Here is a 114,537-nt window from a genome sequence, read left to right on the forward strand (position 1 = left end):
GCCCGGGCCGAGATGGCCTACAACATCCTGAAGGACCGGGGCTACAACGTGGCCTACCTCAATGCCGAGATCACCATCATCGACACGGGCGAGTTCACCATCGACTGATCCGGAGCACACCAAGGCAGAAGGGCCGGTCCTCGACCGGCCCTTCTCATTCCTGCGGCGTCCCCGCCGGACTCGCGGGCGCCCCGGCGGCCTTCCGGGGCGTGCGCGCGCGGCTGCGCCGGGCGGGATCAGCCAGGCCGGCCGCATGGCACCCAAGACAGGACTCGAGGTGCGCGTCGGGGCTCCGCCAGTAGACCCGGGCCTCGCCGCCGGTCTCGGCCTGCCGGTCGGCGGGCACCCGCGCCCAGTAGAAGGTGAGGCGCGGCCGGCCGTCCTTCATCTCCAGGGCGTAGAGCGGACCCGGATCAGGCCCGGGACGGCCCCAGCGGTCCTCCACGGTGCTCATGACCACCAGGGCGCCGGGAGGGAGCGGACCGCCGGCCCGGTAGGCCTCCACCGCGCCTTCGCTCACCCACACCCGGATCCAGCGTCCACCATGGACCGGCGACTTCAGGGGCTCGGCCTGGATGGGCACGAGGGCCGCGTAGTCCAGCGCCCGCACGGGGACCTTGGCTTCCGGATCCACCGGCGGTGGCACGACGGCCTGGGGCACAGGCGCCGACGCGGGGCGGGGGGCGGACGGACGGACCAGGCCGTGCCCCATGCGACCGGTGTAGAGGGCGATGACGGCCCAGATGAGCCCGAAGAGGAGGGGCAGGAAGCCGAAGCCCTGGTGTTCCTTCCGGGGGCGGTGCATGGCCCACAGGGCGAGGAAGGCCACCGGCAGACCCGCCGCCGCCCACAGCACGTGCCGGGCGAGTTCGGGAGGCAGGCCCGAACCGGGAAGCGGCAGCAGGCGTCCCGGGGGCAGGAGGCCCTGGACGCGGGCCTCGGCCCAGCCGCTCGCGAGGGAGGCCAGGAGGCCGAGGAGCCCCGCCCAGCCGAGGTAGCGGCAGGCGATCCACCAGGGCCGGTTGCCCCGCCCCGGGCGCAGCGCCGCGATGAGGGCCAGGGGCAGGAGCAGGCCGGCGGCCACGGGCAGGTGGGCCATCAGGGCGTGTTTCGTGGCGATCCATTCCATGGGGACAGGACCTCGTTCGGGGGCAGTGGCTTCCGCAGTCTGCCATCCCCCCGCGGGCTTGTGGATCGAAATTCCTGTCACAATCCCACCCATGAAACAGAGCCTCCTCCAGCAGGTCCAGGCCGCCATCGACCTGAAGCGGGCCTTCTTCGACGCGGAACTGGACCACATCCTCCGCCAGGCCGACGACATGGCCGAGCGGCTCCGCCGGGGCTGCCGGATCCTCGTCTGCGGCAACGGCGGCAGTGCGGCCGATGCCCAGCACCTGGCGGCCGAGCTCAGCGGGCGCTACCTCAAGGAGCGCCGGGCCCTGGCCGGCATCGCCCTCACCACGGACACCTCCGCCCTCACGGCCATCGGCAATGACTATGGCTTCGAGCAGATCTTCTCCCGTCAGGTGGAGGCCATCGGCCGCCCCGGCGACCTCCTGATCGGCATCTCCACCTCCGGCAACAGCCCCAACGTCATCCTCGCCGTGGAAGCGGCCAAGGCCCTCGGGATGCGGACCCTGGGCCTGCTGGGCCGGGACGGCGGCAAGCTGAAGGCCCTGGTGGACGACGCCCTGGTGGTCCCCTCCCCCGTCACGGCCCGGATCCAGGAAGTCCACCAGATGACCTACCACTTCTGGTGCGAGGCCCTGGATGCCCACTTCTGAGGACCGTCCTTGATCCTGGCCTCCGGGCTGTTCGCCTTGGCGCTTCTGCTGCCGCAGAAGCCGCCGCCGCAACGGCCCATGTACCAGTGGCGCGATGCCGAGGGGCAGGTCCATGTCACGAACACCCCGCCGCCGCCCGGCGCGAAGCTGGTGGAGGCGCCGCCGCCCCAGCCCGCCGTGGAGCTCGGTCCACCCGAGCCGCCCTTCCGCCCGAAGGCCACCCGCACGGACCGGCGCCGGGGCGAGCTGACCTCCTCCCAGCAGGCCGCCTGGCGGGCCCTGGAGGAGCACCTCGCCAAGGCCAGGGCCCGCAACGACCGGGGCACCCTCGAGGCCGTGACCGATTCCCTCATCGATGACTGCCTCTGGGGCAGCGGCCTCTGGGCCGTGATCCTCCTCCCCGTCCTGTCCGTGGCCCTCATAGGCCTCCTGGGGTGGTGGCTGGCCCTGGGCCTCCAGGCCGGCACCCGCATCCCCATCGTCGCCGGCTTCCTCGTGCTCGGCCTGGCCTTCGGCCAGCTCCTGCTGACGTCCTTCCTCTACCACCCCCAGGCCCTGCGCCTGCGCCAGAACATGGAACTGCTGGAGGTGCATGCCGGCGGGAAGGAACTCCGACCGGCGAACCACGCCCACCTGGTGGAGCGCTACCGGGCCCTGGAGGATGCGGCGGACCCGCTCCAGCCGCCCTGGCGCTTTCCCGTCCAGGTGGCGGCCCTCCGCCAGGACATGAAGCAGGTGATGGTTGATCCCTGACCTCGCCGGACCGCTGGGGAGACACCTGCCCGCCCTCCAGGCCGCCGCCCGTCGGGAACCGCTGGGGCTCTACCTCCACATCCCGTTCTGCCTCGACCGCTGCACCTACTGCTCCTTCGCCACCACCCGGGACCGGGAATGGCAGCCGGCCGTCGTGGCGCGCCTGCGACAGGAGATCCGCGCCTGGGGTGCGGCCCTGGAGCGACCCGCCGTGGACACCCTCTACCTCGGCGGCGGCACGCCCTCCCTGCTCTCCCCCGGGGAACTGTCGGACCTCACCGGGGAGCTCCGGGCGGCCTTCGACCTCGGCCCGCTCGAAGAGGCCACCCTGGAGGCCAATCCCGGCACCGTGGACCTGGCCTGGCTGGAGGGGGCCCGCGCCCTGGGCTGGGACCGCATCAGCCTCGGCGTACAGGCCCTCGACGACGGCCTCCTGGCACGGCTGGGCCGCATCCATGGCGCCGCCCAGGCGCTGGAGGCCCTGGCCCTGGCGGAACGGGCGGGCTTCCGGCGACGCAGCGCCGACCTCATGGTGGGCATACCCGGACAGTCGCTGTCCAAGGTCCTCGAGGATGGCCGAGCCCTCGCCGCCACGGGCCTCGAGCACCTGAGCATCTACCTCCTGGACCTGGACAAGGCCTGTCCCCTGAAGGCAGAGGTGGAGGCCGGACGCCTCGCCCTGCCCACCGAGGACGAGGTGGCGGATGCCTTCGAGGCCCTGCAGGCCGGGCTCCCGCCGCTGGGACTCGAGCCCTACGAGATCAGCAACTACGCCCGGCCCGGCGCCGAGAGCCGCCACAACCGCCGCTACTGGGAGCGCCGCCCCTACCTGGGCCTGGGCCCCAGCGCCGCCTCCCAGATGGCGGACCTGCGCTGGACCGAATCGGCCGTCATCCCCGCCTGGGTGGAGGATCGCGGCATCCCGGAGCTCCAGGAGCTGGACCCCGCGGAGGCCCTGGCCGAGATCCCGCTGCTGGGCCTGCGGCTCCATCGGGGGGTGGACTGGGGCGACCTCCGGAGGCGAGCCGAAGCCCTGAACCTGCGCCCCCTCGCGGAGGCCTGGGAGGCCCGGCTCCGCAGCCTCCAGAAGGAGGGGCTCACGGTGTGGGAGGGGGACCGGGTGCGCCTCAGTGCCCGCGGCATGCTGGTGAGCAACGGCATCCTGGAGATGTTCGTGTAGCCTCGTAAGAAGATGGCTACCCCGGAGCCCCGCATGCCCTACGCCGGCGAAAGCGCCGCCCTCCTCACCTCCGCCTGCTGGGCCCTGAACTCCGTCTGCTTCACCCTGGCGGGGCGGAGGGTCGGCTCCGCCTCCGTGAACCTGGTGCGCCTGCTCCTGGCCTGGGTGCTGCTGGCGGGGCTGCACCTCGTCCTCTTCGGCAGCGCCTTCCCCCTTCACGCCGGGGGGGCCCGTCTCGGCTGGCTCGCCCTCTCCGGCCTCATCGGCTTCGCCCTGGGCGATGCCGTGCTCTTCGAGGCCTTCCTGCTCATCGGCGCCCGCCTCGCCATGCTGCTGATGACCCTCTCGCCCGTCTTCAGCGCCCTGCTGGCCTGGATCTGGCTGAAGCAGGACCTGGGCCTCCTCAAGCTCGCGGCCATGGCCGTGACCCTGGCGGGCATCGCCTGGGTGGTGTGGGGCGACGGGGACCGCGAGGCCCATCCCCACCTGCTGCGGGGCGTCCTCCTGGGCATCGGCGGGGCGCTCGGCCAGTCCGTGGGCCTGCTCTTCAGCCTCTACGGCCTATCCGGCGGCTACTCCCCCGTTTCCGCGAACCTCATCCGGGTGAGCGCGGGCCTGCTGGCCCTGGCGGCCTATTTCGCCTTCACGCGCCGGCTCGGCCCTTCCCTGGACGGGCTCCGGGATCGCCCCGCCGCGGGTCTCATCGCCCTGGGCGCCGCCACGGGGCCGGTGCTGGGCGTGATCTTCTCGCTCGTGGCCATCGCCCGGGCGCCCATGGGCGTGGCCGCCACCCTGATGTCGCTCGCACCCGTCTTCCTGCTGCCCGTGGCCCACTGGGGGTTCAAGGAGAAGGTGGGCGTCCATGCCATCCTGGGCACGGCCCTGGCCCTGGCCGGGGCCGCCGCCCTGTTCTTCGTGTGATGGAGGCTTCCGCATGGCCCTTCGAAAGGATCCCGTCAGCTGGCTCTACCCGCCCATCGAGCCCACCGCGACCCACCGCCTGAAGGTGTCGGACCTGCACGAGATCTACGTGGAGGAGAGCGGCAACCCGGCCGGCAAGCCCGTGGTCTTCCTCCACGGCGGTCCCGGCGGCGGCACCAGCCCCAAGCACCGGCGCTTCTTCGACCCGGAGCGCTACCGCATCATCCTCTTCGACCAGCGGGGCTGCGGCCAGAGCACGCCCTACGCCGAAGTGCGGGAGAACACCACCTGGGACCTGGTGGCGGACATCGAGCGCATCCGGGAGCACCTGGGGATCGCCCGCTGGATGGTCTTCGGCGGCTCCTGGGGCGCCACGCTGGGCCTGGCCTACGCCCAGCGCCACCGCGAGCGCGTCACCGAGCTGATCCTGCGCGGCGTGTTCCTCCTGCGGCAGCGCGAGGTCGACTGGCTCTACCAGGAGGGGGCCAGCCGCATCTTCCCCGACGCCTGGGAGCCCTACCGGGACGCCATTCCCGAGGCCGAGCGCGGCGACTTCCTGCGGGCCTACGCGGCGCGCCTGCTCAGCGACGACCCGGCCGTGAACCTGCCGGCCGCCAAGGCCTGGAGCCTCTGGGAGGGCGCCACCAGCAAGCTCCTGCCCGATCCCGACTTCGTCGCCACCTACGGCCAGGACGACACCACCCTGGCCTTCGCCCGCATCGAGTGCCACTACTTCCTGAACCGGGGGTGGCTCGACGAGGCCCAGCTCCTGCGCGACGCCTCCAGGTTGAAGGGCCTGCCCGGCGCCATCGTGCAGGGCCGCTACGACATGGTCTGCCCCATCGAGAGCGCCTGGGCCCTCGCCGGGGCCTGGCCCGAGGCCGACCTCGTCATCGTCCCCGACGCCGGCCACAGCGCCACCGAGCCCGGCATCTCGAGGGCCCTGGTGGCGGCGACCGACCGCTTCGCGGGGTGACTCAGCCCCGGGTCCGGTGCTTGAGGTGGTCGTACACGAACCACGCCACGCCGGCCAGGATGAGGGCGCCGATGACGGCATCCAGCTTGTGGAAGTAGGCGCCGAGGGTATTCCACCGCTCACCCAGCTTGTAGCCGATCCAGGCGAGGCCGAGGCACCAGGGCAGGCTGCCGGCGAAGGTGTAGAGGTGGAAGCGGGTGCGGTCCATCTTCGCGATGCCGGCGGGGAGGGCGATGAAGGTGCGCACCACGGGAAGCAGGCGGCCGAGGATGATGGCCTCCGAACCGAAGCGCTCGAAGAAGCGGTGGGCCTGATCCAGGTGGCCCGTGTGCAGCCAGACGTACTTCCCGACCTTCTCCACGGCACGGCGGCCGCCCCAGGCGCCGATCTCGTAGGCGGGGATGCTGCCCAGGTTGCAGCCCAGGGCGCCGAAGATGCCGGCGATCCAGATCTGCGCCACGGGATTGCCCGCGCCCAGGCCCAGGAAGGTGAGCTTCCCCTGGAAGGCGAGGTAGCCCGCGAAGGGCATGATGACCTCGCTGGGAAGGGGGATGCAGGCGCTCTCGATGGCCATGAGCAGCATCACGCCGAGGGGGCCCGCGGCGGCCATGACGGCCACCATCCAGGCGACGACGGGGGCGAGGAGCTTCTGCAGCATGGGCAATCCGAAAACCCCAGTCTACCGGCGGATACACTGGTTCCATGAGCGAGGATCTCGTCCGCAACCGCAAGGCCCTGCACGACTACCACATCCTGGAGACCTGGGAGGCGGGCATCGCCCTGCTGGGCACGGAGGTGAAGGCCCTGCGGGCGGGCCGGGGCCAGCTCCAGGATGCCTACGTGGATGTCGTGGACGGGGAGCTCTGGCTGAAGCAGGCCCACATCTCGCCCTACGAGTTCGGCACCTACGCCAACCACGAGCCCCTGCGCCCCCGCAAGCTCCTGCTGCACAAGGCCGAGATCGCCAAGATGACCTCGAAGGTGGTGCGCAAGGGCCTCACCCTGATCCCCCTCGCCATCTACCTCAACGCCAAGGGCACCCTCAAGGTGAAGCTGGCCCTCGCCGAGGGCAAGGCCCACGGCGACAAGCGCGAGGCGCTCAAGCAGCGCGAACAGAAGCGCGAGATGGACCGCATCCGCAAGGGGGCCCGGGAATAGCCGCGGGGCCCCCCGGGCGAACCGGGGGGCCCCGCCTCCGACCGTCCCGCGCTAGAGCGCGAGGACCACCTTCACGCTGGAATCCACGGCGGCCTTGTCCACGTAGCCGATGAACTTGGGGTTCTCGGCCACCTGCTTCACCACCGCGTGGCTGTCGGACAGGGCCTGGGGGGGCTGGGCGTTCCCGGAGAAGGTCAGCTTGGACCAGTAGGCCTTCAGCTGGGCCGGGGACTTGCCCGTGACCTTCTCGTAGAACTCCCGGCGGGCCGGCCCCTCGGACTGGTCGAGGGGCACGGCCTGGCCGCCGGAGTAGAAGGTCTTCGCCTGGCCCAGGAAGATCTGGGAGACCTGGTCGGGCGTGAGCTTCGAGATGGGGTTCTTGCTGGAGATGATGACCACCACCTGCGCGCGGGCGGTGACCGCCGCGGTGCCGAGGGCCACGGCCAGGAGGGATCCGATCAGGGCGTTCGTCTTCATGGTCGCCTCCTAGAACACGAAATCGAGGGCGAGGGTGGCGAGGTTGTAGGTCCCGCCGGTCTGGAAGGCGGGCTGGGGATTCACCAGGGCCCCGAAGGATCCCGAGGCGTTCTTCACGCGGTCGACCTGGGCCTTCAGCGCCAGGTTCGTGCGGAAGTCCCAGCGCACGCCCCCGCCGACGCTGGACTGGGCGTGGTCGGCGGTGGAGACGATGGCGTTCACGACGGCGTTGGGGTTGGAGGTCGGGGAATCCGTCCCCTTCCAGGCCACGGTGAGGTAGGGGGTCCAGTTGCCGAAGCGGTAGCCTCCCGTGACGTAGGCGGCCGTGAAGTGGAGCAGGGCGTTCTCGTCCCCCCGCTTGCGCGTCCACTCGCCCATCACGAACCAGTCGCCGGGATCGTAGTTGAAGCCCACGCTCGCGTAGGTGATGCGGTCCTTCTTGATGTCGAGCTGGTCGGCCATGGCCGGGGCGTAGTAGGGGTTGGGCATGGGCCCGTAGGGCGTGAGCAGGATGGGGGAGCGGAGGATGACGAAGGGGCTCGTGGACCCATCCAGGTAGGGGTTGTCCAAAGTGCCCTTCATCTGCCCGTAGAAGGCGCGGTAGGTGCCGTGCCCGTAGGAGGCCGCCAGGCTGGCACCCACGAAGTCGTTCACCTTGAACCGGGCCTCGACCCCGCTCTGGGGAACCTTCACGGAGGCGGAACCCGCCACGACCTGTCCCGAGAAGGCCACCTGGCCGGCGCTGGCCTGCCAGGTGAGGTCCCCGCCGTCGATGGAGGTGATGGGGTTGAACTGGTAGACCTCCACGGGCGGGCGCACCCAGGGGGTGGCGTAGCCCACCTTCTGGTAGTCGCTGATGAGGTAGGCCGAGTAGGGGATGCGGCCGGCCCGGAAGGCGAGGCCCGGCAGGGCCTGGAACTTCAGGTGGGCCATGTTCAGGGAGGGCGTGTAGGTGTCGTCGTAGCGGCGTTCCGAGATGCCCTGCACCACGGCCGAGAACCGCTCGCTGAACTTCACGTCGAACTGCAGGCCCACGCGGGAGTCCACGCCGAAGTCGGTGCTCCGGGTGAAGCCGGGCCCCTTGGGCTCGCTGTAGTTGGTGATGAAATCGGCGTTCTTCTCGCTGGAATGGGTGGCGGCCAGGGTGCCGAATCCGCTGACCTTGAACCAGCTGGGGCTTCCGTCCTGGGCCATGGCCGGGCCGGTGGCGAGCAGCGCGGAGAGCGCGGCGATGATGCGACTTCTGCTGGGCATGAGCCTCCTCCTCGGGCCGGCCCCCGGGAGCGGGTAGCCCGGTCGGCCCATGCCCTCTCCTCGGCCGGGAGCCCCAGGATCTTTACCCTTAACTCGGGTAGAATCAATTATTTCAAGATGTTGATGTCGTCAATGTCTGATTCTTCCGGGGGCGATTCAGTGCCACCCCCGCTGGGCAAAGGCCGCCAGCTTCTCCTCGCGGCCCCGGAGGACCAGGGCCCTCGCCACGAAGCGGCCGATGGGATCCGCCTCCAGGTTCACCGGATCGCCGGGTCGCATGGAATCCAGGGCCGTGCGCCTCACCGTCTCGGGGATGAGGGCCACCGTGAACCAGTCGGGCCCGCAGTCCACCACGGTCAGGGAGATCCCGTCCACGGCCACGGACCCCTTGGGGGCCGTCATGGGCGCCAGTTCCGGGGGCATGCCGAAGCGCCAGATGCCCTCCTCCGCGCCCCCCTCGGCCTGGGGCCGCGCCAGCAGCTGGCCCACGGCATCCACGTGCCCCGCCACCAGGTGGCCATCCAGGGGGTCGCCCACCCGCAGGGCGGGCTCCAGGTGCACCGTGCTGCCCAGCGCCAGGCGTCCGAGCGTCGTCTTCGCCAGGGTCTCCTCGCTGAGGTCCGCCTCCCAGGCCCGGCCGTCCACCGCCACGCTGGTCAGGCAGGCGCCGTTCACGGCGATGCTGGCCCCCCGTTCGGCCCGCGCCAGCAGGTCCGCCGGCGCCGCGAGGCGCAGGCGCGCCCCGCCGGGCCGGGCAGACCGGGATTCGAGGGTGCCGAGGTGGCGGATCAGTCCCGTGAACATGCGACCTCCCTTCCCATCATAGGGCCGGTGCGGCCTCCTGCAGGCGGCTCTTCCGGGCGCCGTAGAGGAAGTAGATCACCAGCCCGATGGCCAGCCAGATGAAGAAACGGTACCAGGTGAGGGCGGGCAGGCCCCGGGCGATCCACACGCAGCCCAGGATGCCCAGGGGGGCGACCACCCACGGGAGGGGCATGACGAACTTGCGCGGGGCCTCGGGACGGCGCTTGCGGAGGATCATCACGGCGGCGCAGACGATGACGAAGGCGAAGAGGGTGCCGATGTTGGCCAGCTCCACCACCTCGTCGATGTTGAGGAGCGCGGCGGGGATGGCCACCAGGAAGCCCGTCAGCACCGTGGCGTGGGAGGGCGTCTTGAAGCGCTTGTGGACGTGGCCGAACCAGGGGCCCAGGAGGCCATCCCGGCTCATGCTCATGAAGATGCGGGGCTGGCCCACCTGGTACACCAGCAGGGCGGCGGTGGTGGCGATGACCGCCCCGAAGCTGATGACGGCGGCGATGCCCGCCATCTTGTGCTCCGTGAAGATGTAGGCCAGGGGATCCGCGATGCCGCCCAGCTTCGTGTAGTGCAGCATGCCCGTCACCACCAGGGCCACGGCCGCGTAGATGACGGTGCAGATGCCCAGGGACCAGAGGATCCCGCGGGGCAGGTCCTTCCCGGGGTCGCGACATTCCTCCGCCGTGGTGCTCACGGCGTCGAACCCGATGAACGCGAAGAAGATGATGGCCGCCCCGGCCTGGATGCCGCCCCAGCCGTGGGGCACGAAGGGGTGCCAGTTGCCGGGGTTGATGAAGCGGGCGCCGAGGCCCACCACCGCCAGCAGGATCATCACCTTCAGGACCACCATCACACTGTTGACCCGGGCGCTCTCCTTGATGCCGATGTAGCAGAGCCAGGTGATGAGCGCGGTGATGACCACCGCCAGCAGGTTGATGGTGATGGGCAGGCCCGCCACGGTGGGGGCGGCCTTCACCACGTCCCAGTGGGCGAAGAGGGCCGCACCGTCCAGGCCCCCGGCCTTGGCCTGGGCCAGGGCGTGCAGCTTGGCGGAGAGCCCCATGGCCGGGACGCCGTCGGCCAGCTTCAGCGCCGACCGCGGGTCCATGCCCAGCCAGCCGGGGATGTCCACGTGGAAGACCGACGAGAGGAAGCTGCGGGCGTAGTCGCCCCAGGAGATGGCCACGGCCACGTTGGAGATGGCGTACTCCAGCAGCAGGTCCCAGCCGATGATCCAGGCCATGAGCTCGCCCAGCGTGGCGTAGGCGTAGGCGCTGCCGGAGACGGGGATCATGGAAGCCAGCTCGGCGTAGGCCAGGGCGGTGAACCCGCAGATGAGGGCCACGATGAGGATGCTGAGGACGAGGCCCGGCCCGGCGGGCAGGCGGCCGTCGACCATGTTCCCGGCCGCGGCGGTGCCGATGCTGGAGAAGATGCCGGCCCCGATGATGGCCCCGATGCCGAACATGGTCAGGTCGAAGGCCCCCAGGTTCCTCTTCAGCTGGTGCTCGGGCTCGTCGGCGCTGGCGCGGAGCTGTTCCAGGGACTTGGTTCGGAAGAGACGGAAGGGCATTGGGGACCTTTTGGGGGAAGGAACCATGCTAGCAGTGGGTGGTGGGAAGCTGGCTGCGGGCCCCGACCGGGTGGCGTAGGCTGGAGCCATGCGGCTCTGGAACGACCGTCGCCTGCGCCTGGCGCTCACCGGACTGGGGGCCCAGTTCCTGCTGGCCCTGCTGGCGGTGGGCGCCTTCGCGGTGAACACGGGCAACAACCTCCTCTACCTGGTGTTCGCGCTCATGCTCGGGATGCTGCTGGTCTCCGGCATCCTCAGCCGCCGGGCCCTCCAGGGCCTGCGCCTCGCCGCCCTGGACGAGGGCAACCTCTTCGCCCGGGTGCGGGGAGGCCTCCGGCTCCGCCTGGAGGACGCCCCGCGTGGACGGGTCCGGGGCCTGGAACTGCACCTCGCCCTGGACGGGGGCCGGGTGGAGCCGGGCTTCCTGGGGACCGGCTCCGCCCAGGGCGAGAGCACCGTGGTGCTCCACGCCCGGGCCGAGCGGCGGGGCTGGGCGCGGCTGCGGCGCCTCGAACTGCGCACCCAGTTCCCCTTCGGCTTCCTGGAGAAGTCCCGGATCCTCGAGCTGGACCAGCCCATCCTCGTCCTGCCCCACCCCCGCACGCCCCCGGCCGCGCCTGCCGGCTGGCGGGGGGAGGGCCACCGCACCCAGTCCCGGCCCGGGAGCAGCAGCCCCGAGGGGGCCCGTCCCCTCCGACCGGGCGACGCCCCCGGCCGGATGCACTGGAAGCGCACAGCCCAGCGGCGCGAACCCTGGGTGCGCACCTTCGAGGAGGAACGGCCCCTGGGGGTCCACCTCCGCCTGGACGTGGATGCCTGGACCCCCGGGCGCGCCTTCGAACGGGAGCTGGAGCGGCTTTCCGGTGCCATCCTCCAGGCCCGCCTCCAGAAGCGGGAGGTGAGCCTGGAGCTCCACGGCCCCGGCGGCGCCCGGGAGATCCGCGGCCACACGCCCTGCTGGCGGGCCCTGGCGCTGGCGGAGGCCACGGGGCGCGGCCTGCCGGCTGACGCCTCTCCGGCGGGGGACTAAGCTAGGAGCAGCCCCGGCGCGGGGCGCCGGAGGTCCCAACGGTGTTCGACGACCCGCAATCCCCCGCCTGGACCCCACTCCTGGAGGCCGCCTGGGCAGCCCGGGACCGGGCCCACGCGCCCTACTCCCACTTCCAGGTGGGGGCGGCCCTGCTCACGGCCTCCGGACAGGTGGTGGCCGGCTGCAACGTGGAGAATGCCGCCTACCCCGTGGGTCTCTGCGCCGAACGCGGGGCCGTGAGCACCGCCGTGGCCCAGGGGCTGGCCCCCGGCGGCCTGGTGGCCGCCGTGGTCGTCACCGAGGCGGACCGCCTGACCCCCCCCTGCGGCGCCTGCCGCCAGGTCCTCGTGGAGTTCGCGGAGGATCTTCCCATCCTCCTGGCCAACCGCCGGACCCGCCAGCTCCACCGCCTGGCGGACCTGCTGCCCCACAGCTTCAGCGGCCGGCACTTCCGGGCCGGGACCTGAAGCTATCCAAGCCGGATCGACGGGCCTACACTTTCCGAACTCCAGGAAACGCATTGCCGAGGCAGCGAATGGCCATTGACCGCATCAAAGTCAAGAAGGAAGCCGACAAGTTCCTGGCTGCCGGCAAGGTGGAGCGGGCCATCGACGAGCTCCGGAAGCTCCTCGACGACAACCCGAAGGACATGAACACCCTGAACACCATCGGGGACCTGTACCTCCAGATCCGGCGCATCCCCGAGGCCGTGGAGGTGTTCCGCCGCCTGGCCATCGCCTACGAGCGGGACGGCTTCGCACCCAAGGCCACCGCCATCCTCCAGAAGACCATGCGGGCCGCCCCGGACGACATCGACATCGCCCAGCGGCTGGCCGACCTCTACCGGCAGACCAACAAGATCAAGGAGGCCGTGCAGGTCCACCTGCAGGTGGCCGAGTACTTCCAGAAGAAGGGGCTCATCAAGCGGGCCCTGGAGGAGTTCGCCAAGCTGGTGGACCTCGATCCCAAGAACCTGAAGAACAAGGTCCGGCTGGCCGACCTCTACAACAAGGAGGGCATGAAGGACCGCGCCGCCGCCATCTACCTGGAGGTGGCCGAGTCCCTGGCCATGGAGCAGATGCACGCCGAGGCGAACCAGATCCTCGAGCGGGCCAAGGCCATGGTGTCCACCCCCCAGGTGTACCTCACCCAGAGCCGGCTGGGGGTCATCCAGGGGGATTACGCCACGGCCGCCCAGCACCTGCGGGAGGGCCTGGCGACCAATGCCCGGAACCCCGAGCTCCTCGAGGCCCTGGCGGAGATCGAGCTACGGAGCGGCAATCCCGACCGGGCCCTGGAGGCCCTGACCGAGATCCCCCAGCTCCCCGAGAAGGCCATGCCCCTCTGCGAGAAGGCGCTGCGAAACCTGGTGAGCGCCGACCGGGCCGACGAGGGCCTGCGCCTCTTCTCCCCCATCGCCCGCGAGATGGCCCGGCGCGGCTCCGGCGACCTGGTGAGCCGCAGCCTGCGCGGAGCCCTGCAGGGGAACCTCAGCACCGAGGCCTGGGTCCTGCTCGCGGAGATCGCCCACCAGAGCGGCAACAAGGCCGAACGGGAGCAGGCGCTCCAGAGTGCCTACGCCCTGGCCAAGACCCACGGCGACCAGAACCTCATGGACCACCTCTCCACCCAGCTCGTCGCCCTGGGCGCCATCCCCGGCGAGACCCCGCAGGCGCCCTTCGGGGGCTTCGGGGCGCCGGGCGTGCCGGGGGGGATGCAGCTCCCGCCGGTCTCCATCGAGATCACCCGCCACGGGGGCGAGACGGAGATGGATCCCGTCCGCCGGCTGCGCATCGAGCAGATCTCCCGAGAGGCGGAGGCCCTGCTCCGCAGCGGCAGCTCGGACCGGGCCGTGGAGACCTACAAGAAGGCCCTGGAGCTGGATCCCGCCGACCTCACCATCATCGAGGCCATCGTGGCGGTGCATCGCACCACCGGCCACCTGACCAAGGTGCAGATGCAGTACGTCCAGAGCGCCCAGGCCCTGGCCCGCATCGGCAAGACGCGCGAGGCCACCCACCTCCTGGACATGGCCGAGCAGCTCTTCCCCGGCTCCACGCGGATCCACCGCCGGACCCTGGGCCTGCCGGAACCCGGCGCCGTGCCCCCGCCGGCCCCGGCGGTCCGGGCCCCGGAGCCCCAGGCTCCCATCGCCCTCCCGGCCCCCCCGCCCCCGCCGCCCTCCGGAGTGGAATCCCTCATCGGACTGGATGTCCCGGGCTTCGAGCCGCCGCCCCCGGCCCGTCCGGCGGCGCCCGCACCGGCCTTCGAACCTATCCCCATGGCGGACGCCCTGCCCGTCTTCCCGGACCTCGAGCCCCTGCCCGCGCCCACGGCCGAGCCCACCTCCCTGGACGCCTCCGACCTGGGCTGGATGGAGGCCACCCTCACGGACCTGGCGGCCCCGGCCGAACCCGCACCCTCCGTGCCCACGATGCCGCTGCCCCCCCTTGCGGAATCCGCCGCGCTGCCGCCGGAACCGCCGCCCCTCACGGTGCCCGCGCCAGCCCCGGTGCCCGAGGAGCTGATGAGCCTCCTGGGCGACATCGACTTCCAGCTGGACTACGGCAGCCCGGACGAGGCCAAGCTCGAGATCGAGGCGGCCCTCCGCCAGTTCCCCGGGCACCCCGAGCTGGTCGACCGCATGGACCGGGCCGAGCTGGCCCTCCAGAAGCTGGGGCACATGGCGAAGGCCAGTGCCCTCGACGAGAGCGACTTCACCTCCTCCTTCTTCGACCTCACGGACGTGCTGGGCACCGCCCTCCTGGATTCCGGCGAGGGCGAGGAGATGCACGACGCCACCCACGTCGTGGAGAAGATCCAGAGCGTGGACGAACTCTTCAGCGCCTTCCGCGAGGGTGTGGAGAAGCAGGTCAAGGGCGACGACTACGACACCCACTACAACCTGGGCATCGCCTACAAGGAGATGATGCTCATCGATCCGGCCATCGAGGAGTTCAAGATCGCCATGGGCGATCCCGAGCGCACCCTGGAGTGCTGCTCCATGCTGGCCATCTGCGAGCAGGCCCGGGGCGACCTGGATCGGGCCGTGACGTGGCTCCACCAGGGCATCGACGCCCCCGGCTTCCCACCGGAGGACGCCATCGGCCTCCGCTACGACCTGGCCGAGATCCTCCTGCAGCAGGGCCACACCGCCCAGGCCGCGGAGGAGTTCAAGCGGGTCTACGACATGGATCCCGACTACCGCGACGTGGCCGCCCGGCTGGCCTGAACCGCTGGAACGACGAGGTGCTGAGCCGGTCCATCCTGTCCGGGTGGGTTGTTCAGCCCAGGACCCGGCTCCCACTGGCGCCCCAGGGCTGCAGGGCCTGGTGGGCGGCCTGGACGGGCTTCCCGGGGCGCTGGAGGTGCGTCAGTTCCAGGGCGCCTTCCGACGTGGTCAGCCAGGCGCCCTCCTCCCGGCCCCACAGGATCTGGCCGGCCTCCCGGTAGCAGTTCCGGATGGCCCCCACGCCGCAGACCTTGAGGGCCTGGCCGTCCACCTCGAGGTCCGTGCCGGGCCACGGCCACAGGGCGCGGACCTGCCGATGCAGCTCCGCCGCCGGCCGCCGCCAGTCCATCCGGCCCATCTCCTTGCGCAGCTTGGTGGCGTAGGTGGCTCCCGAGGGATCCTGGGGCAGGGGCTGGCCGCTGCCCGAAAGCAGGAGCGGCAGCTGGTCGAGGAGCAGGTCCGCCGCGTCCGCAGCCAGCGCCTCCAGCAGCCCCTCGGCCGTGTCCCCCTGGCCGATCGCCCGGCGGGTCTGGGCCAGCACCGGGCCCTCGTCGAGGCCCGGGGTGAGGCGCATGAGGCTCACGCCCGTGGCCTCGTCCCCGGCCAGGATGGCGTGGTTCACCGGCGCCGCCCCCCGCCAGCGGGGCAGCAGGGAGAAGTGGAGGTTCCACACTCCGAGGGGGCAGGCATCGAGCATCCAGGTCGGAAGGAGGTGGCCGTAGGCCACGACCACCGCCAGGTCGATGCCCAGGGATTCCCAGAGGGCGCGGGTCTCCGGGGCCTTCCAGGTCTCGGGCTGGTGCAGGGGCAGGCCCAGATCCAGGGCCGCCGACTTCACGGGCGGCGCCTCCAGGTGGCGCCCCCGGCCCGCGGGCCGGTCGGGGTTGCAGAACACCGCCGCCACCCCCTCTTCCGCCAGCGCGCGCAGGGCCGGCACGGCCGCGCGGGGGGTGCCCAGGAAGGCGATGCGGGTCATGGCTGCCTCCGTGTGGCCGGGGGGCTCCTAGGAGCTCTTGGCCTGTTTCTGGAACCGGCGCTGGAGAACCTGGCGCTTCACGGGGCCGAAGTACTCCACGAAGAGCCGGCCCCGGAGGTGGTCGATCTCGTGGCAGAAGGCGCGGGCCAGGAGGTCCTCGCCCACCACCTCGTGCCAGCTGCCGTCCCTGGCCCGGTTCCTGAGCGTGACCTTCTGGGGACGCTCCAGCACCTCGCGGATACCGGGGATGGACAGGCAGCCCTCGGGCCCCACCTGCAGGCCCTCCTCCCGGGTGATCTCGGGATTGATGAGCACCAGCTTCTGGGCCGGATCCTCCCCGCTGGAGCAGTCGATGACGGCCAGGTTCAGGTTCACGCCGATCTGGGGCGCGGCGAGGCCGACCCCCTCCTCGGCCAGGGCCGTCTCGAACATGTCCTCGACCAGGCGCTCCAGCTCAGGGGTCCATTCCCCGACATCCTCGCTGTTCTTCTTCAGGCGGGGATCCCCCCAGGTGAGCACGGGCCGAACCGACATCCTTCATCTCCAGCACTCCAGTGTAATGCAACGCCCTTCCTTTGGTAATCTGGGGGGTCTGTCCATTGGGGCTCCCATGCTGCGTTCGTTCCGCCAGGTCTTCAAATCCAATCGCATGCCCGTGGCGGCGATCTTCCTCCTGGTGCTGGTCAGCATGGTCATCTACCTGGTGCCCTCGGGCCGGATGGACACGCCGGACACCGTGGTGGCAAGGGTCTACGGCCGCGAGATCACCCTCCGGGATCTCATGGAACACATGTCGGAGCTCTCCCAGCGCTTCGGCAAGCAGGCCAACGAGGAGGCCCTCCGCCCCTACCTGCAGTCCCAGGCCCTCCGGGACCTGATGAACCAGAAGCTGATGGAGGAGCTGGCCGACCGGCACGGCATCGTCGTGACCGACGAGGAGGTGGCCATCCGCATGCGCGCCTTCCTCCGCCAGTACCCCATCCTCACCGACGACAAGGGCAACCTGAAGCCCATGGCCGAGCTGAAGAAGATCTTCCAGGAGACGGGCTTCAACCCCGCCACCCAGGAGCGCGCCCTCCGCGCCGACCTGCTCCGCACCAAACTCATCCAGCAGGCTGCCGTCCAGGTGCCCGTGAACGCCGCCTGGGTGGAGCAGGAGAACCAGGTGCGCAACGGGAAGGTCGGCTTCGACCAGGCCGTCCTCGCCGTGGATCCGACCCCGGTGGCCGACCCCGGGGATGCCACCCTGGAGGCCTTCTACAAGGCCGGCGGGGACCGCTTCCTGCAGGCCCCTCGCCGGGTCATCCAGGTCGTCGCCGTGGACCGCGCCGCCCTTGGCCAGGCCGTCCAGGTGACCGACGCCGCCGTGAAGGCCGCCTTCGATGCCCGCAAGAACGACTACCTGGAGCTGAAGGCCCGCCACATCCTCTTCAAGGCCGAATCGGATGCCCAGGTGAAGGAGGCCACGGACAAGGCCCTGGCCCTGCGGGCGAAGCTGGTCAAGGGCGAGGATTTCGCCAAGGCGGCCGAGACCCTGAGCGATGATCCCAGCGCCAAGGGCAATGGCGGCGAGCTGGGCTGGTTCCACTTCGCGCAGATGCAGAAGCCCTTCTCCGAGGCCGCCGCGAGCCTGAAGGTGGGCGAGATCAGCCAGCCCGTCCGCACCGTCTACGGCATCCACCTCATCCAGCTCGAGGGCCGCAAGGAGAAGACCCTGGACGAGGTGAAGGACGAGCTGCGCAAGACCCTCGAGGACGACCAGTTCGCAGCCCGCGCCCAGGAGCGGCTGGAGCAGATCCGCAAGCGCGCCAACGGGGGCGACCTCGCCTCCGCCGCCCGGAGCTTCGGCAGCCAGGCCCAGCTGAGCCAGCCCTTCTCCAACGAGCCCGACGCCCAGAGCCCGGGCCTGCCCGAGCTGTCCCAGCTGGCGGGCGAGGCCTTCCGCCTGAAGGTGGGCGAGGTCTCCAAGCCCCAGCGGGCCGGGGACCGGTATTTCCTCTTCCGCGTGCAGGAGGAGCTGCCCGAGGGCGTGCCCCCCTTCAAGGAGGTCCGCGCCAAGGTGCTGGCCGCCTGGAAGCTGGAGGAGGCTCGCACCCAGGCCCTGGCCAAGGCCCAGGCGGCCCTCAAGGGCGGCGACCTGAAGGCCCTGGGCGGGGTCCTCACCACCCAGGCCCCCGGGCCCATCAGCGCCCTCAAGGATCTGGCGGGCATCCCCGCCATCCGAACGGCCCTCCTGACCACCCCCGTCGGCCAGATCACGCCCCTGGCCTGGACCGCCGACGGCAAGCTGTGGGCGGCGAAGATCGCCTCCCGCGACGCGGCCCCGGCCCTCACCTTCGAGACCCGCCGCACCCTCGTCCAGGACATCCAGACCGGCGAGGCCCAGAAGCTGCTCTCCGCCGAGCTGCAGTTCCTCGACCAGCAGGGCCGCCAGCGGGCGGGCCTCCGCAGCCTCTGGGGCCAGTTCGGCGGCGTCTACCTCAACACGGAGGCCCTCAAGGGCCAGATGGACCGCTAGCGGGAAGGCCGGGGACGGCCTCCAGGAGGGCCCGCACGTGCGGATGGGGCGGATCGGACAGCAGCTGTCCGGTCCCGCCCTGGCACAGGACCGCCCCTTTCCGGAGCACGAGGGTCCGGTCGCAGAGGGCCCCCATCAGGCGCAGGTCGTGGCTGGACAGGAGCAGGGCCGTGCCCGCCGCCTTCACCTCCAGCAGCAGGGCCAGCAGGTGACCGGCCAGGGCGGGATCCAGGGCCGAGAAGGGTTCGTCCAGCACCAGCAGGGCGGGCTCGAGCATGAGGGCCCGGGCCAGGCAGAGGCGCTGGGCCAGGCCACCCGACCAGACCCCGGGCTGCTGGTCCAGGGCCGTCTCCGGGAACCTCACCCGTGCCGCCAACCGCGCAGCGGCCGCCCGCCGGGTAGCGGGGGTTCCCCGCCGCTGGATCTCCAGGGGCTCCGCGAGGATCTCCCAGCCCGTGCGGTGAGGCGGCAGGCTGGCGTGGGACTCCTGGAAGACGGCCTGCATCCGGGGCCGGCGTGGCCGGCGGAGGCGCTCCGGCACCCCCGACCAGGGCGCCCCCTCCAGCCGCACGACGCCCTCCGTGGGCCCCATCAGGCCCAGCACCAGGTGCAGGAGCGTGGTCTTCCCCGCGCCGCTCTCGCCCACCACCCCCCAGGCCTCGCCCGGGGCCACGTCGAAGCTGACGTCCCGCAGCGCCCAGGCGCCGCCCCGCCGCAGGCCGAGGCCCTCGACGGCGAGGAGGGGCTCGGTCAGCGGATCACCTCGAGGCCCCCGAGGTAGGGCCGCAGGGCCTCGGGCACCCGAATGCTGCCGTCGGGCTGCTGGCAGTTCTCCAGGATGGCCACCCAGGTGCGGCCCACGGCCAGGCCGCTGCCGTTGAGGGTGTGGAGGAAGGCCGGCTTGCCGTCTTTCGGCCGGAAGCGGATGTTGGCGCGGCGGGCCTGGAAGTCGCCGAACCAGCTGCAGGAGCTGATCTCGCGGTAGGTGGCCTGGGAAGGCAGCCACACCTCCAGGTCGTAGGTCTTCTGGCTGCTGAAGCCCATGTCGCCCGTGCAGAGCAGCACCCGGCGGTAGGGCAGGCCCAGGGCCTCCAGGATGGCCTCGGCGTTCGAAGTCAACCGCTCCAGCTCCGCCTCCGCCTGGTCCGGCGCCGCGAAGGCCACCAGCTCCACCTTGTGGAACTGGTGCTGGCGGATGATGCCCTTGGTGTCCTTGCCGTAGCTCCCCGCCTCGCTGCGGAAGCAGGGCGTGAAGGCGCAGTGCCGCAGGGGCAGCATTTCCGCCGCCAGGATCTCGTCGCGGTAGAGGTTGGTGACGGGCACCTCGGCGGTGGGGATGAGGTAGAGGGGCGCGCCGTCGCCGCGGGAGGTCTTGAAGAGGTCCTGCTCGAACTTCGGCAGCTGCCCCGTGCCGTACATGCTGTCCGCATTCACGAGGTAGGGCGGGATCACCTCCTCGTAGCCTGCGGCGGCCTGGCGGTCCAGCATGAAGGCGATGAGGGCCCGCTCCAGCTTCGCGCCCAGGCCCTTGAGCACCGCGAAACGCGCGCCGCTCAGTTTCGCCGCGCGGTCCAGGTCGAGGATGCCGAGCTTCGTGCCCAGCTCCACGTGGTCCAGCGGCTTCTCGATGGCCGGAACCTGGCCCCAGCGCTTGACCTCCACGTTGGCGTGCTCGTCCTTCCCCGCGGGCACGCTGGCATGCGGCAGGTTGGGGAGGCCCGCCAGGAAGTCGCGGAAGGCGGCCTCGGCCTCGCGCTCCGCCCCTTCCAGCGCCTTCAGCTTGTCCCCCACCTCCCGCTGCTGGGCGATGAGGGCGTCGGCGTTCTCCTTGGCCCGCTTGAGGCGGCCCACCTCCTCGCTCACGCGGTTGCGCTCGGCCTTCAGGGCCTCGGCCTCCTGGAGCACCGCCCGCCGCCGCTCGTCCAGGGACCGGTAGGCCGCCACGTCCAGCACATAGCCACGGTCCGCCAGGCGGGCCGCCACGGCGTCGAGGTCATTGCGCAGGAGGTTGGCGTCGAGCATCTCGGGTCCCGGGAATCCTCCAGTCTAGCTTGCCCCGGGGCGCCCATGCCCCCGCCCCAGGGCCGGGGGGAGAAGGGGAGTATCGTGAAGTCATCCCCCCCGCGGCGACAGCCACCCGCCACGGACGGTGGGCCGCCTCCGAACCGAAGGATGCCTCATGCGCCTGCCCTTCGTCCCTTCCGCCCAGCCCTCCCCGGCCCGGGCCGCCCGCTTCAGGAAGGCGGTCCTCGTCGCGGGATTCGCCAGCCTGCTCCTGGGCCTGGGCGTCCAGCTGGGCTGCGCCGGCGCCAGCGCGGGGGCCTCCCCCTCCCCGACGGATGTGTACGTGGCCGGGGACGAGTCGAACGGACAGGTGCTGGTGGCCAAGTACTGGAAGAACGGCACGGCCGTGGCCCTCACCAATGGCGCCCACAACGCCCGGGCCTTCGCCATCGCCGTCTCGGGCCAGGATGTCTATGTCGCCGGGGGCGAGTCCAACGAGCGGGTGGATGTGGCCATGGTCTGGAAGAACGGGACGCCGGTGGCCCTGACGGACGGGACGAACCAGGCGTTCGCCGTCGGCCTCGCGGTCTCCGGGGCGGATGTCTACGTGACGGGCTACGAATGCGATCCCTCCCGTTACGGCGTGGCCGTGGCCAAGGTCTGGAAGAACGGGGTGCCCACGGCCCTGACCGACGGGAGCGGGATGGCCCAGGCCAATGCCGTCGCCATCGACGGCGCCGATGTCCATGTCGCAGGCTGGGAGTACCAGGTCAACCAGATCGACCCCAGCACCTGGCTGTTCTCCGCCCAGGCGGTCTACTGGAAGAACGGCCTGAAGACCACCCTGACGAATGTCTCCCGGGGCGGCGGGGCCCTGGGGATCACCCTTTCCGGCGGCGATGTCTACGTCTCCGGCAACGAATTCGTCCACGGCCTGGGGATCGCCCATGTGTGGAAGAACGGCCAGGCCACGGCCCTGACCGACGGCAGCCGGGGGGCCGACGCCGCCGGCGTCGCCGTGGCCGATGGCATCGTCTACGCCCCCGGCAGCGAGAACGCCGCCTCCGGCCTCCCCGTGGCCATGCTCTGGAAGGACGCCGCCCCCACGGTCCTCGCAAGCGCCCGGTATCCCTCCTTCGCCAACGGCGTGGCCCTGTCCCCGACCGGGTCGAGCGTCTTTGTGGTGGGCACGGTGTACGGCCCCGCGGCCGCCACCGCCACGTACTGGCAGGACGGCCAGCGGCACGACCTGACCGACGGGACCGCCGACGCCGAGGCCAATGCCATCACCGTGGTCCGGAGGCCCCTCTTCTGAGGCCTCCGTCCCGGGTCAGGACTGGGACCACGCCCCGCCCGGCATGGGCTCTCCCGCCCACGGCACCTCGAAGGCCTCCCGCACCTGGGCCACGCCACCGCCGGCACCCAGCACCAGGCCCAGCTTGGCGAGGGCCGCCCAGCGGGTATGCAGGCCGCCGGAGAGGGCGCCGGCCTTCAGGAGCGCCTGGCCCATCTCGTAGGCCGACAGGTCCACGCCGCCCGCCGGGCACTGGGAGGTGACCACGACGGGGAGGTTCCGGGCCCGGCAGTCGGCCAGCATGGCGCGCAGGTCCACGCGGCCCATGGGCAGGTTGCCGGCCCCGAAGGCTTGGATGAGCACGGCCCGGGCGCCTTCGGGCACCGGGCTCCAGGCCATGCCCGGATGGGGCGTGAGGGTGTGCACCGCCAGGTCCAGGGCCCCGCCCAGGCCCGGGGGCACCTGGCGCAGGAACTGTCCCACCTCGGGGTGGAGCAGGATCTCCGCGCCGATCTCGGCCAGGGGCGGCAGGTTGGGGCTCTGGAAGGCCTCGAACTGGTGGACGCTCAGCTTGTCGGCGGCCACGCCGCGGATCCAGTGGGTTCCGAAGCAGATGCCGATCTCGGGGATGCCCCGGCAGGCCAGGTCCACGGCGTTGATCAGGTTGCCCCGCGCATCGCTGCGCACGAAGGCCAGGGGCCGCTGGCTGCCGGTGAGCACCACGGGCTTGCCCAGGTCCGCCAGCAGGAACCCCAGGCAGGAGGCGGTGAAGGCCATGGTGTCGGTGCCGTGGATGATGACGAAGCCGTCGAAGTCGCGCTCCGCCTTCCGCACGCGGTCCGCCAGCGCCAGGATGTGCGCTGGCTCCAGGCAGGCGGAGTCCTGGTTGAAGGGCACCTCCACCGCGAGCCGTGCCAGCTGGCCCAGCTCCGGCACCTGCTCCTGCAGGTGGTCGAGGAAGCGGCCCGGGGCCAGGGATGCGGGCTCCCCGCTGGGCGCCATGCCCAGGGTGCCGCCGGTGTGGAGGAGGAGGATGCTGCGTGCCATGGGGCCCCCGCTCCACCCTAGCGAAAAAGAGGGAGGGGCCGAAGCCCCTCCCTCGCGGAGGCGGTCCGGCTACTTCCCGAACCGGTAGGTGACGCCCAGGGCCCACCAGGAGGGGTTCAGCACCTTGTTGAACTCCGCCTGGTTGAAGGACAGGGTCCCCCGGACCTGGGGCGTGAAGGCGTATTCCGAGCCGATGCGGTAGCCCAGCTTCACGCCGTTGGTGGCGTTGGCCCCGGTGAAGTTCGCGTCCGTGGCCGTGTTGGTGTTCTGCTTCCACTGGGTGAGGGTGAGGCCCCCGAAGAAGGTCCACCGGTTCACGTCCTGCATGATGTCCAGGCCGCCGTTGACGTGGGGGCGGTTCGCATTCTCCAACCCCGTCTTGTCCTTCCCCCGCAGGGACATGAGGGCGAGATGCAGCCGGGTGTTGAGCCCCGGCTTGAGCTCCGTGCGGAAGGCGAAGCCGACGGAGAAGCCGGCCAGGTTGTTGCTCCGCACCATCTTGTTGAGGTCGGAGTTGCCGATGGTGGCCGTGGCCGTGACCTCGAAGGGGTTCCCCTCGTCCACGGACTGGGCGCAGAGGGGGAGGACCATCAAGGGAAGGGCGATGAGTCGCTTGAGATTCATGGGATCACTCCGTAGGGATTCAGGATCGCTGCGCCGTTACCACTTGATGCCGGTGGAGAAGGCCATGGAACGGCCGCCCACGTAGTCGCTGTAGCCGTAGGTGCCCCAGCCCGTGGCGTTCCCGCCGGCGACGCCGGCCTGGGTGAGGTTCTGCACCTGGTAGCCCGCCAGGGGGTTGGTGGTGGCGAGGCTGGAACCGCTGACGTTCGTGGTGGAGAAGGTGGAGAGCTGCCAGTGGTTGAAGACGTTGAACACCGTCAGTTCCACGAAGTAGCGCACCTTCCGCCAGACGGGGATCTCGGTTCCCAGCTTCAGGTCGAAGTTGTAGATGTCGTTGAACCGCCCGATGCCGCGGGGCCCGTAGTAGCGGTTGTAGGTGCCGTAGGAGGCGTACTGGGAGGCGATGGTGGAGCCGGCCGCCAGGGCGTCGTCGTAGGCCTCGAAGTAGAGATCGCGGGTGAGGCTGTACGGGCTGCCGCCGGTGTAGTTGAACATCAGGGAGGCGTTGAACAGGGCGCCCTGGCTGCTCTTGTTCACGTAGTTCAGGTAGATGCGGGCCCGGTGCTTCACGTCCCCGGAGAGGTAGCCGTAGGGGGCGTAGAAGGTGAAGTCCCGGCCCCGGCTGGCGTGGACGGACTCGAAGTCCCCGATGACGTCGCCGGACACCGGCGGGTTGTTGCCTTCGGATCCCTCGCTGTTGCCCTGGAGGCTGGCCAGGGTGTAGTTGCCGCCCAGGCTCCACTTCTCGTTGAAGCGGCTCAGGAAGTCCACCTCGAAGCTGTTGTAGTCCCGCGTCAGGCGGTCATCCGTGGCCCAGCGCTCGGCGTACACCTGCTTCATGCCGGTGCTGTAGATCAAGGGCACCTGCACCTCGTCGCCGATGGTGTAGAAGTCGTTGAAGAAGTGCTTGCCGGTGCGCTTGGTGTAGGTGAGGTTGATGTACGAGCCGTCCGTGTAGGTGTGGCGCACGGCGAAGCTGGTCTCGTCGTTGATGGGGGCCTTGGTGTTGGTATCCGCGAAGCGGCTGAGGGGCCCGGAGTAGGACCGCAGGGTGGCCGCGCTGACGCTCCAGTTCGCCAGGTTCGTCACCACCGCATAGGGAGCGGCGTTGTTCGCGGCGCCGGCCCAGCCGTAGGACTCGCTGATGGGATTGCCGGCCCGGGTGAAGCGGTTGGTGAAGCTGTCGTTCAGCTTGCCGGCGTAGCGGGCCCAGCTGGCCGTGAACAGCCAGGCCTGGTTCCCCTTGGGATCCCAGCGGACCTGGAACCGGGGGGAGGTGGCGTTGGAGGAGACGGTCTGGGAGCCGAGGGTGTCGGCCGCCTTGGTCTTGTCGAAGCGGAGGCCGCCCATCACCTGCCAGTGGTCGTTGATGGCCAGGGTGTCGTTGAGGTAGTAGCCGTCCGTGTCCGTCTTCGCCACACCCTTGTCCACGCTGTAGAGCAGGACGTAGTTCTGGCTGAAGGCGGTGGCCGAGGTGGACAGGCCCGCCACGCGGTAGGTGCCGTCCGCATTGCGGCCCCACACGAGGAACTGGCGGCCCGTGGGGGACTGGGCGTTGGCGGCCTGGCGGTCCTGGCGCAGGAGCTCGAAGCCGGCCTCCACCGTGTGGGTGCCGAGGAAGGTCCTGGGGCTGAACCAGGTGATGCCTGCGGTGTAGGTCTTGATGTCGCGGTTGTCGCCGCCGTCCGTCTTGTCGAAGATGCCGTTCTGGAAGATGTAGTAGCTGCCGTTGCTGTAGCGGGCCCGGATGGGATCGCCCTGGGCGGGATCGGCGCCGGCGGCCAGCAGCTGGTGCTTCTTGGCGTAGCGGGCCTCCAGGGTGAGGCTGTTGCCCAGCAGGCCGCGGTAGGCCGCGGTGTAGTAGGAGTTCTCGTTCCGCTGGGGCACGAGGGTGGTGGGGTCCGGGCTGGCGACGTAGAACCGGTTCCGCTGGTCCGTCACGTTGCGGTTGCCGGCCAGCTCCACCGAGTGGTTCTCGTTGATGGCGTAGGTCAGCTTCAACTCGTAGAACTGGTTCGACGAGGTGATGTTGAAGGGCATGCCGGTGGTGGCGGGCACGTAGCCCGCGCCCCGGGCGGAGGCCGGCGAATCGCCCGTCTGGAGGCCCGTCACGTCGTTCAGGTTGTTCGGGGTGCTCTGGCTGGGGTCGAGCTTGGTGGAGGCCGCGAACCAGAGCTTGTCCTTCAGGATCGGGCCGCCCACCCAGAGGGTGTAGTTGCGGTTCAGGTCGTCGGTTCCGGGGTTGGGCCGGGCGGTGCTGTTGGGCCGCATGCCCAGGGGCGCGATGGCCGACCAGCTGTTCCGGCTGATGTTCGCCCGGAAGATGCCCGTGAATTCGTTGCCGCCGCTCTTGGTGATGGCGTTGATGATGCCGCCGAGGAAGCCGCCGAACTTGGCGTTCACGGGGCTGGAGATGATCTGGCTCTCGGCGACGGAGTCGTCCACGTAGTAGGTGCGGCCGTCGGTGTTCGCGAATACGTTGTCGGCGATGTCCGTGCCGTTCAGGAGCCAGCGGTTGCCCGTGGTGGGAGCCCCGCGCATCTGGACGCGGTTGCCCATGGTCCCGTTGAGGGCGACGCCCGGCGCCAGGAGGGCCGCGGTGTCCATGCCGCGGGTGAAGCGGGGCAGCACGTCCATCATCTCCGAGGAGATGTTGGTGCTGGTCTTCACGTCGGACTTGTCCACGGAGGCGGCGGCGGCGATCACCTCCACCGTCTTCTCCGCCACCTGGACGGGGGCCATGAGGAGGTCCTGGCGGAGGACCTGGCCCAGGCCCAGGACCACGCCCTCGGCCCTGCCGCCCACGAAGCCGCCCTTGGCGGTCGTGAGGGTGTAGGTTCCGGGCGGGAGGAGGGGGGCGCGGAAGGCGCCGCTGGCGTCGGTGACGACGGTGCGCACGCCCTGGAGGGTGGGCGCCGCGAAGCGGACTTCCACCCCGGCAAGGGGCTCGCCGGCGCGGGTCTTGACGGTGCCCACGATCTGGCCGGTGGACTCCTGGGCCACCAGGGCGGTGCCGGCCAGCGCGAAGGCGAGGAACGAGAGGCTGCGAATCCGGATTGGGTTCATCTCATGCTCCGAGTGGGATCAGGGTTAGAAGCGGACGCCGAAGGCCAGCTCAACCACGGTGCCGTTCTGCTTGCCCGCGGAGGCACCCTCGAACTTGGTCTGGAACACGTTCAGCTCGCCGCTGTACATGTCCGTGAAGCGGTAGCCGATCCCGCCGAGGAGCCCGATAGCCGTCGTCTTCTTCTCGTCCACGGAGTCGATGGCCCGGGTGGCCGTCACCGTCCAGGCCGTGGCGCTGGTCTGGGTGTAGCTGGACGCGGCGCCCGTGTCCGTCTGCTTGGCCTTGTTGAAGCCGATCCGCAGGCCCGCCTGCCAGTACATGCCCTCCGTGAAGGCGTTGCGTCGGTAGAGGGCGCTGGCCTGCCAGCTGCTGCCGTCCACCTTCCGGTCCCGGGTCTCGCCGGTGTAGATCCGGCCGATGGTCGCCGCCGTGGCCGTGGGCAGGACGATGTAGCTCTGCATGGCGTTGGTTCCGGGGAAGAACCGGTAGCCCAGGTCGAAGGCCAGGCAGCTGTCCTTGTCGAGGGCGTAGGTCGCCTCCACGCCCGCACCGAAGTTCTGGGTGGACTGGATCAGGTTGTCCTTCGCGCCCCCGGTGGTGGCGCCGCCGAAGACCTTGTAGGAACCGTCCCATTTTGCCGACTGGGCATGGAGCCCGGCACAGAGGGCGAGCGGGAGCAGCACGAGTCGTGGGATGCAGGAGAGTCTTGCCACTGGGGTGTCCTCCGCGGTGTAGACCGCACTAGCGGGTGGTAGAAATCGCACAGGGGCCGCAAGGGGCCTCTGCGTGTCCAGGTGGGCCATTGAGCCTCACCTCACGAGGGGGGGGTGATTGAGTTGCGTAAATCTACACAAAGGTTCCCGGCCCATCAATTTATTTTTGTTGTGTACAACAACAATTGAGTCCGCCTCTCAATTGATTCGCTAACCTCTTTCTTTGCAGCCAAAATCCCCTTCGTCATGGTTCACTGGTGGAGGCAGTCGACCCATGCGCCGCATCCCCCGCTACCTCCGCGTCATCACCTCCCGCTACCTGGGCAGGCTGCTGAAGGGGCGCCTGGAGGGGAAGCAACTGCAGGCCGCGGTGGAGGCCACCCTGGCCACCCTGCCCTTCCAGGAGAAGCTGCTGGTACGGGAGGGGGCGCTCCGTTCGGAATCCCTGAACCGCCAGCTGGCCTGGGCCATGGCCTTCGTGGCCGGCGCCGTGAACGCCGGCGGGTTCCTGGCCGTCGGCCACTACACCTCGCACATGACCGGCGTGGCCTCCACCATGGCGGACATGATGGCCCTCGGCGACATGGAGACGGCGCTCGCCGCCCTGGCCATGATGCTGAGCTTCATGGCCGGGGCCTTCCTCTGCACCACCCTCATCAGCCTGGGGCAGCGACGCCGCATGCGCAGCCGCTACGCGCTGACCCTAGTGCTGGAGTCAGGCTTCCTCCTGGTCTTCGGACTGATGGGCGCGAGGCTGGAGACGGAGATCCGCTTCACCCTGCCCACCACCGTGATGCTGCTGTGCTTCATCATGGGCATGCACAACGCGGTGACCTCGATCATCTCCGGCGCGGCGGTGCGGACCACCCACATGACGGGCACCGTCACCGACATCGGCATCGAGCTGAGCCGCCTGGCCTACGTGAACCGCCACCAGCGCCCCGGCCGCGAGCGCATCGTGGCCAACCGCCAGAAGTTGATCCTGCTCCTGCTGCTCCTGGTCTCCTTCATCGGCGGCGGCGTCACCGGGGCCCTGGCCTTCAAGCACGTGGGCTACAAGGCCACCATCCCGCTGGCCATCTTCCTCTGCTTCCTGGCCGCGCGGCCCCTGCTCGTGGAGCTGCAACTCCTGCTCCACCGCATCCGGCGGCAGTGGGAGTAGGTCCCGCCCCCGCTCAGATCACATCCAGGCCCACCATGCGTTCCACCCCGTCCACCCGCCGGGTGCGGGCCGCGCCCTGCCCCCCGACGATGAGCCTGCAACCCGGGGGGAGCCGCTCCAGCAGGTCCATCAGCAGGCGGCGCGTGGTCTCGCCGGAACTCTGGATGGAGAGGCTCACGGCCACGCGGTCCACCTTCAGCGTCCGGGCCGCGTGGGCGATGCTCGCCACGGGCAGGTCGACGCCGAGAAGCTCGACCCGCGTCCCGCCCGCGGCGTAGGCCAGGGCGGCCATGAGCAGGCCCAGCCGGTGCCGTTCCCCGGGCAGGGTGGCGAGGAGGACCGAGCCCCGGCCCGGGAGGGGGCGGAAGTCCAGCCGCCGCTCGCGGAGCAGGTCTTCCAGCACCTCGGTGAGCAGGTGCTCCTGGTGGACGCCGATGCTGCCATCCGCCCAGGCCATGCCCACGCGGTCCAGCAGGGGCGCCACCAGCTCCTGGAGGAAGGGTTTCCAGCCCATCCGCTTGAGGGCCTCGTCCAGATGGGCCCGGAGGGCCGGCGTATCCATGGCCACCACCGTCTGGAACACCGGGTCCACCGTGGCCCCGCCCTCCCTGAGCAGCAGGTTCCGCAATTCCCCCTCGCTGGCGCGGGCCACGGCGGAGGGGCGGTGCCCCTGGGCCACGGCCTCGGCCATGAGGCGCAGGCGGTTCAGGTCCTGCCGGTGGTAGCGGCGATGGCCGGAGGGGAGGCGCACGGGCTCGGGGAAGCCGTACCGCCGCTCCCAGACGCGGATGACATCCGCGGAGAGCCCGGTCCCGGCGCAGATGTCGCCGATGCTCAGCAGGTCAGGTTCCACCTTCCCCATGCCCCGCCTCCTCCGGAAAAGGTAGGCCAGGGGCAAAGGATTGTCTACTTATTTTTCTGGTCAATCTAGGCCACCACGGCCGCCTTCACCTCATCGAAACCCTGCTCGCTGGTGCAGCTCACCACGATGGCGCACTGCCCGGGCTGGCTGGGGGGCAGCTGGACTTCGCCGGCGAAGAGCCCCTCCGCATCGGTCCGGCCCGACACCAGGCTGGTGGCCTTCTTCAGGCTGGACACCAGTTTCACGGAGACCTCCGCGCCGGCCACGGGACCCTGGCTGTGGCAGAGCCGGGCCTTCACCCGCAGGCGGAAGGGGCTCCCGAAGACGGGCTTCAGGGCCTGGTCCAGCACCAGCTCCAGGGTGTCCACGTCCCCCTCCTGCTGCAGGAACTCCAGGATGGCCTGGTCCAGGGGACGGTCGTTGAAGGCCTGCTGCTCCAGCAGGTCCGGGGGGGTGAGGTCGTACTTCCCGTTCTTGATGTCGCGGATGACGGCGCGATGCTGCTCGTCCATGCGGCTCTGGACCACGCCCTCGGAGAGGGGCGGGCTGGCCAGCAGGTCCTCGTAGGAGGAGCGGTAGCTGTCCAGGATCTCCCCCCCCACGTAGATCAGGGTCTCGATGCGGGGATTGGCCAGCCCCTTGTCCTCCGTCTGGACGTGGAAGATCCGGTTCCCGTGGCGGACGTCCGTGTTGTAGCCCGTGATCATGGGAGGAATCCGGTACGGAGGGGAGCGGAGGGGCGCATCATGCGCTCAGGAATGCAATCTTCCCGCCAGATCCGGAATCACCTCCCAGGCGATCTCGCGGATGGTCTGGTCGCCCATGCGGGCCACGACGGCCTTCACGAGGGCATCCACCAGCACCGGGTCGCCCAGGATCGCCTGCACCACGGCCTGGGCCTGGGCATCCGCCGGCCCGGGGAGATCCGCGGGGACCTGCCCGGCCACGGCAGGGACCTGCCCGCCCACGGCAGGCTCTGGCGCCACGTGGGCTTCGAAGGCCTCCACCGGTGGGACGTGCGGGGCCAGCAGGGTAGCCACGGGAGCGGCCAGCTCCGGCTCGAAGGGGTTCGCGGCGGGCTCGGGCGCCCCTGCCTGGACGGCCTCCGGGGCCGGGAAGGCGACGGGCAGATCCTCCAGGGGGGCGAGATCCAGGTCCGCGTCCAGGGGCTCCAGTTCCAGTTCCTCCAGCGCCGGCTCGGCGGCGGGGTGCGCCTCCGGCGTCGCGGGCCCAAGGTCCAGCTCCTCCAGGCCCGACAGCGTCACGAGGGTATCGTCCGGGAACGCTTCCGGGGCCTCGAGCGCAGCCGGGGCCCCGGCCTCCACCCCCAGGTCCTGCAGGCTCTCCAGGTCGAGCTCCTCCAGTTCCAGGTGTACCTCGGGGAGCGGTTCCGGGACGCCAGGGGCCGCCACCTCGGGCGTGGCCTCTTCGGGCCAGAGATCGTCGGGGGTGAGCACCAGCAGGTCGTCCTCGGCCTCCGGCGCAGGCATGGGCGGGGCCATCAGCCCGGCCCGGGGCTCAGGCTCCGGCAGGGGGGCGGGCTCGGGGCGGTACTCGGGAAGGGCGGCGTTGGCCCGCTGCACCAGGTCCGCGGCCGGCGTGGCGGGGACGGTGCTGAAGGGCGAGGGGGCGGCGGGCGGCACCACGGGCGTGGCCAGCAGGGCCTTCACCCGGTCGCCCAGTTCCCGCAGCTCGATGGGCTTCTTCAGGAAGCCCTGCACCGGGGCCTTGGCCAGCTTGGAGGGATCCACGGGATCGAGCACGCCCGCCATGAGGGCGATGGGCATGGCGGCGGTGGCCTCGAGGGCCCGGAGGCGCGAGAGCAGCGTCCAGCCGTCCATGCCGGGCATGGCCGTGTCCACCAGGGCCACGTCGAAGCGTTCGCCCCGGCCGATCCGGTCGAGGGCCTCCGCGGCGGAATCGACGCACACCAGTTCCACGTCCGTGGGAGCGAGCAGGGACTCGGCAATCCGGTGGATGCTGGGATTGTCGTCCACGAGGAGGAGGCGCGGCATCGGAAACCTCGGGAAGCCAGGAAGGAAAAAGAAGGCTGGGCACAACGCTACCAGAAATCAGGACTTCGATCGCAACCGAATGGAATCCGGCTCAGGGCCTCAGGACCCTCCGGAGGGTGTGGATGCGCTCCACATCCACGAGCCGCACGAGGACGATGCGGGTGCCCACCCAGACCCAGGCCACGTCCTGCCCCTCCCGCAGGGCCACCTCGGGCCCCGCGGGGAGCCAGCCCTTCACGGAGGCCCGCAGCTCCAGGCCCGTGCGCCATTCCGCTCGGAAGTAGTCCGTCACCGCCTGCCGCTGCCGCTCAGGCGCCAGGCCGGTGTTCCCCCAGCGACGATCCCAGGCATCGAAGGCGCCGCTTCCGGCGCCGCTCCCGACCCAGGCCCAGGCCGCGTCGTAGGCCGGCCAGGGGGGCGCATCCGCGGGTACGGGCGTCCATTCGAGGCTTCCGGCCGGCGTGGTCCGACGGCCCATGCCGCCGTTGGGCAGCGGCTCGGTGAGGGCCATGACCAGGGGCGGATGGGCCACCAGCAGGCCCGGCCCCGCCGCATCCCGATGCCAGCGGCCCCGCTCCAGGCTCCAGGCGGTCCAGCCCAGGGTGTTCGAAACCCAGAGCCGGTCCCCCTTCGGGCACCACAGCCGGTCGCCGGCGTGCCAGGGCAGGACCACCTTCGCACCCGGCAGATCGCGGCCATCGTCCGAGAGGCCCTCGGGCTTCACCGGCCACCCGCGCGGCGGCGGAGGCAGCCCCGGCTCGTCCCAGGCCGCCAGGGTGGATTCGCCGGGATCACCGTCCAGCGGCAGCGCCGTGAGGAGGAGGCGGCCGTCGGCCTTCGGCTCGGAAGGTTCGAAGAAGCCGAAGATCGCCGCGCGGCCGTCCCAGCTGAAGCGGCTCCAGGGCCCCGACTGGGCCGACCAGAGCACCCGTCCCTCGGGCACTTCCAGCAGGCGCGTCTCGAACCGGGCCGGGCCCATCTGCAGCGTCACCAGCAGCCGCGTGCCCCTCACCGGATCGAGGCGCGCCGAGCAGAGGGGCGCATCGAAGCGGTAGTGCCGCCACTCCAGGCCCCGCCAGAGCACCACCTCGCTGACACCCTTCGGGCCGTTCAGGGCCAGGCCCTGGTCCGCCAGGTAGGGCGAGGCGGGTTCCCAGGGCGTGCCGAAACCGCCGGCGTAGGGCCAGGGTTCCGCCTGGTCGGGGTCCACCGTGCCCTGGAAGCGCGGGGCCCAGCCGTCCTCCAGCTGGAAGTCCGTCACGGGATCGTAGGCGCCCAGGCTCATCACCACCGGGGCCTCCGCGGCGGTCACGCCACCGGAGGTGACGGGGCGCGGCGCCTGCACCACCGCGAAGAGCAGCAGCATGGCGGCGATGAAGAGGGTAGCGATGATGTACTTTTGAGGGATCACGGGGCGCGCCGGGTCGTTCCACCATCATGCCCCCATCCGCCCCGGCCGTTCATTCCGAGGAGTGCCCGCCATGACCTCGCCCTCCCCACTGGAGACGGAGCTGAAGCTGCGGATCCCCGCCACGGCCCCCTACCGGCCGCTGCTGATTGCCCTGGGCTTCCGGGAGACGGTGCCCGCCCAGCCCGAATCCAGCGTCCTCTGGGATCGACGCGGGGAACTGCGGGCCGCCGGCTCGGCCCTTCGCCTCCGCCGCTACGCGGGCCGGACGCGACTCACCTGGAAGGGCCCCAAGGTCCCCGATGCGCTGCTGAAGATCCGTCCGGAGCTCGAGACCGGCGTGGAGGATGGCGAGGCCCTGGAGGGCATCCTCCGCGCACTGGGCCTTGAACCGGTGATGGTCCTGGAGAAGGTGCGCGCCGTCTGGTCCCGCGACGAGCTGGTGGCCTGCCTCGACGAGACGCCCTTCGGCTGCTACCTGGAGCTGGAGGGCGATCCCCAGGCCATCCGGAGCGCCATGGAGGGCCTGGGCCTGGCCCCGGATCGGGCCGAGCCCCGGAGCTACCCGGAGCTGTACCAGAGCCAGGGGCTCGGCACTATTCGGCCTCGCTGAAGACGAGGTCCCGCTCCTTCCCGCCCGGCCAGGTGAGGACCAGGGTGCGGTTCAGGATGGAGGGTTCGGTCCGTCCCGCCCCGGCCTTCAGGGCCGCGACGGGCGGCGTGGTGCGGACCGTGTGGACCGCCACGGTGAGGCCCGCCGCCGCGGCGGCCAGGGGCAGGGCCCGCCCCCGGGCGAGGCCCCGGGCTTCGGCGAGGGCCACCGGTGCGCTGCGGTCCCCGGGGAAGGCGGCCGTGAGGAAGTAGGCATCCTCGCCCTGGGCGCTGAGCTGCATGCGCCACAGGCCCGGCTCGGGATGGGCCACGGAAAGGGTGCTCCCGACCGCGCCGGGGAAGGCCTCATCGCCAGTCCCCTCCTCGCCGGGGGCGTCCGGGCGCAGCCGCCCCGGGCGTCCGCCCAGGGGCCGCGAGAAGGCGTGGAGCCGCCCCGAGGGCGAGATGAGGAGGGTCCGGCGGGGTGTGCCGGCCGTTTCCAGCAGCACCCTCAGGAGGGGCTGCCCAGCCTCCACGGGGAAGGTGGCCTCGGCCATGCCTCCCTCCGTGCGGCCGCCCCGGTAGAGGCGGTCCAGGGGAAGGGAGGGTTCGGGCAGCGGGGCCGCAGCCATGGCCGGGGCCGGCGCCGCCATGGGAACTGGCTGGGCAAGGCAAGCCTGGAGGGAGGGCCAGGCGTTGCTCCCCTGCTTGACCTCGGCGTGGTTCCAGCTGCGGGTGAACAGCCGGGCCTGCTGGTAGGGCAGGTCCGTGGCATCCAGGGGCACCACCCCGTCGCTGGACCGGCCGATGGCGATCCCCCCGTACCAGTACGAGCTGAACCAGGGACCGGCCTTGGTCCCCCCGGCGGTGTAGGTGGGCACCACGCGGGAGGCGGCGAGGGCGTCGGTCTGCGCCCGGAAGGCGGCCATGTAGCCCGTCTGCAGCACCCGGTTGCCGTCGTTGCGGGAGCCCAGGAGGTCCGCCAGCCAGCCGGCCCACCAGCTCCAGGCCAGGTCCGCGAGGGGGGTGCCCCGGTGCGGCGTGCCCAGGGTGATGAGGCGCTCCACCTTCCCGGCGGCGCCGTCGTAGACCAGCGCCGTCTGGCCGTCCACCCCGCCCTTGCTGTGGCAGACCAGCACCACGCCGGCCCCCGGGAAGTGCGCCTGCACCTGGTCCACGGCCGTCGCCACCAGCGCGCCGTTGTCCCACATGGTGCGGTCCGGATACACGTCCAAGAAGGCCGTGCGGTAGCCCGCCGCCGCGGCCCTGGCCTCCATGTCGTTGCTGCCGCTCCAGGTGGAGGCATCGCTGTTCCAGCCGTGGACGAAGAGGAGGACCGGCCGGGCGCCGGAGCCCGCCGGCACCGCCCCGTAGCGCAGGTGGCCAGGCGTTCCCGCCGCAAGGGCGGAAGTCAGGCAGAGCACGGCCAGGAGCGATCGGAGTCGCATGGGCACCTCTCGTGGAAGCAGCGGGGGAATCAGCCCAGAAGCATCCGCGGCCGGGCGGCATCCCGCAAGGGGGTCGCCGGTTAATTGATGTTAAGGACGTCCGGCCCGCGCGGCATGATGGGAGAGCCCCGCCCCACCCTCCCGCAAGGGGGATCCCATGCTTCGCGGACGCCGGTCCATCCCGTTCCTCCTGCTGGCCCTGGCCGCCTGCGGCCGCAAGGCCCCGGAGGACCAGGTGCGGGCCGCGTTCGAGGCCTGCCGCACCGCGGTGGAGGCCGGGGATGCGGCCCGCGCCGCGGCCCCCCTGGACGCGGACTTCCGGGGCCCGGAGGGCATGGACCGCGCCACGGCGCGGCTCTTCCTCGCGGGCCTGCTGCGAAGGGAGCGGGTCGGCGTCACCGTGATCCGCAACCAGCTCCGCCGGGACGGCCCGGACATCCTGCAGGAAGTGGACCTGGTCCTCACGGGACGAGGCGGCGGCCTGCTGCCCGAGGAGGCCTCCCGCCGCAGCTTCCTCCTGCGCTGGCGGCAGCGCGGCGGGGACTGGAAGCTGGCGGAGCTCCAGTCCCCCGAGGGCCCCTGAGCCCGGAGGACCGCCCCCCGCCCGGTCAGCCTCCCAGGTAGTCCAGGAACTCGGAATGCTGCTCCACGGGCAGGCGCCCGGCCCGCGCCTCTTCGTCCACCATCTGGCGACACCGGGGCAGCCCGAGGAGGTCATCGCCCGGGATGCCCCGCTGGCGCGCTCCCCGGAGGACCTGCATCAGCGCGTCGAACCGTCCCAGGCGGTAGAGGGTCACGAGGAGCATGGCATGGGTGCGGGCATTGGCCGGGTCCAGGTCCAGCGCCTGCATGAGCTGGAGCCGGGTGGTCTCCAGCACGTCCCGCCGCACCTCCGTGGCAGCCCGCTGGGCTGCGGCGGAGGCCGAGAGCCCGGAACCGGTGCCCCGCTCCGAGGTGAAGGGATCCCGCACGAAATCGGGCTTCGGCACGAAGGCCCGGGGCGCGGTGGAGGGCCTGGGCTGCAGGAGCGGCCTGGCCGTGGGCTTGGCTGCGGGCTTGGCGCCGGGAGCGGGCCGGGGAATGCCCCTGGGCGGCGTGGGCGGTGCCTGGCTGGGGCCTGAAAGCAGGGGCTCCAGGGACGGCTCCGATCCGCGCTTGAGCTTGATGGCCATCGTGGGCCGCTCACGGTCCCAGCGCCAGCCGGCCTCCCGTGCGCAGCGCAGTACTGCCGCCAGGTCTTCCGCCGTCTGGAACCGGTTGGCCGGATCCTTCGCCAGGGCGTGGGCGAGGACGCCCTGGATGTCGCGGCTGATGCCCATGAAGGCCGTGGGCGGCAGCGGCGCGGGCGACTCGTGCAGGAGCCGGTAGATCACGGAGCCGGGGCTGGGACCGTCGAAGGGGGGCACGCCGGCCAGGGCCTCGTAGAGGATCACGCCCACGGCGAAGAGGTCGCTGCGGGCGTCCGGACGGCCGCTCTGGAGGTATTCCGGCGCCATGTAGTTCACCGTGCCGAAGACCGTGCCCTCGTCCGTGGTGTCGGAGTTGAACACCTTGGCCACGCCGAAATCCAGGATCTTCGCCTGGAGGTGCTGGCCGTCCCAGACCACGCGGATGTTGGAGGGCTTGATGTCCCGATGGAGCACCTGGTGCCGGTGGGCCACGGCGAGGCCATCGCAGACCTGGGCCAGCACCTCGAGCACATCCCTCGGGGTGAGCGTGCCCGTGTGCAGGAGCGTGCCCAGCTCCTCGCCCTTCACCAGCTCCATGGCCAGGTAGAGGACACCCTGTTCCTCGCCCATCTCGTGGACGGTGACGATGTTCGGATGATTGAGCAGGCCCGCCGCCCGGGCCTCCATGGCGAAGCGTTCCCGGGCCTCCGGCCCCAGGCTGGCCGAGGCCTGGATGACCTTGATGGCCACTTCCCTGCCGAGGATCGGGTCGCGGCCCACATAGACCTCGCCCATGCTGCCCTGGGCGAGGAGGCGGACGATCTCGAACTTGCCAAGTCGCGTCAGCACGGGCGGATCTCAGGAGAAGGGCTGGAGGGGCATGGTGGCATGATGATCGGCCCTGGTCCTGGGGGCGTCCAGGTTTTTTCGGATCCCGGCGGCATCAGCCACCGAAGCCGCGGAGCCAGGCCTCGTCGCGCACGGGGATGCCCAGGGCCTCGGCCTTCGCCAGCTTGGAGCCCGCCTTCTCCCCGGCCACCAGCAGGGTGGTCTTGGCCGAGACGCTGCCGGTGACCTTGGCGCCGAGCTGCTTCAGCAGGGCCTCGGCCTCCTCCCGGGAGAGGGTCGGCAGGGTCCCCGTGACCACCGCCACCTCGCCGGAGAGGGGCAGGCCGCCGCGATCCCGCTGCGCGGGGGGCGTGGGTGCGATGCCGAGCGCCGCGAGCTGCGCAGGCAGGTCCGGATGGAGGGTGGCAAAGGCCCGCACCGCGGAGGCAACCTTGGGGCCCACCTCCTCCACGGCCTGGAGCCGGGCCTCCTCCGCGACCCAGAGCGCCTCCAGCGAGGGGAAGGCCTCCGCCAGGAGCTCCGCGGTGCGGGCCCCCACCATGGGGATGCCCAGGGCGTGGATCCAGCGGGACAGCGGCTTCCGCCGGGCCGCATCCAGGGCGGCCAGCACGTTCTGGGCGGACTTCTCCGCCATGCGCTCCAGGCCCGCGAGGTAGGCCACCCCGAGCCGCGGCTCCCGCAGGAGGGTGAAGAGGTCCCAGGGTTGGGCGAAGCGGCCCGAGGCCACCAGCTGGTCCACCAGCGCCTCGCCGAGGCCCTCGATGTCCAGGGCCGGCCGTCCCCCGAAGTGGAGCACCCGGGCCGTGAGCTTGGCGGGACATTCCGGGTTGAGGCAGCGGATGGCCACCTCCTCCTCGTCCGACTTGCCCACCTCGCCGCCGCATTCGGGACAGGCCGCGGGGATCTCCGGGGCGGGCAGGTCGCGGGTCGCCTCGCCCGGCACCAGGGCCACCACCTTGGGGATGACCTCCCCGCCCTTCTCGATGAACACCCGGTGGCCCACCCGCAGGCCCAGGCGGGCCAGCTCGTCGGCGTTGTGCAGCGTCGCGCGGCGCACCGTGGAGCCCGCCACCTCCACCGCCTCCAGCTCCGCCACCGGCGTGAGCTTGCCCGTGCGACCCACCTGCCAGGTGATGCCCAGCACGGTGGTGGTGGCCTGCAGCGCCGGGTACTTGAAGGCGATGGCCCAGCGGGGGACGCGGTCCGTCTCGCCCAGGCGTTCCTGGAGGGCGAAGTCCAGCACCTTGATCACCACGCCGTCGGTGTCGAATCCGAGCGTGAGCCGGGCCTCCGCCTGGGTCTCGATGAAGCGGAGCATGTCGTCCAGCGATCCGAAGTCCCGTGCCGGCATGCGCGTGAAGCCCCATTCCTCGAGCTGGGCCATGGCGGCGGCCTGGCCCGCCTCGTGCGGGGACGGCCATGTCTCGTCCCAGATGGCCTGCCAGGGCAGGAAGGAGAGGCGGCGGTCGTACACGGCCTGGCTGTCCAGCAGCTTCATCGTCCCGCTGGCCGCATTGCGGGGGTTGGCGAAGCGGGGCTCCCCCCGCGCATCCCGCTCGCGGTTGAGCTCCTCCCAGCGCTTCCGGGAGAGGAACACCTCCCCGCGCACCGTGAGCCGCTCGGGAACCGTATGGCCTCTCAGGACCTTCGGGATGTCAGCGATGGTCCTCGCATTTTCGGTGACCAGCTCGCCGGTCTCGCCGTCGCCGCGGGTGACGGCCTCCACCAGCTCGCCCTTCTCGTAGCGCAGGGACAGGGACAGGCCGTCCACTTTCAGTTCCGCGGCGTAGCGGGGCTCGGCCTCCGGGGCCAGCTTCCGCCACTTCGCCTCCCAGGCCCGCAGGTCCGCCTCCGAGTAGGCGTTGTCCAGGCTGAGCATGGGAATCGCGTGGCGGCGCTTCTCGAAGCCCTCCACGGGCGGGGCACCCACGCGGCGGGTGGGGCTGTTGGGGTCGGCCAGCTCCGGATGGGCGGCCTCGAGGTCCCGCAGCTCCCGCTCCAGGGCGTCGTACTGGGCGTCCGACAGCACCGGCGCGTCCAGGACGTAGTACCGGTACCGGTGCCTCCGCACCTGCTCGGCCAGTTCGCGCATCCGGTCCCGGAGTTCCATCACTTCACTTTAGCCCGGTGCAGGACGCCCATCACCAGGCCCAGGGCCAGGAAGAAGCTGAGGGTGCTGCTGCCCCCCGCGCTGAAGAAGGGCAGCACCATCCCCTTGTTCGGCAGGGCCCCGGCCACCATGCCCACGTTCACCATGAGGTGCATGGCGAAGATGGCCGCCGCCCCGGCGCAGAAGTAGGCCTCCGCCGAGGTCCGCGCCTGGGAGGCCGCATCGAGGAGGCGGGTGAGGAGCAGGCCGAAGAGGCCCAGGACGAAGAGGACGCCGAGGAAGCCACGCTCCTCGGCCCAGACGCTGAAGGCGAAGTCCGTGGTCTTCACCGGCAGGAAGTTGAGCTGGGTCTGGGAGCCGCTGGTGAAGCCCTTGCCGAAGAGCCCGCCGGAGCCGATGGCGATGCGGCTCTGGTTCACCTGGTAGCCCTTGCCCTGGAGGTCGGCCGAAGGATCCAGGAAGATCATCACCCGCTGCTTCTGGTAGGGCTTCAGCACATGCCTCCACCCGAACACGCCGCCCACGGACACCCCCACCACCAGCAGCAGCACCCAGCGCCACTTCAGGCCCTTCATCAGGGGGATGAGCAGCAGGATGGGCAGGAAGCTGAGGGCCATGCCCAGGTCCGGCTGCTTGAGCACCAGCAGCATGGGGAAGGCCACCAGCCCGGCGCTGCCCAGCAGCTCCCAGCGGCCCACGGTCTCCGGCGCCCGGGTCCCCAGGCGGTAGGAGACGTAGAGCAGGGTGATCCACTTCATCAGCTCGGAGGGCTGGAAGGTCTGGCCCGCGAAGACGAACCAGCGGGTGGCGCCCCCGATCTTCCTTCCCACCACCAGCACGGCGGCCAGGGCCACGAGCCCGAGCAGGTAGGCCGGGAAGCTGATGCGGAGGATCCGGCGGGGGTCCACCGCCGCCAGCAGCACCATGAGCGTGAGGCCGAGGAGGTTCCAGAGCCCCTGCTTGAGCCAGATCCCGGCCTGGGGCGTGTTGCGCCCAGCGGAGTAGAGCGTCAGCGTGCCCAGGGCCATGAGCGCCAGCAGCACCCAGAGCAGGTGCGGATCGAGGGTTCGGAGACGGGCCCTCATGGCGCCTCCGGGGACTGCTGTGGCTGCTCCGGGCTGAAGGGGTCCACCAGCCGGCCGCGGGGCGGCGGCAGGGGATTGGAGAACCGGTCCACGCACCAGTACTTCACGACCTTGGCCGCGATGGGGGCGGCCGCGGTGGACCCGAAGCCCGCATTCTCCACCACCACCGCGAAGGCGATCTGGGGGCGATCGCGGGGAGCGTAGCCCGCGAAGAGGGCGTGATCCTTCAGGTGCTTGGCCTGCCGGGCGTAGTGGGCCTTGTCCACGAAGGTGGCCACCTGGGCCGTGCCGGTCTTGCCCGCGAAGGGGATCTCCTTGGCGATCTCCAACACGAAGGGGTTGGCGGCGGCCGTTCCACTCCGGACCACCTCGGAGAGCCCCTCGTCCAGCACGCTCCAGAGCTTCGGATCGAGCGGCGCGTCCCTGGCGATGGGCGGAGGCGCGGGTTCCAGGGCATTGGTCTGGTCATCCCGGAGGCCCAGGAACAGGTGCGGGGTCAGCAGGCGCCCCTTCGTGGCCAGCAGGGCGTAGAAGCGGGCCAGGGCGATGGGGGTGATCCCCACGGCCCCCTGGCCGATGCCGACGCTGATGGTCTCGCCGGCGTACCACTTGGGGTCCCGCGGCACGGCCTTCCGCTTCCACTCCCGGCTGGGGATCCGCGGGGCCTTCTCCCGGGGCAGGTCGATGCCGGTGGGCACGGTGAGGCCGTACTTCGCCGCCGTGGCGTAGATGTCATCGATGTCGAGGCGCGAGGCCACCTCGTAGAAGTACACGTCGCAGCTCTGGGCGATGGCCTGCACCAGGTTGAGCGCCCCGTGCCCGGTGGGCTTGTCGCAGCGGAAGTCGCGGCCGTAGAAGTTCTTCTTGCCGGAGCAGTAGATCACCGTCTGGGGCGTGATGACGCCCTTCTCCAGGCCCGCCAGGGCGATGAGCAGCTTGAAGGTGGAGCCCGGGGCGTAGATGCCCTGGGTGGCCCGGTTGATCATGGGCCGCGCGGGATTGCGCAGGTAGCGGTCCACCATCTCCTGGCTCAGGCGGTTCAGGAAGAGGTTGGGATCGTACGAGGGGCTGGAGTACATCGCCAGCACCCCGCCGTCACGGAGATCCAGCACCACCGCCGCGCCGGCCTCCTCGCCGAAGGCGTCCTGGAGCACCTTCTGGAGCCCGGCATCAAGGGTGAGGAACACCGTGTGGCCCGGCACCGCATCCACCTGGCCGAAGCTGGCCACCTCCTGGCCCAGCTGGTCCACGAGGATGCGCTTCTGGCCGTCCACGCCCTTCAGCCGGTCGTTGCCGCTGGCCTCGAAGCCGTCCTTCCCGATGGTCTCGCCCAGGTGGTAGAGGCCGGGCTTGGCCTTCATGAGGTCGTCGTCCACCTCCCCGACGTAGCCCAGGACGTGGCCGGCCAGCTCGTCGCCCAGGTACACCCGGCGGGGCGCCACCTCCATGCTGAGGAAGGGGAACCGCGACCGGACCCGCTCCGCCACGGCGATGTCGGCCTCGTCCATGTTCTCCTTCAGCACCAGGGGACTGCCCTTCCCCGCGGCCCGGTAGGCCTGGATCTTCCGGGCCAGGGCCGCCGGATCCATCTGGAGCGCCTGGGCCAGCGCCTCCACCACGTCGGGCTTCGTCGGCAGGTCCTCCCGCTGGATGACCAGGTGCAGGGCCCGGCGGTTGTCCACCAGCCGGTAGCCGTTCCGGTCGAGGATGAGCCCCCGCGGCGCCGGGATGGGTCGCACCTTCACGGCCTGCTGCAGGGCCAGCTGCTTGAATTCGCCATGGCGCACGATCTGCAGCCAGGCGTAGATGGAGCCCAGCACGAGCACCAGGCCCCAGGCCAGGGCGCGGAAGACGCCAAGCCGGCGCTGGAGCAGGACGCGCTGCCGGGGTTCCATCTCAGGGCCTGCGTCCGGCGGTGTCCCCGTAGAGGAGGCGCCAGAGGGCCCAGCCCCACAGGGGGAGGCTCAGCAGCGCCCAGCCCCAGCCGCTGCCCCAGGGGTGCGGCCCGGCCGCCAGCCGGACGGCGCCGTGGACCAGCAGGGTGTGGAGGAGGAGCAGGGCCGCCAGCCGCGCCAGCCAGCCCTTCAGGTGCTCCAGGGGCCAGCGGCCGGCCATCCAGACCGCCAGGAGGGCCACGGTCATGTCCGCCCAGGGGGTGCCGCCCAGGTGGGGGTAGAGCCGGGCCGCCCCCTCCAGGGCCCATCCGCCCGCCGCGGCCCAGAGCGCGGCCCGCAGCGGGGCCCCCGCCCGGGGCGCCAGCGCCAGCACGAGCATCACGTGGAAGACGGCCTGGAGGCGCGGGAAGGGGGCGCAGAGGAAGACCAGGCCCAGGGCCGCGGCCGCGAGCAGGTCCTGGCGGGAGGACTGGGCCACGGGCCGGCTCATGGCGCCCCCCGCTTCCGGGCCGCCGGGCGCTGCTCCGGCGCCACGAAGGGCTCCTGCACCTCCAGCGGCGGCTGGGGCGGCAGGAGCAGCACGAGACGGACACGGTCCAGGGGCGCCGCGAGCTGAACCGTCACGCGGAGCTCCAGGTCCCCCTTGACCACCTCGGTCACGTAGCCCACCAGCAGGCCCCGGGGGAACACCCGGTCGAGCCCGGACGTGAACACCGCCTCGCCCACCTGCACCACCTCCTGGTTGCTGAGGTAGCGGATGGCGGCCCGGCCCGAGCCCAGCCCCTGGAGCACGCCGGTCGCCCGGCTGCGGGCCAGCATCACCGCCAGCGAGGCGTTGGGGGCATCCGCCGGCAGGACCTTCGCCTGGGTCGGGCCCACGGACCAGATCCGGCCCACCACCCCCTCGGGGATGATCACGCCCTGGTCAGGCACCAGGCCGTGGTCCCGGCCCTCGTCGAGGATCAGGCCCCCGAAAGCCTCCGGGCGTGTGGTGAAGATCACCCGCGCCCCCTCCAGGGCCAGGGGGATCTGCTTCCGGAGCCCCAGCAGGCGCACGGCCTCCTCGGCCTCCGACACCCGGGGCGCCGCCTGGGCGGCCGCCACCTCCAGGCCCGCCACCTGCGCGCGGAGCCGGGCGTTCTCCGCCTGGATCTCGGCGTAGGCGCGGCCCTGCTCCCGGCGCCGGGCCCGCCAGTCCTCCCAGCGGGAGGCCAGCCGATCCGCGGGCCGGGCCAGGAACCCCGCGGTCCGGGTCCACACCTGGCCGGGATGCTGGCCGACCAGGACCCACGCCCCGTGGCCCGCCCACAGGAGGATCAGGGCGTAGCGCCGCCGCCCCGCAGGATTCCATCCCCAGTTGGAGGCGCGGGGATGCATCTCGGGCGGCTAGTCGAGGATCTGGATGCGGCGCAGGAGCGGGATGTTCTCCAGCAGCAGCGCCGTGCCCCGCACCACCGCGGTCTGGGGGTCCTCGGCGCGGAACACGGGAAGATGGGTCTCCTTGCGGAGCCGCTCGTCGAGGCCCTGGATCAGGGAGCCGCCGCCGGTGAGGCAGATGCCGCGGTCGATGAGGTCGGCCGCCAGCTGGGGCGGGGTCTCGTTGAGGGCCTTGCGGACCAGGTCGATGACCGCGTTGATGGGCTCCGCCAGGGCCTCGCGGATCTCCGCGTCGTTGAGCGTGAGGGTCTTCGGCAGCCCCTCGAACTGGTCCCGTCCGCTGACTTCCATGGTCCGCGAGAACTCCGAGGGGAAGGCCGAACCCAGGGTCCACTTCACCTCTTCGGACGAGGACTCGGAGATGAGGACGTTGTACTTCTCGCGGATGTACTTGATGATGGCCTCGTCCATCTCGTCGCCCGCGATGAGGATGGAGTCCGAGAAGACCTTGCCGTTGTAGCTGATCACCGCCACGTCGGTGGTGCCGCCACCGATATCGACGATCATGCAGCCCCGCTTCTCGTTGATGGCCAGCCCCGCGCCGATGGCGGCGACCATGGTCTGGTCCACCAGGAACACCTCGCCGGCCTTGGCGTCGTAGCAGCACTGCCGCACGGCGCGCCGGGCCACCTGGTGGGCCCGGGGGGGCACGCTCACGACGATGCGGGTGCGGGCGATGCCGCGGTTCGGGCGGGCCTTGGTGATGAACTGGGCCAGCATCTTCTCCGCGGCGTCCACCTCGAAGATCATGCCGTCCTTCATGGGCCGGATGGTGCGCACGCCCTGGGGCGTCCGGCCCAGCAGCTGCTTGGCCTCGTCGCCCACGGCCTCCACCTCGTGGGTGGTGGTGTTCACGGCCACGATGGAGGGCTCGTAGATCACGATCCGGCCCGCCTGTTTCGTATGGACCAGGGTCGAGGCCGTGCCGAGATCGATGGCGAGGTCCGCATTGAAGAGATTGGACCAGAACTGGCTGGAAAAAATACTGGCCACGGCGTGCTCCCGGAGAACCTCCTAGGGTGCCACGAACGGCCCCCCGGAACCATCCAACCGGCCAGAACCTACTTCGCCGCCTCCAGCAGCTCCCGCACCAGCAGGTCCCCGTCCAGGCGCTGGGGCAGCTCCTTGTGGTAGCCGCGGACCCAGCGCCCCCCGTTCACCTTCACGAAGGGGATGGCCCGCTTGCCCGTCTCCCGCTCCAGGGTCTCGGCGGCCCCCGGGACGCGCTCGATGTCCACCTTGCGGTAGGCCACCCGATGCTCCGCCAGCCAGGCCTCGAGGCGGCGGCAGTCCGGACACCAGGCGGCGCTGTAGACCTCCAGATCCAGGGCGGCCAGGTCTTCGATTCGGTTCATGGAATCCTCCCGGACCTGTCATTCTGGACCCTTCTGTCTTCCGTGGGGGAGTTCATGCGCAAGCCCATTCTCATCGCCAGCCTCGCCGCGGGCCTGGCCCTCGCCCTGGGCTGCGGGAAGCCCGCCAGCAAGGACGCCAGCCGCGTCATCGCCAGCGCCGGAGGCGAGAAGATCACCGAGGCGGATTTCCAGGGCCTCGTGAAGGCCCTCTCCCCCGACCCGGCCCAGGCGGCGTCCTTCCTGAGCGACCCCGCCGCCCGCGAGGCCCGGGCCCAGCTGGCCGACCAGCTGGCCATGCAGAAGGCCATCGTGGCCTACGCCAACCTCCAGGGCCTGGCCAAGGACCCCGGCGTGCAGCGGCAGCTGGAGCGGGCTCAGGCGCAGGTCTACTTCCAGACGCTGATCCAGAAGCGCCTGGCCGGCGCCGAGCCCACCGAGGCCCAGCTCAAGGCCCTCTACGACGAGCGCATCGCCGCCCTGAAGGCCCAGGGCCAGGCCGGCTCGGTCCCGCCCTTCGACCAGGTGAAGGGCCAGCTCCCCAACCTCTGGCGCCAGCAGCGCCAGCAGGAGGCCGCCCAGGAACTCCAGAAGGAGATCCGCGAGCGCATCCCCGTCACCCTGGCCGACGACTACAAGCCCGTGGCCGCCCCCGCCGGGCAGTAGCACCCGATCCCCGGGAGCACCCCATCCCGCCTGCAGCGAGGCCCCCGTCCGGGGGCCTCGCTGCAGGCGCCTGGAGACGGCTGTGGCTTCGATCCCGTCTCTCCAGAATCAAAGACCCCCTAGCGGGGGTCGTTGATTCTGGTGCCTGGAGACGGAATCCCCTCCTCCGGCGCTCCCGCGCCTCCCCCGGGCCGCACGCAGTCCAGGGGCGCCTCCGGCCTCCGCACGCGGTGCGTGCTCCGGCCTCCGAAACGCGCCCCGGGAACGGCTGTGACTTCGATCCCGTCTCTCCAGAATCAAAGACCCCCTGGCGGGGGTCGTTGATTCTGGTGCCTGGAGACGGAATCGAACCGCCGACACATGGATTTTCAGTCCATTGCTCTACCAACTGAGCTACCCAGGCGGGAAGGGCCAGCATACCAGGGAGGGGCACATTTTCAAGTGCCGAAGCCTGCCGTACTGGTGCATCCTCAATGGTTCAGCGAGGATGTCATGGCCCGTCCCTCCAAGCACCGCGAGATCCAGGTCCAGAAGCCGGCCCAGAGCCTGGCCCATTTCCAGACGAAGCTGGCCCAGCCCCACGTGGAGGAGGTCGGCCTCCTGAAGCCCATCCTCATCGGCGCAGGCGTGGTGGTGGCCCTCGGATTGGCCGTCGGCGGCTGGCAGGCGTACCAGTCCCAGGCCGTCGAGAAGCACGAGGCCGCCCTGGCCCTGCTGCAGGAGGCCGTGGATGGCGATGGCCTCACCCCCGTCCCGGCGGCGGTCGCCGAGCAGCGGATGCGCGAGCGGCTGCCCCAGCTGGAAGCCCTGGTGAAGTCCGCGCCCTCCTCCCGCCGCGCCGCGGCCGAGGGCCTGCTGCAGACCTGGCGCCTGGACCTCGACGGCAGGGCGCCGGAGGCCCCGGCCCCCACCGATCCCTGGAGCCGCATCCGGCTGGCCGAGCGGGCCATCGCCCTGGGCCAGGCCCCGGCCGCCCGCCAGCAGCTGGAGCCCCTGCGCGCCAAGGCCAAGCCCGGCCTGCCCTGGGCGGAGGCCTACTGGGCCGCGGTGCTGGACGCCGACCGTGTCGCCGCCGACCGGACCCAGGCCTGGAAGGATCTGTCCGAATACAAGGCCCGCTTCAAGGGCCGCACCGACACCGGTGCCCTGGACACCCTCCTGCAGAGCATCTGAGCCAGACCGCCCGGGAGCCGCCATGCGGATGTACGATCTCATCTACACCAAGAAGATGGGCGGCGAGCTCACCCCCGAGCAGATCGCGTTCTGGGTGAAGGGCGCCGCGGACGGGTCCATCCCGGACGAGCAGAGCGCCTCGCTGCTCATGGCCACCTGCTGGCGCGGGATGACCACGGCCGAGACCCTGGCCCTCACCCTGGCCATGCGGGACTCCGGCAAGCGCCTCGACCTCTCCGCCGTGCCCGGCGTGAAGGTGGACAAGCACAGCACCGGCGGCGTGGGCGACAAGACCACCCTCATCCTCGGCCCCATCGTGGCGGCCTGCGGCGTGCCCTGCCCCATGTTCAGCGGCCGGGGCCTGGGTCACACCGGCGGCACCGTGGACAAGTTCGCCGCCATCCCCGGCCTGCGGGTCGAGCTGAGCGAAGCCGAATTCCTGCGGAGCCTCGCGGAGACGGGCTTCGCCAATTCCGCCCAGACCGCCGACATCGCGCCGGCGGACCGCAAGCTCTACGCCCTGCGGGACATCACCGCCACCGTGGAGAGCATTCCCCTCATCACCGCCAGCATCATGTCCAAGAAGCTGGCCGGTGGCGCTGACGCCCTCGTGCTCGACGTGAAGTGCGGGAGCTCCGCCTTCATGAAGACCCAGGAGGAGGCCCACACCCTGGCCCAGAGCATGGTGGACGTCGGCCGGGCCCACGGCATGCGCATCCGCGCCCTGGTGACCCGCATGGACGCGCCCCTGGGCTGGGCCATCGGCAACGCCCTCGAGGTCATGGAGTCCGTGGAGATCCTGCGCGGCGAGCACGGCGATTCCGAACTGGCCCAGATGAGCTTCCGACTGGCCGCGGAGATGCTCGTCCTGGGCGGCGCCGCGAAGGACCTGGCGGCCGCCGAGGCCCTGGTGGCGGCCAGCATCGCCAAGGGCACGGCCCTGGAGACCCTGCGCCGCTTCGTGGCCCTGAACGGCGGGGACGCCCGGGCCCTGGACGACTTCTCCCGCCTGCCCCAGGCCGGCCAGGTGGTGCAGGTCCGGGCCGACCGGACCGGCCATGTCGCCGCCATGGACGGACGTGCCCTGGGCATCCTGGCGATGGAGCTCGGCGCCGGCCGCAAGAACCAGGGGGATGTGCTCGACCTGGGGGTCGGTCTGCGCGTGCGCACCCGGGTGGGGGCGCGGATCGAAGCCGGCGAGCCCCTCTTCGACGTCCATGCCAAGACCGGCGCCGCGGTGGACCCGGCGGCCTTCCTGGCCACCCTGCGGATCAGCGACGGCCCCGTGGCCTCCGGGCCCTGGCTCCTGGAGCAGCTGGGGAACTGACGCCGCCCAGGAACGTTCTGAACAGGTTCCGGGACAGAGGGATCACCCCCTATCCCCGGCCCTGCCATGCCCCCAAATCAACCAAAGACAAGGCGAAGATGCCTCGATGTCTTTGAGTCCTGAACTCATTTAATTTCTAGCCAACTCAAACAATTAAAAAAGATTCTGATCACCGGATGATTTATTTTTCACCCCGGTGCTCCGAGTGCTATAAAGGTGCCCCAAAGCACCAAGCTATTCGCAGGTCATCTTTCATGCCGTTCGCCCGTTAGACCCTCCACCAGGCGGGTTTCATGACCGGGGAAGCATGGACCCCCTCGTTCCCATCCCCTCGCGCCCACAGGCCCTCCGGCCTGCGGAAGCAGGGGCCATGCCTGGGCCAGCGCCTGGCCCCGGACACCGGAGCCCTGCCCCGCCCGGTGGTGGCCACGGCTCCACCCGAGCCGGCACCGCCCGGATCGGACATCGGGCGAAAGACGCACATCCACCCCCGGGGCCTGCCTTGCATGACCCCGAATTTCATGGAGGTTCCGCATGTACTGCCGCTTCTCTTCCATAGGTCGCCTCGCAACCCTCCTCGCCCTCGGGGGCGTGATGCTGTACGCCCAGGACGCCACGACGGGCGCCATCTCCGGAACGGTGACGGGTCCCAATGGCGCCTTGATCCCCGGAGCCAGGGTCATACTCGATGGCGGCCGGGGACAGGTCGTTCGCGTGACCGATGCCAACGGAGCCTTCAGGGCCTCCGCGCTCATCCCGGGCCAGTACCAGATCACCGTGACGGCGCCCGGATTCGAAACCGCGGCCAAGCTGACGGCCATCGCCTCCATCAACAACCTGACCCCGGTCAGGATCACGATGACCCGGGCCGCGGGCGCCGTGGTCGAAGTGCTCGCCACCTCCCAGGCCCTGGATACGACGACCCAGACCTCGGGGTCGACGTTCACGTCGGAGACGATCTCCTCGCTTCCCCTGGGGCGATCCTTCTCCTCCATCGTGAACCTCGCCGCCGGCGTGTCCAGCAGCGGCATTGACGCCAACAACCCCTCGGTGGGCGGGTCCTCCGGTCTGGAGAACCAGTACGTCATCGACGGTGTCAACACCACCGGGGCCGGCTACGGCGCCAACGGCTCCTACTCGATCGTCTACGGCTCCCTGGGCACCGGCATCAACACCGACTTCATCAGCGAGGTGCAGATCAAGAGCTTCGGCATGGACGCGGAGTTCGGCGGCGCCACCGGCGGCATGGTCAACGCCGTCACCAAGACGGGCGACAACACCCTGCATGCCCAGGTCTTCGCCTACTTCGACATCGACAGCCTCCAGGCCAAGGACAAGGTCCCGCCCCGGATCGACCCGAGCCTGCGCATCCCCCTGTCCTTTGACAGCAGGAACCGGTACGAGATCGGGTTCACGGTCTCCGGTCCCGTCATCAAGGACCGGCTCTTCTATTTCATCGGGTACAACCCCATCCGGAGCTCGATCAAGCGGACCCAGGTGGACCCGGACCAGCCCTTCTACGGGCGCCAGGTCGAGCAGAAGACCGAGACCGACACCTACTACGGGAAATTGAACTGGACGATCACCTCCAGCCAGTCCCTGGAGTTCAGCATCTTCGGGGATCCGGGCAAGCTGCCCTTCGGGCCCAACCTCGCCAACTCCCTCTACGATGCTCCCGATTCCTGGGAGGAGGTGGAGTTCGGCGGCCGCAACTGGACCCTGAAATACAACGGCGTCTTCTTCAGTGACTTCCTGGTGGAGGCCCGAGTCTCGCAGGCCAACAACAAGTTCCGGCGCAAGCTGGGACCCACCACGCAGTCGCATTTCCAGGTCCTGGATGTCTACACCGGCTTCGGGTACGCCCCGGGCCCCGGCTATGTCGATGGCACCGATGACCGCAACCGCCAGTACGACCTGAAGCTCACGAAGATCTTCGGCCCCCTTGAACTGAAGGCCGGGTACTTCAAGGAGGACATCGAGCACAAGGGGGGCAATTCCTACCAGGGACCCGCCGGCTTCGTGGACCCCCACGTCGAAGCGACCGGTCAGCCCTATTCCAGCGGCGCCCAGGTGCGCCAGCGCTACTACATGCTCGATCCCACCCTCGTGGATGCCGCGGGGCACACGCCCTTGAGCAACATCGCCCCGTACTTCCGGATCGTCCGCGCCCGCACCTCGCCCCCGCTCATCCCCACCTCCGCCCCCTGGGAAGGCTACTTCGTCCAGGCCAAGTACTCCTGGAACAACCGGCTGTTCCTGAAGGCGGGATTCCGCTGGGAGCAGGAAGACATGAAGGGCCTCCAGCAGACCTACAAGTTCAAGGCCGCCGATGCCATGGCGCCCCGCATCTCCATCACCTGGGATCCCGAGGGTGACGGGAGAAGCAAGGTCTACGCCTTCTATGGCAAGTACTTCGAGAAGGTCCCCCTCGACCTCGCCGTCCGCTCCCTCAGCACCGAGATCGGCGTCAGCCGCTCCGACTTCTACAACATCAACAGCGCCTACAACGTGCTCAGCAACCCGATCGAGAACGGCGTCTCCATCCGCGACGTCCGGCCCGACCTGGCGAGCGGCTATGGCGTGGCCGGATCCACCAATTCCACCCACTTCATCGGCAGCGCCGGCTTCCTGACCCCGGTCCTCCCCGGGACCAAACTCCCCTACACCACGGAATACGTGCTCGGCTGGGACATGCGCCCCTATGAGGGCGTCTCCGTGAGCAACCGGGTCATCTACCGATCCGTGGGCCGGGTCCTCGAGGACATGGGCATCGATGGCGGGAACAACCTCCCCTACTACATCGCCAATCCCGGCGAGAACTCCTACCTCATCGGCGACCTGGCCAGGGCCATCGACCCCACCCTGGGGAACAGCGTGACCCCCACCGCCACCTGGCCGAAGCCGAAGCGCGACTACTGGGCCTATGAATTCGAGGTGATGAAGACCGCCCCGCACTGGACCGGCTTCATGAACCTTCGTCTTTCCAGGCTTGAGGGGAACTATGAGGGCCTGTTCCGGAACGACAACGGGCAGAGCGATCCGAACATCACCTCCCTCTATGACTTCTCCCTGGAATACATGAAGAAGTATGAAGACCCGGCCAACCCCGACTACCACCCCCGGGGGTTGACCGGCGAGGAGGCCTTCGCCTCCGGCCCCCTGCCCAATGACCGCACCGTCGTGGCCAATGGCGGGCTCACCTACCAGTGGGACAGCGGCTTCTCCCTCACCACCCTGGTCAAGTTCCAGACGGGGACGCCCCTGAACAAGCTTTACGGGCTCATCGACTACGACAACAACGGCGAGCTCGCCGCCGGCGGCCGGGGTTCCCAGGGCCGCACGCCCAACACCCTCAACTTCGACCTGAGCGCCCAGTACGTCTGGACGATGGCCAACAAGCACCAGATCTCCGCACGCGTGGACGTCTTCAACCTGTGGAATGTCCACAAGCCCGTCACCTACGATCAGGACTACGAGGCCGCGGTGGACGCCCCCAACGCCAACTTCATGAACGTCCTCACCTACCAGACGGCGCGCCGGATCCGGCTCGGGGTGAAGTACCAGTTCTGATCAGACGCTTCCAGGCACTCGGAACGGGCCCTTCGGGGCCCGTTCTCATGGAAGGCCGGATGCCTCGAGTCGGGCCCGCCCCAGGGCTGGCCGCGCCCTGCCCACCGGCTGCCGCCCCTCCCGGAGGCGGTGGGCGGCCACCCTGGGGCTGCACCGATACCGTTCGAGGGCCATCCACGGTTTCTTGCTGATGAACTTGAAACTCAATAAGTGTCCTGTCCTCACCGGGTCTTGGATACATTGATTTCCAGGAAGATAGCGATGCCCTGGCCGAACAAACCGGCGTTGGGTGCGATCCGCTAAGGTTTGGTTCCCGTGTTCCCGGGATTTATTTCTGTTTTCATCACCCTCATGGCTACAATAGGCCTCCAAAGCCATTCAGTTCTTTCCCTACCCCCGCCGCTGTACCCGTCCCCATTGGGACCCCCCCCACAGGGGCGAGGTCGTTTCCCCACTGCGGAGTCTGGAATCCCGACTCCGGTTTCCTGGAGGATGCAATGCATCTCTTGAACAACCGAATGGGCCGGATCGCGGCCCTCCTGGCTGTCGGCGGCGTCGTCGCCATGGCCCAGGGCACTCAGACCGCCAACGTGACGGGCACGGTCGTCGACGGCTCCGGCGCCCCCGTTGCCGGCGTGACCGTCCGCCTGACCTCCCCCGCCCTGCAGGGCGTGCGCACCTACAGCACGGATGCCACCGGCAAGTTCATCGCCCGCCTCCTGCCTCCCGGCTTCTACACCATCACCCTCACCAAGGACGGGATGGAGACCCAGAAGGTTCAGGAGCAGCTCGGCATCGACCAGACCTTCTCGCCCCGTTTCACCATGGTGAAGACGGGCGCCGCAGTCGTGGAAGTGGTCGCTGCCGCCCCCGCCGTGGACAAGACGGACGTCAAGACCGCCACCAACTACCGCAATGACCAGGTGGACGAGCTGCCCACCAACAACCGCAGCATGGAGACCGTGGCCCTCCTCACCCCCGGCGTCACCACCGGCGTGGGCGGCCGCGTGCAGATCCGCGGCGCCATGACCTCCGGCAACCTGTACCTGCTGGACGGCCAGAACATCGCCGACAATGCCTACAACAACCGCGGCGTCTCCGTGATCGATGACTCCATCGAAGAGACTCAGGTCGTGACGGGCGCCATGTCCGCCGAATACGGCGACGTGGAAGGCGGCGTCATCAACTCCATCACGAAGTCGGGCGGCAACGAGTTCAGTGGCTCCCTGCGCTGGGAGCTGAACAACCCCTCCTGGAACGCCATGCAGCCGTTCCAGTCCAAGGCCACCCTGAACAACATCCTCGGCGAGCAGAAGACCCTCTTCCTGAGCGGTCCGATCCTCAAGGACAAGCTCTGGTTTGCAGCCTCCTACTTCCGGACCGAGCTGAACACCCCCAACACCATTGGCGGCAATCTCAGCTCTGATCCCCTCGGTGTGGGCGCCGCGAACCCCACGGACGGCACCGGCTTCGGCGCAGGTTACGTCCAGGGCCGGAAGGATATCCGTCGGCAGGCCAAGCTGACCTGGTCCATCAACCAGGACCACACCCTGGTCGTGGCCTACATGCGCAATGCCATCAACGACACGAACCGCAACTACAGCGCCGGTGAACTCCTCGCCCTGGTCCCCCAGATCAGCGTCTCCGACTTCTGGAACGCCACGCTGCGGTCCGCCTGGACCACCAACTTCACCACCGAGATCCGCTTCGGCAAGAAGCACCAGAACCTGTCCGCCGGCGGGTCTCCGAACGGCCAGAGCCCCATCCAGTCGGATGACACGGCCCTCTTCTACAACAACGGTATTTTCAACAATGCGGACGGCGGCGACAACCGCGACAACCGCACCTACAACCTGAAGGCCAGCCTCTTCTGGGATGCCGCCGGCAGCCACCAGACTGACTTCGGCATCGACTACTACGAGGGGATTCGCCGCGCCCGCAACGAGCAGAGCCCGACGAACCTCATCTTCGAGGCTGCCGGCGTGGATCTCACCACCCGCACCGCCATTCCCACCGCCGTCTGGGTCTTCACCAGCACCGCCGGCGAGGCCAAGAACTACTCCTACGGCCTCTACGCGAACGACAAGTGGAGCGTGAACCAGCACTGGAACTTCCAGCTTGGCCTGCGCTGGGACAAGTACAAGGCCGAGAATGAATCCGGCGCCCGCACGGCCGGCGCCGATGGCATCTCCCCCCGCCTGGGTGCCACCTACGACCTGTTCGGCGACAGCAAGCACATCTTCAAGGCCAGCTACGCCCGCTACAACGCCAAGGTGCTTGAAGGCATCACCAACTCCGTCACCGGCCAGGGCAACCCGACCGAGGTGGATTGGTACGCCAACTCCTTCCTGGCGGCCGGTGGTGATTGGCTGCCCGCCAACCGCATCAGCTTCGCGGATATCCAGAACCTGGCGAACTACGCCATCGGCGGAACCAACCCCATCGCCTACTACAACAACCCCACCCTCAATGTGCGCCTGAACGACAAGATGAAGGCCCCCACGGTGGATGAGATCCAGGGCAGCTACGCCTACTCGTTCAACTGGGCGGGCATCGGCGACGGCTACGTGAAGGTGACCGGCGTCTACAAGAACTGGAAGAACCTCATTGACGTCACCACCGGCAACCAGGGGACTGTGACCGATCCCACGGGTGCCACCATCTATATGAACGTCTGGGACAACAATTCCGATGCCAAGCGCAAGTACCAGGGCCTCGAGATTGAGGGCCAGCTGAACCGCAACGGCTGGACCTATGGCGGCAACGTCACCTGGAGCAAGCTGCAGGGCAACTACGAGGGAGAGGGCACCAATACCCCCGGCCGCGGCGAGTCCATCAACAGCTGGTACATCCAGAATGGGGTCCAGCTCTTTGACAAGAACTGGATTCACCCCTACGGCTACCTGACCGGCCACGATCCCCTTCGCATGCGCCTGAACGCCAGCAAGGTCTTCAACAATGAGTTCGGCAAGACGACGGTGGGCTTCATCTACCGCTTCGACGCCGGCTCCCACTACAGCAACACCCGCACCATCTCCCGCACCCGGCTGGGCGGTGCGACGCTCAGCAGCCAGGCTGGCAGCAGCTTCACCCAGTACATGGACCAGGAGCGCGGCGCCGGTGTCTACAACGCCGCGGCCTTCCTCGACCTCGCCATCACCCACGACTTCCCCCTCTTCAAGGTGGGCAGCAAGGACGTGACGGCTTTCGGCAAGGTGGTCATCACCAACGTGCTCAACCACCAGCAGATCGTCACCTTTAACACCAGCTATGCCTCGGTGCCGACCTCCTACGCCTACCCCAACGCGGTCAACGCCCCCTGGGTGCAGGGCAGCCTCTTTGGCACCGCCCTCAACAGCAGCGGCTACTACGGCCAGGCCCGCAACATCGTGGCCTCCGCCGGATTCCGTTTCTAGGAATCTCCAAGCCCAAAAAAAGAGGCCCGAAAGGGCCTCTTTTTTCATGTACCCATCCATGTGTTCCGCCTATTTTCTCGATGATCCCCGGAATGAGTCCGCCCTCAAGAAACGATGTAACTTCCCGGTAAACAGAAAATACTTTGTGTGACGGCGGGAACCTGACTTATCCTTGACGCCACTTGATCCGTTCTTTGTGAAGCCATTTGATCCGAGGCTCCTGTTCCCCGACGCTTGTCGATTTCGAGTCGCAGATCCAATGCTCCATGTCCCCCTCCACCTTTCGGTGGATGGGCCGTTCTCCCCCTCGCACAACCCGCGGCACCGCCGCATCTCCATAGGAGTTCCTCTATGAACCGAGTCTTCTCGAGGCTTGGTCTGGCTGCCGCCATCGTGGCGGGCGCCGGGACCTACGCCTTCGCTCAGACCGCCACCACCGGCGCCGTGAGCGGCACGATCACCGACAAGGCCGGAGCTCCGGTCGCCGGTGCCGCGGTCCGCGTGACCTCGGCCCAGACCTCCCGCACCTACCTCACGGGCGCGGACGGCACCTTCCGCATGGGCCTCCTGAACCCCGGCTCCTGGACGATCGAAGTCACCAAGTCCGGCTTCCAGAAGTTCAGCCAGACCATCACGGTCCTGGTGAACCAGACCCAGCCCGTCAACGTCAAGATGGCCGCCGAGGCCGCCACGGTCGTCGAGGTGCTCGGCACCCAGACCACCATCGACAACACCACCACCCAGACGGGCATGGTCACCTCCATGGACACCCTGTCTGCCATCCCGGTGGGCCGTGACATCAGCTCCGTGACCATGCTGGCCCCCGGCGTCGCCTCCGGCGGGTTCGCCGGCCACAACGATCCGACCATCGGCGGCGGTTCCGCGGCCGAGAACAGCTACGTCGTGGACGGCCTCTCCACCACCAACACCAGCCGCGGCTTCCAGGGCGCCTCCCTGGTGACCGACTTCATCGACCAGGTGGAAGTCCAGACCGGCGGCTTCAAGCCCGAGTACAGCGCCCTCGGCGGCGTGATCAACGCCATCACCAAGTCCGGCACCAACGAGTTCAAGGGCTCCTCCTGGCTGACCTGGGACGCCATCGGCATCCAGGCCCTCCCCAAGTCCAGCCCCTACTTCCGCCCCACCGACCAGACCGCCAACAGCCGCTATGACATCGGCGCCCAGGTCGGCGGCCCCATCATCAAGGACAAGCTGTTCTACTTCGTCGGCGTGGACGGGAACATCACCGAGTCCCCCAACGCCCTCCCGAACAACAACGGCCTGATCAACAGCAAGGAGAAGGTCACCACCTACCAGTGGCTGGGCAAGTTGAACTGGTACCTCACCCAGGACCAGCAGATCACCTTCTCCGCCAACGTGAACAGCCTCAAGGACGACTACCCGCTCCTCTACCCCACCACGGGCAACGCGAACCTCGGGTACAACGACAAGAACACCACCCAGAACTTCGTGCTGAACTACGACTGGACCATCAGCCCCAGCCTCTTCTTCAGCGTGAAGGCCGGCACCACCCAGTACAAGGATGAGTACGCCCCCACCGACACCACCGACATCGCGGTGACCGACAACAACTTCTACGTCACCGGCCCCGGCAACACGAACCCCGCCAGCCCCTACTACAACCCGGCCCTCGGCCCGGCGACCTACGGCGCCGGCAGCGGCCTGGCCTTCCGCAGTGGCGGCGCCGGCTACACCCCGACGCTGGACAAGACGGTCACCACCCAGTTCCGGGCGGACCTCAGCTGGTTCGTGGGCACCCACAACATGAAGTTCGGCGTGTCCCAGCTCACCTCGAAGTACACCGAGGTCGCCTCCACCTCCGGCGGCGAGCGCGTCACCCTGCGGCGTTCGGCCGCCGGCGCCTTCCTCGGCGTGGACCGGCAGTTCCTCCACACCAACGCCACGGTGAAGGCCATCTTCACCGGCTTCTACGCCCAGGACACCTGGGATGTGGGCTCGGGCCTGAAGCTGATGTACGGCGCGCGGTACGAGATCCAGGACCAGCGCGACCTGAATAACCAGACCTTCCTGAAGTTCAGCAACTTCAACGACCAGCTCCAGCCCCGCCTGGGCTTCACCTGGGACGTGAACGGCGACGGCCGCAGCAAGGTGTCCGGCAGCTACGCCCGCTACTTCGAGAGCATCCCCCAGCGCATGGCCATCCGCGTGTATGCGAACGAGACCTACCTCCGCTACCGCTACTCGGCCAGCAACTCCACCTACAACACGACCACCGGCGCCTACGCCTACAACACCGCCGGCACGGGCCCGAGCAGCATCACCGACTTCGCCACGCCGTTCAGCTTCGATCCCATCGCCGAAGGCGTGAAGCTGCCCCAGCGCAACGAGTACACCCTCGGCTACGACCACACCTTCACGAGCGGCTGGACCGCGGGCATCCACGGCAAGTACCGCGAGCTGAAGAACCCCATGGAAGACATGGTGTTCACCGACACCGCCGGCAATCCCTACGACGAGGGTCCGGCCATCGTTTTCGACGGCGCGGGCGTTCCCCAGTTCGGCGCGGGCGCGGCCGTCATCGGCAACCCCGGCGGCTTCCAGCAGTGGCGCCCCAACCCCAAGAGCATGACGCTCTACTGGCTGGCCATGGGCAATGCCAACCCCAATGGCGCCGGCCCCGGCTACAGCTACAACAGCTACGGCATCAACATCCTGCAGTACTACAACCCGTCCACGGGCCTGTTCACGGTGCCCGATACCCGCTTCCCCAAGGCCGGCAACAAGTACTCCAGCGTGGACATCACCCTGGACAAGAAGACCGACCGCGACGTCGTGAGCTTCAGCTACACCTGGAGCCGCCTGGAAGGGAACTACGAGGGCGTGGTGTCCAGCTCCAACGGCCAGGCGGACGGCAACATCACCGCCAGCTTCGACTACTACCCCTATGTCGGCTACGGCCTCCTGCCCAACGACCGCACCCACATCTTCAAGTTCTACGCCAGCCACCGCTTCGACATCGCCGGCAGCGACCTGAACGTGGGCGTGAACTGGGTGTACCAGAGCGGGACCCCCATCAGCTACTTCGACGATGGTTCCAGCAGCAACCCGCCGATCCCCGACCTCGGCGGCTACGGCAACGCCACCCCGCAGAACGGTCAGCTCGGCCAGTACGGGCGCACCCCCGCCACCAACAACGTCGACGCCCATGCGGACTTCGTCTACAAGTTCGGTGGCAAGTTCCGCCTGATCCCCAGCATCGACATGTTCAACGTGTTCAACACCCGCTACGCCACGGGGGTGTTCCAGCAGGCCATGGACCAGTCCGCCACCCCGGACGTCCGCTACGGCCAGGCCACCGACTGGCAGCTCGGCCGCCGCTACCGTTTCGGCATCAAGCTCCAGTTCTAGACTGGCTGCCATGCTCGACTGGAAGGGGCCCCGCAAGGGGCCCCTTCTTCTATGCCCGATGCCAAGCCGGGCCGGGGAACGCCCCTAGCCCTTCGGCACCCACTCGATGTCGGCCGTTCCCGCCACTGCGTTCTCGGCGCGGGCGAGGGCGAAGAACCAGTCGCTGAGCCGGTTGAGGTACCGCACCACGGCGGGATCCAGGGGCTCCTCGTGGACGAGGGCCACCGCCTCCCGCTCCGCCCGGCGGCAGACCGTGCGGGCCAGGTGGCCGTAGGCCGCCCCTGCGGTGCCGCCCGGCAGGACGAAGTTCTTCATGGGCGGCGCCAGGGCCGTCAGGCGGTCGATGTCCGCCTCCATGGCCTCCAGTCCCCAGGTGGGTCGGCTCATGCGCTGGCCCAGGAGCTCCTGCCGTCCCGCGGGCGTGGCGAGGATGGCCCCCAGCACGAAGAGGTCGTGCTGGATCCTCTGGAGCGTCTCCGCGTCCGCGCAGGCGGGGCTGGCGTGCAGCCGCAACACCCCCACCACGCTGTTCAACTCGTCCAGGGTGCCGTAGGCCGCCAGGCGCAGGTGGGACTTGCTCACCCGGTCCCCGCCGAAGAGCCCCGTGGAGCCGTCATCACCCGTGCGCGTGTAGAGCTTCATGCTCGGACCTCGGAAAAACGGGACAGGAATCGGCGAGCCTAGGCCCCGCCGCGGGCGCGGCTCCAGGCCACGGTATCCGAGCGCCACGCGCCCAGGGCCTCGGAACCGGCGGTGTCCAGGATTCCCCGACCGCGCGCCTCCTCGGCCAGGACCTCGAAGGAGGCCAGCACCTCGAGCGGCAGCGCGGCCCCTGCGAAGGCCGCCTCGGCCTGGGGCAGGCCGTAGCTGAAGAGGGCCAGCACCGCCACGACCTCCGCGCCCTCGGCGCGCAGGGCCTCCACGCAGCGCAGGCTGGAGCCTCCGGTGGAGATGAGGTCTTCGATGAGAACCGCCCGATGGCCCTTGGCGTCGGGGCCTTCGACCTGGCGCCCCATGCCGTGCTTCTTGGGCTCGGGCCGGACGTAGGCCATGGGTACGCCCAGGCGGTCCGCCACGAGGGCCGCCCAGGCGATGCCGGCCGTGGCCGCTCCGGCGATGAGGGTGGGCTTGAGCTCCCGGGCGCGGGCGGCCAGCGCCTCCACCACCTGGCCCCGCGGGTCGGGGAAGCCGAGCAGCTGCCGGTTGTCGCAGTAGATGGGGGACTTCAGCCCGCTCGCCCAGGTGAAGGGCTCCAGGGGCCGCAGGCGCACGGCCCCGGCCTCCAGCAGGCAGCCGGCGAGATCACGGGGGGTCAGGGACATGGGACGCTCCGGGAAGGGGCCGGGCCTGGGTTCACTTGACGACGATGCTCACCAGCTTGCCGCCGGGGGGCACCACCACTTTCACGATCTCCTTGCCGGCGAGGTGGGACTGGGCCTCGGGGCAGGCCAGGGCCGCGGCGCGGCGGGTCGCCTCCGGAGCGGCGGCCGGAACGCTGACGCGGCCGCGCACCTTGCCGTTCACCTGCACCACCACCGTCACCTCGTCCGCCTCCAGGTAGGCCGGATCGGCCTCGGGCCAGGCGGCCTGCATGCAGAGGCCGGGCTTGCCGAGCTGGCTCCAGAGCTGCTCCGCGAGGTGGGGCGCCACGGGTGACATCATCCGCACGAAGGCGTCGAGGGCGTGCTGCATCACCGCGGCGCGGTGGGGCGCGCCGGCGGGCAGATCGGCCAGGGCGTTGGAGAGCTCCATGAGGCCCGAGACCACGGTGTTGAACTGGTAGCGCTTCTCCAGGTCATCCGTGAGGCGGGCGATGGTCTGGTTCAGCTTGATGAGGAGGGCCTTCTCCTCGGGGGCCAGCTGGTCCCGCCCGGGCAGCGCCTCCGTGGAGACCGCGTGCTCGTCCACCATGCGGGCGATGCGCTTGAGGAAGCGGGTGGCGCCCTCGATGCCCTCGAAGCCCGTCCAGTCGATCTCCTTCTCGATGGGCGCGGCGAAGATCATGAAGAGCCGCAGGGCGTCCGCGCCGTACTTCGAGATCACCTCGTCCGGATCCACGATGTTGCCCTTGGACTTGCTCATCTTCGAGCCATCCTTGAGCACCATGCCCTGGCAGATGAGCTTCTGGAACGGCTCGGGGCCGCTGGCCAGGCCGAGGTCGCGCAGCACCTTGTAGAAGTAGCGGGCATAGATGAGGTGCATGGTGGCGTGCTCGATGCCGCCCACGTAGAGATCCACGGGCATCCAGGCGTCGCTCTCCGCCTTGGCGAAGGGCAGCTGGGCGTTCTTCGGATCCAGGTACCGCAGCCAGTACCAGCTGCTGTCCACGAAGGTGTCCATCGTATCGGTCTCACGACGGGCGGGCCGGCCGCAGGCTGGACAGGCGCAGTCCAGGAAGGATCTCGAGGTGGTCAGGGGCGAGGGGCCATGCCCCGTGAAGGCCACGTCCTCCGGCAGGCGCACGGGCAGGTTCTCGGCCTTCTCGGGCACCACGCCGCAGCTGTCGCAATGCACCGTCGGGATGGGCGTCCCCCAGTACCGCTGGCGGCTGAGGCCCCAGTCCTTGAGCTTGTAGGTGACCGTCTTCTCGGCCCGGCCGCCCAGCCTCGCCACCATGGCGGTGACCGCGTCCTCGCTCTTCATGCCCGTGAACTCGCCGCTGTTCACGAGGGTGCCCAGGTCCCATTCGCTCTCGGCCTCGATGACCTTGGGGATGGGCAGGCCGTACTTCTCCGCGAATTCGTGGTCGCGTTCGTCGTGGGCCGGCACGCCCATGACGGCGCCGGTGCCGTAGTCCATCAGCACGTAGTTGGCCGCGAAGACCGGCACCTCCGCCCCGGTGAAGGGGTGGATCACCGAGAGCGCCGTGCGGTGGCCCAGCTTGATGTCGCTCATGAGGCGGTCCTCGCGGCTCATGGCGGCCACCTGGTCGCAGAAGGCCCGCAGGGCGTCGTCCCCTTCCGCGGCGCGCTCGATGACCGGATGCTCCGTGCTGAGGGCCATGAAGGTGACGCCGAAGAGCGTGTCGAGGCGGGTGGTGAAGACCTCCACCTGGCCTCCGCCCTTGAGGTCGAAGGCGAGGCGGGCGCCCTCGGAGCGGCCGATCCAGTTCCGCTGCATGGTCTTGACGTTGTCGGGCCAGTCCAGCCCGTCGAGGCAGGCCAGCAGCTCGTCCGCGTACTTCGTCGTCCTGAAGAAGTACTGCTCCAGGGGCTTCTGGGTGACGGGGAACCCGGTGCGCTCGTCCTTGCCGTCCACCACCTGCTCGTTGGCAAGGACGGTGCCCAGCTCCTCGCACCAGTTCACGGTGCGCATGGCACGGAAGACGTCGCCCCGCTCCCACATCTTCAGGAAGAGCCACTGGTTCCATCGGTAGTAGTCGTCCTGGAAGCTGGCGATCTCCCGGTCCCAGTCGTAGCTGATGCCCATCTTCTGGATCTGGCCCTTCATCTCCTCGATGTTCTTGCGGGTCCAGATCGCGGGGTGGATGCCGTGCTTGATGGCGGCGTTCTCCGCCGGGAGGCCGAAGCTGTCCCAGCCCAGGGGATGCATGACCTCGTACCCCCGCATGCGGCGGAAGCGGGCCGTCACGTCGCCCAGGGTGTAGTTGCGCACATGGCCCATGTGGATGCGGCCGCTGGGATAGGGCAGCATCACCAGCATGTAGAAGGTCTTCGAGCCGGGCAGCAGCTCCGAGGCCCGCTTGGCGCGGAAGGCGCCGGACTCGAGCCAGCGCTGCTGGATCTCGGGTTCCTGGACAAGGGGCTGGAAGGGCATGGCACGGCTCCGGTAGAACCCTTGATTCTACTGGCAAATGCCCCGCCCTCCAGGGCCCGGATTTAGGCCCGCCCGGACCGGGGCCGATAGATCGCATCGAGGCGCTCATGCCCCAGCCGGCCCCCTCCAGGAATCCCGCTCGAAGGATCGTGGTCCTCTACGTCCTGACGGCTGCGGCCTGGATCCTCCTTTCGGACCGGGCCGTGGCCCTGATCGCCCCGGACGTGGCCCAGGCGGCGCGCCTCTCGACCCTCAAGGGCTGGGCCTTCGTGGCCTTCACCGCCACCCTCCTCTACGCCTTCATCCGCCGTTCCTTCCAGCAGGAGCTGGCCACCCGGGACATCCTGGCGGCCAGCGAGGCCCGGTTCGCCAAGGCTTTCCGGTCGAACCCCTCCGCCGGCACCATCACCCGCGAAGCGGACGGCCTCTTCGTGGCCGCCAACGAGCGATTCTGCGCCCTCATCGGCCTCCCCGCCGAGCGGATCCTGGGACGCACGCCCGCCGACCTGGCCCTGTACGTGGATCCTGGCGCCCGGGCACGGATCCTGGCCGACCTCCAGGAGCAGGGCTCCCTGCGCGACGTGGAGGTGCAACTCCGATCGGCCTCGGGGGAGGTCATGGAGGTGGTGCTGTCCATCGAGCGGATCCTCCTGGAGGGGGAACCCTGCATCCTCACCGCCTTCCACGACGTGACCGCCCAGAAGCGCCACGAGGCGGAGCGCCAGCGCCTGGAGGCCGAGGTCCAGCACATCCACAAGCTGGAGAGCCTCGGCACCCTGGCCGGTGGCATCGCCCATGACATGAACAACATCCTGGGCGCGGTCATGGGGGTGGCTTCCCTCGTCCAGGACCAGCATCGGGGGGATCCGGCCCTGGCCAAGGACATGGACACCCTGCTGCGCGCCGCCGCCCGAGGGCGGGACCTGGTGAAGGGCCTCACGGACTTCGCCCGGAAGGACATGCAGGAGCCCCGCCCCACCGACCTGAACGAGATCCTCTCCCAGGAGGCGGATCTGCTGCGCCGCACCACCCGCCAGAAGGTGGAGATCATCCTCGACCTGCACCCGGGCCTGCCGGCGGTGATGGGGGATGCCGGGTCCCTCTCCAATGCGCTGATGAACCTCTGCGTCAACGCCGTGGATGCCATGCCGGAAGGCGGCCAGCTGCGGCTCGCCAGCCGCCTCCTGCCCTCCGCCGAGGTGCAGGTGTCGGTGGCGGACACCGGCAGCGGCATGCCTCCCGCGGTGCTGAAGCGGGCCACGGACCCCTTCTTCACGACCAAGCCCAAGGGCCAGGGCACCGGGCTGGGGCTTTCCTTGACCTACAGCATCGTGCAGGCCCACCACGGCCGGATGGAGATCCGCAGCGAACCGGGCCAAGGCACGGAAATCCTCCTCCGCTTCCCTCCGGCCGCTCCGGGAGATCTGCCCGCCTGTCCCTCGGCGACACCGTCGAAGGCGCCCCCCCGGGAGATCCTCCTGGTGGACGACGACGAGCTCCTGCAGATTGCGGTGCCCCCCATGCTGGCGGCCCGCGGCCACCGGGTCACCGTGGCGGGTTCAGGCCCGGAGGCCCTCGCCCGGCTGTCCCGGGGGCCCCTGCCCGGGTTGCTGCTGCTGGACGTGAACATGCCCGGCATGGATGGTCTCGAGGTCTTCCACCGGGTGCGGGAGCAGCATCCGCGGCTGCCCGTGCTCTTCGTGACGGGCCTCAAGGACCCCCGCCTGGACCCGATCCTCCAGGCGGATCCGGCCGTCGGCTACCTGCCGAAGCCCTTCACCCTCGCCGAACTGGAGGCCAGGCTCGCCGCCCTGCCGGCCCCCTGAGCCGGCCGCACTCAGCCCGGCTGTCCCACGGACCCCAGGGCCTCGGCCACCGCCTCGGCCAGGTCCCCGTGGAGGATGGGCTTGTCCAGCACCCGCCGCACGCCCAGCCGGAGGAGGTTGGCCTCCATCTGGTCCTCGTGGAAGGCCGTCAGCACCAGGACGGGCAGGTCCGGGTCCGTCCGCCGCACCATGCGCGCCACCGTGGCGCCGTTGGCGCCGTCCATCTGGTAGTCGCAGAGCACCAGGTCCGGCGCCAGCTCCGCCACCTTGGCCGGGATCTCCATGGCCGACAGGGGCATCCATTCCACCACGTCGTGGCCCGCCTTCTCCAGGGCCCGCCGCAGGTAGAGCCGCATCATCCGGCTGTCGTCAATGACCAGGATCTTCGACACACCCCATCCTACCCCATGGCCCGTCCTGCACCTGCCCCAGTTGCCCTCTGGCCCGAAGAACGGGGGGCGGGCCCTGTGCCCGCCCCCTGTTGGTCGCGGTTCCCCGGCGCCCTGCCTACGGCTCGTCGAGGTAGGCGTCGTCCTTCAGGTCCTCCCAACCGGTGATCATCGCCTTGAGGTTGGTTAGGGGCGTATGGCCGGTGGTCGTGAGGTACGCGTGGCCGATGAGGAAGGCCACCAGCCCGAAGGCGCTGAGCACATGGACGATGGCGATGAGCCACAGCGAGGACGCGGGCCAGTGCAGGGCATGCTGGAGGTTGGGGTAGTAGTAGTAGAGGGCCCCGGTGGTGACCTGCACGGGGATGATCAGGGTCTTGAAGCCCAGGTAGGCCAGACGCTGGAGGGGATTCAGCTTGGCCATCCGGTGCTTCTTCACGGGGTGGGGGGCGCCCTTGAAGATGCCCGTGAGGTAGAAGGCGATCATCTCGCGGAGGAATTTCCGGGTGGGGATGTATTGGCGCCATTCACCGGTGGTCACGTGCCAGAAGATGGCGAAGACGATGAGGACCACCAGGGCCACGGCCAGGATGTTGTGGAGGGAGACGGCCCGCTGGAATCCGAACAGGTGGAGCCCCATGCCCCGGATCTCGAACCCGGTCAGCATCATCGTGATGATCAGCAGGGCCTGGGACCAGTGCCAGAAGCGCTCGAAGCCTTCATAGAGAATGACGCGTCGCATGATGTCTCCTAAAAGTGGCCATGGAAATAGCGCATGAGGCCGTGGACGAGGACGCCGAGACCGGTCACGAGGATCAGGCCCAGGCCGATGAAGTCCACGCCCCTGCCGCGATCCCGGCCCGGGAGGTAGAACCCGGAGACTCCCTGGAGGCGGCCATTCCGGCGGTGGCACTCCAGGCAGGAGAGCGCCTGCTCCTTGGGGGCCACCATGTGGGTGATGGGCCACAGCATGGTGGTCTTCACGAACCCGTACTTCCCGCTGTAGGGCAGTCCGGCGGTCTCCATGCCCTTCCGGATGGCGACCTCCCAGTTCCAGTCCCCCCAGTAGGCCCCGGAGCCCTTGGGGCCGGCCGTGTAGGGGGCCACGAACCGGTTCAGGACCGTGTCGAAGGGCTGACGGCCATCATGGAGCTTGAAGGGCCAGATCTTGGCGTTGGGATCGGCATAGGAGCCTTCCGCGGGGTTCAGGACCACCTTGCCATCCGCGGGCACCTGGATGCTGTCCGTCAGCCGGACGAATGCGAGGTTGCCGTTGTACCAGAGGTAGGTGGGCTTGACATTGCGATCCCAGACCATCTCGCCGTGGATGCTGTTGTAGCCCTCGAAGCCCTTCGCATCCTCCTCCTGGTAGGGTCGTCCGTTCTTCAGGCGGCCCGCCGTCTCCCAATCCCAGTAGAGGTTCGTGGGCAGTTCCCCCCGGGCGAAGGCGGGGATGTGGCAGGTCTGGCAGGCCACCTTCTGGTAGTGCCGGTTCAGGATGTAGGACTTGTGCGGGGAATCCGAGTGGCAGGCCGTGCAGGACATCCGCGAGGCGGCCTCGCCGGGATACTTGGCCTGCTCGCGACGATCCGCCGGGACGACGTAGTTCGGCCCGGCGATCCTGTGGCCGTCGGAGACGTGGCAATCCACGCACTCCATGCCCGCGCCCTGCCTGGACATGTGCACATCCTCCGACCGGGGGGCCTTCAGGATGGTGTCATCGAGGTCGCCGTGCTTGGTCGCGTCGCCACCCCCACCGAAGAAGTGGCAGACCCCGCAGTTCCGGTTGGTGGGCTCGCCCACCTTCTGGGCAACCGCGGCTAGGTCCACGCCCGGATTGGGCAGGCCCGCCTTCTCCTTCTCGTAGTCTCCGGTGGTGTCGTGGCAGACCAGACAGTCCACATTCTCCTGCCGGGTGAAGTCGAAGGTCTTGTCCTTGAACCCGTAGCCGATGTGGCACCGGGCGCAGGATTCCGTGTTCCCGCCGATGATCGAGATGCAGTAGTTGTTCACCAGGTGGGTGGACTTCCCGAAGCCATCCTTGCCGTGGTCCGCGACATTCCAGGTCCAGTGGGAGGTGGCCATGACCTGCTCGGCCGCCTTGGTGTGGCACGTGAGGCAGGCGCGCGTCACGGCGGGGCCGTCGCCCTCCTTGAAGGGGCCCTGGAGGATCTTGAACTTGCTGTGGTCCGCCGTTTGGCGGCGGCCCTTCGCCCGATGCACCTCGAGAAAGGCACCGTGCCCCGCTGGCGCGGACGGGGCCGGCTGCTGCGCCCAGGCCTGCACCTGGGCCAGGCACAGGAGACCCGCCAGGGTCTGGATGACCCACCTCAGCCGCGGCGGGGATGGGTTCTGGAAGGAAGGGAACATGAGGTCTCCTGTGGTGGGAGGGTGTAGAACCGGCGCGCAGGGGCGGGCGCGGAGGATGAGGCAGACCGGGCCCCACTCCCCCCGGCGTGGAGCCCTGGAGAGGAGGTGCCCGGGTGGTACAGGGAGCTCCCGTCGGGGCGGACGGGGCCCGGGCTCAGGTGCTCGAGCCGCCGCAGGTCGGGCCTGCGTCGACTTCGAGCCGGCCACGGGCGAACAGGAGGGCGGCCTCCTCGGGGGAGCAGGGCGCACTCAGCACCCGGACCGCGATGCCCTCGGCTTCCAGGGACTGGCGCGCCCCGGCTCCCATGCCGCGCCCCACCACCGCCTGGCAGTCCCGCAGGAGCTGGACGAACCGGCTGTGGTCGTGGGCGTGTGCATGGGCCTGCCCGTGAGCAGGCGCCGGTTCCGGACCGGGCCCGGCCTGGTCGTTGGGGCGGACCTCGCGGCCCAGGATCTGCCCGTCTTCAAGCGCAAACACCAGGAAGGCCGGGCTGCGCCCGAAGTGGGCGGAAATCTCGGTCTCGGTCGTGATGGGGATGGCAACCTTCATGACAGTACTCGTTCGCTGGTCCGGGTGAGGGGATGGTGGGGTGCCGTGACGGGGCGGATGTCGAGCACCGGTGCGCCGTCCTCGAGATCCAGGCCCATGACATGGAGGACGCCCTTCTCGGGATCCAGGTCCCGGATCCGGGCCCGCAGGAACTCGATCGGGTTGGGCCGGTCCAGGCTGGTCGTGGCGAATACGCCCGGAAGACCCTCGGCCGTGGGCCAGGTCTCGCGGATCGCCTGGCCGGAGGGGGCCTGGAAGGTGACGACCCACACCTCGGTTCCCTCGTAGAGACCCTGGAGGCCGGCCCGATACGGATGGAACAGCTCCAACGTGGCCCGTCCCCCGGGGACGAAGTACTTCGGCAGCCGGGCCCGCTTCCTGGGTGCGGTCCGGACCAGCCCGATGGGACGGAGGGTGAAGGCGACGGTCGGGGGGGTCGGTTGATCCATGCTTCTATCCATGCTGAGGTCGGTCACGAGACACCTCGGAGTTCGAATGGGCGACGTCCGCGCCTACGGCTTTGCCTGGCTCTGGAGAATCCGCACCAGGTTGTCGAAGAGGGCGCTGTAGCTGGTGCCGCCGCGGACGTCTTCGATGGAGGAAGGAACCTCGACGACCTTCAGGTTTGAATGCTCCCGGAGCGCCTCCACATAGTCCTGGGGGGTGTTCGGATCCACCAGGATGAAGTCAGCCTTCATCTGCTTGATGTGCATGAGGAGCGCGTTCGGGCTGGGGAGCTCCCCGGGGGTTCCCTTGCAGACCACGAACGCAGGCCCGCCCATGGCGGAGAAGTTCTGCCAGCCGCACTGCGCGCTGAACACCCGCATCCCGTGGAGCGGCTTCAGAGCCGCCTTCCAGCGGACGATGTCATTCGCCAGGGCCTTCTGGAAGGCCTCCGCATTGGCCATGAAGGCGGCCCTGCTGGCGGGCCTCAGGTCCCCGAATCCCTTTGCGAGGTTCCGGGCGATGCGGCCGCCATTCTCCGGGTTGAGCCAGAAGAACGGATCGCCCGCCGCGTACGCAGGATCGACATAGCCCGTACAGGTCGAGGTCGGCAGGTTGGTCCGGATCGTCCCCTTGGAGACATCGATCCACTTGGGGTCGGCGGGCCGCCCCGTCGCGGCGCCACCGGCCCGCAACACCGTGGAGATGGCCGCCGACTCGTTCAGGAAGCCCGTCCACACGATCGCCTCTGCGGCGGTCAGCCGTGCCGCGGCCGGGGGCTCGACCTGGAGGTCCTTGCGGAGGATGCAGCCCTTGAACAGGTTCACGGCCTCCACCTGGCCGCCGCCGACGGCCTTGACGATGGGCACGAGGTCGGTGACGGCCACCGCCACCGTGATCGGGCCTTCCTTCTGCCGGGTCCTGGCCGCGGAGGCAAAGCCCCCGATCGACAGGAGCGCCAGGAGCGGGCGCAGAGCGCGGGTCAAACCGGTGATGTTCATGGAATCCTCCTTGTGGTACGGGGTGCCGATGCCCCTCGGGGCAGACGGGACCTGTCCGCTTCAACAGCGGGCCTTGGACCCCGGGATTGGGGGGGGTGGACATGGGGCGGAGCGCCTGGAACGGCTCACTCCGGCGTGAAGTGCAGACCTTTGGCGACAGCGGGAGCCAGGCGCCCCGGAAGGGCGGCCCCGCGGATGAACGGGCGGGCCTGGAAGCGATAAGACCCAGACGCCCTCGGAAGCACACCTGACCACTTCCGACACATGCCTTCATGCAAATGGATTGCCAAAAGCGACAACGCGAACCAAGACAGCTTTAAAGAAATCAGTCTTGATCGAATGGTCATATGAGCATTGCACTTTGCAGAGACTCGTCAGGGCTTGGCCCATGCAGAGTGCATGGCCCTCATCCCCTCCGCAACTTCCGCCACAGGGTCGTGGGATGGATGCCCAGTTCCCGGGCCGCGGCCGTTCGGTTGCCGCCATGGCGCTCGAGCGCGGCCTGGATCGCGGCCATCTCGCGGCTGTGGAGGTCCTGACCGGCCGGGGCCGGATCCGCAGCCGGGGCGGCCTTCGCGACGTCCTCAAGGGCCTGCGGCAACTCGGAGAGCTGGATCTGGTCTCCCCGGCAGAGCACGCAGGCGTGCTCCACCGCATTCTCGAGTTCCCGGATGTTGCCGGGCCAGATGTGGCGCATCAGGCGGTCCATGGCCTCACCGGAAAAGCCCTGGATCTGCCGGCCATGCAGGGTCACCTGGCGGTCCAGGAAGCGCCGGGCCAGGGCCGGGATGTCCTCCCGCCGCTCCCGCAGCGGGGGGATTGCAATCTGCATGACGTTCAGGCGGTAGAAGAGGTCCTCGCGGAACCGGCCCTCCCGCACCTCAGTGCGGAGGTCCCGGTGGGTGGCGGCGATGAACCGGACATTGGCCCTCACCGTCTCGTTGGAGCCCAGGGGCTCGTAGGTCCGCTCCTGCAGCACCCGGAGCAGCCGTACCTGGAGGGCGGGCGAAATGTCCCCGATCTCATCCAGGAACAGGGTGCTGCCCTCGGCGGCAGCGATCCGGCCCTTGCGGTCCCGCTTGGCGTCCGTGAAGGCGCCAGCCTTGTGTCCGAACAGTTCGGCCTCCAGGAGCGTGTCCGGCAAGGCGCCGCAGTTGAGGGTGACCAGGGGCCTCCGGGCCCGGGAGCTCAGGTCGTGGATCGCCCGGGCCATCAGTTCCTTGCCCGTGCCGCTCTCGCCCTGGATCAGGACGGTGCTGTCGCTCTGGGCCAGGAGGGGCAGGAGCTTGAAGATCTCCCGCATCCGATGGTTGACCGAGGTCATGTGATGGAAGGTGGTCCGTCCCTCCGCAGCCTTGCGCAGTTCCTCCACGACGGTCAGGTCCCGGAAGGATTCGACGCCCCCGACCACGTCTCCCGAGGGACTGCGCAGCAGGGCCGTGCTCACGCTGATGGACACCCTGCGGCGGGCGGACGTGTGGATGTTCACATGCTTGTTGATCAGCGGGGCCCCGGTGGCCATGGTCTCCTTGAGCGCGCAGGATCCTTCGCAGATGTCCGCGTTGAAGACTTTCCAGCAGGGCCTTCCCATGGCCTCCTCCGGAGTGATGCCCAGGATCTCCGCCGCGGCCCGGTTGAAGGAGGTGATGCGGAAGTGGTCGTCGACCGTGAACACCCCGTCGTTGATGGAATCCAGGATGGTCCGTAGGTCGCTCGACAGCTGCTCGGAGGCCGCCCCGGACGGGTTCTTCTTGACGAAGTACTTCATGCGGCCCCCAGCCATTGCATTATGCAACTCCGAATCCTCCGGCCTGCCGCGAAGCCCCGGATCCGCCCTGAGATGTGACCGTTGCCCGCCCCGCCGCTGGGACCCGGGCCGTAAAAAGGGAGGGGCACTAAACCGTGTACGACAAACTTCGTTGACTACGACGAAGACTGTCGTACATTCGGGACATCCCCTTCCGGAGCCCTTCCCCATGCCGCCCATCCCCCGCCCCACCGACGCCGAGCTGGCCATCCTGAGGGTCCTCTGGGACCGGGGCCCCAGCACGGTCCGGCAGGTCTTCGAGGTGCTCTCGGCGGAGCGGGACCTGGGCTACACCACGGTCCTGAAGATGCTCCAGATCATGGACGAGAAGGGCCTGGTGCGGCGGGACGACTCCGAGCGCACCCACGTCTTCAGCGCCCGGCAGTCCCAGACCGAGACCCAGCGCCACCTCGTGGGGGACCTGCTGGACAAGGCCTTCGGCGGCTCGGCCACGAACCTCGTCATGCAGGCCCTGGCCACCCGCCGGGCCAGCCGGGAGGAGCTGGAGGAGATCCGGAAACTCATCGACTCGGCCGAAGGAGGGCAACCATGAACCCCCTGCTCCAGCTTGTCCGGGCACCCTGGGCCGAGGCCCTGGGCTGGTCCCTCCTCCACTTCCTCTGGCAGGGCGCCCTCCTGGGGGGCCTGGCCTGGGGAGGGCTGGCCCTTCTGCGGGGCGCCAGCGCCAGGGCCCGCTACGCCGTGGCCTGCGCCGCCCTGCTGCTGATGGTGGCGGCCCCGGCCCTCACCTTCCTCCACCTGCGGGCCCAGGTCCCCGGCCCCGGCGGGGCGGCCCTCCGCCTCGTCGTGGAGGAGGGCGCCGCGGCCCCCGCCTCCCTGGGCCTGCGGGCCCGGATGGCGCTGGACCCGGTGCTGCCCTGGCTGCTGGCCGCCTGGGCCCTCGGCGTGGCGGTCCTGTCCCTCCGGTTCCTGGGGGGCTGGGTGCGCATCCAGCACTTGCGACGGCAGGGCGCCTCCCCCGTGGGCGCCGAATGGCACCTGATCCTCTCCCGGCTCTGCCGGGAGCTGAAGCTCACGCGCACGGTGCGCCTGCTCCAGTCGGCGGCCGTGGAGGTGCCCACCGTCCTCGGGTGGCTGCGGCCCGTGATCCTGCTGCCCGCCTGCGCCCTCACGGGCCTGGCCCCCCTGCAGCTGGAAGCCGTCCTTGCCCACGAGCTGGCCCACATCCGCCGCGGCGACTTCGCCGTGAACCTGCTCCAGACCCTCGTGGAAGTGCTGCTCTTCTACCACCCCGCCGTGTGGTGGCTCTCCGGACGCATCCGGGCCGAACGTGAGCTCTGCTGCGACGACGTGGCCGCCGCCCTCTGCGGGGATCCCCGCGTCCTCGCCCGCGCCCTGGCCGTACTGGAGGAGCTCCGCCTCCCCCATCCCCAGACCCCACCCACCCTGGCCCTCGCCGCCAATGGAGGTTCCCTCATGCACCGCATCCGCCACCTGCTCCAGCCTGCCCTTCCCCTCCCGCCCCGCGCCCGTGCCGGCGCGGCGGCCCTCCTCGCCGTGAGCCTCCTGGGCGCGGCCGGCGCCGCCCTGCAGGATCCCGCGCCCAAGCCGGCCCCTGCCCCCAAGGCCACCCCGAAGGAGAACCAGGTCCGCATGAAGGTCGTGGACGGCGAGCGCAACCTCGACGTCCGCCTCAGGGGAGAGGTGAAGGTAGACCCCGGCGCCCAGGATCCCGTGACGGTGGGGAAGGACGGCTCGCTGCGGATCGAGGAGCGGAAGGCGGGCAAGACCCGCGCCTACGCCGCCACCGCTGGCCAGCGCACCTACACCGTGGACGGCCAGGCGAAGCCCCTGGACGCGGACGGCGAGGCCTGGCTGCGCGGCGCCCTGAAGGATGTGCAGAAGGCGCAGACCGGCCGCGAGAAGGCCCGCCGGTTCGAGCGCCAGGCCCGCGAGATGGAGGCCCAGGCCAGGGTCATGGAGGCCCACGCGAAGGGCCTCCAGTTGAACCTGGAGAAGGAGCTCTCCCCCGAGGTCCAGGCCCGGGTGGAGGCGGCCGTCGCGAAGGCCCAGAAGGGGATCGAGGCCGCCCAGCGCATCCGCGTGGAAGTCCAGGAGGGCGACGACGGCGAGCCCCGCGTCTTCCTGCAGAAGGACGGCAAGGAGCAGCGGGTCATCGTGAAGCGCTTCCACCGGAAGGGCGAGGACGAGGACGAGGCCCGGGCCGAGATGGCCGAGCTGCAGGCCGAGATGGCGGCCCTCCGCGCGCGCATGGAGCAGCTCCGTGAGCGCCTGAGCCGCACGCCCGTGCCGGAGCCGCCGGCCCCGCCCGCGCCGCCCGCGCCCCCGGCGCCGCCGCGGGAGCTCCCGGCGCCCCCGCCCCCACCCCCGCCGCCGCCACCGCCGGCCCCCGAACCGCCGGAGAAGTGACCCGGCGCGGCCCCGCCCAGGAACGGCCCGCCCCGCGGGCCGTTCTTACAGGAGGTGGAGGAAGGCCTCCACCCGCTCCCAGTCGCGCGTCACGGGGAAGGGCGGCAGGGCGGCGCGGACCTGGGCGGCGTAGCGCTTCCCGCCGGGATCCTCGCGGGGGAGCATCAGGCGGGGATCCAGCACCGCCACCACGCCGCGGTCGTCCCGCGTGCGGATGAGGCGGCCCAGGCCCTGCTTCAGCTTCAGGGTCATCATGGGCACCTGGATGCCCACGAAGCCGAGCCCCTCGCGCTGGGCGTCGGCCTCGCGGATGCGGGCCTGCAGCAGCGGGTCGTCCGGCGGCGCGAAGGGCAGGGACGCCACCACCACCAGGCTGAGGGCCTCCCCCGGCAGGTCCACGCCCTGCCAGAAGCTGGCCAGGCCCAGCAGCGCCGCCGAGGGCGTGGTGCGGAAGCGCTCCAGCAGCTGGGTGCGGGAGAGGCCGTCGCCCTGCACGAAGAAGGTGAGCTCGGGCAGGGCCTCCTTCAGCCGGGGCTGGAAGGCCGCCAGCATCTTGCGGCTGGTGAAGAGCAGCAGGGCGCGGCCGCGGCTGGCCCGCAGGAGGCGCTCCATGGCGTCGAGGGAGGCCTCCACCCAGGCGGGATCGCCCACGCCGCCGGAGCCGGCGCGGCGCTCGGGCAGGCCGGGCGGCACGAAGAGCAGACCCTGGGCTTCGAAGTCGAAGGGGCTCACCACGTGCTCCGCCGTCTCCACCTCGGGCCGCGTGAGGCCCAGGCGCAGCCCCAGCCCATTGAAGCCGCGGCCGTCCCGCAGGGTGGCGCTGGTCATCACCACGGTCTCGAACCCCCTGCGGATGTGCTGGTGGAAGAAGGGGCGCACGTCCACGGGGTTGGACTTGAAGTGCACGAGGTTCGGCCCCTCGCGGCTCAGGGTGGACACCCAGCCGGGCGGCTGGGCGAAGATCTGCTCCATGCGGGAGAAGGCCGTGCCCACCCGCTCCGCGAGGCGGCCCCAGAGGGGGTTGTCCGCCTCCGCCACCGCCAGGCGCCGCACCTCCATCCAGAGCGGATGGCCCGACTCCACCCAGGCGCCGACGGCATCCGCCAGGGCCTTCAGCTCGGCGGTGGCGCCCAGGAGGGGTTGCACGCCGGCGTCCATGGGCACCCAGGCCATGAGGTCGCCCCAGGACCGTTCCCAGGCCCCCAGCAGCGTGGCCAGCCCGGCGCCCGGGCCGGCGGCGGCCTCGCGCAGGTCGGTGAAGAGGAGGTGCATGGCACGGCTTGACCACGCCTCGGAGCAGCTCTCCGTGAGCTGCTCCTCCAGGTCGTGGGCCTCGTCGAGGATGAGCACCGGCGCGTCCGGCAGCACCTGGCCGAAGGCGGATTCCCGCAGCACCCGGTCCGCCAGCAGCAGGGCGTGGTTCACGATGATGAGGTCGGCCTCCGCCACCTCCTGGCGCAGCCTGGTGAGGAAGCAGTCCTCGTAGCGGGGGCACTGGCGGCCCGTGCAGCGCTCGGCCCGGGCGTTCACCTTGTCCCACAGGGGCGACTCGCCCTCGCCGAAGCGGCCCAGCCCCTCGCGGTCGCCGTCCTGTGTCTCCAGGGCCCAGCGCTGCAGGGCCATCCAGAGCTGCTGGTCCGTACGGGTCATCTCGGCGGGCGGCGCCTCCCGCACCTGCTCCCAGGCGGCGCGACACAGGTAGTTGGCCCGGCCCTTGGCCAGCACGGCCTTCACGGGGCGGCCGAGGATGCCGGCGGCCCGGGGCACGTCCTCCTCCAGGAGCTGGCGCTGGAGCTGCTTGGTGCGGGTGGCCACCAGCACGGGCGTCCGCCCGGCGGCCAGGGCCGGCACCAGGTAGCCCAGGCTCTTGCCCGTGCCCGTGCCCGCTTCCACGGCCTGGAGCACGGCATCGGGCCGGGCGTCCGGTTCCGCCCCGGCGTTCCGCCAGGCCTGGAAGGACGCGGCCCCATCCACCACGGCGTTGTGCACCAGCTCCGCCATGCGCCGCTGGCCGGGCCGGTCCTCCGCCCCCGGGAAGCAGGCGAAGATCCGTCCCTCCGGCGGGGCGAAGTAGCGGTCCATGGGGTGCGCCATCCGACCAGTGTGGACCAAGGGCGTAAAAAGGGCGAACGCCACCGCCCGTGTGGGTCGCGGGGATCCGTGAGGCCTCGGCGCCTGGGACAGGCTCCGCCTGATCCAGGCGCGGGGTCCAAGGGGGACGCAGAGGCGGCGCAGTCGCCGGGCGGTCCCCCTTGATTATTTGTGGTAGGTCTTCCCCCGCAGGATGGTGAAGGCGCGGTAGAGCTGCTCCAGGAGCATCACCCGGCTCAGCTCGTGGGGGAAGGTCAGGGGCGAGAGGCTGACCTGCTCGCGGACCTCGGCCTTCAGGGCCGGATCAAACCCGTGGCTGCTCCCGAGGACGAAGGCCAGGCCCTCCCCCCGGTCCATGCGCTCCCCCAGCCACCGGGCGAGGGCCTCGCTGTCGCGGAGTTTTCCGTCCGGCGTGAGCAGGACCGGGCAGGTCACGCCCTGGAGCCTGGCCCGGATGCGGGTGGCCTCCTCCTTCAGCGCCCGGGCCGGTTCTCCTTTCCCCTCCGCCAGTTCCGTCACCTCCACCCGGGCGTAGGGGCGGAGCATGTCCAGGTAGTGACGGGCCAGGTCGCGGCAGGGGTCCAGGCGCAGGCGGCCGAGGGCGATCAGGTCGAGGGGGTACATGGATCCCTTGCGTAGCGATACTGGAGCCCGATGTGATGAATACCCCTTGGCAGGGGCGCGGGTTGGCGGGACCATCCTCACGTACCCAAGCCCCAGTCACGGAGGTGTCACAGTGCGACGCTCGATGCTACTCCCTCTCACGGCCCTGGTGATGGCACCGGTCTTCATCGGATGCGGGAGCAACATCCCGACGACCCCGCCCCCGGCCGCGAAGGAGCCCTACGACCTGCTGCAGAACCTGCGCTACCTGGCGGTCCGCAAGGACTTCCCGCAGGCCGCGCTGATCGCGCCCATCACGCCGGACGTGGTGTTCCCCTCCGCCATGCAGCTGCACAAGGCCGCCAAGCAGATGGGTCTCACCCTCACGCCCGAGGAGCTGAAGGGCCTGGGCATCGACGAGAAGCTGGCCGCCAAGCTCGATGACCTGCCGGGCAGCGGCACCGACGACTACAGCATCAAGGACGCCCGCCTGGCCTTCAACGCCGGCATCTACCGCCTCCTGAAGGGCCTCACCCCGAAGTCCTGGGAGAAGATCGATAGCATGGGCATCACCGACAACCAGGCCGGCCGCCAGTTCGGCTCCCAGACCACGGTCAAGGACATGACCCTCGGCTTCGGCGGCCAGAAGATCATGACCGTCAGCTGCCTCAAGAAGCCCGACGGCAGCTGGGGCATCTCCTTCATCCGCTACGAAGTGGGCCTCCAGGGCATCAAGCAGGACTGAGTCCGCCGCGTTCTCCGGGCCCCCCGCAGCGCCGGGGGGCCTGGCGCGTACGCCCTTTCGCGCCTGCTATCCTGGGGCCACGCACGGGACCACGCGGGAGGCGCCATGACCGCACGCCCGAACCTCTTCGAGAACGTGAACCGGCAGTTCGACGAGGCCGCAGACCTCCTCGGCTTCTCCCAGGAGATCCGGGAGCTGCTGAAGACGCCGTACCGCGAGATCACGGTCACCATGCCGATCCGCATGGACGACGGCAACCTGCGGGTCTTCAGGGGCTACCGCGTGCAGCACAACGGCGTGCGGGGCCCCCAGAAGGGCGGCCTGCGCTACCACCCCGGCGTCGACCTGGACGAGATCCGCGCCCTGGCCAGCCTCAACACCTGGAAGACCGCCGTGGTGAACATCCCCTTCGGCGGCGCCAAGGGCGGCGTCCAGTGCGACCCCGCGAAGATGTCCCAGCACGAGCTGGAGATGCTCACCCGCCGCTACATCTCCAAGCTCTCCATGGTGCTCGGCCCCACGCGGGACGTGCTGGCCCCCGACATCAACACCAACGCGCAGACCATGGCCTGGGTCCTGGACGAGTACGGCCGCAAGAACGGCTACCAGCCCGCCTGCGTGACCGGGAAGCCCCTCGAGCTGGGCGGCAGCCAGGGTCGCGAAGCCGCCACGGGCCGAGGTGTGGCCCTCGTCGCCCGGGAAGCCTGGGAAGGCGTCCTCGGCCATGCCATGAAGGACGCGCGGGTGGTGCTCCAGGGCTTCGGCAACGTGGGCGGCCACGCCGCCCATTTCCTCTCGGAGTTGGGTGCCCGCGTGGTGGCCGTCGCGGACGTGGGCGGCGCCGTGCGGAGGGCCGGGGGGCTGGACGTGCCCGCGCTCACGGCCCACGCCCGGCAGCGGGGCGGCACCGTGGCCGGCTTCCCCGGGGGCGAGGCCTTCGATCCCGTCGAGCTGTGGAGCCAGGACTGCGACATCCTCATCCCCGCGGCCCTCTGCGCCGTCCTCGACGGCGACACGGCGCCCCTCGTGCGCGCCCCCCTCGTCGTGGAAGGCGCCAACGCCCCCACCACGCCCGAGGCCGACCGCATCTTCCGCGAGCGGGGCCTCCTCCTCGTCCCCGACATCCTCGCCAGCGCGGGCGGCGTGATCGTCTCCTACTTCGAGTGGGTGCAGAACCTCCAGCAGCAGTTCTGGGACGAGGCCGAGGTCTTCGAGAAGGAGGAGCGGATCCTGGTGCAGGCCTTCCGGGAGGTGCAGGCCAAGGTGCAGGAGCACGGCTGCACCTGGCGCACCGCCGCCCTGGTCCTCGCCCTGGACCGCGTGAAAACGGCCAACGAGCTGCGGGGCTGGTAAGTCAAGGGATACCCGCATCCTTTTGGGGTGGCATTTCCTTGTACCGCCTGGGAAAATCGGAGGTGATGCCGGGGGGGCGTCCCGAAACAACCCGGCCGGGAGGATCCATGTCCAAGAAGAACGTCGTGCACGTCGTCGGCACCGGCACCATCGGCGAGCCGCTCATCGGCCTCCTCACCGAGTTCCAGAAGGAGCTGGGCATCGACGAGGTGACCTTCCACAAGAACAGCGTGAACGAGCGTCCCAAGGTGAAGGCCCTCCTGAAGCGCGGCGCCAAGCTGGTGGTGGACGCGGACAAGGTGGAGGGCTTCCGGGCCTGGGGCATCGAGCCCGCCATGCTGCACGACCAGGCCCTGGAAGAGGCCACCGTGGTCATCGACTGCAGCCCCAAGGGCCTCGACATGAAGGAGAAGCTCTACTCCAAGTACGAGCACAACACCAAGGGCTTCATCGCCCAGGGCAGCGAGTTCGGCTTCGGCACCATGTACGCCCGCGGCATCAACGACGAGGTGCTCAAGAAGAGCGGCCAGTACGTCCAGGTCGTGAGCTGCAACACCCACAACCTCTCCTGCATCATCGACACCCTGGCCCTGGGCGACGGCGAGGACAACCTGCTCGAGGGCAGCTTCGTCTGCATGCGCCGCGCCAACGACATCAGCCAGGTGAAGGACTTCAGCCCCGCGCCCCAGGTGGGCAGCCACAAGGACGGCAAGTTCGGCACCCACCACGCCCGCGACGCCTACCACCTGTTCCAGACCAAGGGCATCGAGCTGAACCTCTTCAGCAGCGCCGTGAAGCTGCCCACCCAGTACATGCACAGCCTCTGGTTCGACCTGCGCCTGAAGCGCCCCACCACCCTCGAGGCCCTCAAGAAGCGCATCAAGGCCAACGACCGCATCGCCGTCACCGAGAAGAAGGATGCCAACACCGTCTTCTCCTTCGGCCGCGACCAGGGGCACTTCGGCCGCATCCTCAACCAGACCGTGATCCCCCTCAGCACCCTCACCATGCCCAGCGAACACCGGCTGGTGGGCTTCTGCTTCACCCCCCAGGACGGCAACAGCCTCCTCTCCAGCGTGGCCGCCGCCCTGCGCTTCCTCCACCCCGAGGACTTCGAGCAGCGCCTGCAGGTGCTGAAGCCGTACTTCTTCGACGAAGTGTAGAGGCTCGGATCGCTGCGCGATCCGAGTTAAAAGGGCCCGCGATGCGGGCCCTTTTCATCGCACGCTTTTACCACCTCGGGCCGCTCCGCGGCCCGAGCCGGGAGCGGAACCATGGACTTGAACGCCCCTCCCGATCGCGCCGCCTGCAGCCTCCTGGGTTGCCTGCTGGTCCGCGAGGAGGTCATCCTGCGCATCACGGAGGTGGAGGCCTACGGGGGGCCGGAGGACAGCGCCAGCCATGCACGGCACGGTCGCACGGCCCGCAACGCGGTGATGTGGGGGCCCGCGGGCCGGGCCTACCTCTACTTCTGCTACGGCGTGCACTGGATGCTGAACGTGGCCACGGGGCCCGAGGGCGCCCCCTCGGCGGTGCTCATCCGCGGCGCCGAGGTGGTGGCGGGCCTGGAGACCGTCCTCGCGCGCCGGGGGGCCGCCCGGGCCACGCCCGGACTCTGTACCGGCCCCGGGAAGGTGGCCCAGGCCCTGGGCCTGGACCGCGCCTTCAACGGCCACGACCTGACGACCGAGGGCGGGCTCGCCCTGCGGCCCGGTCCTCCGCCCGCCACCATCCTCGCGGGTCCCCGGCTCGGCATCGCCTATGCCACCCCCGAGGATCAGGTCCGCCCCTGGCGCTTCGCCGACGGCGCCAGCCGGGCCGTGGCCCGGCGGAAGGCCCTCGCGCCCTTGTGAAGGCGGCCCGCCGGTCCCATACTCGATCTCCCCACAGCCGCATCCTCGCGGGGATCGGTTTCGTGGGCGATCAGTGCAACGGGGGTGACCGGTTTCGACAGGTCATGAACCCGGGTGCCTGGTGCAGGCGGGGGTTGGACGGCTGGCCCCCTCATCAAGCCGCCCAAATCAAACTGCCAACGATAACTTCGAACTGGCTCTCGCTGCCTAGGGCAACCTAGGCTCCGAGCGAGTCCCCGGGATCTCTGGGTACCGGGCTCGTTAAACCCCTGAAAGGGTGGCTTCGGCCTGCCGGACAGGGCACCAGATGGGCCGCCCCGACGCCCCCTGAGGGCGGCCGAGACCTGGGGGCACACGTCCCGAGCGGCTCGTCCGTTCCCCGCCGGGAGGTTCCAAGAGCGGACCAAGCCTGTGGAAGAGCCGCCATCCGGCATGTCTTGGACGTGGGTTCGACTCCCACCACCTCCACCAAGGGAGAGCCCCCGCCTGCGGGGGTTTTCTGTGGTGGGAACCATAAGATGTCCGTTTTGTCAGCTTATGGTTCCTATTCGGGACCGGTCAGTTGATGCTTCCTGCCCCTCGAAAAAGTGATGAGCGTAGCGCCGTCGCCGAGGAATAGGACCTCAACGTTCGAGTTCAGCGGGCAACGACGAAACGCTAGACCCAAGCTGGCGAGAATCTACCGCGTACCGCCTGACAGGGCCTGGTGGTCTGCCCTTGGCGCTCCGCTTGGGCTCGGCCATACCTCCTCGTAGAGCTTCTCGCGGTTCACGGACATAACTCTAGCTTCGCGATCCGAAGGGGTTAGGTCTCGCTGAGTAAATAAGTGCCTCAAGTATGAGCCAATAAAATCTCGACGAAGGCTTCCGGCCTCAGGCGCGGAATATTGTGGCCGCAGTCGAAGGCGAAAGTCCTCCAATCTTTATCAACGCTCAAGCGTTGATAAAGATCGAGAAATGGGCTTCCATCCCAACCGTGTGCGCCGACGAAAATTTTCCGTGGAATGGTGCGCCAACGTCCGCTCAGTTCGATTGCCTGTAGGAATGCACCAATCGGGTGTGGGCGACAGCGAGGGTCCAAATTCGGCGGAGGTACACAATTCAAACCATCGGTCGCCGCTCCCGAGATGAACGAATCACGGAAGCGAGGGCTCGTCAGTGACCAGACCGAGTCACCGGTCTCCGGCACGTAGGCATCGGAATAGACCAGCGCTCTGACAGTGCTTGATTCAGCATCGGCTGCGCCAGTCACCACCATTCCCCCATACGAGTGACCGACCAGTACGACCTCATCGTGGCATGCTTTGATCGCGCGAATGGTCTCGATGATATGAGAGGAAAGATTCGCTGTTGGAGCGGGCTTGTCACCAAGCCCCGCGAGAGTCAGCGGTTGGGCATTGTGTCCGTGTGATTCGAGCAGTTCTGCGACCCTCTCGAAAGCCCAACCTCCTTGCCAACCTCCAGGCACCAAGATGAACGTAGTCATTCTTCAAATTTTCCTTTCGCGCAAATTGATGAAACTGGCGACCATCACCGACCTTGTGGAGAGGCCTAACGAAAGAAGGTATCCGCGAACCTCAGCGTGGCAACCTTAACCCAGGACTTCCACCATCCGTGGTCTAGAAGTGGGGAGGATGTCATGGATTCCTAGCCCGATGCTGTTCGTTGAATCTATTATAGGGGGCGATTCGTTTAAAGATGTCGCGACATCAACAATGAAATAAAAATGAGGTCATTGCATGCGGCCCAGTTCTGATTCCTCGGCGGTGACCTCGATGGACACAGCCCAACGCAAACTGATGCTTGGCATCGTCACTGCGATGTTGCTGGCATTTGCTGTCGTGATCGCCGACCTGGCGAGCGGTGGCCGCCCTGATCCGCCGGGATTGCGCGCTGCGGCGACTCTGCTCGATGGGACTTGGCGATTCCATACCGGCGATGACCCACACTGGGCGGAAGCCAACACGGACGATCGCGACTGGGAGACGGTCAATATGACCGCCGTACCGGGCAGCCACGACAGCGATGTGGGGCTACCCGATTATGTAGGCGGGTGGATGGCACACGGGCATCCCGGATATCACGGCTACGCCTGGTACCGGCGCGTGGTGACGGTGCCGTCCAAACCCACGTCGTGGGACATCCTCGGACCGACACTTGTGGAGGATGGCTATGAGCTCTATTGGAACGGCCAGCTGTTAGGTGGTTCAGGCAGGCTCGGTGCGGCCCCGCGGCTCGTCGGCACGCGACCGCTCCAGTTCACCCTGCCTTCCGATGCGGCGGGCACCCGTAATGTGCTCGCTCTTCGCGTGTACATGGCTCCCGGCTCCGGTGTTAGCGCAGACGGCGGCGGCATGCACAGCGCGCCCATATTGGCCCCGCGACCGATGAGCGAGGCGCTTCACCGTGTGCAATGGCAGCGAACCATCGCCGGCTACATCGTCGATTTGATCGAGCCATTAATGATGTTTGCACTCATTGGATTGGCATTCTGGTGCCGGCCTCGAAGCAACCACGGAGCGTTCCTGCTCCATGCCAGCATCGCACTCGCGCTGATGGCGGCGAGGCGCCTCAACAACGCGATCCTCGCGTGGACCGATCTGATGGATCTGGCGACCTATGCGTGGCTGGCCTCCGTGATGTGGGTGCCAACAGTGGCCCTCTGGGCGTCGGCCTGGAATCGCTGGTGCCTGCCGCCGTGGCGAAGCATTGATGTGTCCGCCGCGCTGCTGGCGGTCTCCGCGGTGGTCGGCGCCGTGATCCATTCGACGAGTGTGACCAGAGCCAGCCGGCTCGGGTTCATCGCACTGTTTGTCGTGATAAGCGCACGTATCGCCCGCCGCGGATCCGTGCGGCCCCTGGCCCTCGTCACATTGGCCTCCATCATGGCCGCGCTGTTCGGCGGCGAGCTGCTCGATACGATCGGCGTACTGGGCATCTGGTTTCCGTTCGGTATCGGCGTATCCCGGACGCAATATGTCTACGCGCTCGCCATCCCGCTCCTGGCATTCTTGATCGTAAGATCGATGCCTTCAATAAGATCGGATCAGTCGGCCGACGTTCCCCCCGATAATTGGCCCGGCCTTAGTGTGGATTTTGGGCCATGATCACTTGGCTCGGAAATTGAAACCACACCCGAGGTTCTCGAGCATCTTCCTGCCTGCATCTTCCATCTGGTAGTCCGGCGGCAAGTCAAAGGCAGATGAGGAGATGGGTCCTTCCTCGATGCGGGTGGTGGTGGTCGTGCTCGGTCCCACGACGGGTAGCACGACGCGGTAATTCAACGCGATGCCCTGGACCTTGGCCAGTTCCTCACCCATCTTGACGGCCGGGGCGGGTGCGGGCTGCAGCTGGCCGAGGAGGGTTTGAAGCCTGAGGAAGCGCTGATAGGGGAGGGCGGGCCCCGGCGGATGGACCGAGGGGTCGTTGCTGGTCTCGATGATCATGGGGCCCAGGCAGATCTTCCACTTGCGGCATTCGTGACCGAGGAGGATTTCAGTTCCCTGCTCCTCCACCCTGACGGTGGCATCGCTGAGACCCATCGCCCTCAGGACCAAGGGCGGCAGCGTCTTCAGCCTCTCCCTGGAAACCTCCGTAGCGAGCTCAAGGTCATCCCAGCTCATCTTCTGGATGAGCTTCTTCCTGTGGTCGATGCCGTAGGAGACCCCCTGCTGGAAATCGACCAGGAAGTCCACCTGGCTCTCGGGATGGTTGATCCGCATGAACCGGGAGGACCAGAGCTGGGTCTGCTCCTCTTCATGGCCGCGGCTGCTGCAGGTCTGGGTGAGGGTGAGATCGGCGGCCAGGAGGCTGACCGCAGAGAGGAGGAGGGCGACCATCGCCGTTGGAACCGTTCGCATGAGCATGCTCTTTCCAGGGATATCCCGAGCCAACCCCGCGCTTGCCCCAGGATCCGGGAACGCGGGGAGGGTCGTGCGGTTATGGAAGGGAGAGGGACGGGCAGCCTGCCCCGGAACGCGGGTGCCAGCGGGGGCAAGCTGTTCTCGCCCATCCGATGGGGTCCGGCGTCTGGCCAGGAATCCTCGATTCGACCGGAGGGGTCCGAGAGATCAGGGGCAAAGCCCGCGATCCTTGTGGAGGCTGGGCTGCGGAGGCTCGTGATACCTGGCGCCTCGTGAGCCTTCGTTCCAAGACCTGCGCCACCCTTCACCTCCCCTTCGAGTCAAAGCTGCTAAGGGCAGGGAGGGTGCCAATCCAGGCAATTCGAGGTAATCACACATAAAATTCAGCTTAGCGAGATGGCGGATCCGCCCTGCGCAACCTGGAGGCGAGGATGTGGCTTGATTTCGCCGCGACGACGCCATTTCGTCACGAGCCGACCCTCCCGATTCCCACCTGTTCAATCGATCAACAGGAACCGGCGCATCGGATACGAAACCCATGCACTGGGTCTGCGCGCGGGGATCCGCGGTTGCGGTTTGTGGATCTGGATCCTGACCAGATGCTATAACCCCGGTGAAGGATGCCGCATGCAAGACGATCAGAATCCACCCGCCCCTCGCCAAGGTCGACCTCGGCAGGAAGGCCAAGGAGGGCACGGGTCCCTTGCCGGCCGCGGAAGGCGAGTCGCGTTGCGCAAGCTGAAAATCCTTCGGGGCTTCCGCGAACGCCTGCACGAACTGACGCAGGAACGCGACGAACTGCACCTCGTCCTGCACATCAACAAGCTCCTCCTGAACAACCTCGAGCCTGAGCAGCTGTTCACAGCCATCTCCTCAGCCCTGTGGGAGCGCCTCCACCACCACTACATGACCCTCAGCACCCTGGAACCGAGCGGCGCCAGGGAGCGCCTTCGGCTTCTGGACTTCCCGCGCTCCCCGGGGCGGTTGAAGATCGGCGACCAGGTTCCAGAATCCCTCGAGCGGGTCAATCTTGGGATTGATATCAACCAGATCAATGTCCTTGGGCAGGACCAGATCGCCGCCCTTCTGCCACCGGAATTGGCTCGCCTGCACAAGCAGGAACAGATCCAGTCCATCTGCCTCATACCCCTGTTCTCCCGGGGCAGGACCCTCGGCGTGATCAGCCTAGGGAGCCAAAACGAGAGGGCCTTCCAGGGTGCCACCTTGCGCCTGCTGGAACTGGTTGCGGGCCAGGTCGCCCTCGCTCTCGACAATGCGATGGCCTTCCAGGACATCCGCCACTCTCGCGACAAGCTCGTGGAGGAGAAGCTCTACCTGGAAGAGGAAGTGGCTCAGGACTTCGCAACCCAAGAGATGGTCGGGGCCAGCCCCACCTTTGCGAAGGTCCTCCAGCAGATCGAAACCGTGGCCCCTTCCGACGCCACGGTGCTCCTGCTGGGGGAGACGGGGACTGGCAAGGAGCTCCTGGCTCGGACCATTCATGAGCGCAGCAAACGGAAGGCTCGTACCTTCGTCAAGCTCAATTGCTCGGCCATCCCCATGGGCCTGGTGGAGAGTGAACTGTTCGGCCACGAGCGGGGAGCCTTCACCGGGGCCATCGCCCGGAAGGTGGGCCGCTTCGAGTTGGCCCACCTGGGGTCCCTGTTCCTGGACGAGATTGGCGACCTGCCCCTGGAACTCCAGCCCAAACTCCTGCGCGCCATCCAGGAACGCGAATTCGAGCGCCTGGGCAGCACCCGGACCATCCAGGTCGATGTCCGGCTGATCGCCGCCACCCACCAGGATCTGGCTCAGATGGTCGAGAACGGAACCTTCCGCCGGGACCTGTTCTACCGCCTGAACGTGTTCCCCATCCGGGTTCCGCCGCTGCGCGACCGCAGGGAGGACATCCCCAACCTGGTCCGCTATTTCACCCAGAAGTTCGCCAGGGCCATGGACAAGCGCATTGAGCGCATACCCGCCGAGACCATGGAATTCCTGGTTCGATGGCCTTGGCCTGGGAACATCCGGGAGCTTCAGAACCTGGTCGAGAGGTCCGTGATCCTCAGTCCGGGCCCGGATCTGCGTGTCCCCATGGGTGAGATGATCCTTCCGGCAGACCCTCCGCCGGTCGCCGCCACCCAGACCTACGAGGACCTGGAGCGCCAGGGCATCCTGGATGCGCTGAAGGCGAGCGGTGGTGCCGTGGGGGGCCCCCATGGCGCCGCCGCTCGCCTCGGCCTGAAGCGCACCACCTTGCACTCCAAGATGAAACGGCTCGGTCTCGATCGGCCCAAGTGACGACATGAAGTCGCGAGACGCCATGTCGTCACGTCACCGCGGCGTAATGGTCGGGGGACGCCGATCCTAGCCGAATCAAATCGTTCTCCTGCTGCAGCTCCGGCAATCCGGGAAGACTGGCATCGGGTGTGCGCTGAGGCTCCGTGACTGGAGGCCCGACGTGTTCCAAACCCGGGGCGAAAACGGACTGGATGCCGTGCGGTGGACCGATGCCACCCGACGCTCCGCGCTGCGGGTCCTGGGCCGGTGCTTGGCCTTTCTGCTTGCCTTGGTCCTGCTCCAGGCCCTGTTGTCATGCCGGGGACCCTATTTCACGGAATCCCACCTGGAGAAGGATCGGATTCCCGAGCTGAAAACGTTCAGCATCGACCGGTCACCAGATCCCAGTCTCTTCATCTGGGATATGCGTCCGATCCCGTTCGAGGAGTTGAGGCCGATGGTGTCCGACCGGGTCCAGGAGAAGGGGTACCGGCTCGCATCGCCTCAGGAGGCCGATTTCCGGATCATCCTGACCACCTTTCACGGAGGAGTCGACCCCGCGCAGCCGGATTGCGGTCGTGGAGATCTACGAGCGGTCCAGCTCCCAGAAGCTATGGTCGGGCCACGCCGAGATTCCCTATCAGATTGATCCGAGCGTCGGGGTGGCGAACCAACCCACCTTGACCGGGCTGCTGGACCTCATTCCTCCTCGCACCAAGGCCCTGCCTGCATCTTCAAACGCCCACCTGAAGGACTGACGGCGCGCCTCCCTTGATGGGATGGAAGCGCCGCCTCCCGGCGCTTACCTGAAGCAGAATCCGCACGGAGGGCCTGCGGGGTTCGAGATCCAGGGTGGGAGGAGCGCGGTCCGGCCGACCAGCTACGCGGCTCCGTTCCTGTCGAGACGAAGTGACTCGGCTTCGACCGGGCCAGGTGACGACATGGAGTCGCAAGACTTCATATCGTCTCGACGTGACGAGTCCATCCCCCGGATGGAAGAGCGGGTGTTTATTTAAATTGTTGAATTTATTTTTGTTACTTTGGATTTCATTTCTTGGCATCAGGTGTGCCCTTAGGACTCCGTGAACGGAGGCCCTGTGTGCTGAGAATCCATGTAGAAAACGAAACCAATGCCGTCCGGCTGCGCCTGGAAGGGAAGCTCATTCATCCCTGGGTGGATGAACTGTTCCGGACCTGGATGGACACCTCGCCCCGCATCCCCGGCCATTGGGGAGTGCTGGTGGACCTGTCCGAGGTCTCCTTCGTGGACGCCCGCGGCAAAGCCATGCTCGCGGCCATGCGCCGGGCCGGGTGTTCCCTGCAGGGGCCTACCCCATTCATCGAAGCCGTCATCGAAGAAGTCGAATCCCTTTCCAAGGATTGATCCATTCCCTCCCAGGAGCCTCCCATGAAGCACCCCTTCCTCATCCTTTCTCCCCTCTGCCTGATCCTTGCCTGCGGGAATCACCGACAGGCTCCCAGCATCGTCAAGGCCAACATCAAGGTGGCCCAGCCCATGCGCGTCCAGGAGCTGGAACGCGTCGGCGTCAGTGGCACCCTGATCCCCCAGGGGGCATCCTCCACGGTGGCCTTCCAGGTGCCGGGCCGGGCCGTCAAGGTCATGCACCGGGAAGGAGACCCCGTGCGCCAGGGTCAGGTCCTGGCGGAACTCGATGCCGTGAATCTCACGCATGCCCTCGAGGCTGCCCATGCCCAGGTGGAAGCCGCCCGGGCCGGGGCCAACCAGGCCGACCAGGAATTCCGCCGGATGAAGCAGTTGTTCGACAGCCAGAGCCTGGCGCCGAACGATTTCGCCAAGTTCACCGCGGCCCGCGACGCCTCCCGTGAGCAGCTTCAGCAGGCGATCGCGGGGGAGGGTGTGGCCCGGAAGAACCTGGCGGAGTCCAGGCTGGTGGCCCCCATCAACGGGTTCGTGGTCCGCCGCCTGGTGGAGCCCGGCGTGACGGTTGGCGCCGGCCAGCCCGTCTTCGAGATTGCCGCCCTGGACCCCATCGAGGTGAACGTGGGTGTGCCCGAGACCGACGTGAACCTGGTCAAGGCGGGCCAGTCGGCCGTGATCACGGTTCCAGCGCTGCCTGGCCGGACGTTCCAGGGCACGGTGAAGCTGGTGAATGTCTCCGCTGACCCGGCGACACGCACCTACATGACACGCATCACCGTGCCGAACCGCGACCGGGAACTCAAGGCGGGCATGGTGGCGGAGGTGTCGATCACCGGCACCCGGAAGCTGGACATGCTCCTCCTGCCCATCGAAGCCATCGTCCGCGATTCCCAGGGGGCCACCCAGGTCTTCCAGTACTTCCCTGACCAGCACCGCGTCTACACCAAGCGCGTGGAGGTGGGGGCGGTGTACGGGCGCAGCATCCAGGTGCGTTCGGGCCTCTCGGGAAATGAGTCCATCGTGATCGCCGGCCAGAACGCCCTGCGGAACGGCATGAGCGCCGATCCCGTCCAGGAAGGGAAGTAGACATGAACAAAGCCATCAAAGCCTTCCTCCGCTACCCGACCATCACGGCCGTGCTCGTCATCATGGCGGTCGCGATGGGAATCCACGCCCTGCTGGGCATGCCCCGCACGGAGGATCCCACCATCACCATCCGGACCGGCATCGTCGCGGCGATGTACCCCGGCGCCACCTCGGAACAGGTCGAGAAGCAGGTCACCAAGACCCTGGAGTCCCACATCTTCAAATTCCAGGAGGTGCGCAAGGAGAAGACCTATTCCACCAGCCGGCCTGGTCTCGCGATCATCAACGTCGAGCTCGAGAAGAACGTCAAGAACCCGGATGTCTTCTGGGCAAAGCTTCGCCATGAAATGAACGTGGTGAGGGCCACGGAGCTCCCGAGGGAGGTGATGGGCCCGGTCGTGGATTCGGATTTCGGCGACACCGTGGCGATGCTCATCACCGTGAGCGGAGAGCACTACGGCTACCGGGAACTGCGCGACTACGTGGACCAGATCCAGGATGCCCTCCGCACCGTCCCGGAAGTCGGGAAGATCGCGGTCTACGGCCGGCAGAACGAACAGATCTGGGTGACCAGCGATCTGGAGCGGATGAGCCAGTATTTCACCGATCCGCGCATGGTCATGGCGGCGCTCAACCAGCGGAATGAGGTCCAGAGCGCCGGAAGCGCACGCACCGACAACGAGATCATCCCCCTCCATACGACGGGCTCCTTCAACACCGAGGACCAGATCAAGAAGGTGATGGTCGGCATGTCCCCGACCGGGCAGCCGATCTATATCGGCGATTTCGCCCAGGTGGAGCGGCGCTACCAGGATCCGGAATTCATGGTGCGCTATGACGGCAAGCCAGCCCTCATGGTTTCCGTGGAGATGCAGAAGGGCCACAACATCGTCGAGATGGGCGACAAGGTCACCGAGGTGCTCAACCGCCTCAAGCTCCAGCTCCCTCCGGATCTCCATCTGGACTACGTGGCGAACCAGCCCAAGGTGGTTGAAGAGCGAATCGCCGGCCTGGGCCACGAGTTCGTCATCGCCATCGGATGCGTGATCCTGGTGACGCTCCTCCTGCTGCCCATGCGGGTGTCGCTCATCGCAGCCCTGGCGATCCCCACCACCATGCTGACGACCATTGCCGTCATGAACGCCATCGGCATCCAGCTCCATCAGGTCTCCATCGCAGCCCTCATCGTGGTGCTGGGCATCGTCGTGGACGACGCCATCGTCATCGCGGACAACTACGTCGAGCTGCTGGACCACAAGGTCCCGCGTCCGGAAGCCGCCTGGCGCTCTGCAACGGAAGTCCTCGTCCCTGTGCTGGCCGCGACCCTCACGATCATCGCGTCCTTCCTGCCGCTGGTCATCATCTCCGGCAGCGCGGGGGAGTTCATTCTCGCCCTGCCCATCACCGTGGCGGTGGCCCTCTCTGTCTCGTTCCTTGTGGCGGTCTTCATCACCCCGCTCCTCTGCCGGACGTTCATCCACAAGGGCCTGCACGACCATGAGGCGGACCCCAAGGAGCAGGCGAAGAAGTTCAATGCCCTGGATCTTCTCCAGGATGCCTACAAGAAGGCCATCACCTACTTCATGGCCCATCCGTCCCTGGCCGTCGGGCTGGGTGTCGCTGGGGTCGTCCTGGGGGCCTTCCTCTTCCGGTTCGTCCCCCAGCAGTTCTTCCCCAGTGCCGAACGCAACCAGTTCGTCGTGGACCTCTGGATGCCCCAGGGAACCCGCATCGAGGCCACGGACGGCGTCATGAAGCGCATCGAGAACGAGCTGCTCCACGACAAGGAGGTCACCCACCTGGCCGCCTTCGTCGGGCAGAGCTCCCCTCGGTTCTACTACAACGTGAATCCCCAGCAGCCCGATCCCGCCTACGGCCAGTTCATCGTGAACACGGTGGATGAGAAGGCCACGCCGGCCCTGGTGGCGGACCTCCGCGTGCGCCTGGCCCGCCTGGTGCCCGAAGGCATGGTGCTCGTGCAGGAGCTTCAGCAGGGCGCCGTGCAGGAGGCACCCATCGAGTTCCGGATCTCCGGGGATGACGAGGCGAAGCTGAAGTCCATCGGTGGGCAGATCGAGGACATCCTCCACACGGACCCCCGGGCCCAGTTCATCCACACCGACTACCGGAACGATTCCCCGATGCTGAACGTCAACCTCAATACTGAACTGGCGAATCGCCTGGGCATCACCCACATGGGCGTGTCGAACCTCCTCAATGGCGCCTTCGACGGCGCGCCTGTGAGCACCTTCTGGGAGGGCGATCGGGCCGTCAACATCGTGCTCAGGGTCGACCCAGCCCACCGTGCCTCCTTCCAGGATGTGCGGGACACCTACGTGGGGTCCTCCATCGCGAGCGAGAAGGTGCCCCTGCGGGCCGTCGCGGACCTCGCTCCCGCGTGGCAAACCAGCCGCATCGTGCGCCGGAATGGGGTGCCTACGCTGACGGTCCGCTGCCTGGCGGCGCCGGGGACCTATGCCTCCGCCATCCTCAAGGACGCCCTGCCGAAGGTGAAGGCCCTCGGGCTTCCTGCCGGCTACCGGCTCGAACTGGGAGGCGAGATCGCCAACCAGAACGAGACGCAGCCCGAGATGGTGGTGGCCCTCGGCATCAGCCTCCTGGCCATCTTCTTCATCCTCATGATCCAGTTCCGGAACCTGCTGGAACCCCTGGTCGTCATGGCCTCCATCCCGCTTTCGCTGTTCGGGGTGGTCCTGGGGCTCCTCGTCACCCGCAACTCCTTCGGGTTCACGGCCTTCATGGGCATGATCAGCCTCTGCGGCATCGTGGTCCGGAACGCGATCATCCTCATCGACTACATCAAGGAGAAGCTGCACGAGGGGATTCCCCTTGTGGAGGCCGCCACCCTCGCGGGTGAACGCAGGTTGCGTCCCATCTTTCTCACCACCATGGCGGCGGCTGTGGGCGTGACACCCATGATCCTCTCGGGTTCGAAGATGTGGAGCCCCCTGGCCAGTGTCCTTGCGGTCGGCCTGATCTTCTCCATGTTCTTCACGCTCCTGGTGGTCCCCGTCATCTACGTGCTGGTGTTCCGGCCCCGGAAGAAGGCGGGCCCTGGCCTCGGGGTGGCGTCCATCCTTCCCCTGGTGGTCCTGGCCCTGGCCTTCGCCAGCCCGCTGTCGGCGGCGACGCCGGAGGCCCGGCACCTGACCCTAGAGGAAGCCGTGGCCAGCGCGCTCGACCACAGTTCGGGAGTCCGCATCGCCCGGGCCAAGGTCGAGGAGGCTGAAGGGAAGAAGCGCACGGCGCGAGCCGACTATTTCCCCCAGCTTTCCATGGACGCCACCTGGTTGAAGCGCAATGACCAGCCTTTCATGACCATTCCGGCGGGTTCGCTTGGAACCGTACCCGGCCTGGGCCCCTTCCCAACGCAGGACGCCAGCCTGGGCCAGGGAAAGACCCACCTGTTCCTCCAGAACCTCACCTTGAGTCAGCCCCTCACCCAGCTCTTCAAGATCCACCACGGGAACGAGGTCGCTTCCGCCGAAGAGCGGGTTGCCAAGGCTGAATTGCGGAAGATGGAGGCCGAGATCGCCTACCGAACGCGCCAGGCCTACTTCGGGCTGTTGATCGCCCAGGCTCAGATCACGGCGGCCCAAGAGGGCGTGACCGCAGCTGAACAGCAGGATCTGGATGCCAGGGAGGCGGTGAAGGCCGGCAATGCCCTGAAGGTGCTGCAGACCGGAAGCCGAGCGAAGCTCCTGCAGAACCGGGCCAAGCTGAATGCCGCCCAGGCCTCCGCCGCCGATCTCGCCTCGGAGCTCAACGACCTGATGGGGGAGCCCCTTCAGACCCCCCTCGACCTTGCACCGGTATCGCCGGACCCGAGGCCCCTTCCGTCGCGGGAGGCGATGTTGGACCAAGTCCGTCAGTCCAACCCCGACATGGCGGTCGCGAAGGCCACGCTGGAAAAGAGCCGCAGTGCCCTCAAGGCTGGGAAATCGGACTACATCCCCGAACTGGGTGCCTTCGTCCGCCAGACCCACCAGGATGGACTCCCCTTCGTCCAGGCCAATTCCACCTCCTACGGGCTTTCCTTGAGCTGGAACATCCTGGATTGGGGCAAACGATCTGGCGTGGTCCACCAACGGGCCGCCCTGGTGAACGCAGCCACCTACGACTACGAGCGGATCCGCAACCGGGCCGAAATGGATCTCGACAGGCTGCTTCGCAAACTGGATACCGACCGCCTTCAGGTCGAGGCCGCCGAGGAGGCCCACGCCATGAATGCCGAGAAGGCGCGTCTGGCTGGCAATCAGTTCGGGTCTGGGCTCATTCCCGCTTCCAAGAAGCTGGAAGCGGACGCGGAGGCCAGGGCTTCCGAGGCCGATCTTCTGGCCGCCCGCCTGGGGCTTGATCTCACCCGTGCCGAGCTCGATCGGCTTCTCGGAGGGGGGCTGGTTCCATGACCGAATCCAGAGACGACCGGGAATTGTCCTTGCTGACCCCGAATTCACGCCTGCTCCTCCTCAAGGCAGCCATCCGGATCTTCGCCGAGAAGGGGTTCGAGGGGGCCTCGATCCGGGAGATCGCCGAAACGGCGGGAGTCAACAGCAGCCTCATCTCCTTCCACTTCGGAGGCAAGGCGGGCCTGCATGCCGCGGCCCTCCACTTCGCGGCCCGGATGGCGAAACACACGGCCAAGACCATGCCCATGCCGCCCTTGCCCGTGGGGCCGTTCGCGGGCAAGTCCGCGGTGATCCGACAAGCGGTCACGGCCCTTCGGGCCTATATCCGGGAATTCATCCGGATGAGTATCCGCCTGAATCCGAGCCTCCCCGCCGAGAAGGATCCCGAGCTTGAACGAGCTGTCCTTGTGCTCATCGCCAAGTCCATGATCTACCCCTCGGAAGCGTCCATGGGCAGCCTCCTGGAGGCGATTCAGCCCCACATCGACTACCTGCATCGATGCCTTCACGTCCTCCGATCCGACCTGGATCACGATGGGAGGGTCCGGATGGGGATGAGCATTCACGCGCAGCTCCTGTTCTTCCTCTGCCACCAGGACATCCTTGCTCGCCTGTTGAACGAGCCTCCCTGCCACGAGGACGACCTGGCCCGCCTGGTGACCCACTTCCTCAAATTCAATCTGAATGGGCTGGGAATCCCGGACGAGTACCTCGAGCTCGAGTCGCCCTGAGCTGGAGACGTCCACTCCCCCGAATAAAGCGATCACTGGCTGACCAGCACCTTCGGCATACCCAACCTGCCACGGCCTAGCTGAAACGTTTCGTCCCCTTCCGATCCCGCGATCGGATTCCACCCCCATCCCGATTCGGGATGGCTACTCACCAAGGAGAGAAGCATGCGAAAAATCCACCACCTGGCCCTCGGCCTGTCGACGCTTGCACTCAGCGGCGTCTCCCTATCCGCCCAGCAGTACAGCTTCGGCGGGCAGGTTTCTGCGGCCATTCCAACGGGTCCCCTGGCCAGCAAGGATTGGCAGGACGGAAAGCCCGGTGCGGGCGTCGGCGTCCACATGGTCATCGACCTGCAGGGCGGCCATGCCCTCGTGCCCCGGCTGGATTACACCCGCTTCAAGAAGTCGGAGTCCGGGGTGGACCGCAAGGTCCAGACCTACCAGTTCGGCGTCGACTACAACTACTTCCTCAGCGGGAAGGTGAACATGGGCCCCTACCTTGGCGCCGGCATTGGCTTCGGTAGAGCCAAATACGAGCTCACCGGCTTCGGCTACTCCTCCAAGGACACCGCCAGTGACGCCTACGGAGCCGTCGAGGGCGGCTGGATGTTCACCAGGAACCTGGGCGCCGAACTCCGCTACACCTGGAGCCCCTACAAGCCCGAAATGGCCGATTTCACGCCTCGTGGTTACACCGGCAATCCTACGGTGAACGCACCTGGCCTCAATGCGAGCTTCATCTTCCGGTTCTGAACGGGGGATTCCCTTGGGCGGCGGCTGACCAACCGCCTCGTCTCGGGATCGTGGTACTGCCAGGAGGGAATCGATCGAAGGATCGTCCCTCCTGGCGGCTACCCGACACCTGGCCAGGGGATCCCTCGCTGTCCATGGCCACCCTTGAGGGTCTGATCCGTCCTGCGGAATGTCAGTGCCCTCCAACCTCTGGGATATGCTGACATGACCTTTCGAACTGACGTGAGCGAGGGGATTCCGGTCGCGGTTGAGCGCGGACCACACACGGTGATTCGGTCCATGGCTGCGTCCGCCCACGAACTGAAGAGCCTGCTCACCGGGATCCTCCTGCTTGCAGAACAAATCACCTTGGAATCCCCGTGCCCCGAAGGCGGAAATGGGCACCTGGCTCATCGAATCATCGAAGGAGGCCAGCAGATGCAAAAGTGCATCAACGGCCTCCTGCAATCCGCCGCATCCGGCTTTCGTCAGGTTCCCGTCCTACGCACCCGGTGCAACCTTTCCACCGTCCTTCGAGAGGTGGTCAAGTCCAACTGGGACTATGCCATGAGCAAGGACATCCGCCTTCGTTACCCAAATCTCGAGTCGAAGGAGTGCTGGGGTCATCTCAACGAAGAATGCCTTCGCATGGCCGTAGATAACCTGGTCAACAATGCCATCAAGTTCTCCCCTTCCGGGACGGAAATCCAGGTTCGCCTCGTTCCACATCTGCGCCACGGATTCCCCCATGCCCTGATCCAGGTGAAGGATCAAGGCCCCGGCCTGACGGCGGACGACATGGCCAGAGCCTTCGGTCCATTCCAGACCCTATCTGCCAGGCCGACAGGGAACGAATCAAGCTCGGGTCTGGGTCTCTCGATCGTACGAGAGACCGTGGAACAACTCGGGGGCAGGACCTGGATCGAGAGCAGGCACGGTCAAGGGACCACCGTTTGCCTCGACCTTCCGTTGGAGGTTCCCATTCCCTAGCCTGGACTTCCTGGACCTGGATAAAAAGTCGACCCGGGGTGGACAAAGCCGCTCCATTGCTCCATTGTGCAGGACAATCTCATTGCGTTCAGGCCGGCGGACTATGGAACAACCATCTCCAGGCGCCCTCCCTACCGTCCACACCACGGTTTCTGAATTCCGCTTCAAGGAGTACGAGCGGCTCAGCCTCACTCTGTCCCTGATCATCACCTGTCTGGGCCCCCTCCTCACGTTTGTTCAGGACCTTCTTCTCAACCCCCATCTGGCGGGCTTGTCCCTTCGCATTGGGCTTTGTTCGATGGGAATTCTGGGCCTCTATCCCCTGGCCCTCGGACTCGCGTTGTCCCGCCGGCTGATTCAGGCCATCGCAATCCTGAGCCCCTCGATCGTGGTGTGCATGGATCTGCTCTTGAGGGCCGATCAACCCGGGGATGTCACCAGATCCATCGTGCTGCTCCTCTATCTGATCGCCTATGCGCGGATTCTCGCCCTGCCTTTCGGGCTTCCGGTGACCATCTCCAGCATCGCCATGCTCCTCCTGATTCCACTCGCACTGATGGTCTCAGGGCTTCTTCCAGGCTTGTCCGCGGTCCGGATCCTGATTCCCCTCATTCCCATGGCCTTGATGATGTTCCTCCTGGAACTGCTCCTGACCCGGAACCTCCACGAGACCCATCGGCAGCGGAAGCAGCTTGAGGACATGGCCATCCAGGACCCGTTGACTGGCCTCAACAATCGCCGTTATTTCGTGCTGTCGGCCTCCGAACATCTCAGAATCGCCGCTCGAAGCGGGCGTCCTCTCTGCATCCTCATGGTCGATCTCGACCATTTCAAGCGGATCAACGACACTTTCGGGCACGCGACCGGGGACCAGGTGATTCGCCTTACCTCCGACGTGCTCCGTCATGAACTTCGCGCTTCGGATGTCCTGGCCAGGTTCGGGGGGGAGGAATTCATCGCCTGTCTTCCCGATACGGAACAAGCGGCCGCGATGGTGGCCGCCGAGCGGATCAGGTCGAACCTGGAGAAGTCTGCCCTGCAAGGCCCTCAGGGGGCGGATTCCATCCTGCGAGTGACGGCCAGCATCGGGATCGCCGCTGCCGGTGCTGGCACTGACACGCTGGAGATGCTGATTGAGAGGGCTGACAGGGCCCTTTATGAATCGAAAAGGGGCGGGCGGAACCGGGTCACATGCGCAGCCTAGGGCCATCCATACCCGCGGCCCCCACGGGGCTGCGGAAGGGACCGTCGGGTGGATGGAAGAGGACCTGTGGCCCCAGCATGGCCTTGCTGCTGGGAAGCCTGCTCCCCCTGTTCGGGCAGGAACCGATGGAAATGGGCCCCATCCCGACGAGAGAGATGTTCCCGCTCTACCTTCTGCCGATGGTCTACCAGCCGGTGGATCCCACCCCCCTCGGCCGGGGGCGCTGGCGGGTGGCACTGGATCATATGCAGGCCAATACCTTCGAGTTCTCGGACAACCTGAAGGACCAGGCGCCGCGCGATGCCCAGGGGCGGCTTGCGATCACGCGGGAATTCGTGCTCGCGCACGCTTCGGAATACGCCGCAATCCCACTGATGTTTTTCTTCGACGAGGAGATCGCCCGGACTTCACTTCGCGTGCGCTATGGCCTGACGGACCAGACAGACCTCTGGATGGAACTCCCGTACCAGAGCCAGAGCGGCGGCTTTCTGGACGGTGTCATCGAGGACTTCCACAAGCTTGGGTTTGAGCAGTTCGGCCGGGACCTGGTGAAGAAAGACCAGGTCACTCTGATGGTGATGACCTACGGCCATCTGGATTTCTACAGCGACCAAAGCATCCGAGGGAAAACGCAAGACCCAACGGTTGGGCTCCTCCATCGAGTCACAGGGGGGCCAACCTGGACCCTGTCCGCATACTTGGCGCTCAAGCCCCCCATCACCACAACCTATGGCATCTTCCGCTCCGGTTGGGACCATTCCCTTGGGCTCACAGGCAGGTGGCAGCCGAACCTGCATCACGTCTTCTAAGGGGGATTCGGATTCATCCGACGGCCTAGTGGCTCTGCCGCCTACAACGCCATGGCCTTCGGGAGCTTCCGCGATGCCTGTGGAGCCCACGGTACCTGGGAGTACCGTCGATGGCGCAAGGTCCGCCCCTTCCTCCAGCTCTACCTGGAGAGCGGCTTCCTTCCGAAGCAGCCCTATCAGAAGCTCGACCGGTCGAGCCTTCAGCACGATCTGGGATTCCACTGGCAGATCAAGAAGAACCTGGTCTTCACCTTCCGCTATCTCAACAACATCACCCACAACGAGAACACAGCCGACATGGGATTCGGGGCAAGCCTGACGGCCTCGTTCTAGGAGGCAGTTCCGAAGGCAGCCCGATCGATACGGGCGACGTGCCGAGATCCATCAGGCATTCCCCAGCCTCAGATGCATGCTAATGAACGCGCGAACAGCGCCCTCACGGCCTACCCTCCGCCTATGCTCTGCCCACACCATCGCGCAGTGGGTTTCCCAGCTCATGGTCCTGGCTGCAGGCTTTCTGGCCCCTCGATGTGATTGGGGCGGAGATCCAGGAGGCCAGCGCCTTTGGCACCCGAGACAGAGAGAGTCGGATGAGCTGTTTATTGGCTGTTATCATTAGTTTTATAATCACTCTGCATGGCCGGACAGCTTATGCTTCCGACATTGAATGAGCGGACAACTTATGGTTCCAGTGCCGAGGCATTCGGATCGATTTCACCTCTGAAATGGGGCTGAAATCGGGCCTCTTCGGACAGGATATGCTTCCTGAACCGGACACCTTTTCGTTCACGACACATTTCCATGGCTGGGCTCCGCCGGACGGTCAGCCGCGGGGCCTCCGCTCCCCGGACCGTGATCCAGGCCGGGAAACGCCACTGGTATGCTTCCCCCAGTTCGACCAAGCCGACCTGGCAGGAGGAGGGAGCGGTGGCGAGGGTGCCCTTTGTCGCGCAATGGGTCCAGGCCGGATCCGATCTGTTCCAGTGGGGCCGGAAGGCCGCCTACTGGAAGGGCCAGAAGGGCTGGTGGGCCTCCCGGCAGGGCGACGAGGGCATCAAGGGCCCTTTCCGGACGCCCGGTTCCGCCCAGGCGTGGGCCGAAGCACCTTTCCGGGAGCAGCACCGGATCGCCCAGCAGAAGGAGCGGGAGGACGCCCTGCAGGCGCTTGAAGCCAGGCGGGCCAGGCTCGCCTCCCGGAAGGCGCGGGCCTTGGATCGGGCCGAGGCCCAGGAGGCCCGGGATCTCGCCACCTGGAATGGCCTCCCCGCCGATGCGCGCGTCGTCCAGCCGGGTCAGGTCTGGGCCCTGAAGGACCCCCGGTTCGCGCAGCGCCAGATCCTGGTGGTCGAAGTGAAGAAGACGATCGCCGTGGTCCTCGCCAGGGACGCGAAGGCCAGGCCCTGGAAGGGGCTGGCCCGCGAGCCCAGGACCCTGGGCCACCTGCCCCGCCTCTACCGGCTGGTGGGCATGGCCAGGATCCCGGCTCCTCCCAAGCCCTAGAACTTCACCAGCATGGCCAGGGTCATCCGACTCTCCGTCTTCTTCAGATCGGGGGCCCAGCCGGGGACGGCGGAACCGGGCGCGCCCTGGTTCCCGCCCGGGGGCGTCACGCCGCCCGGCCCTGCGAAGTAGGGAACGCTCGCGCCGCGCCGGTTGAACTCGGCGCGCAGGGTGAGGAACGGATTCGGCATGTAGTCGTAGGTCACCGACCCGTCCCAGGCATGGTACGGATCACCCGGATTCTGGGTGAAGTAGGGCGTGCCCGAGGCAGCCGTGGCGCCATTGATGGGGGGCATCAGCACCAGGTAGCGCCCGGGATTCGTGATGGCGCCCCCGCCGACCGTGACCGCGTGGCGTTCCCCGAACCAGAAGCGGTTGTAGAGCATCCAGCCGGCGAAGTACTGCTTGGGCGCCGTGGCGGTGCCCGAGCGGCTGACCCCGCCGCCCTGCTCGTCGCCCAGGTCGAAGGTGAACGTCGCCGCCATGCGCGTAACGAGGCGATCCGGCCGCTCCCAGTACTTCCACTGGAGGCTGTTGTCCGTGTGGCGCCGGGTGCGCTTCTGGTTCCCCAGCGTGTCCGCCCCGATGAAGTAGTTGTTCGAGATGAGGTTCACGCTCCCGGTGGGGCGCCAGTTCAACGAGGCCCCGATGCCCGGCGTGTTGTTGAGCATGTTGTAGGACTGCCAGCCATTGATGAGCCACAACTCCAGCTTCAGCCGGTCGCTGGGGAACACCTGGAGGCGCAGGCCGTTGAAGAACCAGGGCGTGTTCGAGGAGACGTACGAGGGCTGGTAGGCCCAGTTGTCGAAGTTGTAGTAGCTGAAGAGGCCGATGTAGGACATGAAGATGCCGGCGTCGAGGTTGACGCCGTGCAGCGCGTCCCAGTGGTAGCCGCCGTAGGCTTCCGAGATGTAGCGGTAGGCGTTGTCGGTCTGCCACTGGCCCTTCGACGGACTCGCATCGTTGCGGGGCGTCATCGTGGAATACATCCCGAACTGGGTCATGATCCGGCCCCGCACGTTCTCCCAGTGGAAGTCCCCGCCCAGGCCCAGCTGCTGGACCTGCACCTCGGTCGTGCGGCCCAGCTCGCTCGATCCCACGAGGGTGTGGTCCTGGGGATGGTTGAAGTCGTAGACCAGGTTCATGTCCGCCCGGAACTCCCCCGTGAAGTACTTCGAATCCAGCAGGGCATCCTTCTGCCGGCTGTTCCCGTTCAACCAGGTGAAATCGGCGAAGGCGAAGGGTTCCGCCGGCGCGGCAGGGGAGGCCGGGGCATCTCCCCCTGCCCAGGCGGGGAGTCCCGCCACCAGGACGAACAAGGCTAGCGGTCGCATACGCACTCCTCCCGGGGCCGAGGCGCCCGGGGGCAGTGTCCCCGCTGGGGCATTAAGGCGGCGTTAAAAGGCCGGGCCTTAACGGTTTCCTAACGCCGGGGCGGGCCCTCTTAACCCCGTGCTAATCCCGGCGGGCCGAGGCTGGGGGGGTCCGGGCCCGTCCCGGCGCCGGAGGCGACATGCGAATCCAGATGCCCTGGTTCCCACCCGTGGGCCTGCTGACGGGGATCGGCGGAGCCACCGTGGCCCGCCACCTGGTCCACGCCGGCGGTCGGCGCCATCGGCTGGAGGCGGGGTTCATCCTGGCCCTCACCTGGTTCCCGACCCTCATCTGGCTGCTCGTCCAGCTCCCCTTCCTGGCGAGGTGACCATGACGCCCGCCCTCACCGTGGCCTTGATCCTGGCCCTGGGCCTCCTGGCCTACCTGGCCTTCGCCCTGCTCGCGCCGGAGCGCTTCCAATGAGCCAAGATCAGCCGAGAACCACCTCCCCGCGACGGGAAGCCATGAAGACAGGACGTGCGGCATGAGCCACGCCTGGACGCAGAACCTCCTCTTCCTGGCCCTGCTGCTGGCCCTGGCCCCTCCCCTCGGGGCCTTCATGGCCAGGGTGCTGGAGGGCGGGCGCACCGTCCTCCACCCCCTCCTTCAGCCCGTGGAGCGGGCGCTGTACCGGCTGATGGGCGTGCGGGAAGACGAAGACATGGGCTGGAAGGCCTACGCCTGGTCCATCACCCTCCTCAAGCTCCTGGGAGGAGGCGCGGTGTTCCTCCTGCTGCGGACCCAGGCCTGGCTGCCCTGGAATCCCGAGCACCTCGGCAACGTCCCCTCGGGGCTCTCCCTGAACACGGCCGTGAGTTTCGCCACCAACACCAACTGGCAGGCCTACAGCGGGGAGAGCACCCTAAGCTACCTGAGCCAGATGCTGGGCCTCACCGTGCAGAACTTCCTCTCGGCGGCCACGGGGATCGCCGTGCTGGCGGCCCTCGTGCGCGGCATCGTGCGCCGCAGCGCCACGGGGCTGGGCAACGCCTGGGTGGACGTGGTGCGGAGCGTGCTGTACATCCTGCTCCCGCTCTCCGCCGTCTTCGCCCTGGTCCTCGTGTCCCAGGGCGTCGTCCAGACCCTCGCGCCCTACGCGCACACCGCCACCGGGCAGGTGCTGGCCCTGGGCCCGGCGGCCTCCCAGGTGGCCATCAAGATGCTGGGGACGAACGGAGGCGGGTTCTTCGGGGCCAACGCGGCCCACCCCTTCGAGAACGGGACCCCCCTCTCCAACTTCCTCCAGACCCTTGCCATCCTGCTCATCCCCGCCGCCCTGTGCCTCTCCTTCGGGCGGATGGTGAAGGACCGCCGCCAGGGCTGGGCCCTGCTGGCGGCCATGACCGTGGTCTTCGTGGGCGCCCTGGCGGTCTGCACCCAGGCCGAGCTGGCGGGCAACCCCGTCCTGTCCCGCCTCGGTGTAAATGCGGCGGCCAGCCGGGAGCCAGGGCGGGAGCAGCCGGGCGGGAACATGGAGGGCAAGGAGCTGCGGTTCGGGCCCGGCCCCTCGGCCCTGTGGGCCACGGCCACCACCGCCGCCTCCAGCGGCTCCACGAACGCCGCGCTCGACTCCTTCACGCCCCTGGGCGGCCTCGTCCCGCTGTGGCTCATGCAGCTGGGCGAGGTGGTCTTCGGGGGCGTCGGGTCCGGGCTCTACGGCATGCTCCTGTTCGTGCTGGTGGCCGTCTTCATCGGGGGCCTGATGGTGGGGCGCACCCCGGAGTACCTGGGCAAGAAGGTGGAGGCCTTCGACATGAAGATGGCCTCCCTGGCCATCCTCCTCCCCTGCGCGGCGGTGCTCCTGGGCACGGCGGTGTCGGTGCTGGTGCCCGCGGCCGCCGCCGCGGCGGGCAGCCCGGGACCCCACGGGTTCACCCAGATCCTCTACGCCTGGAGCAGCGCCGCGAACAACAACGGCAGCGCCTTCGGAGGCCTCGCGGCCGACACCCGCTTCTACGACCTGGGCCTGGCCGCGGCCATGGTGCTGGGGCGCTTCGGCGTCATCTGGCCCGTGCTGGCCCTGGCGGGCTCCCTGGTGCGGAAGAAGCACACCCCGGAAGGCCCCGGCACGCTGCCGACCCACACCCCGCTGTTCGTGGCGGTGCTCGTCGGGGTGGTGCTCCTCGTAGGCGCCCTGACCTTCATCCCCGCCCTGGCCCTCGGCCCCGTCGCCGAGCAGCTGGCGCTGCGCTGAATCGAGGAGACGACCATGGCTTCCAGCTCCCGGCATGACCTCGGGCCCCGTCCGTTGTTCGAGCCCGCCATCGTGCGCCGGGCGGCCCTCGACGCCCTGCGCAAGCTCAGCCCGCGCCACCAGCTCCGGAATCCCGTCATGTTCACCGTGTGGATCTGCAGCGCCTTCACCACGGGCCTCTGGATCCAGGCGCTCGGGGGCCACGGCGAGGGCCGCCCGGGCTTCATCCTGGCCATCTCCCTGTGGCTCTGGTTCACCCTCCTGTTCGCGAACTTCGCCGAGGCCATGGCCGAGGGTCGCGGGAAGGCCCAGGCCGATGCCCTGCGCCGCGCCAAGCGGGACGTCCTGGCCCGCCGGCTGCGGGAAGCCGACCACACCGGCCCCGCCGAGCAGGTGGGCGCCTCGGAACTGCGGATCGGCGACCTGGTGCGGGTGGAGGCCGGCGAGACCATCCCCGGCGATGGCGAGGTGGTGGAGGGGGTGGCCTCCGTGAACGAGAGCGCCATCACGGGGGAGAGCGCGCCCGTGATCCGCGAGAGCGGCGGCGACCGCTCCGCGGTGACGGGGGGGACGCTGGTGCTCTCCGATTGGCTGGTGATCCGCATCTCCGCCAACCCGGGGGAGAGCTTCCTGGACCGCATGATCGCCATGGTGGAGGGCGCGAAGCGCCAGAAGACGCCCAACGAGATCGCCCTGGACATCCTGCTCGCGGGCCTCACGATCATCTTCCTGCTGGCCACGGCCACCCTGCTGCCCTTCTCCATCTTCAGCGCAAAGGCCGCCGGGCAGGGCCATCCCCTGGGGCTCACGGTGCTGGTCTCCCTCCTGGTGTGCCTCATCCCCACCACCATCGGCGGCCTGCTGAGCGCCATCGGCATCGCGGGCATGGACCGGATGATCCAGGCCAACGTCATCGCCACCTCGGGCCGGGCCGTGGAAGCCGCGGGCGATGTGGACGTGCTGCTGCTGGACAAGACGGGCACCATCACCCTGGGCAACCGCCAGGCCGTGGCCTTCCTGCCGGCCGCGGGGGTGGATGTCCAGGAGCTGGCCGACGCGGCCCAGCTCTCCTCCCTGGCCGACGAGACGCCGGAGGGGCGGAGCATCGTCGTCCTGGCCAAGGAGCGCCACGGCCTGCGGGAACGCGACGTCCACGCCCTGGATGCCCATTTCGTGCCCTTCTCCGCCCAGACGCGCATGAGCGGCGTGACCACGGGCTCCCGCGAGATCCGGAAAGGGGCCGCCGACGCAGTCGAGGCCTTCCTCCGGGCCCAGGACGCGCGCTTCCCCGAGGATGTCCGGCGGACCGTCGAGCAGGTCGCCACCGGCGGCGGCACGCCCCTCGTGGTGGCCGAGAAGACCGGGGCCGGCAGCCGGGCCCTGGGGGTGATCCACCTCAAGGACATCGTCAAGGGTGGCATCAAGGAGCGGTTCGCGGACCTGCGCGGCATGGGGATCAAGACCATCATGATCACCGGCGACAACCCGCTGACGGCCGCGGCCATCGCCGCCGAGGCGGGCGTGGACGACTTCCTGGCCCAGGCCACCCCCGAGGCGAAGCTGAAGCTCATCCGCGAGTACCAGGCGGGCGGGCGGCTGGTGGCCATGACCGGCGACGGCACCAACGACGCCCCGGCCCTGGCCCAGGCCGACGTGGCCGTGGCCATGAACAGCGGCACCCAGGCCGCCAAGGAGGCCGGGAACATGGTGGACCTGGACTCCAACCCCACGAAGCTCATCGAGATCGTGGAGATCGGCAAGCAGATGCTGATGACCCGCGGCTCGCTCACCACCTTCAGCATCGCCAACGACGTGGCCAAGTACTTCGCCATCCTCCCCGCCGCCTTCGTGGCCACCTATCCGGCCCTGGGCGCCCTCAACGTCATGCGGCTCCACAGCCCGGAGAGCGCCATCCTCTCGGCGGTGATCTTCAACGCCCTCATCATCGTCTTCCTGATCCCGCTGGCCCTGCGGGGCGTGAAGTACCGACCCCTGGGCGCCGCCCGGATCCTCCAGCGGAACCTGCTCGTCTACGGCGCGGGAGGGCTGGTGGTGCCCTTCGTGGGCATCAAGGCCATCGACTGGCTCCTCGTCACCCTCCACGCCGTCGCCTGAGGCTGCCATGAACCTCCAGCTCCGCCCTGCGCTCGTCTGCCTCGCCGCCTGCTCGGTCCTCACCGGACTGGCCTACCCGCTTGCGCTCACCGGCCTGGCCAGGATCCTCTTCCCCAGCCAGGCCGGAGGCAGCCTCCTCCGGCAGGACGGGCGGGTGATCGGGTCGGCCCTCATCGGCCAGGCCTTCACGGCTCCGGACTACTTCTGGGGCCGACCCTCGGCGACGGCGCCCGGGCCGTACAATGGCGCCGCCAGCGGCGCCTCCAACCTGGCCCCCAGCAGTCCGGAGCTCCGGAGGGCCGTCGAGGCGCGCGTCGCGGCCCTCCGAGCCGCGGATCCCGAGGCCACCGGACCCGTGCCCGTGGACCTCGTCACCGCCTCCGCCAGCGGCCTGGATCCCGACATCAGCCCGGCGGCGGCGGCCTTCCAGGTCCGCCGGGTGGCCCGGGCGCGGGGACTGGACGAGGCCCGGGTCCGGGCCCTCGTGGCCCGGCACACCGTGGGCCCCCAGTTCGGCCTCCTAGGCGAACCCCGGGTGAACGTGCTGGCCCTGAACCGCGACCTGGACACGCTGCGCTAACGTACCTCCATGGATCCCCACCGGCCCGATCCCGACGAGCTGCTCCGGCAGGTGCAGGAGGAGGAGGCCCGGACCCGGCGCGCCAAGCTCAAGATCTTCTTCGGGGCGGCACCCGGCGTGGGGAAGACCTACGCCATGCTGGCCGAGGCCCAGGAGCGCCGCCGCGAGGGGCTGGACGTGGTGGTCGGGGTGGTGGAGACCCATGGCCGGGAGGAGACGGCGGCCCTGCTCGAGGGCCTCGAGGTGCTGCCCCGCCGGGAGCTGCCCTACAGCGGCCTGTTCCTGCCGGAGTTCGACCTGGATGCCGCCTTGAGACGGCACCCCGCGCTCATCCTCATGGACGAGCTGGCCCACACCAACGTGAAGGGTTCCCGCCACGACAAGCGGTGGCAGGACGTGATGGAGCTGCTGGACGCCGGCATCGACGTCCACACGACCCTCAACGTCCAGCACATGGAGAGCCTGCGGGACGTGGTGGCCCAGATCACCGGCGTGGTGGTCCGGGAGAATGTGCCGGACACGATCCTGGAGCGGGCCGACGAGGTGGAGCTGGTGGACCTCCCGCCGGACGACCTGCTGGTGCGCCTCAAGGAAGGGAAGGTCTACCTCCCGGACCAGGCCCGGCACGCCAAGGACCGGTTCTTCCGCAAGGGCAACCTGCTGGCGCTGCGCGAGCTGGCCCTGCGGCATACCGCGGAGAGCGTGGACGCCCAGATGCGGCGCTACATGGCGTCCGAGGGCATCCGGAAGACCTGGGCCGCCGGGGACCGCCTGCTGGTGTGCATCGGGCCCGACGAGCTGTCGGGCCGGCTCATCCGCGGGACCCGGCGGCTGGCCGGTGCCCTGGGGGCCCGCTGGACCGCCCTCTACGTGGAGACCCCGCGCCACTTCCGGTATTCCGAGGCGGACCGGGCCCGGCTGGAGGAGCACCTCCGGCTGGCCGAGAAGCTCGGCGGCGAGACGGCGGTCATCGAGGGCGGGGGCGCCGCCGCGGAGGACATCCTCGCCTATGCCCGGAGCCGGAACATCACCAAGATCGTCCTCGGGAAGCCCTCCCGCCCCCGCTGGATGGACCTGCTCCTGGGCTCGCCGGTGGACGATCTGGTCCGCGCCAGCGGGGACATCGACGTCTATGTCATCACCGGCGAGGCCGGGCAGGCGTCCGTCCCGCCCAGCCTCGCCCGCCGGCTCACGAGCCCCCTGCGGAACTACCTCCTGAGCGCCCTGGTGGTGGGGCTGGCGAGCGGCGCCGCGGGCCTGATCTTCCACCGCACGGAACTGGCGGACATCGTCATGGTGTACCTCCTGGGCATCGTGCTGGTGGCCACGCGGTTCGGACGCGGGCCCTCGCTGCTGGCCTCCCTCCTCAGCGTCGCGGCCTTCGACTTCCTCTTCGTCCCGCCCTACCTCACCTTCGCCGTGGGGGACTTCCGTCACATCGGCACCTTCGGCGTGATGCTCCTGGTGGGCGTGGTCATCGGCAACCTCACGGAGCGCATCCGCGCCCAGGCCCGGCTGGCCCGGAGCCGCGAGCAGCGGACCCGCGCCCTCTACCAGCTGGGCCAGGCCCTCGCCCAGGGCGGGGGGTCCACGGCCATGGTGGGATCCGCCATCCAGAACGTCGCCACCCAGTTCCAGAGCCACGCGGTGGTGCTCCTCCCCGACGCCGCCGGCCGGCTGCAGGCGCCCGACCATCAGCTGGCCTTCCCCCTCAACGACCAGGAGCGCGGTGTGGCCCAGTGGGTCTTCGACCACGGGGAACCGGCGGGCCTGGGGACGGTGACCCTGCCCGGCGCCCGCGCCGCCTACCTCCCCCTCAAGGGCGCGGCGGGGGTGATCGGCGTCATGGGCGTGCTGCCCGACAGCGCCCCCCAGTGGGAGGAACCGGACCAGCGGCAGCTGCTGGACGCCTTCGCCAACCAGACGGCCCTCGCCCTGGAGCGCGCCCTCCTGGCCGAACAGGGGGCCGCCGACCGCCGCCGCGCCGACGAGGAACGGCTCCGCAACGCCCTCCTCAGCTCCGTCTCCCATGACCTGCGCACGCCCCTGGGCGTCATCACCGGCGCGGTGAGCATGGCCCTCGACACCCCGGGACTTTCCGAGGCAGGCCGGCGGGAGCTGCTCCAGTCCGCCCAGGAGGAATCCCAGCGCCTCCACCGTCTCGTCTGCAACCTCCTCGACATCACCCGTCTGGAGGCCGGATCCCTGGAGCTGCGGAAGGACTGGATCCCCCTCGAGGAGATCATCGGCTCCGCGCTCACCCGCCAGGAGCTGGCCGCCGAAGCCCCCCGGGTGCGGGTCCTCCTCCCGGAGGATCTGCCGGTGGCGCCCCTGGACGGGGTGCTGATGGAGCAGGTGCTCCTCAACCTCCTGGACAACGCCCTGAAGTACTCTCCCCCCGGATCGCCCGTGGACATCAAGGCCTGGGCGAGCGGGAAATCGCTCACCCTCTCCGTGACGGACCACGGGCCGGGGATTGCCGAGGGCGAGGAGGAGCGGATCTTCGAGAAGCTGGCCCGCGGGAAGGGGGCGGAGGGCCGCCCCGGCGCGGGCCTGGGGCTCGCCATCTGCCGCGGGATCGTGACGGCCCACGGAGGGCGGATCCAGGCCACCAACCATCCCCACGGCGGCGCCCAGTTCCTCGTGACCCTGCCCCTGGGCGATCCCCCCCCCGTCCTGCCCCCGGAGGCCGTCCCATGAGCGATCAGCCCCCGCCCCTGATCCTGCTCGTGGAGGACGAGCCCCAGATGCGCCGGTTCCTGCGGGTGGCGCTGGAGGGCAGCGGACACCGGTTCCTGGAGGCCGCCACGGCCCAGGAGGGTCTCACCCTGGCCGCCAGCCACCGCCCCCAGATCATCCTGCTGGACCTCGGCCTCCCGGACATGGACGGCCTGGAGCTGACGCGGCGCCTCCGGGAATGGTGCGCCACGCCCATCATCGTGCTCTCCGCCCGGGGCCAGGAGACCGACAAGATCGGCGCCCTGGACGCGGGCGCCGACGACTACCTCACCAAGCCCTTCAGCACCGGCGAGCTGCTGGCCCGCATCCGGGTGGCCCTCCGCCACGAGCGGAACCCCCAGGGCGGCGAGGCGCCCGTCTTCAGCCTGGGCCGCTGGCGGGTGGACCTGTCCCGGCGCCAGGTCCTCGTGGACGGAGCGGAAGTCCACCTCACGCCCCTCGAATACAAGCTCTTCACCACCCTCATCCGCCATGCCGGGAAGGTGGTCACCCACCAGCAGCTCCTGCGCGAGGTGTGGGGCGGCGTCCCCGGGGCCCAGCCCCTCTACCTCCGGGTCTACATGACCCAGCTCCGCCACAAGCTGGAGGAGGATCCCTCCCGCCCCCGCCACCTGCAGACCGAGCCGGGGGTCGGGTACCGGCTGAGGACCGACGATTAGCCCCTGCCCCGTGGCCCCGACCGCGGCGATGATGGAACCTTCCACTGGGGTGCCTATGCCTTCCAGCCTCCACCGATCCGTCTGCCCCTACGACTGTCCGGACGCCTGCGGCCTGGTGGTGCGCGTGGAGGATGGGCGGGCCGTGGAGGTGACGGGGGATCCCGAGCACCCGTTCACCCGGGGAAGCCTCTGTCCCAAGATGAACCGCTACCAGGACACGGTGCACCACCCGGAGCGGCTGACGACGCCCCTGCTCCGCACCGGGCGGAAGGGCGACGGCGCCTTCGCGCCCATCGGCTGGGACGAGGCCCTCGACCGCATCGCGGCGCGCTGGCGGGGGATCGTGGCCACCCACGGCGCCGAGGCCATCCTGCCCTACTCGTACGCAGGCACCATGGGCCTCGTCCAGCGCAACGCGGGCCATGCCTTCTTCCACCGCCTGGGGGCCTCGAAGCTGGACCGCACCATCTGCTCGCCCGCCAAATCGGCCGGCTGGGCCCTGGTGATGGGCGCCACGCCGGCACCGCACCCGGACGCCTGCGCCGCCAGCGACCTCATCCTGCTCTGGGGCATCAACGCCGCCGCTACGACCGTCCACAGCCTCCACGCCGTGCGGGAGGCCAAGCGGAACGGCGCCCAGGTGTGGCTCATCGACACCTACGACCACGCCACCGCGCCCCTCTGCGACCGCGTGGTGCATGTGCGCCCGGGCACGGACGGGGCCCTGGCCCTGGGGATCCTCCACCTGCTGGACCGCCTGGACCTCTGCGACGAGGCCTTCCTCGCCGCCCACGTCCAGGGCGCGGCGGAGCTGCGCGAGCGCATCCTGCCGGACTACCCGCCGGAGCGTGTCGAGGCGATCACGGGCGTGCCCGCGGCCACCCTCCGCGAGCTGGCGGAGGCCTACGGACGGGCCCGGGACCCCCACCTCCGTCCTGGCAACGGCCTTTCCCGCTACGGCAACGGGGCCATGGCCCTCCGCACCCTCGCCTGCCTGCCGGCCTTCGTGGGGGCCTACGCCAAGCCCGGCGGGGGGGCCTTCGCCTCCACCAACACCGGCGGCGCCTTTCCCATGCATCTCCTGGAGCGGGAGGACCTGCTGCCCGGGCCCGTCCGCACGATCAACATGAACCAGCTGGGCCGGGCCCTCAACGAGCTGCAGGATCCGCCGGTGGCCTCGCTCTACGTCTACCATGCCAACCCCGCCGTCGTGACGCCGGACCAGAACGCGGTGCTGCGCGGCCTGGCGCGAGAGGACCTGTTCACCGTGGTCCACGAGCGGTTCCTGACGGACACCGCCCTGTTCGCCGACCTGGTGCTTCCCGCCACCTCGTCCCTTGAGCACGCCGACCTCTACCGCGCCTTCGGCTCCTACTGCATCCAGCGGGCCCGGCCCGTGGTGGTGCCCGTGGGCCAGAGCCGCTCGAACCTCGAGGTGTTCCAGGGCCTGGCCCGGTTGATGGGATTCACCGAGGAGGTGTTCTCGCAGTCCGCGGACGAGCTCATCGACGCCCTGCTGGCGGCGCCCCACCCGTGGCGGGAGGGCGTGGACACCGCCCGGCTGGACCAGGGCCTCGCCGTGGAGCTGGATCCCGGAACGGCCCCCGGATTGCGGTTCCTCACCCCCAGCGGGAAGGTGGAAGTCCTCAATCCCCGCGATCCCGAACCCCTGCCCCGCCACCTGCCGGCCCACAGCGCGGACGACCCGCACCCCCTCCAGCTCGTCACGGCCCCGGCGGTCCAGGGGCTCAACTCCACCTTCCACGAGCGGGAGGACCTGCGGCGGCGCATGGGGGCCATGACCCTCCTCCTGAACCCCGCCGAGGCCGGGGCCCGCGGGCTGGCGGACGGGGCCCCGGTGACGGCCTTCAACGGCCTCGGCGAGGTGGCCTTCACCCTGCGGACGACCGCCAAGGTGCCGCGCGGTCTCGCCGTGGCCGAGGGCGTGTGGTGGCGGCGCTTCGCCCCGGGCGACCGCACCGTGAACGCCCTCACCTCCCAGCGGCTCACGGACCGCGGCGGGGGCAGCACCTTCTACGACAACCGGGTGGACGTGCGGGCGGGCTGGCCGGTCCCGGCCGTCAGGCCATGACCACACCCTCCTTCGCCTCCCCCTGGGCCACGTAGGCCCCGAGATTGCCGGGCGCGTAGACCTCGGGGGCCACGCCCGGATCCGGCGCCACCGGGCCGCCCGCCATCCGATCCAGGACGGAGCGATGGAGCCGCAGCCCGGCCGGGAGGGCCCGCGCGCCGGTGGGCAGGTGGGTCCAGGGGAAGTGGGCCCAGGGACGATGGGCGATGCCCGTGGCCGAGGGGGCGGGGGGCCAGGCCGGGAGGGCGGCGAAACGGAGGCCCTGTTCGGCCAGCCGGTCCTGCATCCAGGCCAGAGCCCCATCCGACAGGCCGCTCTCGGACCCGGCGGGATAGCCTCCGCCCACGTCGGCGTGGGCTCCGGGGAAGAGGGCCTGGACGATCCGGGGATCGGGATCCCACAGGGTCGGATCGAAGTCCTGCCGGATCTCGTCCACGGACACGGCGTGCAGGCCGCAGGCCACCCTGGGGCTCAGCTTCGTGTCCGCGAACCGGAAGAGGTCCAGGCGCTCGTGGTCCGCGGCGAAGGCCGGGATGCCCATGGCGCCCACCGTGTCCCACACGGCCACCGCCCGGAGGGGGACCCGGATCAGCTGGTCCGTGCCCGGCGGCCGGCTGAGGAAGCCCGGCAGGTCGGCCACGAAGGATTGCAGCCGGCCCATGAAGGTGTCGTGCAGCGACTGCTGGTGCCGGTACCACACGGCCGACCCCCAGCGGTAGGCGGCCTCCTTGTCCGCGAGGTCGAGCCTGGAGGCGTCCATCAGGCCCTGCTTCGCCACCAGCCCGGCGAGGGCCCGGGCCGTGTAGGCCCCGCGGCTGAATCCCACCAGGTAGATCGCATCCCCGGCTTCGTAGTTCCGGGAGAGGAAGGTGTACCCGCGGACCACCCGGGCGATGAGCCCCGCCCCGAACGCCCCCCCGAGGAACTTCACCAGCGGATTCTCCGAGTCCCCCACGCCGTGGAGGTACTTCGCCAGCTGGACGGGCCTGTCCGCGGCATCCGCGGCCCGGCGCTCCTGCTCGTCGGCGAGGCGCAGGGACGCCGGGGAGTCGAGGCCCTCCAGGTTGGCGAAGAGCTTGAAGACGTTGGTGGGGCTGCCGGTACGGAGGCCCTCGCCGGCCTCGCCGGGACCATTCCAGGTCCCGTCGGCGCAGAAGACGAGGTTCTTGGCCATGGACCCTCCTGCGGGGACGGTGGGCGCCAGATGGAAGTCGGAACAGGGGAGTTGGACGGGACACGATACGGCAGGAACGGGGCCCCCGCAACGGGCCGGCCCCGGGGGAGGCGGACGCCCGTTCCGCTAGAGTGGAGGCTGGAGGATCCCCTTGCTCGACCATCCCGGCAACGTCTTCGTCGTCTCCGCGCCGTCCGGGGCGGGCAAGTCCACCCTCGTGCAGCGCCTGGTGGCCTCGGTGGCCGACCTCCGCTTCTCCATCTCCTTCACCACCCGGAAGCCCCGGCCCGGGGAGGTGGACGGCCGCGACTACTTCTTCGTGGACGAGGCCCGCTTCGACGCCATGGTCCGCGAGGGCGGCTTCGTGGAGTGGGTGGAGGTCTACGGCCACCGCTACGGCACGGGCCGGGCCTGGTTGGAGGGCCAACTCGCCAGCGGGGTGGACATCCTGCTGGACATCGAGACCACGGGCGCCCTCAACCTCCGCCGGGCCATCCCCGACGCCCAGATGATCTTCATTCTCCCCCCCTCCGCCGCGGCCCTGGAGCAGCGGCTGCGCGGCCGGGGCAAGGACTCGGACGAGCAGGTGGCCATCCGGTTGAAGCATGCCCGGCACGAGCTGGAGCTGTACCACGCGTATGACTACCTCGTGGTCAACGACGACCTCGAGACCGCCTACCGGGCCTTCGAGAGCATCATCCACGCCACCCGCGCCCGGAAGGAGCGGATGGCCCAGGTGGCCCAGCGGATCCTCCAGGGGTTCTAGGGCCCTCGGCAATTTCCCAGGCGTCGCCGCCACTCCGGTCCGGTCGTATGCTGGGGGGAGGCGTTCGCCCCGGGGGAGCCGCATGGCCCGCTTCGTCAAACGGAACTGGATGTGGCTGATGGTGGCGGCCACGGTGGCCCTCACCGGGCCCCTACTGGCCCGCAACGGCGCCGAGGGCGCCAAGCAGAAGAGCCTGGACACCCTCACCGAGGTCATGGGCGTGGTGGAGAAGGAGAGCCCGGAGGCGCCCACCGCCAAGCAGCTCACCCACGCCACCATCCAGGGCATGCTGCACACCCTGGATCCCCACTCCAACTACATGGACGAGAGCGAGTTCCGGCGCCTGCGGGAGGACCAGAAGGGCTCCTTCTTCGGCATCGGCGCCGTCATCCAGCAGCACGAGCAGGGCATCGCGATCATCAGCCCCATGAAGGGCGGTCCCGCGGAGCGCCTGGGCGTTCGCGCCGGCGACATCATCAAGGAGATCGACGGCACCAGCACCGAGGGCATGAGCTCCAACCAGGCGCTCCAGAAGCTCCGGGGCGAGAAGGGCACCATCGTGGAGCTCGCGGTCCAGCGCTCCGGGGTCCCCAACCTGCTCCGCTTCTCCATCCCCCGGGCCGAGGTCCCCACCAACAGCGTGGACTTCGCCTTCATGCTCACCCCCACCACGGGCCTCATCAACATCAAGGACTTCGGCGAGACCACCTCCGACGAGTTCGAGCGGGCCGTGGCCATGCTCAAGAAGCAGGGGATGAAGCAGCTGGTGCTCGACCTCCGGTACAACGGCGGGGGCGTGCTGGATTCGGCCATCGGCATCTGCCGCCAGCTCCTCGGCCCCGATCAGCTCATCGTGACCCAGAAGGGCCGCGACGGCCGCGAGGAGAGCCAGACCCGGACCACCCGGGGCGCGTCCTTCGACCCCTTCCCCCTCGTGGTGCTGATCAACCGGGGCTCCGCCAGCGCCAGCGAGATCGTCACCGGTGCCATCCAGGACCACGACCGGGGCCTGGTGGTGGGGCAGACCAGCTGGGGCAAGGGGCTCGTGCAGAGCGTGCTGCCCATCAACCGGTCCCGCGGCCTGGCGCTCACCACGGCCCGCTACTACACGCCCTCCGGCCGCTGCATCCAGCGGGACTACTCCCACGGCCTGGATGACTACTACAACCCGGATGACGACAAGGACACCAAGCCCCAGGGCCCCGCCTACAAGACCGACCTCGGCCGCGTGGTGTACGGGGGCGGTGGCATCACCCCCGACATCGTCCTGGCGCCTCCCCGCCTCACGGAGTACGTGCTGATCCTGCGCAACCGCTACTCCGCCTTCTTCCGCTACGCGGTGCAGGAGAAGGACCGCTTCGGCATCCGTCCCGGCGAGCACGCGGACGACGTGGTGCTGGACCGCTTCAAGACCTGGCTCCTCGAGCAGAAGCTGCCCTACACGGACAAGGACTGGGAGGCCAACAGGGCGGCCGTGAAGGAGCAGCTCTCCATCGAGATGCAGAACGTGGGCTTCGGCACCGAGGCGGGGTTCAAGATCCTGTGCGAGACCGACCCGGTCGTCCAGAAGGCCCTCGAGGTGATGCCCCAGGCCGAGGACCTCCTCCAGAAGAAACTGCAGGCACCGGCCCCCCGGGCGCAGGCCGCCATGAATGTCGAAACCTTCCGCTGAACCCGTCGAGGTACCCATGGATGTCACGCTCCCCGAGCATGTCGAAGCCCTGCGTCAGGAAGTTCGCAAGTTCGCGGAGAAGGAGATCCGGCCCCACGTCATGGCCTGGGACGAGGCCAAGACCTTCCCCATGGACGTGGTGAAGCAGCTGGGCGCCATGGGCATGATGGGCATCATCTTCCCCGAGGAGTACGGCGGCGCGGGCATGGGCTACGCCGAGTACGCCGTGGTGGTGGAGGAGCTCTCCCGGGTGGACGGCTCCGTGGGCATCACCGTGGCCGCCCACAACAGCCTGTGCTGCAACCACATCTTCGCCATGGGCAGCGAGGCCCAGAAGCAGAATTACCTGAAGCCCCTGGCCAGCGGCCAGGCCATCGGCGCCTGGGGCCTCACGGAGCCCGGCGCCGGGAGCGACGCCGGTTCCCTGCGGACCACCGCGAAGAAGGAGGGGTCGCACTACGTCCTGAACGGGACCAAGACGTTCATCACCCATGGCACCGTGGGCGACATCGCCGTGGTCATGGCGCGGACCCGGCCGGCCCGGGACGGCCGCAGCAGCGCCGACGGCATCAGCGCCTTCATCCTCGAGAAGGGCATGAACGGATTCCGGCCCGGCAAGCA

Annotated in this window: 95 protein-coding genes, 1 tRNA gene and 1 other RNA gene (2 of these 97 only partly in view); 53 read left to right on the top strand and 44 right to left on the bottom strand. The window is 68.9% G+C overall.

Features of this window, described 5'->3' with window-relative positions; translation table 11 throughout:
- Positions 1 to 108 carry the final stretch of a rhodanese-like domain-containing protein gene (locus QSJ33_RS06040; protein ID WP_285723665.1) on the top strand. It extends 1,263 nt beyond the left edge of the window, so only the last 108 of its 1,371 coding nucleotides appear in the window; the start codon falls outside the window, past its left edge; it ends in the stop codon at positions 106 to 108.
- 46 nt (positions 109 to 154) lie between these two features.
- Here the strand turns inward: QSJ33_RS06040 and QSJ33_RS06045 are convergent, their stop codons facing one another.
- Positions 155 to 1,129, bottom strand: a complete 975-nt coding sequence (locus QSJ33_RS06045) for a hypothetical protein (protein ID WP_285723666.1) — start codon at positions 1,127 to 1,129, stop codon at positions 155 to 157.
- A gap of 91 nt (positions 1,130 to 1,220) precedes the next feature.
- Here QSJ33_RS06045 and gmhA point away from each other — a divergent pair, with 91 nt between their 5' ends.
- From gmhA to pip, 5 genes are read left to right on the top strand one after another with little or no spacing between them, the layout of a single operon-like run.
- The gene (gmhA, locus tag QSJ33_RS06050; protein WP_285723667.1) at positions 1,221 to 1,784 is read left to right on the top strand and encodes a D-sedoheptulose 7-phosphate isomerase; all 564 of its coding nucleotides are present in this window, start codon (positions 1,221 to 1,223) and stop codon (positions 1,782 to 1,784) included.
- 9 nt (positions 1,785 to 1,793) lie between these two features.
- Complete coding sequence (locus tag QSJ33_RS06055) at positions 1,794 to 2,537, top strand: DUF4124 domain-containing protein (RefSeq protein WP_285723668.1); 744 nt, start codon at positions 1,794 to 1,796, stop codon at positions 2,535 to 2,537.
- On the top strand, positions 2,527 to 3,717 hold the full coding sequence (locus tag QSJ33_RS06060; protein WP_285723669.1) for a coproporphyrinogen-III oxidase family protein: 1,191 nt from the start codon (positions 2,527 to 2,529) through the stop codon (positions 3,715 to 3,717). The genes QSJ33_RS06055 and QSJ33_RS06060 overlap by 11 nt, the downstream gene beginning before the upstream one ends.
- 33 nt (positions 3,718 to 3,750) lie before the next feature.
- A complete protein-coding gene (locus tag QSJ33_RS06065) occupies positions 3,751 to 4,638 on the top strand; it encodes a DMT family transporter (protein WP_285723670.1) in 888 nt (295 codons plus the stop codon).
- A gap of 13 nt (positions 4,639 to 4,651) precedes the next feature.
- Positions 4,652 to 5,614, top strand: coding sequence for a prolyl aminopeptidase (gene pip / locus QSJ33_RS06070; RefSeq protein ID WP_285723671.1), 963 nt, complete (start codon positions 4,652 to 4,654; stop codon positions 5,612 to 5,614).
- A 1-nt stretch (position 5,615) separates the two neighbouring features.
- Here the strand turns inward: pip and QSJ33_RS06075 are convergent, their stop codons facing one another.
- Entirely contained in the window at positions 5,616 to 6,272 is a 657-nt protein-coding gene (locus tag QSJ33_RS06075) for a DedA family protein (RefSeq protein WP_285723672.1), read from the bottom strand.
- A 44-nt stretch (positions 6,273 to 6,316) separates the two neighbouring features.
- Between QSJ33_RS06075 and smpB the strand changes: the two genes are divergently transcribed.
- The gene (gene smpB, locus QSJ33_RS06080) at positions 6,317 to 6,772 is read left to right on the top strand and encodes an SsrA-binding protein SmpB (protein ID WP_285723673.1); all 456 of its coding nucleotides are present in this window, start codon (positions 6,317 to 6,319) and stop codon (positions 6,770 to 6,772) included.
- A gap of 51 nt (positions 6,773 to 6,823) precedes the next feature.
- On the opposite strand, the gene QSJ33_RS06085 is transcribed toward smpB, so the two are convergent.
- From QSJ33_RS06085 to QSJ33_RS06100, 4 genes are all read right to left on the bottom strand, one after another.
- Entirely contained in the window at positions 6,824 to 7,249 is a 426-nt protein-coding gene (locus tag QSJ33_RS06085) for a type 2 periplasmic-binding domain-containing protein (protein WP_285723674.1), read from the bottom strand.
- Between the two features lie 9 nt (positions 7,250 to 7,258).
- A complete protein-coding gene (locus QSJ33_RS06090) occupies positions 7,259 to 8,503 on the bottom strand; it encodes a hypothetical protein (RefSeq protein ID WP_285723675.1) in 1,245 nt (414 codons plus the stop codon).
- A gap of 156 nt (positions 8,504 to 8,659) precedes the next feature.
- Positions 8,660 to 9,307, bottom strand: coding sequence for a riboflavin synthase (locus tag QSJ33_RS06095; protein ID WP_285723676.1), 648 nt, complete (start codon positions 9,305 to 9,307; stop codon positions 8,660 to 8,662).
- Positions 9,308 to 9,323: 16 nt separating this feature from the next.
- Positions 9,324 to 10,895, bottom strand: coding sequence for an APC family permease (locus QSJ33_RS06100; protein ID WP_285723677.1), 1,572 nt, complete (start codon positions 10,893 to 10,895; stop codon positions 9,324 to 9,326).
- Positions 10,896 to 10,983: 88 nt separating this feature from the next.
- On the opposite strand from QSJ33_RS06100, the gene QSJ33_RS06105 reads away from it, so the two are divergent.
- The 3 genes from QSJ33_RS06105 (at position 10,984) to QSJ33_RS06115 (ending at position 15,157) form a co-directional block, all read left to right on the top strand.
- Positions 10,984 to 11,925 (top strand): DUF58 domain-containing protein, encoded by a 942-nt coding sequence (locus QSJ33_RS06105; RefSeq protein ID WP_285723678.1) that lies wholly within the window; start codon positions 10,984 to 10,986, stop codon positions 11,923 to 11,925.
- A 41-nt stretch (positions 11,926 to 11,966) separates the two neighbouring features.
- Entirely contained in the window at positions 11,967 to 12,392 is a 426-nt protein-coding gene (locus QSJ33_RS06110) for a cytidine deaminase (protein WP_285723679.1), read from the top strand.
- 68 nt (positions 12,393 to 12,460) lie between these two features.
- Positions 12,461 to 15,157, top strand: coding sequence for a tetratricopeptide repeat protein (locus QSJ33_RS06115; RefSeq protein ID WP_285723680.1), 2,697 nt, complete (start codon positions 12,461 to 12,463; stop codon positions 15,155 to 15,157).
- Between the two features lie 52 nt (positions 15,158 to 15,209).
- Here QSJ33_RS06115 and fmt read toward each other — a convergent pair whose 3' ends face one another.
- Together fmt and def are read right to left on the bottom strand one after the other, a co-directional pair.
- On the bottom strand, positions 15,210 to 16,133 hold the full coding sequence (gene fmt / locus QSJ33_RS06120) for a methionyl-tRNA formyltransferase (RefSeq protein WP_285723681.1): 924 nt from the start codon (positions 16,131 to 16,133) through the stop codon (positions 15,210 to 15,212).
- Positions 16,134 to 16,160: 27 nt separating this feature from the next.
- Entirely contained in the window at positions 16,161 to 16,667 is a 507-nt protein-coding gene (gene def / locus QSJ33_RS06125) for a peptide deformylase (RefSeq protein WP_285723682.1), read from the bottom strand.
- A gap of 76 nt (positions 16,668 to 16,743) precedes the next feature.
- Between def and QSJ33_RS06130 the strand changes: the two genes are divergently transcribed.
- The gene (locus tag QSJ33_RS06130; RefSeq protein ID WP_285723683.1) at positions 16,744 to 18,651 is read left to right on the top strand and encodes a peptidylprolyl isomerase; all 1,908 of its coding nucleotides are present in this window, start codon (positions 16,744 to 16,746) and stop codon (positions 18,649 to 18,651) included.
- On the opposite strand, the gene QSJ33_RS06135 is transcribed toward QSJ33_RS06130, so the two are convergent.
- Together QSJ33_RS06135 and serS are read right to left on the bottom strand one after the other, a co-directional pair.
- Positions 18,629 to 19,501: an ATP-binding cassette domain-containing protein gene (locus QSJ33_RS06135; protein WP_285724320.1), complete on the bottom strand. Its 873-nt coding sequence runs from the start codon at positions 19,499 to 19,501 to the stop codon at positions 18,629 to 18,631. The genes QSJ33_RS06130 and QSJ33_RS06135 overlap by 23 nt on opposite strands.
- Positions 19,402 to 20,673 (bottom strand): serine--tRNA ligase, encoded by a 1,272-nt coding sequence (gene serS, locus QSJ33_RS06140; RefSeq protein WP_285723684.1) that lies wholly within the window; start codon positions 20,671 to 20,673, stop codon positions 19,402 to 19,404. Before serS ends, QSJ33_RS06135 begins: the two co-directional genes overlap by 100 nt.
- 157 nt (positions 20,674 to 20,830) lie before the next feature.
- On the opposite strand from serS, the gene QSJ33_RS06145 reads away from it, so the two are divergent.
- On the top strand, positions 20,831 to 21,970 hold the full coding sequence (locus QSJ33_RS06145) for a hypothetical protein (protein WP_285723685.1): 1,140 nt from the start codon (positions 20,831 to 20,833) through the stop codon (positions 21,968 to 21,970).
- Between the two features lie 15 nt (positions 21,971 to 21,985).
- Here QSJ33_RS06145 and QSJ33_RS06150 read toward each other — a convergent pair whose 3' ends face one another.
- From QSJ33_RS06150 to QSJ33_RS06165, 4 genes are all read right to left on the bottom strand, one after another.
- On the bottom strand, positions 21,986 to 22,996 hold the full coding sequence (locus tag QSJ33_RS06150; RefSeq protein ID WP_285723686.1) for an asparaginase: 1,011 nt from the start codon (positions 22,994 to 22,996) through the stop codon (positions 21,986 to 21,988).
- Positions 22,997 to 23,065: 69 nt separating this feature from the next.
- Positions 23,066 to 23,620, bottom strand: a complete 555-nt coding sequence (locus tag QSJ33_RS06155) for an outer membrane beta-barrel protein (protein ID WP_285723687.1) — start codon at positions 23,618 to 23,620, stop codon at positions 23,066 to 23,068.
- A gap of 36 nt (positions 23,621 to 23,656) precedes the next feature.
- On the bottom strand, positions 23,657 to 26,686 hold the full coding sequence (locus QSJ33_RS06160; RefSeq protein WP_285723688.1) for a TonB-dependent receptor: 3,030 nt from the start codon (positions 26,684 to 26,686) through the stop codon (positions 23,657 to 23,659).
- Between the two features lie 24 nt (positions 26,687 to 26,710).
- Positions 26,711 to 27,370 carry a hypothetical protein gene (locus QSJ33_RS06165; protein WP_285723689.1) on the bottom strand — a complete coding sequence of 220 codons (660 nt, stop codon included), beginning with the start codon at positions 27,368 to 27,370 and terminating at the stop codon, positions 26,711 to 26,713.
- A 304-nt stretch (positions 27,371 to 27,674) separates the two neighbouring features.
- On the opposite strand from QSJ33_RS06165, the gene QSJ33_RS06170 reads away from it, so the two are divergent.
- Positions 27,675 to 28,562, top strand: a complete 888-nt coding sequence (locus QSJ33_RS06170) for a YoaK family protein (RefSeq protein ID WP_285723690.1) — start codon at positions 27,675 to 27,677, stop codon at positions 28,560 to 28,562.
- 13 nt (positions 28,563 to 28,575) lie between these two features.
- On the opposite strand, the gene QSJ33_RS06175 is transcribed toward QSJ33_RS06170, so the two are convergent.
- The 4 genes from QSJ33_RS06175 to QSJ33_RS06190 form a co-directional block, all read right to left on the bottom strand.
- Positions 28,576 to 29,424: a MerR family transcriptional regulator gene (locus QSJ33_RS06175; protein WP_285723691.1), complete on the bottom strand. Its 849-nt coding sequence runs from the start codon at positions 29,422 to 29,424 to the stop codon at positions 28,576 to 28,578.
- Between the two features lie 65 nt (positions 29,425 to 29,489).
- The gene (locus QSJ33_RS06180; RefSeq protein ID WP_285723692.1) at positions 29,490 to 30,131 is read right to left on the bottom strand and encodes a hypothetical protein; all 642 of its coding nucleotides are present in this window, start codon (positions 30,129 to 30,131) and stop codon (positions 29,490 to 29,492) included.
- Between the two features lie 45 nt (positions 30,132 to 30,176).
- Complete coding sequence (locus QSJ33_RS06185) at positions 30,177 to 31,439, bottom strand: response regulator (protein WP_285723693.1); 1,263 nt, start codon at positions 31,437 to 31,439, stop codon at positions 30,177 to 30,179.
- Between the two features lie 91 nt (positions 31,440 to 31,530).
- Entirely contained in the window at positions 31,531 to 32,850 is a 1,320-nt protein-coding gene (locus QSJ33_RS06190; protein ID WP_285723694.1) for a hypothetical protein, read from the bottom strand.
- 70 nt (positions 32,851 to 32,920) lie between these two features.
- Between QSJ33_RS06190 and QSJ33_RS06195 the strand changes: the two genes are divergently transcribed.
- Positions 32,921 to 33,460 carry a class IV adenylate cyclase gene (locus QSJ33_RS06195; RefSeq protein WP_285723695.1) on the top strand — a complete coding sequence of 180 codons (540 nt, stop codon included), beginning with the start codon at positions 32,921 to 32,923 and terminating at the stop codon, positions 33,458 to 33,460.
- Here the strand turns inward: QSJ33_RS06195 and QSJ33_RS06200 are convergent.
- Positions 33,444 to 34,886 (bottom strand): PGAP1-like alpha/beta domain-containing protein, encoded by a 1,443-nt coding sequence (locus tag QSJ33_RS06200; RefSeq protein WP_285723696.1) that lies wholly within the window; start codon positions 34,884 to 34,886, stop codon positions 33,444 to 33,446. The two genes, QSJ33_RS06195 and QSJ33_RS06200, sit on opposite strands and share 17 nt — an antisense overlap.
- Positions 34,887 to 35,043: 157 nt before the next feature.
- On the opposite strand from QSJ33_RS06200, the gene QSJ33_RS06205 reads away from it, so the two are divergent.
- The gene (locus QSJ33_RS06205; RefSeq protein WP_285723697.1) at positions 35,044 to 35,469 is read left to right on the top strand and encodes a hypothetical protein; all 426 of its coding nucleotides are present in this window, start codon (positions 35,044 to 35,046) and stop codon (positions 35,467 to 35,469) included.
- 25 nt (positions 35,470 to 35,494) lie between these two features.
- Here QSJ33_RS06205 and QSJ33_RS06210 read toward each other — a convergent pair whose 3' ends face one another.
- From QSJ33_RS06210 to QSJ33_RS06245, 8 genes are all read right to left on the bottom strand, one after another.
- On the bottom strand, positions 35,495 to 36,904 hold the full coding sequence (locus tag QSJ33_RS06210; protein WP_285723698.1) for a serine/threonine-protein kinase: 1,410 nt from the start codon (positions 36,902 to 36,904) through the stop codon (positions 35,495 to 35,497).
- 94 nt (positions 36,905 to 36,998) lie between these two features.
- Positions 36,999 to 39,014: an NAD-dependent DNA ligase LigA gene (ligA, locus tag QSJ33_RS06215; RefSeq protein WP_285723699.1), complete on the bottom strand. Its 2,016-nt coding sequence runs from the start codon at positions 39,012 to 39,014 to the stop codon at positions 36,999 to 37,001.
- A complete protein-coding gene (gene rodA / locus QSJ33_RS06220) occupies positions 39,014 to 40,099 on the bottom strand; it encodes a rod shape-determining protein RodA (protein WP_285723700.1) in 1,086 nt (361 codons plus the stop codon). The genes ligA and rodA overlap by 1 nt, the downstream gene beginning before the upstream one ends.
- Positions 40,096 to 41,994 (bottom strand): penicillin-binding protein 2, encoded by a 1,899-nt coding sequence (gene mrdA, locus QSJ33_RS06225; protein WP_285723701.1) that lies wholly within the window; start codon positions 41,992 to 41,994, stop codon positions 40,096 to 40,098. Before mrdA ends, rodA begins: the two co-directional genes overlap by 4 nt.
- A 1-nt stretch (position 41,995) precedes the next feature.
- Positions 41,996 to 42,484: a hypothetical protein gene (locus tag QSJ33_RS06230; RefSeq protein WP_285723702.1), complete on the bottom strand. Its 489-nt coding sequence runs from the start codon at positions 42,482 to 42,484 to the stop codon at positions 41,996 to 41,998.
- Positions 42,481 to 43,371, bottom strand: a complete 891-nt coding sequence (mreC, locus tag QSJ33_RS06235; RefSeq protein ID WP_285723703.1) for a rod shape-determining protein MreC — start codon at positions 43,369 to 43,371, stop codon at positions 42,481 to 42,483. The genes QSJ33_RS06230 and mreC overlap by 4 nt, the downstream gene beginning before the upstream one ends.
- 9 nt (positions 43,372 to 43,380) lie before the next feature.
- Positions 43,381 to 44,424, bottom strand: a complete 1,044-nt coding sequence (mreB, locus tag QSJ33_RS06240) for a rod shape-determining protein (RefSeq protein WP_285723704.1) — start codon at positions 44,422 to 44,424, stop codon at positions 43,381 to 43,383.
- Between the two features lie 68 nt (positions 44,425 to 44,492).
- Positions 44,493 to 44,786, bottom strand: a complete 294-nt coding sequence (locus QSJ33_RS06245; protein WP_285723705.1) for a glutaredoxin family protein — start codon at positions 44,784 to 44,786, stop codon at positions 44,493 to 44,495.
- A 54-nt stretch (positions 44,787 to 44,840) separates the two neighbouring features.
- Here QSJ33_RS06245 and QSJ33_RS06250 point away from each other — a divergent pair, with 54 nt between their 5' ends.
- Positions 44,841 to 45,449: a SurA N-terminal domain-containing protein gene (locus QSJ33_RS06250; protein WP_285723706.1), complete on the top strand. Its 609-nt coding sequence runs from the start codon at positions 44,841 to 44,843 to the stop codon at positions 45,447 to 45,449.
- Positions 45,450 to 45,776: 327 nt separating this feature from the next.
- Here QSJ33_RS06250 and QSJ33_RS06255 read toward each other — a convergent pair.
- Positions 45,777 to 45,852 (bottom strand) — tRNA-Phe (locus QSJ33_RS06255).
- An 89-nt stretch (positions 45,853 to 45,941) separates the two neighbouring features.
- Between QSJ33_RS06255 and QSJ33_RS06260 the strand changes: the two genes are divergently transcribed.
- From QSJ33_RS06260 to QSJ33_RS06280, 5 genes are all read left to right on the top strand, one after another.
- A complete protein-coding gene (locus QSJ33_RS06260; RefSeq protein ID WP_285723707.1) occupies positions 45,942 to 46,622 on the top strand; it encodes a hypothetical protein in 681 nt (226 codons plus the stop codon).
- Between the two features lie 22 nt (positions 46,623 to 46,644).
- Positions 46,645 to 47,949: a thymidine phosphorylase gene (locus QSJ33_RS06265; RefSeq protein WP_285723708.1), complete on the top strand. Its 1,305-nt coding sequence runs from the start codon at positions 46,645 to 46,647 to the stop codon at positions 47,947 to 47,949.
- A 594-nt stretch (positions 47,950 to 48,543) separates the two neighbouring features.
- Positions 48,544 to 51,519 carry a TonB-dependent receptor gene (locus QSJ33_RS06270; protein ID WP_285723709.1) on the top strand — a complete coding sequence of 992 codons (2,976 nt, stop codon included), beginning with the start codon at positions 48,544 to 48,546 and terminating at the stop codon, positions 51,517 to 51,519.
- Positions 51,520 to 52,025: 506 nt separating this feature from the next.
- Positions 52,026 to 54,935, top strand: a complete 2,910-nt coding sequence (locus QSJ33_RS06275) for a TonB-dependent receptor (protein WP_285723710.1) — start codon at positions 52,026 to 52,028, stop codon at positions 54,933 to 54,935.
- Positions 54,936 to 55,286: 351 nt separating this feature from the next.
- Positions 55,287 to 58,325, top strand: coding sequence for a TonB-dependent receptor (locus QSJ33_RS06280; RefSeq protein ID WP_285723711.1), 3,039 nt, complete (start codon positions 55,287 to 55,289; stop codon positions 58,323 to 58,325).
- 84 nt (positions 58,326 to 58,409) lie between these two features.
- On the opposite strand, the gene QSJ33_RS06285 is transcribed toward QSJ33_RS06280, so the two are convergent.
- The 3 genes from QSJ33_RS06285 to leuS are packed head-to-tail and all read right to left on the bottom strand — an operon-like array spanning position 58,410 to position 62,102.
- On the bottom strand, positions 58,410 to 58,967 hold the full coding sequence (locus tag QSJ33_RS06285) for a cob(I)yrinic acid a,c-diamide adenosyltransferase (RefSeq protein ID WP_285723712.1): 558 nt from the start codon (positions 58,965 to 58,967) through the stop codon (positions 58,410 to 58,412).
- Positions 58,968 to 59,005: 38 nt separating this feature from the next.
- On the bottom strand, positions 59,006 to 59,647 hold the full coding sequence (gene pyrE, locus QSJ33_RS06290; protein ID WP_285723713.1) for an orotate phosphoribosyltransferase: 642 nt from the start codon (positions 59,645 to 59,647) through the stop codon (positions 59,006 to 59,008).
- Positions 59,648 to 59,678: 31 nt separating this feature from the next.
- Positions 59,679 to 62,102 (bottom strand): leucine--tRNA ligase, encoded by a 2,424-nt coding sequence (gene leuS, locus QSJ33_RS06295; protein ID WP_285723714.1) that lies wholly within the window; start codon positions 62,100 to 62,102, stop codon positions 59,679 to 59,681.
- Positions 62,103 to 62,209: 107 nt separating this feature from the next.
- Between leuS and QSJ33_RS06300 the strand changes: the two genes are divergently transcribed.
- Complete coding sequence (locus QSJ33_RS06300; protein WP_285723715.1) at positions 62,210 to 63,928, top strand: ATP-binding response regulator; 1,719 nt, start codon at positions 62,210 to 62,212, stop codon at positions 63,926 to 63,928.
- A gap of 11 nt (positions 63,929 to 63,939) precedes the next feature.
- On the opposite strand, the gene QSJ33_RS06305 is transcribed toward QSJ33_RS06300, so the two are convergent.
- The 7 genes from QSJ33_RS06305 to QSJ33_RS06335 all read right to left on the bottom strand — a co-directional run bounded on the left by QSJ33_RS06305 (position 63,940) and on the right by QSJ33_RS06335 (position 70,450).
- Positions 63,940 to 64,320, bottom strand: coding sequence for a response regulator (locus QSJ33_RS06305; RefSeq protein ID WP_285723716.1), 381 nt, complete (start codon positions 64,318 to 64,320; stop codon positions 63,940 to 63,942).
- Positions 64,321 to 64,435: 115 nt separating this feature from the next.
- On the bottom strand, positions 64,436 to 65,059 hold the full coding sequence (locus QSJ33_RS06310) for a cytochrome b/b6 domain-containing protein (protein ID WP_285723717.1): 624 nt from the start codon (positions 65,057 to 65,059) through the stop codon (positions 64,436 to 64,438).
- Positions 65,060 to 65,067: 8 nt separating this feature from the next.
- The gene (locus tag QSJ33_RS06315; RefSeq protein WP_285723718.1) at positions 65,068 to 66,687 is read right to left on the bottom strand and encodes a tetrathionate reductase family octaheme c-type cytochrome; all 1,620 of its coding nucleotides are present in this window, start codon (positions 66,685 to 66,687) and stop codon (positions 65,068 to 65,070) included.
- A 154-nt stretch (positions 66,688 to 66,841) separates the two neighbouring features.
- Positions 66,842 to 67,237, bottom strand: coding sequence for a NifB/NifX family molybdenum-iron cluster-binding protein (locus tag QSJ33_RS06320; protein ID WP_285723719.1), 396 nt, complete (start codon positions 67,235 to 67,237; stop codon positions 66,842 to 66,844).
- On the bottom strand, positions 67,234 to 67,686 hold the full coding sequence (locus tag QSJ33_RS06325; protein ID WP_285723720.1) for a TrmO family methyltransferase domain-containing protein: 453 nt from the start codon (positions 67,684 to 67,686) through the stop codon (positions 67,234 to 67,236). The genes QSJ33_RS06320 and QSJ33_RS06325 overlap by 4 nt, the downstream gene beginning before the upstream one ends.
- Positions 67,687 to 67,749: 63 nt before the next feature.
- Positions 67,750 to 68,682: a metal ABC transporter substrate-binding protein gene (locus QSJ33_RS06330; RefSeq protein ID WP_285723721.1), complete on the bottom strand. Its 933-nt coding sequence runs from the start codon at positions 68,680 to 68,682 to the stop codon at positions 67,750 to 67,752.
- Positions 68,683 to 69,088: 406 nt separating this feature from the next.
- Positions 69,089 to 70,450, bottom strand: a complete 1,362-nt coding sequence (locus QSJ33_RS06335) for a sigma-54 interaction domain-containing protein (RefSeq protein WP_285723722.1) — start codon at positions 70,448 to 70,450, stop codon at positions 69,089 to 69,091.
- 208 nt (positions 70,451 to 70,658) lie between these two features.
- Between QSJ33_RS06335 and QSJ33_RS06340 the strand changes: the two genes are divergently transcribed.
- Together QSJ33_RS06340 and QSJ33_RS06345 are read left to right on the top strand one after the other, a co-directional pair.
- Positions 70,659 to 71,042, top strand: coding sequence for a BlaI/MecI/CopY family transcriptional regulator (locus QSJ33_RS06340; protein WP_285723723.1), 384 nt, complete (start codon positions 70,659 to 70,661; stop codon positions 71,040 to 71,042).
- A complete protein-coding gene (locus QSJ33_RS06345; RefSeq protein WP_285723724.1) occupies positions 71,039 to 72,880 on the top strand; it encodes a M56 family metallopeptidase in 1,842 nt (613 codons plus the stop codon). The genes QSJ33_RS06340 and QSJ33_RS06345 overlap by 4 nt, the downstream gene beginning before the upstream one ends.
- 45 nt (positions 72,881 to 72,925) lie before the next feature.
- Here the strand turns inward: QSJ33_RS06345 and QSJ33_RS06350 are convergent, their stop codons facing one another.
- Together QSJ33_RS06350 and QSJ33_RS06355 are read right to left on the bottom strand one after the other, a co-directional pair.
- The gene (locus tag QSJ33_RS06350) at positions 72,926 to 74,962 is read right to left on the bottom strand and encodes an ATP-dependent DNA helicase (RefSeq protein ID WP_285723725.1); all 2,037 of its coding nucleotides are present in this window, start codon (positions 74,960 to 74,962) and stop codon (positions 72,926 to 72,928) included.
- Positions 74,963 to 75,136: 174 nt separating this feature from the next.
- Positions 75,137 to 75,595, bottom strand: coding sequence for a 23S rRNA (pseudouridine(1915)-N(3))-methyltransferase RlmH (locus QSJ33_RS06355; RefSeq protein WP_285723726.1), 459 nt, complete (start codon positions 75,593 to 75,595; stop codon positions 75,137 to 75,139).
- A 124-nt stretch (positions 75,596 to 75,719) separates the two neighbouring features.
- Here QSJ33_RS06355 and QSJ33_RS06360 point away from each other — a divergent pair, with 124 nt between their 5' ends.
- The 5 genes from QSJ33_RS06360 to ssrA all read left to right on the top strand — a co-directional run bounded on the left by QSJ33_RS06360 (position 75,720) and on the right by ssrA (position 79,996).
- Positions 75,720 to 76,319, top strand: a complete 600-nt coding sequence (locus QSJ33_RS06360) for a hypothetical protein (RefSeq protein ID WP_285723727.1) — start codon at positions 75,720 to 75,722, stop codon at positions 76,317 to 76,319.
- Between the two features lie 105 nt (positions 76,320 to 76,424).
- Entirely contained in the window at positions 76,425 to 77,672 is a 1,248-nt protein-coding gene (locus QSJ33_RS06365; protein ID WP_285723728.1) for a Glu/Leu/Phe/Val family dehydrogenase, read from the top strand.
- Between the two features lie 107 nt (positions 77,673 to 77,779).
- Positions 77,780 to 78,835, top strand: a complete 1,056-nt coding sequence (locus QSJ33_RS06370; protein WP_285723729.1) for a hypothetical protein — start codon at positions 77,780 to 77,782, stop codon at positions 78,833 to 78,835.
- A 111-nt stretch (positions 78,836 to 78,946) separates the two neighbouring features.
- On the top strand, positions 78,947 to 79,525 hold the full coding sequence (locus QSJ33_RS06375; RefSeq protein ID WP_285723730.1) for a DNA-3-methyladenine glycosylase: 579 nt from the start codon (positions 78,947 to 78,949) through the stop codon (positions 79,523 to 79,525).
- 80 nt (positions 79,526 to 79,605) lie between these two features.
- Positions 79,606 to 79,996, top strand: a transfer-messenger RNA (tmRNA) gene (gene ssrA / locus QSJ33_RS06380).
- Positions 79,997 to 80,356: 360 nt separating this feature from the next.
- Here ssrA and QSJ33_RS06385 read toward each other — a convergent pair.
- On the bottom strand, positions 80,357 to 81,010 hold the full coding sequence (locus tag QSJ33_RS06385; RefSeq protein WP_285723731.1) for an alpha/beta fold hydrolase: 654 nt from the start codon (positions 81,008 to 81,010) through the stop codon (positions 80,357 to 80,359).
- A 253-nt stretch (positions 81,011 to 81,263) separates the two neighbouring features.
- Here QSJ33_RS06385 and QSJ33_RS06390 point away from each other — a divergent pair, with 253 nt between their 5' ends.
- Positions 81,264 to 82,631 (top strand): hypothetical protein, encoded by a 1,368-nt coding sequence (locus QSJ33_RS06390; RefSeq protein ID WP_285723732.1) that lies wholly within the window; start codon positions 81,264 to 81,266, stop codon positions 82,629 to 82,631.
- Here QSJ33_RS06390 and QSJ33_RS06395 read toward each other — a convergent pair whose 3' ends face one another.
- On the bottom strand, positions 82,632 to 83,417 hold the full coding sequence (locus tag QSJ33_RS06395; protein WP_285723733.1) for a hypothetical protein: 786 nt from the start codon (positions 83,415 to 83,417) through the stop codon (positions 82,632 to 82,634).
- A gap of 408 nt (positions 83,418 to 83,825) precedes the next feature.
- On the opposite strand from QSJ33_RS06395, the gene QSJ33_RS06400 reads away from it, so the two are divergent.
- From QSJ33_RS06400 to QSJ33_RS06455, 12 genes are all read left to right on the top strand, one after another.
- A complete protein-coding gene (locus QSJ33_RS06400; RefSeq protein WP_285723734.1) occupies positions 83,826 to 85,688 on the top strand; it encodes a sigma 54-interacting transcriptional regulator in 1,863 nt (620 codons plus the stop codon).
- Positions 85,689 to 86,245: 557 nt separating this feature from the next.
- A complete protein-coding gene (locus QSJ33_RS06405) occupies positions 86,246 to 86,425 on the top strand; it encodes a hypothetical protein (protein ID WP_285723735.1) in 180 nt (59 codons plus the stop codon).
- A 341-nt stretch (positions 86,426 to 86,766) separates the two neighbouring features.
- Positions 86,767 to 87,051 (top strand): STAS domain-containing protein, encoded by a 285-nt coding sequence (locus QSJ33_RS06410; protein WP_285723736.1) that lies wholly within the window; start codon positions 86,767 to 86,769, stop codon positions 87,049 to 87,051.
- A 24-nt stretch (positions 87,052 to 87,075) separates the two neighbouring features.
- Positions 87,076 to 88,155: an efflux RND transporter periplasmic adaptor subunit gene (locus tag QSJ33_RS06415; RefSeq protein ID WP_285723737.1), complete on the top strand. Its 1,080-nt coding sequence runs from the start codon at positions 87,076 to 87,078 to the stop codon at positions 88,153 to 88,155.
- A gap of 2 nt (positions 88,156 to 88,157) precedes the next feature.
- Entirely contained in the window at positions 88,158 to 92,585 is a 4,428-nt protein-coding gene (locus tag QSJ33_RS06420; RefSeq protein ID WP_285723738.1) for an efflux RND transporter permease subunit, read from the top strand.
- Positions 92,586 to 92,614: 29 nt separating this feature from the next.
- Positions 92,615 to 93,316: a TetR/AcrR family transcriptional regulator gene (locus QSJ33_RS06425; RefSeq protein ID WP_285723739.1), complete on the top strand. Its 702-nt coding sequence runs from the start codon at positions 92,615 to 92,617 to the stop codon at positions 93,314 to 93,316.
- A 165-nt stretch (positions 93,317 to 93,481) separates the two neighbouring features.
- On the top strand, positions 93,482 to 94,069 hold the full coding sequence (locus QSJ33_RS06430) for an outer membrane beta-barrel protein (protein WP_285723740.1): 588 nt from the start codon (positions 93,482 to 93,484) through the stop codon (positions 94,067 to 94,069).
- 279 nt (positions 94,070 to 94,348) lie between these two features.
- Complete coding sequence (locus QSJ33_RS06435; RefSeq protein ID WP_285723741.1) at positions 94,349 to 95,038, top strand: sensor histidine kinase; 690 nt, start codon at positions 94,349 to 94,351, stop codon at positions 95,036 to 95,038.
- A gap of 103 nt (positions 95,039 to 95,141) precedes the next feature.
- Positions 95,142 to 96,242 carry a GGDEF domain-containing protein gene (locus QSJ33_RS06440; RefSeq protein WP_285723742.1) on the top strand — a complete coding sequence of 367 codons (1,101 nt, stop codon included), beginning with the start codon at positions 95,142 to 95,144 and terminating at the stop codon, positions 96,240 to 96,242.
- A gap of 77 nt (positions 96,243 to 96,319) precedes the next feature.
- A complete protein-coding gene (locus QSJ33_RS06445; protein WP_285723743.1) occupies positions 96,320 to 97,051 on the top strand; it encodes a DUF3187 family protein in 732 nt (243 codons plus the stop codon).
- A 51-nt stretch (positions 97,052 to 97,102) separates the two neighbouring features.
- Entirely contained in the window at positions 97,103 to 97,384 is a 282-nt protein-coding gene (locus QSJ33_RS06450) for a hypothetical protein (RefSeq protein WP_285723744.1), read from the top strand.
- 603 nt (positions 97,385 to 97,987) lie between these two features.
- The gene (locus QSJ33_RS06455) at positions 97,988 to 98,551 is read left to right on the top strand and encodes a hypothetical protein (RefSeq protein WP_285723745.1); all 564 of its coding nucleotides are present in this window, start codon (positions 97,988 to 97,990) and stop codon (positions 98,549 to 98,551) included.
- Here the strand turns inward: QSJ33_RS06455 and QSJ33_RS06460 are convergent.
- Complete coding sequence (locus QSJ33_RS06460) at positions 98,548 to 99,885, bottom strand: outer membrane beta-barrel protein (protein ID WP_285723746.1); 1,338 nt, start codon at positions 99,883 to 99,885, stop codon at positions 98,548 to 98,550. The two genes, QSJ33_RS06455 and QSJ33_RS06460, sit on opposite strands and share 4 nt — an antisense overlap.
- 179 nt (positions 99,886 to 100,064) lie before the next feature.
- On the opposite strand from QSJ33_RS06460, the gene QSJ33_RS06465 reads away from it, so the two are divergent.
- From QSJ33_RS06465 to QSJ33_RS06500, 8 genes are all read left to right on the top strand, one after another.
- Entirely contained in the window at positions 100,065 to 100,253 is a 189-nt protein-coding gene (locus QSJ33_RS06465; protein ID WP_285723747.1) for a hypothetical protein, read from the top strand.
- Between the two features lie 2 nt (positions 100,254 to 100,255).
- On the top strand, positions 100,256 to 100,348 hold the full coding sequence (locus QSJ33_RS06470; protein WP_285723748.1) for a potassium-transporting ATPase subunit F: 93 nt from the start codon (positions 100,256 to 100,258) through the stop codon (positions 100,346 to 100,348).
- A 61-nt stretch (positions 100,349 to 100,409) separates the two neighbouring features.
- A complete protein-coding gene (gene kdpA / locus QSJ33_RS06475; RefSeq protein WP_285723749.1) occupies positions 100,410 to 102,119 on the top strand; it encodes a potassium-transporting ATPase subunit KdpA in 1,710 nt (569 codons plus the stop codon).
- Between the two features lie 15 nt (positions 102,120 to 102,134).
- Entirely contained in the window at positions 102,135 to 104,234 is a 2,100-nt protein-coding gene (gene kdpB, locus QSJ33_RS06480) for a potassium-transporting ATPase subunit KdpB (protein WP_285723750.1), read from the top strand.
- Positions 104,235 to 104,241: 7 nt separating this feature from the next.
- On the top strand, positions 104,242 to 104,814 hold the full coding sequence (gene kdpC / locus QSJ33_RS06485) for a potassium-transporting ATPase subunit KdpC (RefSeq protein WP_285723751.1): 573 nt from the start codon (positions 104,242 to 104,244) through the stop codon (positions 104,812 to 104,814).
- Positions 104,815 to 104,823: 9 nt separating this feature from the next.
- Positions 104,824 to 107,514, top strand: a complete 2,691-nt coding sequence (locus QSJ33_RS06490; RefSeq protein ID WP_285723752.1) for a sensor histidine kinase — start codon at positions 104,824 to 104,826, stop codon at positions 107,512 to 107,514.
- Complete coding sequence (locus QSJ33_RS06495; protein ID WP_285723753.1) at positions 107,511 to 108,212, top strand: response regulator; 702 nt, start codon at positions 107,511 to 107,513, stop codon at positions 108,210 to 108,212. The genes QSJ33_RS06490 and QSJ33_RS06495 overlap by 4 nt, the downstream gene beginning before the upstream one ends.
- Positions 108,213 to 108,267: 55 nt before the next feature.
- Positions 108,268 to 110,304, top strand: coding sequence for a molybdopterin oxidoreductase family protein (locus QSJ33_RS06500; protein ID WP_285723754.1), 2,037 nt, complete (start codon positions 108,268 to 108,270; stop codon positions 110,302 to 110,304).
- Here QSJ33_RS06500 and QSJ33_RS06505 read toward each other — a convergent pair.
- Positions 110,294 to 111,478, bottom strand: a complete 1,185-nt coding sequence (locus QSJ33_RS06505) for a DUF2235 domain-containing protein (RefSeq protein ID WP_285723755.1) — start codon at positions 111,476 to 111,478, stop codon at positions 110,294 to 110,296. The genes QSJ33_RS06500 and QSJ33_RS06505 overlap by 11 nt on opposite strands.
- Positions 111,479 to 111,629: 151 nt before the next feature.
- Here QSJ33_RS06505 and gmk point away from each other — a divergent pair, with 151 nt between their 5' ends.
- From gmk to QSJ33_RS06520, 3 genes are all read left to right on the top strand, one after another.
- Positions 111,630 to 112,244, top strand: a complete 615-nt coding sequence (gene gmk, locus QSJ33_RS06510) for a guanylate kinase (protein WP_285723756.1) — start codon at positions 111,630 to 111,632, stop codon at positions 112,242 to 112,244.
- A gap of 82 nt (positions 112,245 to 112,326) precedes the next feature.
- A complete protein-coding gene (locus QSJ33_RS06515) occupies positions 112,327 to 113,916 on the top strand; it encodes a S41 family peptidase (protein ID WP_285723757.1) in 1,590 nt (529 codons plus the stop codon).
- A 16-nt stretch (positions 113,917 to 113,932) separates the two neighbouring features.
- Positions 113,933 to 114,537 carry the 5' portion of an acyl-CoA dehydrogenase family protein gene (locus QSJ33_RS06520; RefSeq protein WP_285723758.1) on the top strand. The gene runs 553 nt beyond the window's last position, so the window shows 605 of its 1,158 coding nt (coding positions 1-605); the start codon lies at positions 113,933 to 113,935; its stop codon lies off the right edge, out of view.

The sequence above is a fragment of the Geothrix rubra genome, assembly GCF_030268065.1.
GTDB lineage: Bacteria > Acidobacteriota > Holophagae > Holophagales > Holophagaceae > Geothrix > Geothrix rubra.

Excerpts from the sequence above, each read along its gene's own strand:
- QSJ33_RS06155 (WP_285723687.1), bottom strand. The coding sequence starts at position 23,620 with ATGAATCTCAAGCGACTCATCGCCCTTCCCTTGATGGTCCTCCCCCTC.
- QSJ33_RS06285 (WP_285723712.1), bottom strand. The coding sequence starts at position 58,967 with ATGAAGCTCTACACGCGCACGGGTGATGACGGCTCCACGGGGCTCTTC.
- QSJ33_RS06355 (WP_285723726.1), bottom strand. The coding sequence starts at position 75,595 with ATGTACCCCCTCGACCTGATCGCCCTCGGCCGCCTGCGCCTGGACCCC.
- QSJ33_RS06180 (WP_285723692.1), bottom strand. The coding sequence starts at position 30,131 with ATGATCACGGGCTACAACACGGACGTCCGCCACGGGAACCGGATCTTC.
- QSJ33_RS06105 (WP_285723678.1), top strand. The coding sequence starts at position 10,984 with ATGCGGCTCTGGAACGACCGTCGCCTGCGCCTGGCGCTCACCGGACTG.
- QSJ33_RS06315 (WP_285723718.1), bottom strand. The coding sequence starts at position 66,687 with ATGTTCCCTTCCTTCCAGAACCCATCCCCGCCGCGGCTGAGGTGGGTC.
- QSJ33_RS06320 (WP_285723719.1), bottom strand. The coding sequence starts at position 67,237 with ATGAAGGTTGCCATCCCCATCACGACCGAGACCGAGATTTCCGCCCAC.
- QSJ33_RS06245 (WP_285723705.1), bottom strand. The coding sequence starts at position 44,786 with ATGAACCGAATCGAAGACCTGGCCGCCCTGGATCTGGAGGTCTACAGC.
- smpB (WP_285723673.1), top strand. The coding sequence starts at position 6,317 with ATGAGCGAGGATCTCGTCCGCAACCGCAAGGCCCTGCACGACTACCAC.
- QSJ33_RS06265 (WP_285723708.1), top strand. The coding sequence starts at position 46,645 with ATGCGGATGTACGATCTCATCTACACCAAGAAGATGGGCGGCGAGCTC.
- leuS (WP_285723714.1), bottom strand. The coding sequence starts at position 62,102 with ATGCCCTTCCAGCCCCTTGTCCAGGAACCCGAGATCCAGCAGCGCTGG.
- kdpB (WP_285723750.1), top strand. The coding sequence starts at position 102,135 with ATGGCTTCCAGCTCCCGGCATGACCTCGGGCCCCGTCCGTTGTTCGAG.
- QSJ33_RS06390 (WP_285723732.1), top strand. The coding sequence starts at position 81,264 with ATGCGGCCCAGTTCTGATTCCTCGGCGGTGACCTCGATGGACACAGCC.
- QSJ33_RS06145 (WP_285723685.1), top strand. The coding sequence starts at position 20,831 with ATGCGCCTGCCCTTCGTCCCTTCCGCCCAGCCCTCCCCGGCCCGGGCC.
- QSJ33_RS06325 (WP_285723720.1), bottom strand. The coding sequence starts at position 67,686 with ATGGATCAACCGACCCCCCCGACCGTCGCCTTCACCCTCCGTCCCATC.
- QSJ33_RS06115 (WP_285723680.1), top strand. The coding sequence starts at position 12,461 with ATGGCCATTGACCGCATCAAAGTCAAGAAGGAAGCCGACAAGTTCCTG.
- QSJ33_RS06430 (WP_285723740.1), top strand. The coding sequence starts at position 93,482 with ATGCGAAAAATCCACCACCTGGCCCTCGGCCTGTCGACGCTTGCACTC.
- def (WP_285723682.1), bottom strand. The coding sequence starts at position 16,667 with ATGTCGGTTCGGCCCGTGCTCACCTGGGGGGATCCCCGCCTGAAGAAG.
- QSJ33_RS06500 (WP_285723754.1), top strand. The coding sequence starts at position 108,268 with ATGCCTTCCAGCCTCCACCGATCCGTCTGCCCCTACGACTGTCCGGAC.
- QSJ33_RS06075 (WP_285723672.1), bottom strand. The coding sequence starts at position 6,272 with ATGCTGCAGAAGCTCCTCGCCCCCGTCGTCGCCTGGATGGTGGCCGTC.
- QSJ33_RS06280 (WP_285723711.1), top strand. The coding sequence starts at position 55,287 with ATGAACCGAGTCTTCTCGAGGCTTGGTCTGGCTGCCGCCATCGTGGCG.
- QSJ33_RS06435 (WP_285723741.1), top strand. The coding sequence starts at position 94,349 with ATGGCTGCGTCCGCCCACGAACTGAAGAGCCTGCTCACCGGGATCCTC.
- pip (WP_285723671.1), top strand. The coding sequence starts at position 4,652 with ATGGCCCTTCGAAAGGATCCCGTCAGCTGGCTCTACCCGCCCATCGAG.
- QSJ33_RS06330 (WP_285723721.1), bottom strand. The coding sequence starts at position 68,682 with ATGAACATCACCGGTTTGACCCGCGCTCTGCGCCCGCTCCTGGCGCTC.
- QSJ33_RS06515 (WP_285723757.1), top strand. The coding sequence starts at position 112,327 with ATGGCCCGCTTCGTCAAACGGAACTGGATGTGGCTGATGGTGGCGGCC.
- QSJ33_RS06300 (WP_285723715.1), top strand. The coding sequence starts at position 62,210 with ATGCCCCAGCCGGCCCCCTCCAGGAATCCCGCTCGAAGGATCGTGGTC.
- mrdA (WP_285723701.1), bottom strand. The coding sequence starts at position 41,994 with ATGGAACCCCGGCAGCGCGTCCTGCTCCAGCGCCGGCTTGGCGTCTTC.
- QSJ33_RS06065 (WP_285723670.1), top strand. The coding sequence starts at position 3,751 with ATGCCCTACGCCGGCGAAAGCGCCGCCCTCCTCACCTCCGCCTGCTGG.
- QSJ33_RS06045 (WP_285723666.1), bottom strand. The coding sequence starts at position 1,129 with ATGGAATGGATCGCCACGAAACACGCCCTGATGGCCCACCTGCCCGTG.
- QSJ33_RS06200 (WP_285723696.1), bottom strand. The coding sequence starts at position 34,886 with ATGCGACTCCGATCGCTCCTGGCCGTGCTCTGCCTGACTTCCGCCCTT.
- QSJ33_RS06345 (WP_285723724.1), top strand. The coding sequence starts at position 71,039 with ATGAACCCCCTGCTCCAGCTTGTCCGGGCACCCTGGGCCGAGGCCCTG.
- QSJ33_RS06130 (WP_285723683.1), top strand. The coding sequence starts at position 16,744 with ATGCTGCGTTCGTTCCGCCAGGTCTTCAAATCCAATCGCATGCCCGTG.
- QSJ33_RS06415 (WP_285723737.1), top strand. The coding sequence starts at position 87,076 with ATGAAGCACCCCTTCCTCATCCTTTCTCCCCTCTGCCTGATCCTTGCC.
- QSJ33_RS06460 (WP_285723746.1), bottom strand. The coding sequence starts at position 99,885 with ATGCGACCGCTAGCCTTGTTCGTCCTGGTGGCGGGACTCCCCGCCTGG.
- QSJ33_RS06085 (WP_285723674.1), bottom strand. The coding sequence starts at position 7,249 with ATGAAGACGAACGCCCTGATCGGATCCCTCCTGGCCGTGGCCCTCGGC.
- QSJ33_RS06100 (WP_285723677.1), bottom strand. The coding sequence starts at position 10,895 with ATGCCCTTCCGTCTCTTCCGAACCAAGTCCCTGGAACAGCTCCGCGCC.
- QSJ33_RS06340 (WP_285723723.1), top strand. The coding sequence starts at position 70,659 with ATGCCGCCCATCCCCCGCCCCACCGACGCCGAGCTGGCCATCCTGAGG.
- QSJ33_RS06375 (WP_285723730.1), top strand. The coding sequence starts at position 78,947 with ATGGACTTGAACGCCCCTCCCGATCGCGCCGCCTGCAGCCTCCTGGGT.
- QSJ33_RS06445 (WP_285723743.1), top strand. The coding sequence starts at position 96,320 with ATGGCCTTGCTGCTGGGAAGCCTGCTCCCCCTGTTCGGGCAGGAACCG.
- QSJ33_RS06270 (WP_285723709.1), top strand. The coding sequence starts at position 48,544 with ATGCTGTACGCCCAGGACGCCACGACGGGCGCCATCTCCGGAACGGTG.
- QSJ33_RS06450 (WP_285723744.1), top strand. The coding sequence starts at position 97,103 with ATGGCCTTCGGGAGCTTCCGCGATGCCTGTGGAGCCCACGGTACCTGG.
- QSJ33_RS06420 (WP_285723738.1), top strand. The coding sequence starts at position 88,158 with ATGAACAAAGCCATCAAAGCCTTCCTCCGCTACCCGACCATCACGGCC.
- QSJ33_RS06230 (WP_285723702.1), bottom strand. The coding sequence starts at position 42,484 with ATGAGCCGGCCCGTGGCCCAGTCCTCCCGCCAGGACCTGCTCGCGGCC.
- QSJ33_RS06310 (WP_285723717.1), bottom strand. The coding sequence starts at position 65,059 with ATGCGACGCGTCATTCTCTATGAAGGCTTCGAGCGCTTCTGGCACTGG.
- QSJ33_RS06350 (WP_285723725.1), bottom strand. The coding sequence starts at position 74,962 with ATGGACCGCTACTTCGCCCCGCCGGAGGGACGGATCTTCGCCTGCTTC.
- kdpA (WP_285723749.1), top strand. The coding sequence starts at position 100,410 with ATGAGCCACGCCTGGACGCAGAACCTCCTCTTCCTGGCCCTGCTGCTG.
- QSJ33_RS06440 (WP_285723742.1), top strand. The coding sequence starts at position 95,142 with ATGGAACAACCATCTCCAGGCGCCCTCCCTACCGTCCACACCACGGTT.
- QSJ33_RS06185 (WP_285723693.1), bottom strand. The coding sequence starts at position 31,439 with ATGCCGCGCCTCCTCCTCGTGGACGACAATCCCAGCATCCACCGGATT.
- rodA (WP_285723700.1), bottom strand. The coding sequence starts at position 40,099 with ATGAGGGCCCGTCTCCGAACCCTCGATCCGCACCTGCTCTGGGTGCTG.
- gmhA (WP_285723667.1), top strand. The coding sequence starts at position 1,221 with ATGAAACAGAGCCTCCTCCAGCAGGTCCAGGCCGCCATCGACCTGAAG.
- QSJ33_RS06490 (WP_285723752.1), top strand. The coding sequence starts at position 104,824 with ATGGATCCCCACCGGCCCGATCCCGACGAGCTGCTCCGGCAGGTGCAG.
- QSJ33_RS06170 (WP_285723690.1), top strand. The coding sequence starts at position 27,675 with ATGCGCCGCATCCCCCGCTACCTCCGCGTCATCACCTCCCGCTACCTG.
- QSJ33_RS06360 (WP_285723727.1), top strand. The coding sequence starts at position 75,720 with ATGCTACTCCCTCTCACGGCCCTGGTGATGGCACCGGTCTTCATCGGA.
- pyrE (WP_285723713.1), bottom strand. The coding sequence starts at position 59,647 with ATGTCCCTGACCCCCCGTGATCTCGCCGGCTGCCTGCTGGAGGCCGGG.
- QSJ33_RS06250 (WP_285723706.1), top strand. The coding sequence starts at position 44,841 with ATGCGCAAGCCCATTCTCATCGCCAGCCTCGCCGCGGGCCTGGCCCTC.
- QSJ33_RS06505 (WP_285723755.1), bottom strand. The coding sequence starts at position 111,478 with ATGGCCAAGAACCTCGTCTTCTGCGCCGACGGGACCTGGAATGGTCCC.
- mreC (WP_285723703.1), bottom strand. The coding sequence starts at position 43,371 with ATGCATCCCCGCGCCTCCAACTGGGGATGGAATCCTGCGGGGCGGCGG.
- QSJ33_RS06150 (WP_285723686.1), bottom strand. The coding sequence starts at position 22,996 with ATGGCACGCAGCATCCTCCTCCTCCACACCGGCGGCACCCTGGGCATG.
- QSJ33_RS06470 (WP_285723748.1), top strand. The coding sequence starts at position 100,256 with ATGACGCCCGCCCTCACCGTGGCCTTGATCCTGGCCCTGGGCCTCCTG.
- QSJ33_RS06195 (WP_285723695.1), top strand. The coding sequence starts at position 32,921 with ATGACCTCGCCCTCCCCACTGGAGACGGAGCTGAAGCTGCGGATCCCC.
- QSJ33_RS06495 (WP_285723753.1), top strand. The coding sequence starts at position 107,511 with ATGAGCGATCAGCCCCCGCCCCTGATCCTGCTCGTGGAGGACGAGCCC.
- fmt (WP_285723681.1), bottom strand. The coding sequence starts at position 16,133 with ATGACCCGCATCGCCTTCCTGGGCACCCCCCGCGCGGCCGTGCCGGCC.
- QSJ33_RS06090 (WP_285723675.1), bottom strand. The coding sequence starts at position 8,503 with ATGCCCAGCAGAAGTCGCATCATCGCCGCGCTCTCCGCGCTGCTCGCC.
- ligA (WP_285723699.1), bottom strand. The coding sequence starts at position 39,014 with ATGGAACTCCGGGACCGGATGCGCGAACTGGCCGAGCAGGTGCGGAGG.
- QSJ33_RS06370 (WP_285723729.1), top strand. The coding sequence starts at position 77,780 with ATGTCCAAGAAGAACGTCGTGCACGTCGTCGGCACCGGCACCATCGGC.
- QSJ33_RS06175 (WP_285723691.1), bottom strand. The coding sequence starts at position 29,424 with ATGGGGAAGGTGGAACCTGACCTGCTGAGCATCGGCGACATCTGCGCC.
- QSJ33_RS06205 (WP_285723697.1), top strand. The coding sequence starts at position 35,044 with ATGCTTCGCGGACGCCGGTCCATCCCGTTCCTCCTGCTGGCCCTGGCC.
- QSJ33_RS06160 (WP_285723688.1), bottom strand. The coding sequence starts at position 26,686 with ATGAACCCAATCCGGATTCGCAGCCTCTCGTTCCTCGCCTTCGCGCTG.
- kdpC (WP_285723751.1), top strand. The coding sequence starts at position 104,242 with ATGAACCTCCAGCTCCGCCCTGCGCTCGTCTGCCTCGCCGCCTGCTCG.
- QSJ33_RS06260 (WP_285723707.1), top strand. The coding sequence starts at position 45,942 with ATGGCCCGTCCCTCCAAGCACCGCGAGATCCAGGTCCAGAAGCCGGCC.
- serS (WP_285723684.1), bottom strand. The coding sequence starts at position 20,673 with ATGCTCGACGCCAACCTCCTGCGCAATGACCTCGACGCCGTGGCGGCC.
- QSJ33_RS06365 (WP_285723728.1), top strand. The coding sequence starts at position 76,425 with ATGACCGCACGCCCGAACCTCTTCGAGAACGTGAACCGGCAGTTCGAC.
- QSJ33_RS06335 (WP_285723722.1), bottom strand. The coding sequence starts at position 70,450 with ATGAAGTACTTCGTCAAGAAGAACCCGTCCGGGGCGGCCTCCGAGCAG.
- QSJ33_RS06465 (WP_285723747.1), top strand. The coding sequence starts at position 100,065 with ATGCGAATCCAGATGCCCTGGTTCCCACCCGTGGGCCTGCTGACGGGG.
- QSJ33_RS06385 (WP_285723731.1), bottom strand. The coding sequence starts at position 81,010 with ATGACTACGTTCATCTTGGTGCCTGGAGGTTGGCAAGGAGGTTGGGCT.
- QSJ33_RS06095 (WP_285723676.1), bottom strand. The coding sequence starts at position 9,307 with ATGTTCACGGGACTGATCCGCCACCTCGGCACCCTCGAATCCCGGTCT.